Here is a 115343-nt window from a genome sequence, read left to right as displayed (position 1 = left end):
GACGGAGATTCAACGTTGTTCCTTGGACAAGCCCAATCTCCTCACTTCTTTGTTGAATAGCTTTTGCCAGCGTGTCCCTTGTGATATTTGGGAGATAACTTGGGTCCAGTAGCTTCCGCGTTACACGATGCAGTTCGAGCTCTTGCTCCTGACGTTCACTAGATAAGTCGGTCGACCCAGGCAGAGGTGCAATTCCGCAACCACAATGCAAACCGGGGCGTGCGTGATGGTCTGGGTGAAGCGATCGCGTGATGCAGTTGTCGCATGTCGCAGATGAAAGCGGAATTCCGTGCCTCGAACAGAAGAGGATTCCTGGAACGAGATTCGCGCGATTCCAGAATGGCGCGCCACACAGTGCGATATCTTCCGTTAGGCACTCAACGCAGAACGATGGAATGGTCTTTGCCCAGCCGCCATTGGGGCCATTCATGCCGAGGATCGCCATAATTCCGTGGACCGCGCTATTAGCATAGTGCTTCCTCACAACCTCAACATCCTTTGGAGTGAGGAGTCGCGATTGCAGCGGGAGGAAGCTGTTGAACGGTTCCATGTGTGTGAAGTCTCCATCGGTTCCAAGGAATGATTCGAGAATTGAATCCAGTCGACTAGGCGCGTACCACGTTTGAGGATGGCAATTGTGATAAGCGCGGTCGGCGACTCTTACAAAGTAAAACGGAAGCAGTTCGTCCTTTGAAATAGACGTTATTAGAGTAGGTGCAATTAGTTTCGTCATGCGAAATTATGATCGTGCTACTTCGAGGGGCAAGATTGTGGGAGAAACAATTCAAATTTCGCCACGAAGATGTGCGGACGTTTGAGGAAAGGCTTGGGCTGTGCTTACTCCTCGCGAAGTAGCGGTGTCTTGCTTGATCAAAAGGGGGCAGGCGTTACGTGCGGGTCGCTTCGAGCAGCGTTCTCTTCATCTTGTTGAGCGCGTACTCACGAATACCGAAGGTAAGCCGCGTTTCATATGCAGACTCTCGGCGCGAAGCGTATCCAATCGACTGACTGTCGAGAACGCTTGCCTTGATAATCGCTTCAACCACCGTCGACCGTGATGCTCTCGGTTTTCGCCCGGCGGAGTTGGCTCGAACGGGCAACTGGTTGGCCTCCAGCCACGACCTATCGTGGCGGTAGAGCCATGTCCACAACGCGGGAGCTCGTGTTCGCGTGTCGCTGCGCGAAACTTCAATAGCGAGCGCGCGCACAGCCAGCCACGCAGTCCGTTTCCTGGTCAACGTCGTTTCAGGCGGCGTGCGTGTGGTGCGTGGTCGGAGCTGGGGGCGCTGGGACGGCAGGGGTGGCACCTCACGCGCTAGCATTAGCAATAGCGTCACGAGCGTTGGATGCACGGGGCGTGACTGACGGATCGCGTCCATCGCGAACTCAACGAAGCATTCGTGCGCGGCTATGTGTGTCAACCGCGGGTCTTCGAATCCGGCATTGAAGTAGCTTTTGAACTCGCGGGCGAGCGCCGAAGAGTGGACACGTCCCGACTCGGAGATAAAATTTTTCAGTGTGAGCAGGCCGATAATGGCCGGAAGAGCGGGCTCTCGTGGGCACATGTTGGCCAGGTTGGCAGCGAGTCGTGCGTAACGCATCGAGTTCGCGCGTGCTTCGGCCGATTCGGGCCGTATGAACTGCGCCTCGAACCTGCTCCCGTCGCCGTCGGATTGGAGGAGCGCTTCGTGATATGGGCATCGCGTAACGTAATCCACACAGTGAAGGCAGTGATTCGCTGCTCTGCCGTACTTGCGCCAGTCTTGAGCCGCGCATTCAGGGCAAAGCAGTGCTGTACGGTCGCCGCAGCTTAGGAGGGCGTCGAAACGCGGGCAGGGCGTGCGTCGATTGCCATCGGCGAGCGACAGAGCAAGTTCATCCGCATCGGTCGGCGTCATGCCGAGCGCGTACCAGTACATTAAAGAGTGCCTACACAGGACTTGCGGAACGTTGCCATACGCGTTCTCCGTACACGCGCAGAAGCGTTGCGCACGGCAGGGCAGCGAATTTGCCAGCGGATTCGCTCGCTGTTGGTACGCGCAATGTAGCCGTCGGGCTTCGTCGGAGCCTGTTGTTCTGACGACCATCGCGAGGATAGACACGGCCGTCTCGTCGAGCGCGGGGGGGAAATAAGTGCGGCTACTCATGACGCTGCTCCCGACACCTGTGACGAAGCATTGTGGCCGGCTGCGTTATCCCTCTCGACTGAGAGCGAGGTCTTGGCTTTTACAAGCCTGTTCGACTGATAGTGCTTTTTCGCGAACCAGTCGTCCGGCGCATCAAGGCTCGGCAGCGATTCGATGACCATCTGCAACGGCAGCCAATCCGCATTTCTCATGACCTGCGCTCGCGAGAAATTGCCGCCGCGCAGAGCGCTGCGAATGGCGCCAAGACGAGGTGCTTCGAGGGCTAGCGCGGTGTGTGCCTGCTCCTTGAATTTAGTCTTCGTCAAAGACGTGCAAACGAAATTTGAAGATGCCCAGGCGCGTCCGATGTGTGCGGCCACTTTCACTGCGAGTTCGATACGGCCAAGAGTTTGCGCCCAAATTGCCGAGTAGAACCACTCGGGCGGAGTTTCCGCAAAAGCTCTGAGGTACTTCATCCAAAGCATGAGGGCGACGTTCCGCCACGCTTTTGATGACATGCCAAACGGCGCAATGTCGTAGACGCCGCCGCGCGATAGGTCAGGTTGTGCCCCGCTGTGCTCAATCAGATTCACGGCAGCGCCGGCCGTCGCCACAATGAGCACGGGGATACCGGTTTCTGCGGCTACTGTCGCTAGCAAGCTCCACACGGCCGCTGCGCGTGTTGGGTCGGATTCGCGAGTTGAAACCGGTCCAATTATCAAGACGCCGAGATTGATAGACAGGAGCATTGCCTGAGTTGCCACGGTGGCTTCTTCGTCGCTGATTTTTGACGAACTGAAGCGACCATAGCGGAAGCCTGTGAGGAGTACCCCATCTACTTTCCGCGCAAGCGCCAGATAGAAAGCCCGCGCGCTGCCACTGGACGGGAATTCGTGGACCAGAGTATCCATTCGGAAGAAGCGAATCCATCCTCCGCCATCCGCGACAGGTACATCGACGGCGCGATTGCTCTTTCCGAATACGCGCTGGCATGCGTGGATGAGCGCGCGCTGTCCAAGCCCGTGTCCCACTACTGCAAAGTGAACCTTTGCAGGAACGCCGGGCAGCGCCACGGTAGCCGGGACCGGCGAGCACCGATTTCTCTCTCTCTGGAGAGCGACCTGGTGCGCTGTCATCACCTTCGCCCGGAACTGCTCGCTCGCGAGATTGCGCTCGTACGCGCTTGCACGGGCGGACGCGGTCAAATCGAGTATCAAGCTGCCAAGCACTGGGGTGCCAAGGATGATCTGCTCATCGACCGACAGATAGCCACTAGCAATGTCAGGGACGTGTTCGATTGCTCTGCGTGCTTGCATTGCATTGGAGAAATTGGGCAAAGAGCGAAAGGCTGGATTCTCGCCAGGCAGTGCGACAATTTTAGGGGCCAGATGTGGCAGTTCGCCGAAGGGCGAATTCACGGCGATTTCTGTAAGGCCGGTAGCGGCGTGGTGGGGCGAGGCAGGTAGAACCTCTGTGGTGTCGCTGGGAATAGGCTGCTGCATGGTTTTCTCACAAATTTCAAGGACGACTTCGCCCCCCCCTGCACGTCCGCAAATTCGCGGGCAGGGGTTGACTGGGCACTCCTCATGTGAGACGATTCGCGCGCGACAGCGGTGGGGCCTCTTGGGAGTGCACCATCAGGCGGCGGCTAGGGCGGGAACCTTAGTCGCCGTTTTTCATTTCTGATCGGTGTTTCTGCGAATCTGGGCTAAGGCAAGCAGTCTCTCCGGAATTGATTCGGTTGTGCAAAAGGCTTGCGCACGTACTCGCCTAGGGGCAAGAGGGTTGACAAAACGCCTTTCTGCGCTATACTGCTTAAGATTGGGGTTTTATGCGTCTGCCGTTGGTATTTCGGCTGGCCGGGCGGTATTTTCCCCAATATCTTCAGTCCGCGCAAGTGTCCGTTCTCCGCTGTGGTTTCCCTTGAAGTTCCCCCCCCTTGACTAGTCCGGTTTGAGCGCGGCTCAATCGGAGGTTCTGTCACTCCGCGCCTGTGCGATCCGGTGCTCTGCCTTGCAACGCAAGAAGGTCGATCTTCGCCGGGTACAATCGGCTCCAAACCATCATGTCGTAACCATCATCTATCGCGAAAAGACGCAAGAGAAGTTCGCTGTGTTTTTGGCGATTTTTCTGTCTTTAATCCTAGCTCATTTTTATTTAGATACAAGGGGTGCTGTGCGCGAAGAAGAAACGCCCTGGTCCAATCTGGCTGCGCGTCTAGTGCGTGGTCTCCTCGTAAGAAAGGATTTCAGTTACGCGCAGTTGTCCGAAAATTTGCTCCCGCTCGGCGTAAAGGAGAGCGAGCGGGCACTGGCGTCTCGCGTCTCTCGGGGGCGTGTCAGGTTGAGCCTGCTGCTTCAAATCTATTCGGTCACCGGTGCGAATTTGCCGACACTTTGGGGTGGCGTGCTATCCATCCCCGGTACTTGGGAGCAACGTGCCAGAGCCGTTTGTTTGATGGAATTGTCCCGGCAACCTATGGTCTCTTTTGAAGAGCTTGCACATCGAATGGTTCGTCTCGGAGCAACTTTTTCCGAGGGGACATTGGTTTCGCACCTGGAGCAGGGCACGATTTCTCTCCCGGAGTTCCTGCAATGCGTTGTGGCGTTGGGCAGTTCGAGTCTCGACCACTGGATTGACTACCAGGATCTAGTCGCAGCCGCGCGCGCAGTTCCCATCAGGTAGTTTGGATGATTGCGTCAGACGGCGCTCCTTGCTCTTTTCTCGCTGTAGTCTAGAATTGAAATCGGCGATTTTTACTGCCGATTTAATTACGTTGCGAGTTCGGAGTGGTACTCACCGATCTGGCGCGCGCCTACCCGATTTGAGCGGCGCGTTCCCGGCATGGGCTAGGGACGGGGCGGTGACAGGATTTCATGACTTCGCCTTGTGCTAACTTAATAAAGGTCAGAGAAATGACGACGCCCGACGAAAGAACCAGGTCTGTTGTCGATACGCGAGAGTTTCTTGAGTTGCTTGCACGTGGCGGCGAAATCACCATCTCGGGTCTTGTGCAATCGGTCGCGGTCGGGCTTCTCCGGCACTACCCCCAGCATATCGATATAGATGTGTCAGCTGTGGTCTTGCCTAGCGTCTGGGCTCGCCCCGAGCAGCAATAGACTCAAATGGCCAGTCCGCGGATTTCACCGAATCTGAAGTCGCGGTATCGCGGCTAACGACGCGCGAGTTTCTTGGAAACGTTCTCGGTGACGTACGCGAAGCGTCTGTGCAGTCCGCCGGCGTAGCGTTTCCGCTGAAGGGCCGAGAGTGCTGCAGAGACTGTTGCGCGCGAACTCGCCTCGCTCAACAACTGCAATACGTCGCTAAACGGGAAAGGCCTGAAGGGCAACCCGCTTTCGGCGTGGTATGCGGCCACTACGGAGGCGCGCTATTCGATTCTGACCTGCAAGATGACGCGTGCTCTCTGTTACTGACCGCCAAGACGCTGACTGCGTCAATGCGCGCGCAGATTCCTGAATCAAGAGTCGTGAGATCGCGGGTTGTTGGCAAGAATTGAGCGGCTTGACCCGGCTTCTGGTCGTGCGCAGTCTGCAAGTCCTCTGAAGTATCGCGGAGCGACCGGTAGATCTCGTCTTCGGCCAGATCGAGCTGGCCTTCTCGGATTGCAGTGATCGAAGAATGGCCACTCGCGAATGGCTTTGGCGTCCAACGGATTACCTGAGCACACTGGGGTTCAATCCTGGCGCGCTATGACCCGTTGTGTGCTGAGGCCGGATCTTTTGACGGAAAGACAGTCGAGCGGCTGCCCCCGGGCGATTCGAAGGAGTACAGGTTTCGAATATCTCGCTATTACTGTCCACGTAAGCGCCGCCTACATCTGCTCGTCGAAAGACCAACAATGGAGCATGCAATTGAGTCCTGAATTGGAAGCCAAGCTGTGCACCTCCTACTCGCTGATCTTTGCTGTTGAGAAGACTCTTTGCTCCGATGGAGGGGCCGCGACGTCACAATTTGCCGCCAGGGGCTTCGAATGTGGCGATGGATGGTATGACCTGATCGACGTCCTATGTTTGAACCTTCAACACGCGACAAAAAATGGAGCTCCGCAAGTTGTTGCAGTCGAAGTGAAGGAGAAATTAGGAGGGCTACGCTTTTGCGCGTGCGGTCAGAATGATGAACAGGCGGGCATGATCCAACTAGCTGAGACGATGAGTGCCCGCCTTTGTGACGTGTGTGGCAATCGCGGCAAGTTGGTTCGAAATGGTTGGATCAAGACGCGTTGTCCGCAGCACGAAGACGTCAACAATGAATAAGTCTTTACCTCTGCTAGTTCTGAACGCGCCAACGCCAACGCTCTTTGTTGACTACGACGGAACCCTTCATCGCGGCCATGCGTTGCTTGGCGAAAGCGGTGAGATATCGCTCGATACTGGAAGTCTACTTTTTGAATTTGCTCCGATCCTTGTCAGTTTGCTTATGCCTTGGCCTGATGTCGAAATCGTTCTGACCACTTCCTGGCTCGGAAAACTATCCATAGATCAGGTCGTTTCATATCTTCCGCCGCCGCTCGCGAGCCGGGTGGTCGGCACGACGCAGGGGTATAAGGCGCGGTTTGGCGACTGGAAGATTGGCATCGCCCGTACTTACATAATTCGCGCATATGTATTCCAACACAGGCTGAAGAACTGGCTCGCACTTGATGATTCCGTCTACGGTGCGCGCAGTCTGAGTACCGATTTTTTGCAACTGGAGCCACATCTCGAATTGCTCGACCCGCGTCGCGGCATCGGGGACGCGAAGGTACAGAACCGGATCCGAGACTGGCTCGTCGAAGTACACGGCGCTCACAACGGTCCGTCCTGACGACATCCTGTATGCACAAGTGTTATGTCAGCTGTTGGAGATCCGATGCTGACTGGCTACATGTATTGAGGTTCATCCAGAATTGACTGGTACAAGATTTTTTCCGGATCGTCAGTGATTAAAAATTCGGTGAACGCTCGTACGTCGGTGCGCTACCGTTCGTCCATTGAGTGGCTGCTCAGCCAGTTTCCTGCGTCCGCCGGTCGCAAGATACCAAACGAGTGCTTGTCGCTATATGGCATGTGAAAGTGTTTCGTAAGCGGTTGTACGCCCGACTTCACCGTGCATGCCATTGCATATCTCCAACTCTAAATTACCTTGATGCGTCGTCAACCGATTAAAGGGGAACCTCCGCAGCTGTGTCGGCGGCGGCTTTGCGAAGCACCCGTTCGATGCAGGGATTCGAGTTGTAGCCGTTTGGCCTCGTCCTCTATTCTGACAAGAACTCAAGCTCAGCACCGCGTCCGCTCTCGGTGTCTCCTCTCATCCAGCAGTCAGAGTTGACAGTGTTGGGCGGTTTTGCTTACGATGCTCACGCGGTTCAAGCCGAATCGTGGGCAAGTTGGCGCCCGTCAGTGCACGCACCGGATCATGTCCGGCACGGCAAAGCCAGTTCATTTCCAAGACATCTTTCCCCGGCTCGATGACCTCCACTTGGAGAGCCGGATAACGCGTGCCGTCCCTCGATGCTCTCCAGGAGTCATCCATGGCAGCCGCTACTGCGCCGACGGCGCACACCGCTCCCCCCCAAGACTTGCAGGTCACTGCCGCAGCCCTGTGGACCTTCGTCCATCTCAAGGTCCCGAGCTTCTCCTCAGAGGCCGCGCTCAAGGTGGTCAAAGACCTGCAACCCAAGCCCGATGAGGATCCTAAGGCTCTGGCCAAGAGGCTGCGCAAGGCCTTGAGTGGCGCCGGCATCTCGCTCAAGCATACGGCGGCGCTGGACGCCGCGTCCCGCATCCTTGGTCATTCGAGCTGGCATGCCTGCAATCGGGAGCCATCTGTGCCGAAACTCAAGCTCACTATGATGGTCAAGGCGCCGGAGGAGCAGTTTTCGAGCTGGCATGAGCTTGCGCCAAGGCTGGCCGAATGGCTCGAGGCTTGGCACCAGGTCAAGCCCACCAAGGTGTTCGAAGTCCGCTTCGGGGACGACTTCATTTTAATCTGTGTGCCGGAGCCGGACAAAGAAAGCCAGACAGGCGAGACTGAGATGGTGCCCGCGCTGGTTATCAACCCTATCGGTGAGGGCAATGGGTGGCTGACCGAGGCGCCAGCGGCTTTCGAGATGGTCCGCCGACGACTGGAAGAAACCGAGAAGGCCATCTTGGACGGGGTGGCCACACTCCAGATTTGCGGGCGATACGCGCCTGACGTTCTGGCGAAGCTGCCGGCCGTGCCCCAGCCGGTTACGCCGGATGACACTTGCAACTCGGAACTGGTTCTCCTTCGGGAGGACAACGAGCTGATGCCGGGCGATGGGTTTGAAATCGCCCGTGGCGACGAGATGACGTGCTGGTCCCAACTCGAGCTGGCCGCCAAAAATGAGGCCAAGGGGCAGTCGCTGGATATCTCTTTGGAGGAAGCGGCTTGGCGCGTGGGGAAAGGCCGCTACGTGTGGCAGATGACAACCCTGCACCCCGAGGACTATGTTCCTGGCCAAGTCCACTCGATGCTCACGGAGGCCGAGTCTGAAAAACTTTGGCGGCGATATCGCCTGGCCAAACGCATCCTCGGCGGAAAGGTGAAGCACCACCACGTCACGAAGCAGCTGAAGTACCTGAGTGGCCCGGACGACACCTACCGCGTTGACCTCCATCGGGTCTTTCACGCACTGAACGACGCCGGTTATGACTGGGACTCGTTCTGCGCCGAGACCGGCCTGGAGCAAGAAAATGTCCCCGACGTCAAAGTGGGTTTCGTCATGACGCTGGCTGAGCACCTCAAGCTCAAGGAGCCCAACAAACTCTTTGCTTCGCCGCCTCGGGCGAAGCTGGTCAAGGCCGTCGACGATACCCTCATTCGCTCGCTGATGCCGCGCGTGGACTTCGTGCGCTACCGAACGCCGCGTGACTTGAATCCCGACCAGATCGAGGGCATTCGCGATGCCATCGAGGACTTCAGCGCCTCCATCCGTATCCAGAAGATGCAGCAGCTCGGGCAGTTCATCGACCCCGACGATCCGCTGCCGTACCTCTGCTATGCCGGGGACGGCGAGGAGTTGCGGTTGAAGCTCGCCGCGCTGGGTCTGGAGGCGTATGTCGGCGTGATGCCGCACCTCATTTCCACCGAAGGCATCATCAAGAAGCTGCCCGGCATGTGGTCGTTCGCCTTTGGGCACGCCATCTATCTGGACATCGACCGCATCGAGGAAGGGGCATGAGGAAGAAGTCGAGGGAGACGCTGAAGGCCACGGCCGCAGTTGCGGCTGTGGCCCATGTCATCGACAACGAGCCGGATGGGCACCTGGCAAGTCGCTTGGCCGAAATGCAGGTATCGAAGTCGATTCGGTTTAGAACGATACGGGGTGCCAGCGGCGAAAAGCCGAGCGATATTCGGGAGAAAAGAACACCATGAACCAGGGTGCAACCTGGGGCAAGTGGGATTTGCATATCCACACGCCCGCCTCGTATCAATGGAACGGTAAACGCCTGCGCGATGCCACGACCTCTGCCGAACGGGACGACCTGCTCAAGCAGGTCGTTGAAGGGATCAACAAAAGCAACTGCGTGGCGGTCGCCGTCATGGACTACTGGACCTTCGATGGCGTCCTGAGCCTCCGGGAGTACCTGGGGCGTCCAGGCGCGACGAAATGCTCGGCGACCATTTTTCCTGGCATCGAGCTGCGGATGGTCTCTCCGGGGGACTTCCGCCTCAACGTCCATGTTCTGCTCAATCCTGACCTGTCCGACGACAAGCTGAATGCCTTCAAGGCGCAGCTGAAGTTGAGCCTGACCGGTAAGCCCCTGACGGACGGCTACTTGGTGGAATGGGCTCGGCAGCACCTCAGCGTGGAGCGTCTCAAGGAGCTTGGAGCGACGCCGCAGTTAATTGCAGCCAACGAATCGGCCGCGCTGCTGGCTGCTTCAAAAGCCGCCGAGGTCACTCCTGAGTCGGTGGCGGAGGCCCTGAAAATCTTCGGCGAGCACGACGCCATACTGTTCGTGCCGTTCGATACCAGTGACGGCGTCAACAAGATTCGGTTCCGGGAGCACTATTCCTACCCGCGCGAAATTCTCGCGATGGAGGCGATTTTCGAGGTCGCCAACCCCGCGACCCGAGATGCTTTCATTGGCGTCCGCACGCCGGCTAACGTTAGCTTCTTCGAAGCGTTTACTGCAGCCATCAAGCATCCGAAGCTGGCCGTACGTGGCAGCGATGCCCACCGAGTTGCAGACTACGGGCGATTCCCAAGCGGCAACGCGACCTGGATTAAGGCGCTTCCGACCTTCGCCGGCCTGCTGCAAGCCTGCCGCGAGCCCGCGAACAGGTCCTACGTGGGCGCGCTGCCACCGAAGGTCGACTTCGTTCAGAAGAATCCACAGCTCTTTATCAAGGCGGTCCTTGTACGCAAGCGCGCGGGCGCTCCGGAGCCTGGTGTGTGGTTCAACAACACGACGCTTGCATTGAGCCAAGACCTTGTTGCCCTGATCGGCAGGAAGGGCAGCGGGAAGAGCGCTCTTGCCGACGTAATTGGGGTATTGGGGGATACGCCCAACGAACGCTACTTCTCCTTCCTCTCGGACCAGCGATTCCGTCTCCCGAAAGACAACAAGGCGAGTTCCTTCGAGGCGCAGCTCCAATGGGTGCAGGACACCAAGCAGCCAGAGTGGCGTGTCCTGTCCGAGAACCGGTCAAGCAGCTCGGTGCCTCGGGTCAAGTACCTGCCGCAGCGATACTTCGAGGAGTTGTGCAACGACCACGTCAAAGGGGACGACAGCTTGCTTCAGGGCGAGCTGCGAACCGTTATCTTCTCTCACATCCCCGTCGAAGAAAGGGACGGTGCGGATTCGCTCGACGAGCTCATTAACCTGCGTACCGACGTCATAGAGCGAGATTCCTCTGTGCTGCAGGCGAGTTTGAAGACCGTCAACGCGCGCATCATTCAGTTAATCGAGCAGGTCGATCAAACCGCACAAGACCGGGCTCGAGAGTCTGTTCGGCTGGCTCTGGTTGGGCTGCGTGCACTGCACGAGAAGAGGCCGAAGGTTCCTCCGGCACCGCAGGCGGATGACGAGCCGGCCAAGGCCGCTGCTGGCGCTATTGCCGAGTTGAACGCTCGCATCACCGAGATGGAAGCTCAACAAGCTAGCGCCCAAGCCGAGGTAGAGGTGCAACGTGCGCGTGCCCGCTCCATCGAGGACGTGCTTCAGCGTGTTACCGCCCTGCAGAAGTATGTGGACGACGTTAGCGAGGACTTGACGAAGCGGCTTTCGCCCCTCGGTCTCAAGGTGGGTGACATTGTCCAGCTTATCGTCAACACTGCGCCGCTGTCGGGTCTGGAGGTGACTACGAAGACCAAGCTTGCCGAGCAGCAAGCTTTGCTTCAGCCTGGTGTCGAAGGTGCTCTGCCGGCGCAGCTTGCCAAGCTTAAAGCTAATTTGGCTCAGGAACAATCCACGCTTGACGGGCCGATGCGCGCGCATCAAGAGGCGCTGGCTGCTCAGCGTGCCTGGGAAGAAGAGTGGGTTGCCGCTGTCGGCGCGGCGTACAAAGATGAGTCCTTCCGCGGTAAGTGGCATCGCCTCAAGAACATCCCGGCCCAGCGTGCGGAGCTGGCCGAGCTGCGGAAGAAGCGCGTTCAGCTATCTGTGTCGATTTTGTCGACCCTGCACAAGCGCGCCGAGGTCCTGAAGGGGCTCTTTGCTCCGGTGCAAGCCTTGGTAGATGACGAGCCGCAGATTCGCGAGGCACTCGGGGTACAGTTCTCTGTGCGATTCTCGTTTGAAGCCTTCGCCACGCGGCTCTTCGACTTTATCAAGCAGAACGTTGGCTCGTTCGTGGGCCTGGAAGAGTCCAAAGCTCTGGCCGGCAAACTCTTGGCATTGCACGACCTCACGACCGAGGCCGGCCTGACTGACTTCCTGGCTGAAGTGGACGAGGCGCTGACCCATGACATTCGTAGCGGGCAGCGAAGGCCGGTGTCCACTGCAACGCTCCTACGCGCGGACAGAACAGCCGCGCAGCTTTACGACTTCCTCTACGGGCTCGACTACGCGGACCTCAGCTACGGCCTGATGCTGGGCAGCGTCGAACTCGAGCGGCTGTCTCCTGGTCAGCGCGGCGCACTCCTACTCATCTTCTACCTTCTCGTCGACCGGGACCGCGTCCCGATCATCTTGGACCAGCCCGAAGAGAACCTCGACAACGAGACGGTCTACAATCTGCTGGTTGGTGTGATCACGAGGGCTAAACAGCACCGGCAAGTCGTGATGGTCACCCACAACGCCAACCTTGCCGTGGCCTGCGACGCCGAGCAGGTGATTGTCTGTTCCATGGAGCGGGATGGCTCAAACAAGATTTCCTACGAAGCGGGTGCAATCGAGGAGCTGAACTTGAACCGGTCCGTTGTGAACATCCTGGAGGGGACGAAGCCTGCCTTCGAGAACCGTCGCCGCAAGTACCTCTGAGACCGGGAGCGATGGAAGGCTACATTAGTTCTTGCGATACACCGGCGACTCGGCGGATTGGGGAGTGTACGTCAGCTTCCTGCGAAGCTGTTGTTCGCCCATCGGACTTCACCGGCTGCACTTCAAGCCATGAGCGGACATTCCGTGGAAAGAGCGCTATGAACGATCATGGCCGCTAGCCGTCTCATGCAAATGGCATATGCGGTTCCAGCCTCGCTAGATTTCGAACAGCCGTATACGCCGCTCAACGGACTATCGCACCCGTCGGAGAAAATGGCCGCTTCCGTGAGCAGAGCGGGCTTCCGCATTATTGTTCCGGCTTGCGCCACTGGCATTGTTTTTTAGCCAACCAACCGAAGCATTTTCCAGCGCGTCGGACACCTCAAGGGCGTGCGTGGCAACGCGCAACTGAGGCCAATGCAAAGCGCGAACGCGCGCGTAACCCCTGAAGCCGCTGTGTATTTTTTTGGGGGCATGCACTTAATAGTCTTCATTTTTCGGCTGCGCTTTGCAAATTCGCGCACATCTCGTGCTTACGAGTTCCACGCCCCCCGCCTCAAGCGCTAGGGGCTTTACCTGATTTGCCGAAATCTGATTGTGCCTAAGAAATTGGCTCCCTAATGTACGGCTAACTTGTCACCCGGGCCATCGCGGACGGAGCGGTGAGCGTATCTCGTGTTCTAAATATTTTTATAACTAGGACTGCGAATTAAATGTACAAAGAAATTGATAAGCATATGAAAAAGATCAAGCTAACGACCATTGCAGGCCTTATGGCGGTGGTATCTGGTCCCGTATTCGCTCAAAGCAGTGTCACACTGGTTGGCGTCCTCGATGAAGGTATCAATTATACGAGCAATGCTGGTGGTAAATCCGCGTGGCAAATGTCCAGCATTGATCTCGCAACCAGCAGATTTGGGCTGAAAGGACAAGAAGACCTTGGCTCCGGGCTTCAGGCGATCTTTGATCTTGAGAGTGGGTTCAATACCGAATCAGGAACGTTGCTGTATGGCGGGCGACTCTTCGGATACGAGGCTTATGTAGGCTTGGTATCAGACAGCTTCGGATCACTTACGCTTGGGCGCCAGTTTGACAGCATTGTGGACACCGTAGCGCCGTTGACCGCCAATGGAAATTGGGGCGGCTATCTGTTCTCACATCCGCTCGACAACGACAATACCGACGGCATCTATCACGTCGCTAACTCGGTCAAATACACATCTCCTACTTTCCACGGCCTCTCGGCGACGGCTCTCATCGGCCTTAGCAACCAGGCGGGTGGCTTTGCTAACAATCGAGCGGTGTCTGCCGGGATCAAGTACAACATCGGCGACTTCAATCTTGCTGCCGCGTATGCAGATTTGTCGAATCCTGGAATGACTTCAGGAGGCAGTATCGCTGCCGACGATGCAAACTTTTCCGCTAAAAACCAGAAGACGTACGGCATCGGTGCGTCATACGCACTTCATGGCGTAACGCTTGCAGCTGTGTACACGCACGTCGCAATTCAAAGTCCGGTTTCGTCGGTGTTCATAGGGGACCTCGGTCTGGAAGGAGGACATCTGAACTTCGACAATGCCGAAGTAAACGTCTTGTATAACTTCACGCCCGCACTGATATTCGGGGGCATGTACACCTACACTCGTGCAATTTCATCGAGTGGCGGTGCGTCGACATCAACGCACTGGAATCAGCTTGGCGTGCAGGCGCAGTACCTTATTTCCAAGCGGACTTCTCTGTACGCACAAGCGGTCTATCAGAAAGTCAGCGATTCGGCTGCCAGCAATGTCCTTGGCTATGCCTATATTCCTGGCTCCGCAGGCGTTTCTTCTACATCGAATCAAACGGTAGTGCGCGTCGCAATAAATCACACGTTTTGACGGGTATCTTCGTTGCCGCCAATGCGTAAGCATTGGCGGATTCACCACATCGTGAACATCCCTGTCGACTGTGACGGACTGCGCTTACTCTCATACATTCTCCGAACCTGCTCCATCGTTACGAGCGTGTTGAGAGATTTGCGTTCAGACGGTGCGGCAGAGAAGTTTTCTTCGGCCCGATCGTGCGCTGAAACAAGCAGCCCAAGAGGTGCGTGTTCGAGTTGTCGGTCGTAGATGGCCAGCAATGCACCCACAACGCGACTCGCTTCGACGCTGAGCTTGCGTAACTTGCCTTTGGTACAAGACGCCGTGAATTGCGCGAGTTTTTCCCCAACCTCAGGATAGACCGACAAATCCGTAGTTCCATAGCCGCTTTGCGCGAGAAAGAAGCTCTCGAAAACGGTCCGCACGAGTGTCCCAAGGTGGTAGTTGGAACCACAGCCCTTCCGCAGCGCAAGTAGGCACAGGTGATTCTTGAGAGATATCTTGACGAATCCAGCTCTCGTTAGCGTCTGACCCGCAAGGTTCAACATCTCGCTTTCCGCTTCCATATTCAATCCACAACTCCCGAGGCAGATTCCGTGGGCCATCCGACCAGTAGAGGAGGATTTGCCCCAGCACCATGCTGCGTCGGATATGGCCGACCGCGCTGCTCCGTGCGTAGCCGGCCATATCTCTGTACTACCTGCTCAAGCTCGAATTGCCTCGTAATCCAACCGTGTCAACTGAAGCTCGACGCCCAAGCGATTCGCATCCTTTCGAATTTTGGGCTTGTACATCACCACGGTTATCTCTTCGATCGCTGGGAATTCGTCGAAGGCTACCGACGCGACCTCCAGAGAAAGTGTCTCGAGCAGACCGGTATGGTCCTTCTCAGCCAGAAATTCACACAGACGGTTGCACAACCGTTCGTAGTCGATGAACGAGTCAAGCGACTCTTCCCGCGGGTGGCACCCGTAGAGCAGCTCGAGGCTGAAAACGACAGGCTGTGGCGCAAGCTTCTCGTGTGCGTGTATGCCGATGCGCGTTTGCACGGTCATCTCATCAACGAAGACGCGCATCCCCTGAAGCCGAGTATCAGCCTGAGCTTTTCTTGCTGCAGGCATCGCCAGTACGTTCATGAGACCACCGAATCGGATGCATCGATGAGCATGCGGCAGAAGTAGTCTGCGAAGCTGCGTCGAATAATCAGTTCAAAACTGTCCTCACCGGTGCGGTGCAGGATGATGGACGCCTTGAAGTAGTGACTCTGTGCGCAATCGCCTACGCGGAAAACGCTTGGGTCTACGTCGAGCGGACAGCCACGAGAAAGAACCTCACGTACTGAGCGACCGCTGAGTTCGAGGACTGTGTAGCCGCTGCTGACATCGACGACCGAAACGAACTGGCCCACGAATGCCTGTTGTAGCTCGCGCGCCAGTTTGCCGTCGCTCGCCTCTTGGCCCATTACCATCCATTCGTCGGGGCCAAGCCACAAGACATCAAACTTCGGGCCGCGTGAGACCTTGTTAGGGGTCGCTTGAGGCTTGCAGCCGACGTTCAGGGACAGCGTTTCGACAAACAGCCCGTCGAAGACGCTTCCGCGAACTGTGACAAGATCTACGAACGGCCGTTCCCGTAGGTGAAAAGCGGAACTGCTGTCGCTATGGCGACTCGCGATGTCAGAAGCGAGTGCCACCAACGGCGACTCTTGCCAAACGCCTTCGCCACTGCTCAGGATTTGGGCGACGCGCTTATGTGCAGCGCCTGTTTGCACCGCAGTGGTTTCATTCGACATTTTGACGCACTCCTTCAACATCATAGAAGACGGGGCTGGAAATCTTGGCCCGTACCTGCTTGCCATTGGAAAGCGGAATCGTTACGTGCTGTCCTTCTTTGTCATGCCCACCCTTGACGAGCGCAAGGGCAATAGAGCGCTTCAGAATAGGGCTGTAATAACTGGACGTGACATGCCCAAGCATGGGCGCTGTGTTACCGGAGAACGGTCCAGCCACGATCTGACTGCCTTCCGGCAATACGAGCGATGGCTCTTCGGTGAGCAGGCCGACAAACTGCTTGCGACCGGGCCTCGAAGTATCCGAGCGGCTGAGTGAGCGCTTGCCAAGGAAATCCTTCGTCTTCGAGACCAGTCCCTCCATCCCGAGGTCAATAGGGGTTACCGAGCCGTCGGTATCCTGGCCAACGATGATGTAGCCCTTTTCGGCGCGCAGGACGTGCATCGTTTCCGTTCCGTACGGCGTAATGTCGAACTCGGCGCCAGCATTCACGATTGCTTCCCAGACGCTGCGTCCGAAGTTGGCCGGAACGTTAACCTCATAGGCGAGTTCACCCGAGAAGCTGATGCGCATGATGCGCGCCCCAACACCTGCGACTGTTCCTTCGCGGTATGACATGAACGGGAATTCGCCGTTGCTGAAGTCGACGTCCTTGCAGACTTTCTGCAACACTTTGCGGCTGTTGGGTCCAACGACAGCGAAGGTCGCCCAGTGGTCGGTCACCGAGGCAAGACGCACACGCAGATGCGGCCATTCGGTCTGCAGCCAACGCTCCATCCAGTTGAGCACGCGTGCTGCACCGCCTGACGTCGTTGTCATCATGTAGTGCTGCTCGCCAAGGCGCACCGTCACGCCGTCGTCGAAGACCATGCCGTTTTCGTCCAGCATCAGGCCATAGCGGCACTTCCCGACTTCAAGTTTGCTCCACGGGTTGGTGTACATCCAGTTCAGAAGCGTGGCTGCGTCCGGGCCCTGGATGTCGATCTTGCCCAGGGTCGAAGCGTCGAGGATGCCGACGCTTTGACGGACTGCGAGACATTCACGCGCGACAGCAGCGTGGAGATCTTCGCCGCCCTTCGGGAAGTACCACGGGCGCTTCCAGTTGCCGACGTCTTCGAACTCAGCACCGTTTTCAACGTGCCACTCGTGAACGCAGGTCTTGCGGATCGGGTCGAGATAGTCCCCAAGTTCACGGCCAGCGAACGTGCCGAAGGTGACGGGGGTGTAGTTCGGTCGGAATGTCGTCGTGCCGGTTTCCGGTATCGTCTTTCCAAGCGCCTTCGCGAGGATCGCCATGCCGTTGATGTTGCCCAGCTTGCCTTGGTCCGTGCCGAAGCCCATCGCCGTGTAACGCTTGACGTGCTCGACGGATTCGAAGCCTTCCCGTGCCGCGAGCAGAATGTCTGCCGCCGCGACATCGTTCTGGAAGTCGACGAACTGCTTCGGACCACGCGAAGCAGTGCGCTTGTCTCCGACCATCCAAAGGGGCTCCAGCGGTGTTTCCTTAATTTCGGCAACTGGCGGAACAATGCCCTTTGCGCAATTGAGCCCAATCGACTGAACGGCGCTCAAGGCCGCGTTCGCGCCATCGTTCAAAGCGCCAGCGAGGCCGAACTGACCGTTGGCAGCTCCAACGCTAACTTCGGCCTGAACGGCTTGTCCTGGCATGAAACACAGCTTCGATTCGTTCCAACGTGCCTTGCCACCCGACTGGGCGAAAAGATGCAGCGCCGGGCTCCAACCGCCGGACATGGCAACGAGGTCACAGTCGATGCGCTCTTCGGCTCCCGTGGGCTCACCGTGCTTAAGTTGGCGCACGCGAACAGACGACACGCGTGTTTTCCCTTCGGCACGCAGTACGACCGCGTTGCTGACGACCTTGATGCCCTGACGACGCGCAATGAGAGGGATCGTGCCGTTCGTTTGGCTACGCGAGTCCACAATCGTCACATTCGCGCCAGCCGCCTTGAGATCGAGTGCGGTTTGATATGCGCCGTCGTTGTTCGTAAACACGACGGCGTTCTTGCCCGGCAGAACACTAAAGCGATTGATGTACGTCGACACCGCGGAGGCGAGCATCGTTCCCGGCAAATCATTGTTCCCGTACACCACGGGACGCTCGTGGGCACCCGTAGCAAGGATGACTTGTTTCGCGCGAATCTTCCAAAGCAGCTCGCGCGAGCCCTTCCGAACGGACACCGGAAGGTGGTCAGTCAGCCGTTGGGATGCAGTCACCAGGTTATGGTCCTGGTAGCCGAACGCCGTAGTCCGCGCCAATACGCGAACGTTTTTCATTGATTGCAGCTCTTGCTCAACGCTGAGGAGCCAGCGCTGCGACGGTTGGCCGCCGATTTCCATTTTCGAGGAGAGCAAGCTGCCACCGAGCTCGGCCGTCATTTCGACCAGAATCACGCGGGCGCCAGAGCGGCCAGCAACGAGCGCTGCCATCAAGCCTGCGGGGCCGCCACCTACGATGAGAACGTCGCAATGCGCGTACGTTTTGTCATAGCGTGCGGAGTCTACGATCGTCGGCGCTTTGCCGAGGCCGGCCGCTTCACGGATCTTCTCTTCATACTTCGGCCACCACTTCGCCGGCCACATGAACGTCTTGTAGTAGAAGCCGGCGGGCAAGAACCGCGAGAACTTCTGGTTGATGGCCATGCGGTCCTGTTCAAGGCTGGGTTCCGCATTGAGGCTGGTTGCGGTCAGTCCCTGATACAGCTCGACTTCGGTCGCGCGGGCATTTGGAATCGTATCCGCGCCCGTTTCGAGTTGGACGACTGCATTCGGTTCTTCGACGCCGGCCGTAACGATGCCGCGAGGACGGTGATACTTGAAGCTGCGCGCGACGAAATGCTGGCCATTTGCCAGCAATGCCGATGCGAGCGTGTCGCCCTGGAAGCCTTGATACTTCTTGCCGTTGAACGTGAAGGTCAACGGAATTGCACGGTTGATCTTGCCGCCCGAACCGAGCCGATTCTGTTGTGTCATTTTGCGGTCCTCTCAGGGGCGGTGCTTTTCGTGTCAGCGGGCGCCGCTTCAGCGAGCGGCTGCGGAAACTTCTCGTACGATTGAATCTGATACGTCACCGTGTCGCGGGTCGCCATGAACCAGCGTCGGCAGCCTTGCGCATGCATCCATTGCTCGCGGTGCACACCGCGGGTATTGGTCCGCATGAAGACGTATTCGCCCCATTCACGGTCCGACATCTTTTCCGAGTTCACGGGGCGAACGATGTCAGCCTCACCGCCGCACGAAAACTCGGACTCTGCACGTGGCCCACACCAGGGGCACTCGATAAGCAACATTTTTTGAGGTCTCCAGAATTGCGTTCAGTGTGCGACTGCGGCAGCGCCGTGCTCGTCAATCAGATGACCGGTGTAGAAACGGTCAAGAGCAAATGGCGCATTGAGCGGGTGTGGCGCGTCGTTCGCAATCGTGTGAGCGAAGACCCAGCCAGAGCCGGGGGTGGCCTTGAAGCCTCCGGTACCCCAGCCGCAGTTGAAATACAGCCCCTGAACATCGGTCTTGCTGATAATCGGGCAGGCGTCGGGCGAGACGTCAACAATGCCTCCCCACTGTCGGTTCATGCGCACGCGCGAGAACACGGGGAACATCTCGCAGATCGCTTGAAGCGTCCCTTCAATGACATGGAAACTGCCGCGCTGCCCGAAGCCCGTGTACTGGTCGACGCCGGCACCGATAACAAGGTCGCCCTTGTCGGACTGGCTGATGTACGCGTGCACCGCGTTGGACATAATGACCGTGTTGACGACAGGCTTGATGGGCTCGGAAACAAGAGCCTGGAGAGGGTGGCTCTCGATCGGCAAGCGGATGCCAGCCATGTCGGCCAGCGTGGTGGTGTTGCCTGCGGCGACGACAGCGACTTTCTTCGCTTTGATGAAGCCTTTGACCGTGTCTACGCCAACGACCCGCGACCCCTCACGACGGATGCCGGTGACCTGGCAGTTCTGAATGATGTCTACACCGTGCCGGTCTGCGCCGCGGGCAAAGCCCCAAGCCACTGCATCGTGGCGTGCCACACCGGCGCGCCGTTGGATGGACGCGCCGAGCACCGGATAGCGGCTGTTCAGGTTGATAGTGGGTTCAATTTCCTTGATCTGCTGGGGAGTCAGGAATTCAGCATCGACACCGTTGAGCCTGTTGGCATTGACACGACGTTCCGTATCACGGACGTCCTGCAGGGTGTGAGCCAAATTCAGAACCCCGCGCTGGCTGAACATGACGTTGTAGTTCAGATCCTGCGAAAGACCTTCCCAGAGCTTCATCGCTTTTTCGTACAGGCCCGCAGATTCGTCCCAAAGATAGTTCGAGCGAACAATCGTCGTGTTCCGTGCGGTATTGCCGCCACCAATCCATCCCTTTTCGAGAATGGCGACGTTGCGGATGCCGTGCTCTTTCGCCAGGTAATATGCCGTGGCCAACCCATGACCGCCACCGCCGACGATGACGACGTCGTACTCCTTCTTCGGCTCAGGACTTCTCCACTGGCGCTCCCAGTTTTCATGGTACGAAAGACCATTGCGCACCAGGCTAAAAATCGAATAACGGCTCATTACCTGCTCCTCGTTCACAGCGCCGCAAACATCACCCATTGGTATTTGGAACATTTGCGAATCGCTCCTCGTTTTACGTTAGTCACATTCCACCGGAATCACGCGGTGGCCGATAGAAGGAATCCGCCTCAGCCTAAGAACTATTTGGCGCCTTTCACATACGGGAGCACGGCAGCAAAAAAATGCCCACCGCGCCGATTAGCGCGCGCAGCATTCGTCGCGTCTGTACTTGCTGTCGTTAGGTCGTGCTATATGGGGCGATGTAGTTCGATGAGCTCGTCGCGAGCTGCACGTCGAGTGACCCGCCGCGATTGGGTGGCGGCGACGACTAAATCGTTAGAGCCGGATCTGCGGGCCGTTTATGGGGCTTCTATCGGCTCGCTTTTGTAGCGTGATAGCAAAAGCGTACAGAGGCGAGGGTGGCTCCCTGCCTCTGTACGAACAAAGTGCTTAAACTCGAATGCGTGTGCCGTATGGACTGCCTGCGGCCATTGCGTTCAGGCTGTGCGGCGCGGAGTTAGCCGTAGACCGGGAAGCGCTTGGTGAGCTCAGAGACCTGGCCGCGCACGCGCTCAATCGTTGCTTCGTCATTCGGGCTTTCGAGCACGTCGGCAATCAGGTTGCCGACAATCTCAGCTTCCTTCACGCCGAAACCGCGTGTCGTCATCGCCGGCGAGCCAAGACGGATGCCGCTGGTCACAAACGGCTTTTCCGGGTCGTTCGGGATCGCGTTCTTGTTCACGGTGATATGAGCCGCGCCCAGAGCTGCTTCAGCCGCCTTGCCGGTAATCTTCTTCGCGCGAAGGTCGACCAGCATTACGTGGCTTTCCGTGCGACCCGACACGATTCGCAGCCCACGCTTCACCAGCGTTTCGGCCAGCACACGCGCGTTTTCCACGACTTGCTGCTGGTATGCCTTGAACTCAGGCGAGAGTGCTTCCTTGAAGGCGACAGCTTTCGCGGCGATGACATGCATCAACGGGCCGCCCTGGATGCCGGGGAAGATTGCCGAGTTGATCTGCTTCTCATACTCGGACTTCATCAGAATGACGCCGCCTCGCGGGCCACGCAGGCTCTTGTGGGTCGTCGTGGTGACGAAATCGGCGTGCGGTACAGGGTTCGGGTAGACGCCTGCGGCAATGAGCCCCGCGTAGTGAGCCATGTCGACCATCAGGTACGCATCGACGGATTTCGCAATCTTCGCGAGGCGCTCGAAGTCGATCTTCAGTGCAAATGCCGAGGCACCAGCCACGATCAGCTTCGGCTTGTGTTCCTGAGCGAGCTTTTCCGCGGCTTCGTAGTCGATGTCCTCAGCTTCGGTCAAGCCGTAGCTGATGACGTTGAACCACTTGCCCGAGAGGTTCACCGGCGAGCCATGGGTCAGGTGGCCGCCGTGCGCGAGGCTGAGGCCCATGATCGTGTCACCGGGCTGGAGCATTGCGAAGAACACGCCCTGGTTGGCTTGTGAGCCCGAATTCGGTTGGACGTTGGCTGCTTCTGCGCCGAACAGTTCCTTGATCCGGTCGATTGCAAGTTGCTCGACAACATCGACGTGCTCGCAGCCGCCGTAATAGCGCTTGCCCGGATAACCTTCAGCGTACTTGTTCGTCAGCTGCGAGCCTTGGGCTGCCATCACGGCCGGGCTGGTGTAGTTTTCCGATGCGATGAGTTCGATGTGGTCCTCTTGACGACGGTTCTCATCGAGGATCGTCGCCCACAGTTCGGGGTCGACGTTTTGTACGGTGCTGGTTGCGCGATTGAACATAATGAATGACCAAAATAGGTGACTAACATATGGCCCGGGCCACAGAATCTGTCCCGGGGAAATTCACATCGAGAGCGTCCTCAGCACTCGATAACGTTGACCGCCAAACCCCCGCGGGATGTCTCTTTGTATTTCGTCTTCATATCAGCACCCGTTTCGCGCATCGTTTTGATGACGTTGTCGAGAGTGACGTAGTGCTTGCCGTTACCTTTCAGCGCCATGCGGGCGGCGTTGATTGCCTTGATGGCGCCCATGGCATTGCGTTCGATGCAGGGAATCTGAACAAGCCCCCCAACCGGGTCACAAGTCATGCCGAGGTTGTGTTCCATCCCGATCTCGGCCGCGTTTTCGACTTGCAATGGGGTACCACCCATTACGGCGGCCAGCGCGGCGGCCGCCATGGAGCACGCAACACCGACTTCGCCTTGACATCCGACTTCGGCACCTGAGATGGACGCCGTTTCCTTGTAGATAATTCCGATTGCCGCGGCAGTGAGCAGGAAGTCGATAATGCCCTTGTCGTTGGAACCAGGGACGAACTTCACGTAATAGTGGAGGACCGCGGGAATCACGCCGGCAGCGCCGTTGGTGGGGGCGGTCACAACGCGGCCGCCGGCTGCGTTTTCTTCGTTGACGGCCATCGCGTACAGATTGACCCAGTCGAGCATCGACAGCGGATCTCGCAGCGATTCTTCGGAGCGGCTGCGCAGTTGCTGAACAAGTTCGGCTGCGCGGCGCTTTACTGCCATGGGGCCTGGCAGATTGCCTTCCATCCGGCATCCACGCTCAACGCAGGCAGCCATGGCACGCCAGATGTCGAGCATGCCTTGCTGAATTTCTTCCGGAGTGCGCGTCGCGGATTCATTGTCGAATGCGACTTCCGCGATGGAGAGCCCGCTTTCCTCGCACACGCGTAGAAGGTCGTCACCGGTGCGGAACGGATAACGAACAGGCGTACTTTGCGACGTGCCATTCACCCGCTCGCCATCGTGATTGACTACGAAGCCGCCACCGATCGAATAAAACTCTTTTTTCGCAATGAGTTCTCCGTTGCCGTCGAGAGCGAGGAAGCGCATGCCGTTGGAATGCACGACTTCTGCTGAGCCCGGCATAAGACGGCGAAAGAACGCAATGTGCTCTCGCTCTTCGAATCGCACCGCGCGCTTGCCCAGCAAGCGCAAGGAGCGCTCGATACGAATTGTCTTCAGGGCCGGTTCGACGATATCTGGATCCAACGAGTCGGGCAGATGTCCTTCGAGCCCCAGTAGTACCGCTTTGTCGGTGCCGTGGCCTTTTCCCGTAGCGCCAAGCGAGCCATACAGCTCAATTTTGACGGTTTCAACGCGCTCGAGGTCGCCAGCGTTGTCGAGGTGCTGGGCGAATCGTTGAGCTGCAATCATCGGGCCGACCGTGTGCGAACTTGACGGGCCAATCCCTATCTTGAAGATGTCGAATACGCTGACGTTCATCGTCCTGACCTTGAGATTCGTAGTTATCTGGAATCTCAATTCCATCGAAGTCAGGCGGTTTCCGCTAGAAGGATTTCGACACAAAGATGGGACATGCTAGGCGTTAGTCGTCTTTGCGATGACCATGCAAAACATTTGGGTTTTGTATACCGCCATCGTAGGAAATTTTATCTATCGAAGTTATATAGAACTACTATGTTAATAACTTGGCGTAAGTGTATGTTGACTGAAATTTATAAGGCAGAAATAAAAAACGAAGGCACTGCATCTTCGCAGTGCCTTCGCAAAAACCACTAGAGGCCGACCGGAAGACTGGAGCTCCACCGGCCGGAGTGGTTGGGTCTAGACGGCAGAGAAGCAGTTGTCGACGAAGAGGTGCGTACCGTTGACGAAACTCGATTCATCCGACGCAAGGAATAGGGCTGCGGATGCGACTTCCGACGGCTCGCAAAGGCGCCCTTGCTGGACCGCGATCGCCTCTTCGGTGGCATCTACCCCCATAGCCTGGAGATCCTTGAGCTCGCGCACGCCGTGCGGCGTACGGATGAACCCCGGGGCAAGGGCGTTGCAGCGAATGCCACGGTCGCGGTACTCGACAGCGATAGCGCGCGCGAACATGTGGCATGCGCCCTTCGTGGCGTCGTAGAGCACTTCGCCGGGCGTTGCACAGACAGCCGAAATGGACGATGTGCAAACAATGCTTCCGCGGCCTTTCTCGAGCATCTGCGGCAGAACTGCCTTCGTCATGAGGAACATACTCTTGACGTTGACGCCCATGAGCCAGTCCCACTCACTTTCTTCGATGTCGAGGAATGGTTTGACGATGAGCGTGCCAGCGTGATTGAACAGGATGTCCGCGTTACCGTACTTCGCACGAGCAGCGTCTACGGCCTTTTGCACGTCCGCCTGGTTGGAAACGTCGGCGCCGAAGCCGGTTGCTTTCAGGCCAGAATCGCGCAGTTTGGAGGCGAGCGCCTCCGCCGCATCACCATTGCGGTCAATGATGGCGACGCTCGCACCTTGGGCTGCGAACAGCTCCGAGGCGGCGGCGCCACAGCCGCCGGCACCGCCACTGATGATGGCAACTTTGCCAGCGAGGCGTCCATCAAGTTTTGCATTCATTCGGTCTTCTCCTGATAGGGTAGTTTTTGCGCCAAATCAGCTGAACAGCGTGCGCAGATGGTCGTTCAAGAAGAAGCCTTGCGGGTCCACACTGCGGCGCAATTCGCGGAAGGCCTCAGCTTTCGGGAACCAACGGTCGACGTCGTCACGGTTCGTGAAATGGAGCTTGCCCCAGTGCGGGCGCGAGTTGTAATCGCGGAGGATGTCGTCGACGTCCTTGAGGAATGGCCAATAGTCAACGCCATTCGGGCCGCCCGAGCAGGAGATGGTGACGCTGTCCTGGTTGTTGAACGGGCTGATCCACGCCGGGTCACCCTTTGTAAAGCGATATTCGACCGGATAGATGCAGTCGGGATGCTTCGTGAGAATCAACTCACGAATGCGACGAAGCGCTTCCTTCCCGTGTTGCGCGGGGACGGCGTATTCGAGCTCGTGGAAGTTCGCGACGTAGTGAATTGCATACACCTCCGAGCTGTAGGCAATTTTCTCGTGCTCGCCTTCGTAGAAGGTGCGCTCGTCAGTGATGTCCATCACCTTGATTTCGCAGACGTCGTAGTCCTTCTTCGAATTCGAGACCTTCGTCGTGTCGGGCAGACAGTAGAGGTCGCGGCTCTCCGACTTCGGGCACCAGAAGAAACCGAAGTGACGATGCTTCGCGGCGAGTTCGTCGTACTGTTCCATCAGCGATTCGAAATCTTCGCGCCACACGCGATCGTGGAGCCAGAACGCATCAGTGACCTGCAACGTCATTTCCGAAATGACGCCGAACATGCCGATGTTCACTTGGGTTGCGTGCAGAAGGTCAATGTCCTTCTTGTCGCTGACTTCCATGATGGAGCCGTCCGGACGGACGATTCGCATGCCCACAACCTGCGAAGAGAGGTTGCCCAGCGTGGTGCCGGTGCCGTGAGTACCGGTGGCCAGTGCGCCCGCGATCGCTTGCGAGTCGATGTCGCCTTGATTGACGAGCGAGAAGCCGATTTCCTTGAGGTGTCCGGTTACCGTGTTCAGCTTGGTGCCGGCCTTCACCGTAACGCGCTTCTGTTCGCGGTCGACGTCGACGATTCCCTGATAGTCCTTCAACGACAGGAGCAAGCCGCTCGTCGCGACGACAGGCGTGAACGAATGGCCCGAACCCGAGACTCGAACGTTCTTGCCCTGGCTCGTCGCCGTGTGGACGAGTTCCGAGATTTCCCCTTCGCTTGTCGGGGATGCCATGTGTCCGGCGATAAAGGATTGATTCCCAACCCAGTTGCGCCAGTGTCCGCCGCGCGGAAGTTCCATTCACACTCTCCAGATGCGCACCGTGGTGCTGCGTTAAGTTGCTTAATTCTGTTCCGTCAGCCTGGTGGCCGGGAACCTCTTAGTCTTCGACCGAACGGATTTCGGTGCCAGTCCGGCTTCGGCCGGTCTCCAGCGCTAGTGAAATTCTTGTCTCTCAGGGAAAACTTCTTTCATGTCCGCGCAGTCCCCAAGCAATTCGCGCATACCGTCTGGTGCGACGTCCTTCTTCGTTTCGCGATACTGCGTGGGCGTAGCTCCAAACGCGGCCCGGAAGTCACGTCCCATGTGCGAGGCATCAGCGAACCCGCAGAGGGTAGCGATGTTGGATATCGTCTTCTCTGAGTTACACAGGAGCCACGCGGCGAAGCGGATCCTGACGAGCTTTGCGTAGGCCTGTGGCCCCATCCCAGTCTCGGTTTTGAAAGCCCGTTCCAACTGCCGCATCGACATATCGAGCTTTTTTGCGAGCTCTTCCATGCTAATGGCAGGGCACATCTGCTGTTCCATCAGGAGGATCGCTCTGCGCACCTTCGGATGAGTCTGCGAAGACAGTGAAGGCGGATGGGCTTGAGGCGCATTCCACGTCTGAGGATCATCGACTTGAAGAATACGCAGTGCCTTCTGGATCGCCGACGCATTGATGTGGCGGCTCAAGATTGCCGCCGCTACGTCTATGGATGAGCGACCACCAGAGCATGTGATGCGTCGGCGGTCCATGACAAAAAGTCGGTCCGCAACGAGATAGTCGGGATCGGCTTCCGGAAACTGCTCCAGAAAGTCCCAATAGTGGAACCAGCTGACACAGGTGCGGTGTTTGTCCATCAACCCCGCTCGCATGAGGGCAAACGTGCCCGTACAGACGCCTACCAACGTCTTTCCGGCGTCCGCCATGCGTCGAAGATAGTCGAGCGTCGCCCGGCTGGTTTCGCTGCCCGAATGGAGTAGTCCGCCGACCACAACGACATAGTCGACATCTTCGGCTTCCTCGAACGTCGTCCAGGCAGACATCCGAACGCCACAGCTCGCCCGAATTGGGCTAAGGGTTTCCCCTATGATTTGCCAGTGACACCGATCGGGGCGACTTTGGTCTCCCTCGTCGCTCGCGAGGCGGAGCATATCCACAAAGCCGGAGAAGGCCGTCAGAGTGAAGTTCGGCAATAGAACGATGCCGAAGCGCACCGGCCCCGTATTGGTTGATGTAGCGTCACTCATTCTGCATTTCCTCCACCGACTCATAGAACTGGCAGGGAAATCAGGATTACCTTGCTACCCAGCCGATGTGTCACTTGTTGGTAAAGGTATTGCGTCGAAACTTTCTTCACTATCGGATTTCGGCAAGTAAGGGTTTCCACGAGTTGGGCCAGTAACACCTTTTTGACACGGCCGGATGCTAGCTAAAATAAATAATCGGCACTTGTGTCCCTTGTTGATTCGGCTATGGCTCCCCCTGCGCAAGTAACTTCCGGAGATGTGTCGCATGCACCGCTGTTCGCGCGAGGCGTGGCGTTCAGCGCCTTCACCGATGTGAATGAACAGGCGCGTGCCTTCGATGGCTGGCATCTGCACTACACGCAAATCTCCGGCGGGTCGTTCCATGGTTCGTCATCGACCCTGACACTCGGCGGCATCCGGTTGCTGATGGAGAGCCTCGACAAGGTGATCCTTCAACAGGGCGCAGTGCCCAACGACCGACTGGCACTCGCTGTGCCTTTGGAACTCGAGGGCCACGCGCGGATGTGCGGTGAACGGAGTGAGCGGGACAGTTTGCACGTCTTCTCCAGTCTTCCCGAGTTCGAGTTCTATTCCCCGGATCACCATGTGCTCGTCAATGTCGAAGTAGAGCCCGAAAAGCTGTTGTCCGAACCAATGAGAGTGCTCGCAACTTCCTTGCGCGCGAAGGCGCTGGCTCCGGTGATTCCGATGCCAGCGGAGTCTGCTGAAAATCTGCGCACCCTGCTGCAGCATGCGATGCGAGCCTCAACGGACTCCTCGGCGGTGCAGAGCGAGGAGGCCTATGGACGACTTGAGCTTCTGGAAAGGACAATTATTTACGCACTCTCCGAGGTTCTCGTCGAGACGCCCGCTGCAGCAAGCGGAGGGCGTACGACAAAGCACTGGGCGCTGGTCAATTCAGTGCAGGAGAAGCTCGAAGACTCCAGCACGTGCCCGCTGTCGATTGCTGAATTATGCGTTCAGCTAGGACTGAGCCGCCGAACGCTTCAGTACGCTTTTCACGACGCTCTTAATCTGAATCCGGTCGCTTATCTTCGCGCGGTGCGGCTCAACAATGTTCGCCGAGAGCTTCGTCATGGTGAGTCAGTAACGTTCGCTGCAACAAAGTGGGGTTTCTGGCATTTAGGTACCTTCGCGCAGGACTACCGGAACATGTTTGGTGAGCTCCCGTCGGCTACCTTGAAGCGCTACGCCCGCAAAGACTCCAACTGACGTTTGTCAGTATCCGGCGTCGTTTAACGAGATATCGTCGCGCCGGTTGCGGCGCAGAAAGAGCAGGTGCCTTGCACATTGCACATAATCTCTCGTCGACGACTAGCATCATTTCGTACTGCTCCATTACTATCACGCTATCGAAGCGAAATAGTGGGGCCATTCTTGACACATGATGAAGAAATGAAGAGCAGCGCGCGGCCGGCTACGTTGCGCGAGCTCGGTGTGCAATATCGGGGTCGAGTGGTGCGATTGAAATCCGGCGGACCACTGATGACCGTCAACCAGGTTGTACCGTCTGCATTTGGTCCGCAACTCGCGTGTTCATGGTTTGCTGAACCGAACCCGATGAAACTGGCCAGAGCTGTCTTCAGTTTTGATGCGATCGAGTTCGTCTCGGACGGGCAGCCTCAATGAGAGTACGTAGTCTGGCGTGCATCTCGATACCTCTGTTTTCCAGGAGGAAAATCCTCGATTCTTGCAGTGCTGCAGCAGCAGCTCGGCCATAACAAATCCGACATGATCATGGAACAAGCATGAAATCTCTTTCCGTGACCGGAGGCTGGTTCTACGCTTCTTGATAAGCGGCGCATGTGCTCTCTAATGAGACTCGTGCAGCGAACAGAAGCAGTTTGTGAGAACCAGTCAGGGAATACGTGGCTGCCGCGATTCGCCGGACTAGTTGAGTGGAGTAGAGGTATGCCATGGACACGTCGCAATCTCAAACTCGTGTTGGCCAGTTTCAGGCAACGCGGTCGACAGTCGGGTTCTCTCGCGCTCCTCGTCACGAGTTGGCGATGGCGGGCATGAAGTGCTTCATTGGGACACGGGTGACAAACGGAAATGCTAATGACGCAATGTTCCGTGTGTCGACGATCGTTGGTGATGCATTTATGTGCGTGAGCAGTTCGAACTATCACAATGAATCGAGGGCTGTAGTTGAGGTCGATTGTGCTCAGTTCTTGGCTCTCTGGCTCAGGGAGACCGCGGCAGTTGCGAGTGATCTCAAACGGAGGGTCCGCGATACGTGGCTCACGAACGAGCGATTCCATCTAGCGACGGAGGGGTTCAGCCTCGGCTCGGATGACCCGGTGCCCCTCGCTGAAGTGAGTTGTGAGTTCCCGTCGATGGGGCAGGCGATGAGCATTACCCCAGTTCAGGTCGAACCAAGCACCATCGTTGGTGATCGTCCACGAGTCACCATTCTTGACGGCGTTATTCGTACCGTGTGGCTTGCCTCACACGCAGCGGAGTGCTTCCCGGTTGAATGCAATATCCACGAAGCCGATGTCCTGCAAGCCTTTGCTGGCTTCCCGGGAGGGCGCTGGATGACAGTCTCTGAGTTGCTTGAACACTAGGGTCGTTAATGGCGCGCGCATGGTGATGGAGTCACGCGTCAGGACAGTCGTCCATGCTGTCCATTCGCGGTTTGCGGATATGGACAGCGTGCCGTGAGATCAGTGACCCCCAAACCGTCTGGTTTGGGAGGAAATTTAGGCAGCCGAATTGTCCGTTACGTTTAGCGAGAAAACGTAATACTTACGTACGCGCTCCAAGACCTCCCACGTACCCTTAAAACCCGGCTCGATAACGAAAACGTCGCCCGCTGCAAGGTGAATGGGCTCGCCACCTTCAGGGGTTAGCACACAGCGGCCTTCAAGGAAGTGACAGTATTCCCAGTCGCTGTATTCGACGCTCCACAGCCCCGGCGACGACTCCCACACCCCCATCAGCATCTTCTTGTCGGGCGATTCATAGCCATTCAACGTCACAGTATGAGGGTTGCCGCGAAGCGGCTGGCCGGGCCATGGCGCGTCGATGACAGCCTCGGCATTCGCATCGCGGTGGAGGAAGAGGTGATTTGCTTGAGTCATTTGAGAACTACTCCGTTGCTTGAAGAATTTGAATGTGTTTGCCGGATAGCTTTCGGCTGTCGTGGAAGATTGAGACGGGGAGCATGTAGCGTGTAACGTGCGGAAGTCCGAAAATCACCGGGTACGCCAACGGGTCTGATTTCTCTGTGCCGCTTGTCGCCTTGTGCAGCTGAGTGCTTGACCACAGAGACCGAGCCGCTTGAATCGGGAATAAGCGGCAAGCCGCAAGATATTGCGAATTGGCCGTTGCGGCTATCGGATTTCGGCACGCGAGGGTCACTTACCTACTTCAGCGGATTGAGCCAGAGATTGAGTTACTCTGGAGGAACGTCTCACGATTGACCGAGTGCTTTCTTTGACGTGTGGCCTATGCTGCTGCTCTCGCAAAGCATTGAAGTTTGCGAACGGCACCGATGAGATGCAATGACCCCGTCACTAAAACCCACCCCGAATGTCTTTCGGCGATTTCGAGGGCGCGAACTATTGCTGACGTGGGCTCGAGCTGCAGCTCCGACGCTAAGCCGATAGTCTCAGCGATTGATTGCAGGACGGCAGGTTCCGTGCCCGCTGGACGCCCCGGGAGCTGCGTGAAAACCACACGCGAGACTGACGGCGAGAGCGCTTTCAATAGACCGGTTGCGTCTTTGTCGGCGCCCATGGCAACAACAGCAGTACAGGGGCCGTTGAGATCTGGCTTTTGGGCTAGGTCCAGCAGGACTGCCCGGAGGTTGAACGGAACATGAGCTCCATCCATGACAACGGGAATTTCCTTGATACCGCTGAGGCTGAAGTCGAAGCGTTCAAGACGGCCAGGTAGACGGGCTGCAGCGCGGGTGTCGGCGTCAAGCAACCACCCACCGAAAGGAACCGCGCCAAGTGTTCCAGAAGAGGTCATCAAGCCTCGAAGGCCCAGATTGTCGAGAACCGAACGCGCGATGATGGTATTGCGCTCTTCAAGCGATGACTTCAGGAGCGAAGGCACATGGGCGACACGACACCCTAGTGATTCGGCTTCGGTCTGCAGGATCTGTCCGGCCTCATCATTGCGATGTAAGGGCGTCACGAGCACGGCGCCAGGCTTAAGAATTCCTACCTTTTCGTGTGCGATCGCTGCGCGTGTTGTGCCCAGTACCTCTGTATGCTCCAACTCGACGTTTGTTACGACGGCAATTTCGCCTTCGAGCACGTTGGTCGAATCGTGGCGTCCGCCGAGTCCTACTTCGGCTACCACCCACGAGACGCCGGCTGCCTTAAAGAGCAAGAGTGCGGCGGCGGTCACGATATCAAACCATGTGGCGTTGCTGGCCGGCGTACCGTTTCGGCACGCATCGCTATGAACGCCTATCACGGTCCAAAGGGCGTTGGCGAGTTCATCATCTGGAACCTCTGCACCGTTAACGATGATGCGCTCGTTGACTCGGTGAAGGTGCGGCGACGCGTAGCGACCAACCGAGACCCCAGCTCTGCGAATAGCGGCTTCGACCAATGCACAAACGGATCCTTTCCCCTTTGTTCCCGTAACATGGACGACGCGGAACGCCAGGTGCGGCGAGTCCAGACGCGTCATCAGATCGACCATCGGCTCCAGGGACATGCGCATGCTGTTACGTGGGCGAGTCTCCCAGTTGGTCAGCCTGTCGAGGTTCGCCAAGGCATACTGCAGTTGAGCTGAGTACATTGTTTGTGTCGGCATTTCGCGTGTCGAGAGGACGGCGCGCATTCGGCTTATCGGTTGCGGTGGACGGCAAAATAAGAGCTAATGCAAGCAGTCTTCATTGCCACATTTCCGTAGTGCTGCCACGTATTACCCGCGATTTCCACTGGCATTCGCTCCATTCGAGACTTGGCTCAGAGTCGATAACAATGCCGCCCCCTACACCATAAACACCAGTGCCATCCTTCTTCAGCACGAGGGTTCGTATCGCGACATTGAGAGAGTAGTCGCCAGTCGGACTCATCCACCCGATACTCCCGCAATACAAGCCGCGGTCAGATAGTTCCAACTCGTCAATACATCGCATTGCAGCGATTTTGGGCGCGCCGACGATCGAACCGCATGGAAACATTGCTCGTAGAACATCCATGAACGACGCGCTGCCGATGTCTGCCTTAATCGTTGACGTCAACGTCCAGACTGATGGGTATTGCTCGAGGTCGAACAGGCTTTCCACGCGCACGCCCCCGGTTTGGGCAATTCTCCCCATGTCATTGCGCAACAGGTCGACAATCATGGCGTTTTCGGCGCGATCCTTCGGACTATTCCTGAGAGCGTACGCAGAGCGTGCATCTTCTTCCGGGTCGTGGTGGCGCGGCGCTGTCCCCTTCATCGGACGACTGGTTAGACAGTTACCGCGACGCTCCACGAACAGCTCCGGTGAAATCGACAATACGGCGGATTCGCCGTCGTCGATATAGGCTGCATGCGAAACCGGATGCTGTTCAATTAGTGTTTGATACAGCGCAATCGGGCTTCCTTCAAAGATTACGTCGACTGGGAGTGTGAAATTTACTTGGTAAACGTCACCATTTTCGATACGGGATTTGATGTTCAGTATCTTTTCCCGGTATTCGACAAATCCCAGGCGAGGCTTGGCGCTAACGATTCGCGCACTGTGATTACTGCTTTCCGCACTCGCACGTGTTTCATCGCAGCGTTCAAAGACGTAGGCACTGAAGCGCGCCTCGCTAACTCCTTGCACATCTCCGCGCCTGAGTGCTGGCTCGAGCCATTCTCCCAACGAGTAGTTGAGTTTGAGTGCGATCCAATGTCCCTCGCGTTGATACTGTTCGATCTCAGCCACGGCGGTCGGTAGCTCTTGCGCTGAACATGCAGTCACCTTCGTGACGAATCCGCACAGATTCAATGTGCGGTCGCCGACAGCATCTTCGAACCTACAAACAACCATGAGAACTCCAAATTCGATTTCCTCGCGCGTCCGCTGGTTCGTGAGATAACTCAGACGTGACGTTGGGCCTGCCCTGTGTCTGCGTGGATTCGGGCGCGCTAGTGCAACGGGACTGCTATGCGACTGCAAGCGCCCGCCCGTCGTTCGAAAAGTAGCGTCAAAGGTCGAGGTCGACTATCGGATTTCGGCAAACAACCGGGTATTCCCCGAGGTGATGAACTGGTGCGGTGCGCAGCTTGAGTCTGAAAATATATGACGATAGATGGAGACGCGCTCTTCGCCTTCAGGTGGCCGGGATCATCCGGAAATTTTCACTGCTCAATGCTATTTCTACAGAGGTACCACGAGAGTGGTAATCACAATTGTCGTTAAGTAAATACTGAAAATACGATGCATCCGATTTACGACGAGTGTTTTGGGTTGCGTTGAGCGCGCCGTCCACGGTGAAAATAGGTGTGGCGATTCGTAAGGATGTGGAAGCATTTTCGCGGGGAGTGATTGAGCTAGGCTGACAAAAAGATAACAAGAAAATCAACCGCTTATAGGTAGTGACCCGCACTTGCCGAAATTTGATAGTGGCCAAAAATTTGAACTCCTACAGTGACCTCCAACCCGCACTGCATGAAGGGCACCTCGCACATGCAACGGCAAACGCCAACTTTTTGGAGCGATAGTCATGGATGTGGAAACTCGGAGTATTGAATTTGTTCCGCTAGAAGAGCGTTACGGGACGCCCAGACGTCTCTTCACCATTTGGTTCAGCTCAAACGTGCAGGTCACGGCTTTAATGGTCGGGACGCTTGGTATTGCAGCTGGACTGAGCCTCTTCTGGACGATCGTGGCGCTCTTCATCGGCAATGCTGTGGGAACCATCTTCATGGCCGCTCACTCGGCTCAGGGACCGCATCTCGGCATCCCGCAGATGATTCAAAGCCGCGCGCAGTTCGGGGTATTCGGTGCCGCGGTGCCGTTGCTGATGGTGGTGGTTTCTGCAATCTTGTTCGTTGCCGCGAGCGGGGTTCTTATGCGGGAGTCGATTAAGGCGGTGCTACCCGTAACCGACAATGAAGCGATCATTCTCGTTGGCGTTGCGACGTTCATCATCGGCTTCGTGGGGTATGAGCTCATTCACAAGGTCGGCGCTTACATGACGGTGTTGTCGTTCGTCATTTTTATCGCATCGGGTATTCTGGTCTTCATGAAGCCGGGTATTCTCGGCGCATTCCATGCGAGCAAAAGCGGCTTCGCAGTTGGTGCATTTAATCTTGTGATTGCTCAAGCCGCTTCGTGGACGCTCGGGTACGGTCCATATGTTGCCGACTATTCGCGTTATCTACCCGCGAATGTCAGGACCAAGGACACGTTCTGGAGTACCTATCTGGGGTGCGCGTTGGGCTGTCAAGCAGTCATGAGTCTCGGCGCAGTCTTTGCCATTTCGTTGCCATCGATTGTGACCGGTGACCCGGGCACGGCTATCGCGCAGCTCTTTGGCCCCCTCGCAAAGCCCACTCTCATCATCATCGTGATGGGTGTCGTCTTGTTCAACGTACTTTGCCTCTACAGCGCTTACATGTCGTCGGCAACGATTTTTAGTGGCTTCAAGAAGATGACACATATCCGTAGGTCGACGAAGTTCTTTGCGATGGCGGCTCTCATGACCGCCGCAACGTTGGTCGCAATCAAAACGCAGTATCACTTCAATGACTACTTTGGCGACATCTTAAATATCCAGCTTTACGTCATCGTTCCTTGGAGTGCTATCAATCTCGTCGATTACTACCTCGTTCGAAAAGGGAAGTACGCCATCGCGGAAATGTATGACGCGCGCGGCCGCTACGGAAAGTTCAACATGACGACGCTCGCTATCTACGCGCTCGGCATCGCAAGCACGCTTCCGTTCATGGACTTGTCCTTCTATCACAGCTATTTTGCGCGTTCGATTGGCGCAGACGTCAGCTGGATTCCTAGCCTCGTTGTGCCTGGCCTGTTGTATTACATAGTGCACAGTGTGCAACGTACTCCGGTTCTCAACGCTGAATAAGCCGCAGAAATGAATTCTCTCGCGAGCCTTTTGCAGGGCTCGCGAGTGCGTCTTGATGTACGTCACTGACTCGCCAGGGATGACCCGTAGTTGCCAATATTCGATAGTGCTTAATATTGCGGACTCTTAGAGTGGGCTTATAAGCCGCGTTCCCGGGGCAAGGACGGAGAGCCAAATTCTCATTCAAAGGACGGTCTGCAATGGACGTTGAACAACGTAGCATAGAATTCATCCCACATAACGAGCGTTACGGGACCCCGAAACGCCTCTTCACCATCTGGTTCAGCGCGAACATGCAGGTGACGGCGCTGGTGGTCGGAACGCTTGGAATCGTCTCCGGATTGAGCCTTCTCTGGACGATCGTCGCGTTGATCATTGGCAACGTGATTGGGACCATTTTCATGGCTGCGCATTCTGCGCAGGGTCCTCATCTGGGCATCCCCCAGATGATCCAAAGCAGAGCTCAGTTCGGTGTATTTGGTGCAGCACTTCCGCTTGTGATTGTTACGCTCGCTTACGTACTCTTCGTCGCGGCTGACGGAGTCGTTATGCGGGAATCGATCAAGGCGATATATCCGATGTCGGATAATCAAGCCATCATCCTGTTCGGCGCAGTCACATTCGTCATTAGTTACATCGGCTACGAGTTGATTCACAAGCTCGGAGCATCGATGACGGTGCTTTCTTTCGTCGTCTTCTCGGCTACTGCTGTCCTCATTGTCGGATCGCCGCATCTGCCGATGCCTTCGTACAATGTGGCGCACCACGGATTTTCGGGCGGCGCGTTCAACCTCATCGTTGCTCAGGCCGCATCGTGGACGTTGGGCTTTGGTCCGTACGTCGCAGACTATTCGCGTTACCTGCCGGATAGCGTGCGCACACGTGACACGTTCTGGTACACGTATCTTGGAGGGCTGCTGGGATCCCTTTCTGTGATGGTCCTCGGCGCAGTTTTGGCGACCGTCACGGCGTCGGTTGTCAACGACCCCGGAACAGCGATCGCCGCGCTGTTCGGCGCCTGGTCGAAGCCTGTGCTTATGGTGGTCGTTTGCGGCGTGCTGGTCTTCAACGTGCTCAGTTTGTACAGCTCGTATATGTCGGCTGTCACGATTTTCAGTGGTTTTCGCAAAGTCTCTCGAATCCATAAGTCGACCAAGTTCGTCGTGCTCCTGCTTCTTTGTGCACTGGCGACGTGGATTGCAATCGCGACGCAGTATCACTTCAGCGACTACTTTGCGGATATCCTCAACGCGCAGATCTATGTGCTTGTACCTTGGAGTTCAATCAATCTGGTGGACTACTATCTGGTCCGCCGAGGCAGCTACTCGGTCACGGACATGTACGATGTAGATGGTCAGTATGGGGCTTTCAATCTGCAGACGATTATGATTTACTGCGTCGGTATCGCCAGTACGATCCCTTTCATGGACCTTTCGTTCTATCACAGCTACTTCGCTCGTCTGATTGGGGCGGATGTCAGCTGGATTCCGAGTCTCATCGTTCCCGGAATGCTGTACTACTTCTTTGCCAATGCGCAGCAGCAACGTTCGCCACTGTGGCAAATCGAGTAGCATGTTGAGGGAGATGCGAACGCTGTAAGGATGGGGGTTGGCTTTTGCCGGCCCCCATTTTTTGTTAGAGCATCGAAGATGACCCTACTGGAGACCGCTCCTCGCGAGCAGACCAACAGACGTAAAGCAAAATATGCGTTCAGGCAGGCAGCAAGTCGGAAGGTATCCGCTCTCGTCCCGCATCTCGACTATGCTGATTTGCGTCGGGATTCTGAGCATGCTCCTTTTCGTCAGTGAGCATTGGCGCGGGGAGGTCATCCAGTCCCACCAGGTCGCCGCGGCGAGGCTGCAGGCCGCGCTGGAAGCGAACGCAACCGAAGACGTAGTTTTTCGCATCATTGAAGAAGATGCGCTGCTAAGCCGGTGGCGCAATGACGAACCACCGGACGCGAATACGAAGGTTCTGCTCGCGCAAATCCATCATCAGGCAGGCGCACTTCAGGAAATCGCACCGAGACTGCTTGATGCAATACGGTCGGACCAGCGTCGCAAGGAAGGCATACTTCGAACGTTCGTGATTGCGGCCGCCCTGTCGATTGCGACCGGTCTGGGATACGTTCTGTTTTTGCTGCGTGACGGTCTGTCGCGAAGATTGGCAACGTACTTTGATGACGCCCGATTCGGAGGCGTCGCGGTAAACGAAGGTGCTGACGAGATTGAACGAGCCATAGCTTGCTCGTCGGCACTGGAGTCGCGCCTGCGTGCAAGAGACGAAGAATCGACGAGCATCAAGCATCTTGTTGAAGGTTACATTGCGTTTGCTGACCAATCTTTGGACTTGCTTCATCTGACGTGTGTTCAACTGGCCGAAGACACGCCTTCACGTGGGATGATTGCCGCATTGCTCCAGCGGCTCTCAGGGTTGCCGGGAACGCGTCGTGTGGCGCTGGTACTCTCAGAGGATTCGGCGGAGCTTCTGGGTGTCGATACCGTTAACTCGTTGAACGACGACCCACCGTACGTGACTCGCGGAAGCATCGGGCACGAACTCATGGCGCTCTCTGGACATCGCGTGCTAACCCCTGTCGTCAATGATGGCAGCCCGGTGTCTGTGCTGGCTGCGCCGATTCAAGTCCCTTCAGAGAAGTACGGCGTGTTGATATGTGAGGGGGGAGAGGGCGCGGGCTTCGAGCAGCGCCAACTCCACCTGTTGGAAACCGTTGCCAGCGTAGTCGCACATGCAATTGCCAATCTGGCCAGAGACATGAGAGAGCGGCGGATGGTCTTGCTTGAGGAGCGCAACGCAATCGCGCGTGAACTACATGATTCGCTGGCGCAATCGCTCTCGTACATGAAGATCCAGCTGGCGCGACTGCAAGCGGCACTGCCAGATGAGCAAGCTGATGACCAGGTCGGCGAAATTGCTCAGTCCATCCGAGAGGGGATTGATAGTGCGTATCGCCAGTTACGCGAGCTACTTGCTACGTTTCGCACAGCAATCAATGTGCAGGGACTGAGCTCCACGCTCGAAGAAATCGTCGATGAGCTTGGCGCGCGCAGCGACACCGAAATTTCGATAGATAACCGGATCCAAAACTTACGACTTAGCGTGAATGAAGAGCTGCACGTCGTGCAGATCATCAGGGAAGCACTCACGAACGTCGTGCGTCATGCACGTGCCAACGCCGCGATTGTTCGACTTTCGATGGAGCATGATCGCGTCGTAGTGGTCATTGAGGACGACGGCCAAGGGATGTCTCAAGGCGCAACAGATGTGCAGCGGTACGGGCTGACAATCATGAGGGAGCGGGCGCGATTGCTCGGTGGCACGCTCAACATAAGCTCCGCACAAACTGGGTCAAGTATCGAGCTGACGTTCAAGCCAGTGGCTCGGCGGCTGTAGCTTTTTAGCCAGCCTCGTATCAGGCATGGCCAGGGTAGACAGAATCATGGTGATGGTCTTTGTAACGCTGACTCTCTTGATAGCGGTGCTGCTCGGGGCGCTATCAGGGAGCGTAGCTGAATTCGACTCGACCGAGCATTTGAGGGCGATTGGGGTCGTTTTTTTTGTAATCCTGGGCGTGGTTTGGGCATGGTTCCAATGGCCGCTTGCACCGCGTGCTACGCGTGCGAGCCGGCGCGGCCCGAAACTGGCGGATGTGCGAGCCGCTGCAGACTCCAGCCCAGACGCGGCGCTAGTCATTCAAGATGATGAGGTCGCGTACGTGAATCTGCCGTACGCCCAGATGATGCTTTGGGGCGAGGAAGCCAAACGCTTGATAGGAAAATCCGTCAGCCAACTTGTGCATCCCCAGTCGCTCGTCGACCTTTCGAGCTTGCTCAGGCAGACGTCACCCGGTTCGGCAAACACGCGCTCCCTACGTTTGGCTTGCGGCGATGGCAGCTTTCAAATGCATCTCGTCGAGCGACGAGGCGGTGGAGACTCCACGGATCCTTTGCTGCTCCATGTTCATGGCGTTGGCGCCGAAGAGCCTCAAAGCAGGGCGGTCGATTCGAAGACGGCGAATGGTGGTGAGGATATCGCCCTCAAGCTCCCGATTGCACTCTTCCGACTTGACCGCGAGGGGGACATCCTCTTCGCCAATCAGGGCTGGCAGACACTGATCCGGTTAGTTGGGCCGTCCAGTGAAGGCAGGGCGTTTGCCTCCTTCATTCATCCAGAGCAGCGCGACGCTCTGTCAGCGAAGCTCGCGCTTTTGTTGGGAGGTCGTTCGAGCGAGTTCAGTGAGGAAATACGGCTCATACGGTCCGACGACTCGCTGGCTTATGTCGACTTGCGTTGCTATGGCGTTACCGATCGCGATGGAGTCGTGACCGGAGCGATAGGCGCTGCGATCGACATTTCTCACCGTTTGCGCAATGAAGAGACTCTTCGGCAGACGAAGCGCAGTATGCACACGCTGGTCGATAATCTGCCGGCGATGATTTATCGCGGTCAGAACAACCGCAGGTGGTCTTGGGAATTTTTGAGCGAAGGCTCATATGAGCTCACGGGCTACGAAGCCCGTGAGCTGCTTGGCGACGACGGCATGAGCTTCGTGCAGCTCATCCACGCCGACGACCGTGAGTTCGTCTGGAACGAGGTGCAGTCCAAGCTCATCGCTAATGAACCATACGCGTTGACCTACCGTCTTGTTGACCGAAGTGGCAAAACCAAGTGGGTTTGGGACCAGGGACGCGGCATCTACTCCGCTCGGGGAGAGGTCATCGCTCTCGAAGGGTTCATTATCGAAGTCACGCGGCGCCGTCTCGCAGAGGAGGCATCTCACCGACGCGCTTTGTATGAGCGGTCAACCGGCTTGGCCAATATGAGCGTCTTCCTTGACCGGATCGAGTACGGCACGGAAATGGCAAGGCGCCTGCATTTGCCTTGTGGCGTGTTCGTGGTCAGGTTGCGCAATTTGGGAATGATGCGCGAGCGGATAACCCAGGATTTCGCGGACCGGGTGCTTGTTTTGCTCGGCGTACGACTGCAGCCAACCATCTCTCATCTGAATACCGCGACCTTGCTTGACCAACAAGACTATGCACTCTTCATATCTGATTTCAGCGCTTCCGCGCTGAAGTGGTGCAAAGAAGGCGCTCAGATAGAACGCGTGGTCGGGCGAGATGAGGACGCTGCACTCGACATGTTGGCAGATGAGCTCAAGCACCTGATGGAGAGCTCTTTCAAGCTGGAGGGTGGTCAGTTTACGATTGAGGCCTCGGTAGGCTGGACGAAGGTACCCGAGGAACGTGTAGATGCGACCGCGCTACTTGACCGGGCACTAGAGGCGGCCGGCTGACACGTCGCGGCTTTGCAGTTGCGAGCAGACATAACCATAGTTAAAGGTATAGGCACTGGTATGGCCCACAGGGTTTTGCTAATCGATGACCACACGCTGTTCAGAAAGGGCGTTGCGCAGCTGATTCAGATGGATTCGGCATTCGAAGTCGTCGGCGCGGCCGCGTCCGGTCCAGAGGGCGTTGAGATTGCAATTCGCGAGCGCCCCGACATCGTGTTGATTGACCTCGATATGCCCGAGGTGTCTGGCATCGAAACGCTCGGGCTGTTGAGAGAGGCCGGCGTCGATGCCCGATTCGTCATGCTCACGGTGTCAGATAGCGAACGCGATGTTGCTGCCGCGTTGCGCGCTGGCGCCCATGGTTACCTGTTGAAGGATATGGAGCCTGAAGACCTCTGTGGCTCGTTGCTCAAGGCCCTGTCTGGTGCGGCCGTGTTGAGCGACGCTGTTGTCGGGAGCGTGGTTAATACGTTTTCTCGCGGAGAGTCCGCTGAGAGCGGCCCTGTACGAAACGCTGAATTGACGGCCAGAGAAGATGAGATATTGAGCCTGCTGGCTGACGGCTTGAACAACAAGGCGATTGCGAAGGCGCTCGGGATTTCCGATGGAACTGTCAAAGTTCACGTCAAGCACCTGCTGACCAAGCTGGGATTGCATAGCCGGCTAGAAGCCGCAAAGTGGAAGCACGACCAGATGCTGCAACGGAAGTAGAGCGCGACAAAGGCTTATTGCTGCTGGGTGGCAGACCGATTGATAGCAGATGCTTGCTTGATGTCCTGCGAGTAAGCCCTCCGGCATCGCAATTTGCGATGCCGCAGGGTCAAACCGAAAATCAGACTCGGACGCGCGACTTCGTCGGATCGTAGAAGATCGGCGCCGTTACACGGGCGTCAATGCGCTTCTGGTGCCCGTCAACCTTGCCAATTTCGACAGCAGTACCAGGTTCGGCATAGCGCACGTCGATGCGACACAGTGCGACGTTCTTTGCCAGAAGCGGCGAGCGCGTAGCGCTGGTGACGACGCCGATTTGTGCTCGCCCAACGTGCACACAATCTCCGTGATGCGCCGGCTCGTTGCCGTCCAGTTCGAGGCCGACCAGCTTCCACCGCGGATTGGCACTTCTCTCGAGCAATGCTTCGCGCCCGATGAAGTTGTCTTGCTTGGACTTGAGGGGAACCGTGAAGCCGATGCCTGCCTCGAAAGGATCGATTTCGTCCGTGAACTCTTGATGCGCGAACACCAGGCCAGCTTCAATGCGCAGGATATCGAGCGCTTCGAAGCCCAGCGGAGCGATGCCATGGCGCTGCCCGACTTCCCACACGCGGTCCCAGACACGCTTGGCGTCACGGGGATGACACCAGAGTTCGTAGCCGAGTTCGCCGGTGTAACCGGTACGCGTCACCATGAGCGGGCAGCCGTCATGCGCGTCGAGGCGACCGGTGGTCAGACGGAACCAGCCGAGGTCCTGCAACGCGGTTTGCGTGGGCGGCGTCCACACGATCTCGCGCAGGAGTTCGCGGCTTAGAGGGCCCTGCACGGCGATGTTGTGGATGTTGTCCGTTGCCGACTTGATCCAGACTTTCATGCCCATTGCCGCGGCTTGCTCGCGCAGCCATACACCAGCATAGTCTTCGCCGCACACCCAACGGAAGTTGTCTTGCCCGAGGCGTAGCAACGTGCCATCGTCGAGCATGCCACCGTGTGGATAGCACATTGCGGAGTAGACTACTTGGCCGACCGCGAGCTTACGTACGTCGCGCGTCAGGCAATAGTTCATCAGCGCTTCTGCGTCCGGCCCGAGAATTTCGAACTTGCGCAAGGCTGAAAGATCCATCACTGCCACGCGCTCGCGGCAGGCGTGGTATTCGTCGATCGCGCCGTAGTTGTCGAAACTTGTCGGCAGCCACCAGCCGCGGTAGTCGACGAAGCGCTTGGTCAGTGCAGACGTTCGCTCGTGAAAGCCGGTTTCGCGGGTGAGCACCGGGTCTGCATCCGGCGTGGTGCGTGTGGCCATAGACACGGAAATGCGCTCCTTGTTCGAGTAAGTCCGAATCTGAATGTCAGTCGGATTCCAGCCATTGGATGGGTCGATGTCGTCAGGACACGACGTGCTCACACAAACGAGGTCGGTGAGCGCGCGCATCAGTACATAGTCCCCAGGACGCGAAAACGGCTCGTCCATGGTCAACTGCTGATGTGCGTTAATCGACGTATTGAAGAAGAAGTTGATCGCCGGCCAGCCCGCGCGCGGCTTGACGCCGTAAGGCGCAAGCACGGCGCTGATGTTGTCGCTACAGTTCGCATGACCGAAATAGCCGTTGGACTCGTAGAAGCGTGCCGCGCAAGCGAGGGCAAATGAGTCGTGACGGCCAACGGTGTCGCGGACGACCTCGACCATTGGCTTCATGCGCCGGTCGAAGAACTTCGAGAAGAGCCCCGGTGCAGGATACGCGTTGCCATTCAGCGTGCGAGTCACCGCCTGGTCAAGGTCGTATTCGTCGCCGTGTTCGAGAGCGGCGATATCAAGAGCGACAAAGTCTGAGCATTGCCGACCCTCGATGTCGAGCACCTGAATATATTCGCCAGCACGCACGGTATAAACGTGCGCACGCCCTGGGTTGATTGCAAAGTCACTCAGCGGGTCAGCGAGCGGATCCGGTAGCCGCGGTACAGCCACGACACCGGGGTTAGCCCGTTCGATGACGAGGCGGAGCTCCGTTGCGGCATCCTGGCGGTCGACTGAAGGGAGATCGCCGGGTGCACCAACGATGACGAGCACCGAGTGTGCAGCCGTCAGACGAAGGGAATGGCCTGCTTGGGTGTCGCTTGCCCACAGCTTTGCAGCGTGTCTTGGCTCGATCGCAGTGACGCCACGTCGAGCAAGGCCAGCACGCACTTTACGGACATCGGGCGTCTCGGCCTTAATCTGCGTGCCGATGAATTCCGCGTTCGGGGTTGCGTGCAGTCCGAGCGCACCGAGTGCGGGGGCGCCGGTCGTTGCATCAAATGCGACGATTTCTGCGGCTTGCAGGCCCTCGACATCAGTTACGGTGAGCGTGTCGCCGGCGAAAAGCTCGACGACGGTGAAGCCTCCGCCGACAACTCGATGTCGCTCGACGCCAGCTTGCCGGGCGAAGAGTGCGGGCTCGCGCGGATGCGACGTAGATGGTTCTCTGATTAGCATACTGTGTCCTTTCGTAGAAGGCGGTTCGTGCTATTCGTCACGCTGCTTTTTCGATGGGTTCGATTGAGGCGTCGGCGAGATATGCCTCAAGAGAGTCGTCGAGCGCTTCGAGCCACGGAGTGTGATGTGCTGGCGACTGGTTGCCAGTCATCAGCGAACGGTAGGACTTGTTTCGGTAGCCCATGATGTCGTCGTGCTTGTCCTTCTTCCATTCGAGGAAGGTTTGGTTCACGCCGGCGATGTTGAAGCTCGGATAGTCCGTGGCGTCGATGAGGGTCTGGATATAGCCACCTTGGAACTCGAACATGTCCTGGTTCGTGACGAGCTTCTCCTCACGCGCGCGCCATTCGAGGTTCTCGGCCTTCATCTCGGCTTTCGACGGGAGAGCGATGCGGCCAAGGATGACGTCACGTGCGTACCAGGCCTGAGCGTCGAACATGTTGAACGAGTACCAGAGGTCCTGCATGCCGAGGTAGATGAAGCGGGGATTGTTTTCCCAGAACACGCCCTTATAAAGATCGAGCGGCCACAGGCGATTGGCGGTCACCAGGCGGAGGTCGTCCGGCAGGAACGGGAAGTGATGTTTATAGCCCGTGCAAAGAATGATTGCGTCGACCGACTTCGAGGTGCCGTCAGCGAAGTATGCGGTGTTGCCCGAGACACGTTCGAGCAGCGGCTTTTCTTCCCAGTTTTCCGGCCAGTGATAGCCCATCGGCTCGGTGCGGTAGCAGCTCGTGATGCTGCGTGCGCCGTACTTGTAGCACTGCGAGCCGATGTCCTCAGCAGAATAGCTGCTGCCGACAATCAGAATGTCTTTGTCTTTGAATTCGAGCGCGTCGCGGAAATCGTGCGCATGAAGGATGCGGCCGCCGAAACTTTCGAAGCCCGGGAACTGGGGCGCATGCGGCGCCGAGAAATGCCCGCTCGCACAAACGACATAGTCGAACGTCTCGGTACGAGCAACGTTGTTCGCGTAGTCGTAGCTCGTGAGCGAGAACGTTTGGCTGGCTTCGTCGAATTTCACGTCGCGGACGACGTTGCTGAAGCGGATGTACTTCCGTACGCCAGCTTTCTCAACGCGGCCTTTGATGTAGTCCCAGAGCACGGCACGCGGAGGATACGATGCAATGGGTTTGCCGAAGTGTTCTTCAAACGTGTAGTCTGCGAACTCAAGGCACTCCTTCGGGCCGTTCGACCACAGGTAGCGGTACATCGAGCCGTGTGCCGGCTCGCCGTTTTCGTCCGTGCCGGTTCGCCACGTGTAATTCCACATCCCGCCCCAGTCACTTTGCTTTTCGAAGCAAACGAGCTCCGGAATCTCTGCACCCTTTGCATGGGCTGATTGAAACGCACGAAGCTGTGCCAAACCTGCGGGACCTGCACCAATGATTGCAACACGCTGAGTCATGATTGGGTACCTTTTCTACAAGTGGAGATGTGCTTTAGAGGCTGCCGAGGTCTATGCCGAGACGCTTTGCGTCAAATTTCTGGCAGCGGTAACTGTGTTGCTCATCAAGAAGGCGATGGTCATGGGGCCGACACCGCCGGGAACTGGCGTAATTGCTTCCGCAACGCGGGAAATGTCGTCGTAGTTGGCGTCGCCGACCACGCGGGCCTTGCCACCTTCAACTACTCGATTGATGCCGACGTCAATCACGACCGCACCCGGCTTAATCCAGCTGGAGTCGATGAAGTGAGGCTTGCCAACGGCCGCAACGACGATGTCTGCCGTTCGGCAAATCGCGGCCGCGTCCTTACTGCGCGAATGAAGGATGGTTACTGAGCAGTTGGCGTTCAAAAGCAATGACGCCATCGGTCTGCCGACAATATTGGAGCGGCCGATAACGACAGCATGGAGTCCATCCAGCTTGCCGCGCGTCTTTTGAAGCAGATACAGGCATCCAGTCGGCGTGCAGGGTGCGAGCGACGATCGACCAAGGGTCAAGTTCCCGACGTTGTCGCGGTGAAACCCATCGACGTCTTTGCGGGGATCGATCGTATTGATCACTGCGTTTGCGTCGAGATGTTCCGGCAGTGGCATCTGTACGAGAATCCCGTGAACTTCCGAGTCGTTGTTGAGGCTGACAATCAGGCTCAACAGCTCGTCGCTAGATGTTGTTGCCTTCAGTCGATATTCGACTGACCTGATACCTACCTCGTGCGCACTGCGAACCTTATTGCGAACATAGATGTCGCTTGCCGGGTCGTCGCCGACCAACACGACGGCGAGACACGGCAGGACATCTTCCGCTCGTAGTCGAACGACGTCCTTATGGACTTCAACCAGGACGTCTTCCGCGAAGGCTCGACCATCGATTTTCAACGCCGTGCTCATCGGAAAATCACCGTACGGTGGTTGTTGATGAACACACGGTTCTCGGTGTGATAACGCACTGCGCGGGCCAACGCTACGGTTTCGGTCTCGCGGCCGACTGCAACAAGATCATCCGGCGTGAAACAGTGGTCAACTCGCTGAACTTCCTGCTCGATGATGGGGCCTTCGTCGAGGTCGGAAGTGACGTAGTGAGCCGTTGCACCAATGAGCTTTACACCGCGCTCAAACGCCTGATGGTAGGGCTTTGCTCCCTTGAAACCGGGCAGGAACGAGTGATGGATGTTGATGGCTCGCCCCGACAATTTCTCGCAAAGATTGTTCGAGAGAATTTGCATGTATCGGGCGAGTACGACGAGTTCCGTGCCCGTTTCATCGACGATTCGAAGCAGCTCTTCCTCTTGCTTCGCCTTTGTTTCTGCCGTGACGGGCAGATACACGAAACGGATTCCTTCGCGTTCCGCCATGGGGCGAAGGTCCAAATGGTTCGACACGATCGCGGTGATGTCGATGAGTAGCTCGCCCTTGTGGTAGCGGTAGAGAAGGTCTCTCAAGCAATGGTCGAACTTGCTGACCATCAAAAGTACCTTGGTCGGCTGTTTGGCGTCGACGAGCTTCCACTGCATCTGGAAGTCGTTTGCAACTGAGTTGAACTCGCGCCGAAGAAGCTCGACTTCGCCTTCGTGGCCATCGTTGAATCGGAACACCGTTCGCATGAAGAAAGTGCCGTTGGCTTCGTCATCGAACTGAGAAAGCTCGCTGATGTAACAGCCGGACTGAGCCAGAAACGACGAAACCGCGGATACGATGCCAGACACCGCAGGACAGCTAATCGTGAGGATAAAATGTTTGGCCACTTCTTCACTCCTTGAATACGGTTGCTATTGCTGCTGTTGCTCGGTGTGCGAAAACGAGACCGAGCGAGGCGAATTTGTGTCAACGCCGTAGTGAAATACGAGCGATTTGAAATTTTTAACTTTCGCTGGTGCGACCGAATTCTGTCGCGAGTATCGTTAAATCGTCCCTCCAGATATTTTTGGTGACCCCGTATCTTTTGTTGCTTTGTAATTAAGCGGGGTATTGGTTCAAAATGTTCGCGTCTTTAATTTTTGGTTTCTAAATAATTCCAATCGAAAAGCTTTGCGTGATGGTTCATATCGTTATTCGTCAATAATTGCGTCACAATCCACATGAGTTGGTACCTACAATGGGGTAGATTAGGTAGGTGCGGGCCGAAAGCCAGCTGTGATAGGGGTTGCAGCCTTCCCGTCATCCCTCTGACGCGGAGCTCCGTGATAACCCTACCTTCGTGGAGAGGTGATTGTTGCGATGCAATAGAGCACGACTATTTTGGGATATTTGCGCGGCGTAACTGCTGCTGTGGATTTATTAGGTATTAATATACGAAGATTGGGTTTCGAGGTTTTATTTTTATTTTATGAAAATGAATTGCGCACTTCGCAAGTGACGCGAATTTGAGAAATTCAGGCGATAGGTTGGATAGTAAGAGTGGTATCTATCGACCCAAAAAAATTCGGAGGCATCGCAAGGGGCGCGATGCCTCCGACAAAATTCCTGTTCCTCGACTGGATGAAGCCGAGGCTCAGCGTCCTGCACCTTCTCTCGCTCCTCGAGACTGCGCGCGGATACACAGTGTCTGGACTAGGCAAGCCTAGTGTTCGACCGATGCCCGGGAGTTGGCCTAAGTGCAGTATCAGGATATTGATTTCGGTCGTCGAAAACTATCGGATTTCGGCAAAGCGCCAGAACACTGGTTTTTAATCGCCTTGCCGGCCATTTTGCGTCTTTTGGCACCGACATCTATCCTCGCAGACCTGGCCGACAAAGTTATAGGCGATCTTGCCGGATTTCTTCTATCGGGTTTGTCATCGATTTGGTGAACTTGGGCACCTTGACCAGGCACTTCTTGAGCCCGACTGAGGTCGCTGCGCGGCTCATATCAATGGAACCCACAGCGTACGCGAAGGTTGTCTTCCGCTTAACGTTATTGATGAGGTCATTCCAGTGCGGCGTGCCAAGACTGTGGAACTGAATGAGCAAACCTCGCGCGGTGATGCACGCGCGGCGCTCGCTCTGCTGGAAAAGAGCATGAATCACGGGCATGAGCGAATTGGGCTACTGCGCTATTTGATGGCTCGTCGTCTCGGCGCATCGTTAGAGCCACGGCACCACACGTACGCGGAGCAGATCACCGCAAAGATGAGCGCGTCGGCTCTCGTAAGTCTTTTGGAAGAGGCGCAGCGGCGTTGTCGAAACTAGGACATCTGAGATCACTTTCGATTGCTCGATGAACGTACTTCAAGATTGGGTTAGCGTTGAGTGTGTTGGAAGATGGGGTGCTACGCTGTGACCGCATCCAGTTTGTAAAATTCGATTGGAATATCTATGTCGCGAAGGATGCTAGGGAAAGTTGCAGGTATGAGGCGTCAGCAGTTTGCGACGACAAAGCTGCTTCTTCTCCCACTTCCAAAAGCTACGGTGGACAACTTGTCTTTGGTTTCCCACCTAGCGCTTGCAACCTGTCGGGCAGGCCATGGAAACAGATATCAGATTTTCGAGTTAGCGAGGACCATTTACCTTTCTTATTTCATCTGGGAAGAAGGGTATGGCGCAGCAGATGGGGAGATGTATCGTGCCGCGGAAGCTATGCTCGACGCTCTCTCTGCGTCTGCTTACAGTGCTGACGTCTGGGCACTGGATTCGGAGTCGGCTGTCTTGGTCGAAGTTGTTCTTCGGACCTTCGATGATCAACTGAGCTTCGTCCCAGCCGGGATATATCAGAAATGCAGCACACGATTGGCGCGACAATTAACGGCTAAAATTGCGGAGAGGATGGAGCGAGATTTGTAACTACTCTTAAGTCACCATAGAGCAATGACCCACGCGTCACCTCCCTAGTGCTAATGAGGATACTCTCTCTTCGAAGCGAAGGGCATCGGCATATCGACATCCTGAAACAACGGAAGCATTGCCGTCAGTGTCTCGCTGCGAGCTCAAAAACTGCTCGAAGATGTCTCAAGGGAGTAGTAGGGAATAGCTGGCCAGTGACCAAGCTGATCATCTGCTGCGTACATGTTTAGAACAACGGAGGCGTGAGCGGCCTCCACAAGCTAAGCAAGGGGTGCAAGGTCACTGGGCAATATCAGTGAGCGCTATCGCCGGTTTGGCCAACAGGCGGATCACCGAACAAGGCCGGTAATTCGCGCTGAAGCTTGGCGGTAAGCTCATGGTCGGGGAAACGGGCTATTGCCGACGTCCAAACCTCCGTCGCCGTCGCTAGGTCACCGCTATTCCAGTGAGCCCCGCCAAGGTCGAACCTCGCAAGTTCATGATCCGGGTCGAGCGCAAGCGCGTTCTTGTAGGCGTCGATGGCGTCGGGCCAGCGACAAAGGCTGGCGTAAGCTGAAGCGAGCTGAAACCAGCTCATAGCATCGGGCTGAACAGTCTGAGCCTGCTCGAGCAGCAGCGGCACGCTCTCGTCGAACATCTCCAAATGCATGAGGGCAATCGCTAGGCAGTAGCCATATTCTCCGCCTCCCAGTTCATGGGCCCTGCGAAAGCAACGCTCTGCTTCCGCCCAGTTGTCGTTATCCTGAGCCCAGTGACCCAAACGGTCCCAGGGCAACGCAGCGTTATCGGCGTCAATCTTTGCGATGTGTTGATCAAATTCTTGGCGGAACTCGTCATAGGTCTTCCCGATGTCCACTCCTTGCCCTCGCAGGTAGAACCTTGACATCAAAAGCTCATACCTCGCGAGGGGATCCTCGGGGCGCGCCTTTACGTATCGTTGCCAGAAGAGCAAAGCCCGTCGCGCGTTGTCTACATTCGAGCGCCCGAAGGCACCAACCAGACGGCGACACCATGGCCAGATCCAACGGTAGCTATCAGCCTGAGTAAGCAGACTATTGATTTCGCGAAACGCCGCGCGGCCGTCGCCAAGATTGAAAAGTACGTTTGCACGCCAACCGGTGACTGCTGAGGTTCGCCCCTGCTTTTGATTTGAAAAAATGGCCTGCTCGAGATGATGCAACGCGTCCTCGTACTTGCCCAGGCGGACAAAGTGGGTGCCCAGAGTAGTGTGAGCCTCTGCGAGTTCGGGACTCAACCGTAGAGCCTCGTGATAGTGGTTGACCGCCGCGTCTTGGTCGCCAAGCAGTGCGTAGCTGGACCCAAGATTCTTGTGGATCTGAGCAGCTAGTTCGGGGGCGGTAGCAAGCGCCGGGTCAGCGAGGGCGGCCTCGAAGGCGCGTTTTGCTTCATGCTCGTCTTGGAGAGCGTGAAAGGCGTTTCCTATCGTGTAATAGACGTCGCAGACCTGATGACGAACGTCAGTGAGCCTCGTGCGGAAAAAGTGGATAGCCTCTTCGATTCTCTCGGGGTGCTGACTTTCGCCGTCCATGCCTAGGTTAATCTCGGACATGTAGCAAACGCCCATTTCGTCGCTGCCAGCGCCTAAAGCGGCTGCGAACTTGGCGAATCCGGAGCTGATCTTGTCATCTGCGTTTTGCTCATAGAGCTGTGCGAGTAGCTGTCGGGCTAGAGCCGGGTTGTCGGGAACATGAATGTCCAGCGCAGCAACGCTGACTTCACCCGTCCGCCGATCACGTGACGACCGTGCCGAAGCACAGGCAAGCTCTCCAAGCCGGCAAAGGCGCTCAATTGTTAGCTCTTCAACGAAGGAGACGGTCAGTGACTTCTGGTCGGTCCAGTTCGTTCCGCCGTGTTCATACTGATGAACAACATCTTCTGCAGTACAGATCCGCAATGACTTCGTCGGCAGGTGATAGGCCACGTACATGCTGTAAGGTTGCATTAGCAGGTAGTTGAGGTTCGTGCGGTCCACCTCGACAGTGAGCGAGCCGTTGGCGTTCAATGCCCTCTCAGTCCCCTTCAATTGGACGTGTACGCGAACGTTTGTGGCGTACCCGTTGGCGCATGCTTCGATCTGGCAGTCGGTTCCGTAGTCCTTTCGGTCGGGCGCTTGCAGAATGAATGCGCCACTCTCCTCAAGCCTCGTCTGGAACGCGGCTATTGCCTTGTCTTCAACCGCGTGATTCCGGTGGCGATGCGGTAGATCGTCAAAGTGATTCATACGGCTGGCTCGTTGCGGTTGTTTGGTTTTTCATGGCCGTGATCGCTGCCTGCAATCTCGACAGGATAACGTGAGGTTACAGCCATCGCCATTCCGTGACTGCACGTGTTCGGGCGCTGCTGGATTTGATACAGGCACGGTTGGCTGGATTGGGAGATGCGTACATCTGATTCAGGTTGCAGCTCCCAGAGAGTTTGCATACGGGCCAACTAAATGACCGAACGGTCATGCGATTTATTGTTTTGGCCCCTCAAAAATGTTCGATTTAAGGTGGCACGTGGTCGCTAGCGCCGCAGATGCAGGCGGGCATCGCCCGTTTGATCGTACCCAGGAGTTAGCTGTTGGCTGGGTGACGGCGCTTTTCCGTTTCGCTGCAACAGGTACAAACCCGAAGTGATCGCGCCTGAACGGTCATTTAATTTACCGAATGGGCATTTAGTTGGCTGTTCGGGCATAATGCGATCGCACGTCCGAGATACGGATGGCATCAACATGACCTGTCAGGAGCAGATATGGAATTCGCGCTGTTTTTCACCCGCAACGATGCGACCGTTTCCAACTGTCTCGAGCTGTTCGAGACGTTCCGCGAAACCGGTGTGCGGCACTTCGGGTTCAAAGATGTGGGTGTCGAGCGTGAAACTCTTCAAGCTCTCGTGGCCGCGATTCATGCAGCAGGCGGCACCTCGTACATGGAAGTGGTGTCTCCGTCTGTCGAAGCGTGCCTTCGCTCAGTGGAAGTGGCGGCTGAACTCGGTGTGAAGCGTCTTCTGGGCGGTACGCAAATCGACGAAATCCAGGCCGTCCTGGCCGGCACCAATACCGAATTCTTCCCGGCAGCAGGTCGCCCGCTTGGTCATCCCCTTCGTCTGGAAGGCACGCTCAGCGAAATCGTTGACGATTGCAAGCGCTTCATGGACAAGGGCTGCGCTGGCGTTGACCTGCTCGCGTTCCGCGCTGCCGATGCGGTTCCGCTCGAACTCGTCGCCGCGGCGCGCGAAGTCATCAAGCCGGGCGGCCTGATTGTTTCGGGCTCGATTGGCACGCCGGAGCGTGTCCGCGCTATCCGCGAAGCTGGCGCTGACCTCTTTACGGTTGGCAATGCCGTTCTCGACTGCACGTACATCGCAGGCGAAACGTCTGCCATCGAGCAAGCCAAGGCTATGCTGCGCGATAGCCAGCAGTAACCTTCATCCGCATCAGTAGGCCGACGCCCCTTCATCAATGGACGGAAGGGCGTTCGTTCTGCGTTCCATCGCAGTGAATTAGTACACCTACGAAAATGACTTCGACACGAGCCACCAAAATCATTGCGACTCTCGGGCCGGCCAGCTCAACCGAGAGCGTTATCGAGGCGCTGCACCTTGCTGGTGCGGATGTCTTTCGGCTTAACTTCAGCCACGGCAGCTACGACGATCACGTTCATCGACTCAAGGCTGTACGCCGGGTGGAAGAGCGTGCCGACCGGCCCATCGCGATTCTTCTGGACCTGCAGGGGCCAAAACTGCGCGTGTCGACCTTTGCCGAAGGCAAGGCCGAGCTGCACGCCGGTGACGCATTCGTTTTCGACCAGCAAAACGTTCCGGGTAATGGCAAACGAGTCTATCTTCCACATCCGGAAATTTTCTCAGCAGCGTCGGTGGGCGACCACCTGCTGGTGAACGATGGTCAATTGAGGTTCGAGGTCACTTCGGTCTCCGGTGATGAACTGGTCACGAAGATTCTTGTGGGCGGAGTCATTTCGGACCGCAAGGGCGTGAACGTGCCGAGCGCAGCGCTGCCATTGCCTGCGCTTTCCGACAAGGACCGACGCGACCTTGAGTTCGGCCTCGAGCAGGGCGTGGATTGGGTGGCACTGTCCTTCGTCCAGAGGCCGGAGGATTTGCACGAAGCGCGTGCGCTCATCCGTGGCCGCGCAAAGCTTCTGGCGAAGGTCGAGAAGCCGTCCGCGGTGGAACGAATCGACGAAATCATCGAGGCGGCGGACGCCATCATGGTCGCCCGTGGCGACTTGGGCGTGGAAATGCCGCCAGAAGACGTGCCGGCCATTCAAAAGCGCATCGTGCGTCTCTGCCGGGAAGCCGGGAAGCCGGTCGTCGTTGCGACGCAGATGCTCGAGTCGATGGTCAATTCAGCGTCTCCTACGCGAGCGGAAGCTTCCGACGTCGCAACCGCGGTTTACGACGGTGCCGACACTGTAATGCTGTCGGCTGAATCGGCTTCGGGCAAGTACCCAGTCGAAGCAGTCGCCATGATGAACCGGATTCTTGAGCGCACGGAAGCCGACCCGCTGTACCGGCAGCTTATGCACGCTGTCGCGCCGCGCGATACCGCTACCGCGACCGACGCAATCGGTGCGGCAATCAGGACTATTAGCGACGCGCTGCCTTTGGCTGCGACGGTGACCTACACCACTTCGGGAGCAACCGCGCTCCGCGTAGCGCGTGAACGACCGTCGTCGCCGATTCTCGGGTTGACGCCCAGCACGCTTGTAGCGCGTCAACTGGCGCTGTCTTGGGGCGTCTCGGCGAAATTGATCGAAGGTGCTAGTGACGTCGAAGACATGGTCAACAAGGCGAGTGCCGCCGCGCGTGAGGCCGGCTTTGCATGTCAGCGCCGGCCGGTCCTCGTCGCTGCAGGTATGCCATTCGGAACCCCGGGGACGACCAACCTGTTGCGTGTGGTGTTCCCGGCAGTAGCCGAGAGCGCTGAATAAGCATCGCCCCCAAACATACGGAGAATTGAGAATGGCAGTCATTGAGGGAGATGTCGACGTCGCGGCAATCTTTTCAACGGTCGAAGATATTCCGGAAGCATGTCGCATTCGCGCACCACTGCATCAACGGAGCATTCTGATTGATGGAGCGCTGCGGCAATGGGCAGGCGGTGTCCGGTCAATTCATTCGGCCATCGTCGTCGGCGATGCGAATGGCGTGTTCGCACCGATGGAGCTCGGCAGCGTGCCAGAGGGCAGTCTGGAAGAAGCCATGGATGCCCTGGAGGCTGCAGAGCGCGCCTACGGAAACGGCCGTGGTCAGTGGCCGACGATGCGAGCGGCGGAGCGCATCGCCTGCGTCGAAGAATTCACTCGCCTCATCATTGAAAAGCGCGACGACATTGTCCGACTCCTTATGTGGGAAATCGGCAAAACGCTCAAGGATTCGGAGAAGGAATTCGACCGCACCATCACCTACATTCGCGACACGCTGGTCGAGCTGAAGCGTATTGAGAATAAGGGTGCAAACTTCGAGGTCGTAGAAGGGACGGTCGGGCAAATTCGCAGGTCTCCGCTCGGCGTTACGCTTTGCCTGGGCCCGTATAACTATCCGCTTAACGAGACGTTCACAACACTGATTCCCGCGCTGGTGATGGGCAACACTGTGATGCTGAAGCCCCCGCGCTTTGGTGTCTTGCTGTATGCACCGATGCTGGCCGCGTTCCAGCAGGCGTTCCCGGCCGGTGTCGTGAATTTGCTCTATGGTAACGGTGCAGAAATCGTTCCGAAGCTGATGGAAACCGGCAGCGTCAACGTACTCGCGTTGATTGGTTCGAGCCGCGTTGCTGACCAGCTGAAGAAGGCACATCCGAAGTCCAACCGACTGCGCGCGGTGCTGGGGCTCGATGCCAAGAACGCTGCCATCATCTTGCCGGACGCAGACCTGGACCTTGCCGTTCGGGAATGCGTTGCTGGTTCGCTCTCCTTCAATGGTCAGCGATGCACAGCTATCAAGATGATTCTCGTGCATGAGTCGATTGCCGATGCGTTCGTCGAGCGCCTGGCTGGCGCAGTGAACCAGCTCAAACGCGGAATGCCGTGGCAGGAAGGCGTCGTCATCACGCCGCTGCCGGACAAAGCTCGCTGTGACTATCTAAGCGAATGCGTCGAAGACGCGCGCTCGCATGGCGCTCGGGTGATGAACGAGGGGGGCGGCAATGTGACGGAGACGCTGTTCCATCCGGCTGTCGTATACCCCGCAAAGCCGGGCATGAAGCTGTACCGCGAAGAGCAATTCGGGCCAGTCGTGCCGGTTGCGCCGTTCTCGGAAGTGGCAGAGGCGCTTGATTATGTGGCGAGCTCGGATTACGGCCAGCAGGTCAGTGTCTTTGGACAGAGCTCCGGACAAATCGCTGAGGTTGTCGATGCCCTGGCCAACCAGGTTTGTCGAATCAACCTCAATGCGCAGTGTCAGCGTGGTCCGGATGCGTTCCCGTTTGCAGGACGTAAAGACTCTGCGGAAGGCACGCTCTCGGTTCACGACGCTCTGCGTGCGTTCTCGATTCGGACCATGGTGTCCGTGAAGGCCGGCGACTCCGGCACGAAGCTTATTCAAGCAATTGCCGAGTCAAACGAAAGCCGCATCATCAATACGCGATACACGTTCTGATGAGGGCGCGGGCGCGCTTGCGCGCCCGCGTTCCCTTCATGCTGCCTTTTCGTTTCCGTCTGGTGTGAGGATTTCGATGCCCGCAGCCCGGAAAGCATCAGCCAACTGCGGATCTGGGTATTCGTTGACGACGATGCGATGGATTTCGTTGAGCAGACACACGCGGAACAGTGCGGAGCGATTCAGCTTGGTGTCATCCGCGATGACTGTAACTCGGCGGGCTTGGCCAATCATTGCGCGCGCGATCTCTGCTTCTCGCAGTTCGAAATCCATGGCGCCAGTAGCATCAATAGCGCCGACGGTGATAACCGCGTCGTGTGCGGTGAATTGCTTTATCTGCTCGACAGCCAATGCACCGACATTCTCGGATGCTTCCTCGAGGAATTCACCGCCAATCATGAAAACCCGATGTCGCTCGCTGCTGCGTGCGAGCGTTTGAGTAATCGTGACCGAATTCGTGACGATGGTCATCTTCGGCCTGGCTGCCAGTTCTTCCGCGAATGCGAGCGTCGTCGTGCCGGTATCAACGAAGAGGGTGTCGTCTTTGTCGAAGAGTGACGCAGCGAGGCGTGCGACAGCACGCTTCTCGTCGGCTTGTTCGCTTAACCGTGCATTGAAGGCACCTTCGGTGCGCCGATCGAGGCGTTCGGCCCCGCCGTGATACTTCCGCAACAGCCCGCGAAGCGAGAGTTCGGTCAAATCGCGCCGGATGGTTTCCCGCGAAGTGCCCAAATTGTCGGCGAGGAAATCCACAGTCACTTTGCCCGAATCGCGGACGTGCGCAAGGATGGCTGTGTGTCTTTCCGATGGCTTCATTGATGGTGGATCCTGATTCCTGCTGTCAAATCGGGCAGCGTCCGGGGCTCACACTGCCTCATCGGTCACTGATTGAAGCCCAAGCTTACATCAAACGGGCAAATTTTGACTGTTTCGGTCTCAGTGATTTCCCTATGAAGCATTTTGATTTGTTGACTGTTCGGGCATTAGAAATTACCGTTCAGTCATACAGGATTTGGCGAAGAGGTGTGGCGTGAAAAAGGGACTGAACATCGGCGTGTATGACGTCGCGGTAATAGGTGCCGGCGTCGTGGGCTGCGCTGTTGCCCGTCGATTTGCGCTTGATGGCGCGCGCGTATTGATGCTGGAAAAGGGCTCGGATTTGTTGTCAGGTGCAAGCAAGTCGAACAGCGCGATTCTGCATACGGGCTTCGACGCACCGACTGGAAGCTTGGAAGTTGCCTGCATGCAGGCCGGCTATGACGAATATGTCGCTATCGCTCCGCAGATGAATCTCTCGATTCTTGAAACGGGTGCGATTGTTGCAGCTTGGACTGACGAGGAAGTTGCCAAACTCGACGGCATTGAAGCTCAAGCGCGGGCGAATGGCGTCAGCGATGTGCGTCGGGTGTCGCGTGCCGAAATTCTGAAGCGTGAGCCGCACATCAACCCGACCGTGAGGGAGGGCCTGCTGGTTCCTCGCGAGCACGTTATTGATCCATGGAGTGCTCCTCTCGGCTACCTCACGCAAGCCGTTCAAAATGGCGCTACGGTTCAATTCAATGCCGAAGTAAAAGGCGCGATGCGCGTTGGCAACGAATGGGAAATTGAGACTACCCGCGGCGAGTTCCGCGCAAGCGTGGTGATTAACTGCGCAGGGGTCTACGGAGATCGTATTGAGGCGATGTTCCTCGGAACGGCCAGCTTCGAAATCCGGCCCCGTAAGGGTCAATTCGTGGTGTTCGACAAGTCCGCTGCTTCGTTCATCCGCACGATTTTGCTCCCGGTCCCGACTGAACGAACCAAAGGCGTCGTCGTGGTGCGTACTGCTTTTGGCAACGTCCTCGTTGGCCCGACCGCTGAGGAACAGGAAGACCGTGTGCATGCGACGGTCGAGGAAAGCACGCTCAAATCGCTGGCAGCCAAGGCCGCGGAGCTGGTGCCGTCACTTGCGAACGTTCCAGTGAATGCCATCTACGCTGGCTTGCGCCCTGCCACAGAGAAGAAGGAATACCGTGTGCACCAGGACGCCGAGCGTGGCTACATCGCTCTGGGCGGCATTCGTTCAACGGGTTTGACGGCGGCTTTGGGGCTCGCTCAACACGCGGCAAAGCTGTATGCAGAGTCAGGCCGTACGCTTACGGCACCTCAGCAAGTCGCTTGCCCAAGGATGCCGAACATCTCCGAGCATCGCGAGCGTGATTGGGAGCGCCCCGGTGACAACGAAATCGTCTGCCATTGCGAGTTGGTGACTCGCCGGGAAATCGAGGCCGCACTGGTGAGTGAGATTCCCGCAGGTGACTTCGGTGGCCTTCGCCGCCGGACGCGCGCATGTATGGGGCGCTGCCAAGGGTTCTACTGCAGCGCACGAGTCGCTGAAATTACGGCAGGCAAGTTTGAATTTCCGCTGGCAGTTGGAGTGAGTCATGAGTAACGCAATCGAAGCGGACGTCATCATCATCGGCGGTGGTCCGTCGGGTATCGCCGCAGCAGTCGAACTGCGTAAGCGTGGGGTATCGCGTGTTGCCATCATTGAGCGTGAGCCAGTAGCTGGCGGCGTGCCGCGCCATTGCGGCCATCCTCCGTTCGGCATGCGCGAGTTCGGCCGTATCTACACGGGGCCGGAATACGCTCGACGGCTTGTCCGCTACGCTCAGGAGCACGGCGTCACGATTCATACGGACACGACCGTAGTGCGTATGGAAGAAGGTGCTCGTCTGCAAATCGTCAGTGCAGCCGGCCGCGGGACGGCTAAAGCCAAGCGCGTCATTATCGCAACTGGCGTGCGTGAAACACCGCGTTCGGCCCGCTTCGTTTCGGGAGACCGCCCGATTGGCGTCTTCAACACGGGCGCCTTGCAGGCGTTCGTCTATCTTCGCAACCTGATTCCGTTCAAACGCCCTCTCATCGTCGGCACTGAGCTTGTGTCGATTTCGTCGGTGCTGACCTGTCGGAATGCAGGCATCAAGCCGGTTGCCATCGTGGAAGAGAACGACCGCCCGACAACCTACCGGGCATTTGCGATGTTCCCCCGATTGTGTGGCATTCCCGTTCACTACGGGACGCACATCGAGGAAATCTGCGGTACCAAGCGGGTAGAAGCCGTGCGTCTGCGTGGACCCGGAGGGAAGGTTCGCGAAGTCGAGTGCGACGGCGTGTTGTTTACCGGACGGTTCACCCCAGAAGCAACCTTGGTCCGAGGCAGCCATTTAGTGCTTGACCAGGGCACGAAGGGCCCGCAAGTCGATCAGTTCGGACGATGCTCCGATGGCACCTACTACGCAGCAGGAAATGTTCTGCGTCCGTTGGAGACTGCGGGATGGTCGTTCAGGGAGGGCCGGCGAATCGGCAACATCGTGGCGGACGATCTCATGGGACACCTTCCGGCGACGATGCGAACGACGCTTATCGAGCGCTCCGAAGGTATCAAGCTCGTGATGCCGCAGCGCCTGGTGCTCCCAATGTCCATGCGTGGTCTCGAGTATCTCCAGGTGCGTGTCGAGCACGAAGCACATGGCACCTTGAGCATCAGCGCAGGAAACAAGCCGCTGTGGAAGAAGAACATTTCGTTGCTTCCCGAACGGCGTCTCCTGATTCCGCTTAATCAGCTCGAGGTTCCCGAGAATACCGATACGCTTCGCATTGGCGTGCAGGCGTAAGTGAAATAACAGCCAGAGACGAAGGAGCACGCAGCATGCGTATCGCAGCAATCGATCAAGGCACCACCAGCACCCGTGTTCTGGTGGCCGATAGCAACGGTGGTGCCGATATTGTCCACGCCGTTCGACACCGGCAACACCATCCTCATCCGGGTTGGGTTGAACACTCGCCGGAGGAACTACTTTCCAACCTGAACGCGTGCATCGAGGCAGCTGGCACTGTCGATACAATCGGCCTCGCGAACCAGGGCGAAAGTTGCCTCGCATGGGACGCCGTGAGCGGGGAAGCGCTTTCGCCGGTGATCGTGTGGCAGGACAACCGCACCGCTAATCTACTCAAGGACTTGCGCGAGTCGGGCGCAGAGGAGATCACGCTGGCCCGCGCGGGCCTTCCTCTGGATCCGTACTTCTCGGCGTCAAAGCTTGCGTGGCTCCTTCGCAACAATGATCGTGTACGTGCCGCAAAGAAGGCGGGCACGTTGCGTCTCGGAACGACTGATGCCTACTTTCTCGACAGACTGACCGGACATTTTGCGACCGACACGACGACAGCGTCGCGCACGTCGCTGATGAACTTGGAAACGGGAGAGTGGGATGAAGAACTCTGCCGGCTGTTCGATGTTCCGATTGAGTGTCTGCCCGAAATCCGGCCGACTGTTGGCAACTTCGGGAGCGTCGGCACCGTCCCGGTCACTGCGTCCATCGTCGACCAGCAGGCGGCACTTTACGGTCACGGCTGTCGTAAAGCGGGTGATGCCAAGATCACCTTTGGCACTGGAGCCTTCGCCCTGACGCTGACTGGATCGCAGATTATCCGCGCCCCGCAGCAGGGTCTCCTGCCGACGGTTGCGTGGCGAATCGGCAACGAGATCACTTATGCGCTCGACGGTGGCGTCTACGACGCTAGCTCGGCGGTGGAGTGGGCCGGGCGTCTCGGGCTCTTTGACGATCTGTCTGAAATCTCGACGTTTGAGGCGCCTCCGGCGATTGCAGGCGGCCTGGCGTTCGTGCCGGCCCTGTCGGGCTTGGCTTGCCCGCACTGGGATCGCACGGCGGGCGCACTGTGGGTTGGCATGGTCGCATCAACAAGCAAGAGCGAACTGTGCCAGTCCCTGCTCGAAGGTGTTGCTCTATGCACGTCAGAAGTGATCAGTGCGATGAGCGGTCGCGTCGACGTAACCGAACGCCTGTCTGTGGACGGCGGGCTCGCACGAAATGTCTATTTTGTGCAGTTCCTGGCAGATGTGCTTGAACGGACGATTGTCACGCAGCGATTCCACGAGTTGACTGCGTTCGGTTGCGCAGCCCTTGCTGCGCGCGGGCTCGGAGCCGAGCTGCCCGAGTACAAGAACGCGTCGACCGTGTTCAAGCCGCGCCAGTCGCACGCGACAATTGCTGACTGGAAAGCGAGTTTTGCCGAAGCTGTGAAACGTTCAAAGGGCTGGCGCTAGGTCGCCATGTGAGCGGAAGGCGTCAAGCTGAGGCGCCTTCTCATCGGTAAATCTCAATCTACGTAATCTAGTTGTACTAATCGTAATACATCAATCCGCACAGCGTTTATCAGTCGTCGTAATGCAAGACGCTCTGGATAGCGTACATCTGTAGTTGTCGGGAGACAGCAATGAGCAAGCAGGATAAGCATCAAGGAACCGTCACACACCCCGAGCTCAAGCAGACGCTTGGCACGTGGCATCTCTGGTCGATCGCGGTCGGTCTCGTGATCTCCGGAGAGTATTTCGGCTGGAGTCTTGGTTGGGCGCAGGCCGGTACGCTGGGCTTTCTGGTCACGACCGTTTTCATCGCAGCGATGTTTACGGCATTCATTTTCAGCTTTACTGAGCTGAGCACCTCGATTCCGCACGCGGGCGGCCCGTTCGCCTACGCCCGTCACGCATTCGGCGAAACGGGGGGCTACTTCGCTGGGGCCGCGACGCTTGTGCAGTATGTGTTCACGCCGCCTACTATCGCCCTGGCGATTGGGGGGTATCTTTCGTTCCAGTTCAAGGGGCTCGATACAAAGACCGCTGCTCTGGGGGCTTATGCCGTCTTTATGGCGCTGAACATCGTCGGCATTCAGATCGCAGCAGCATTCGAACTGGTGGTGACGGCATTCGCAATTTTTGAACTGCTCGTCTTTATGGGCGTCGTCTCGCCTGGCTTCCATATCTCCAACTTCGTTCAGCATGGCTGGAGCGGACAAGACCATTTTACGTCGCTGGCGATTCCGGGTATTTTCGCTGCAATCCCCTTCGCGGTCTGGTTCTTCGGTTGTATCGACGGTGTTGCGATGGCGGCAGAGGAAGCCAAAAATCCGCGCCGTTCGATTCCGCGCGCCTACATTGGGGCAATTATCACGCTGGTCGTGTTGGCGTTCGGTGTCATGATCTTCGCAGGCGCAACTGGCGACTGGCGCCAGATTGCCAACAAGGACGCGCCGCTTCCTGAAGCAATGAAGATTGTCGTTGGCGAACACAGTGGCTGGCTGCACATGATGGTCTGGCTTGGGTTGGGCGGCCTCGTTGCATCGTTCCACGGGATCATTCTGGGCTACTCGCGTCAGATCTTCGCTCAGGCGCGTGAGGGCTATCTCCCACGCTTCCTTGCTCATGTGAATCCGACTTTCAAGACGCCGCACTGGGCGATCCTTTCTGGTGGTGCTATCGGTGTGGCGACGATCTATGTCGTCAGCTGGGTCGCCAAGGGTGGCGCCGATGATGTGATGTTCGATATCGCGGTGATCTCTGTATTGGGCATGATGACGATGTACGGTATCAGCATGCTCGCATTGTTCAAGTTGCGAGCGAGCGAACCCGGCCTCGCGCGACCGTTCCGAGCGCCAGGTTATCCGTTCGTTCCCGCGTTTGCGCTGTTTGGCATCCTTGTTTCGCTGGGCAGCATGATCTGGTTCTACCCGGTACTCGCCGGTATGTTCGTGGCTATCGTTGCCCTCGGCTACCTCGTATTCCGTGCGACGCGGCAATCGCGTGAGAGCGCGCCCGTCGACAATATCACGACGCCTGTAACGAGCATTCAGGACTAAATCTGAAGAGCTTCAGGGAAAGGATTGTCAGGGCCTCAGGTGCTGGCCGCAGCATTGGCCAGCATTTGAATTTTTGAATGTTGAAAGAGACTGAAATACTGATGTGCAACATCGTAGACGTTATCGCCCGCGAGATTCTGGATTCGCGCGGCAATCCGACCGTCGAATGTGACGTGCTGCTCGAATCGGGCACGATGGGCCGCGCGGCAGTGCCGTCGGGCGCATCGACCGGCTCGCGCGAAGCGATCGAACTGCGCGACGGCGAAACCGGCCGCTACAACGGCAAGGGCGTGCTGAAGGCTGTCGAGCACATCAACACCGAAATCTCCGAGGCGATCATGGGCCTCGACGCATCGGAACAGGCCTTCCTCGACAAGACCCTGCTCGAACTCGACGGCACCGACAACAAGTCGCGTCTTGGCGCGAACGCGATGCTGGCTGTCTCGATGGCTGTTGCGAAGGCTGCTGCTGAAGAAGCCGGCCTGCCGCTGTACCGCTACTTCGGCGGTTCGGGCGCGATGCAACTGCCGGTGCCGATGATGAACATCGTCAACGGTGGCGCACACGCGAACAACAGCCTGGACATCCAGGAATTCATGATCGTGCCGGTGAGCCAGCCGACGTTCCGCGAAGCGCTGCGTTGCGGCGCGGAAATCTTCCACGCGCTCAAGAAGATCCTCTCGGATCGCGGCATGAGCACGGCCGTGGGCGACGAAGGCGGTTTCGCACCGAACTTCGGCAGCAACGACGAATGCCTCTCGACCATCCTGCAAGCGATCGAAAAGGCTGGCTACCGCGCCGGTGAAGACGTTCTGCTGGCGCTGGACTGCGCCGCGAGCGAGTTCTACCACGACGGCAAGTACCAGCTCGCCGGCGAAGGCCTGCAACTGTCGTCGGCTGAATTCGCCGACTACCTCGCCACGCTCGCCGACAAGTTCCCGATCGTCTCGATCGAAGACGGCATGCACGAGTCCGACTGGGCCGGCTGGAAGCTCCTGACCGACAAGCTCGGCAAGAAGGTCCAGCTCGTGGGCGACGACCTGTTCGTCACCAACACGCGCATCCTGAAGGAAGGCATCGAGAAGGGCATCGCCAACTCGATCCTCATCAAGATCAATCAGATCGGCACGCTGACGGAAACCTTCGCAGCCATCGAAATGGCCAAGCGCGCGGGCTACACGGCCGTAATTTCGCACCGTTCGGGCGAAACCGAAGATTCGACCATCGCGGACATCGCCGTCGGCCTGAACGCTGGTCAGATCAAGACCGGCTCGCTCTCGCGCTCGGACCGTATCTCGAAGTACAACCAGCTGCTGCGCATCGAGGAAGACCTCGGTGATATCGCCAGCTACCCGGGCAAGTCGGCGTTCTACAACCTGCGTAACGTCTAAACGCAATTGCCTCTAACTCGCCGCTCTCAAGCGGCGAGTTGCATTTTTGCAAGGAAGAAGTCGATGTCTAGAGAACGGAAGTTAGTCGTTGGCAATTGGAAGCTAAACGGAAATCTGGCCGAGAATGCGGCGCGCCTTTCCGAGCTTCGTGGTCATGGGGATCAGGCGTTTACGCGCGTTCAGATTGCTGTTTGCGTTCCGTTTCCCTACCTGAGTCAGGCTCAGAACGCGTTACAGGGCTCCCACGCTGCTTGGGGCGTTCAGGACGTTTCCGCTCATCTCAGTGGCGCGTATACCGGCGAAACTTCTGCAGTCATGGCAGCAGAGTTCGGTGCGTCTTTCGCGATCGTTGGACATTCTGAACGTCGGAGCTATCACGGTGAACGTTCCGAGACTATTGCAGCGAAAGTGAAGCGCGCAGTCGAATCCGGGCTGACACCGATCCTGTGCGTGGGCGAAACAATCGAACAACGCGACGCGAGCGAGACTACCGAAGTGGTATCCGCTCAACTGATTGAAGTCCTGGAAGAGCTTTCAACTGAGCAGCAAGGACATATTGTCTTTGCCTACGAGCCTGTTTGGGCCATTGGCACCGGACGCACGGCGTCTCCTGGACAGGCGCAGGAGGTTCACGCGCATATCCGTCGGGTCCTCGCCGCGGTATCCCCTGAGTTGAAAGACCGGCCAATTCTGTACGGGGGCAGTGTAAAGGCAGGGAACGCTGAAGAATTGTTCATGCAAGAGGACATAGACGGCGCGCTTGTAGGCGGTGCGTCGCTGGTGTCGACGGAGTTTGCGGGTATCTGCAGCGCGGCACAACGCACCTGCGCGATCTAAACCGCAGCCGCCGCGGTCTATCGCCACATTACGCAGTACAAGCTTCGCCGGACCTGCAAGCGGCCGGCAGGCTCGGGCTCGCATGCAATTTTGCAGCACTCCGCTCTGGCGCGATCGGATAGCGTCAGCTTCGGCGTCGGCCATCGATATTCGAGGCATTTCAGTCGATAGCCCCTTGGGCGGACGGACCGCACCTGCCTGTTGCCTGCAGGCACCTAGCAACTTCAATAAATCAAATTTTCTGCCTGTTCGGGTTAACGATGTGACTGTTCGGGCAAAAAATTATTGGATTTATTTTTGTTCGGGCTATATTTCACTGACCGTTCGCTCTTTCGCATGACTGAACCTGCGCCTGCGAATGTGAACGATGGTCGGGGCGGTCCTGTGCATCGGACCTTTTAGGATGGCAGTAGTCTGGTTTGGGGAGTTCACCTCCATGGCTTCGGAAAATATTCGGTCGCCCGGCAGTGGCGATGACGACGCAAAATTGCTGGCGAGTCTCGGCTACACGCAAGAGTTATCGCGGCGAATGAGTGGTTTCTCCAACTTCGCAATTTCATTTGCGATTATTTGCGTGTTGGCGGGCGGGATTACGGCGTTCCCGCAAGCGCTGGGTGCTGGCGGAGGGTTGTCGATCGGGCTCGGGTGGCCGATCGGCGCATTGTTTTCAGTAGTAGTGGCGCTTGCTATGGCGCAGATCGCATCGGCGTATCCGACCGCTGGCGGCTTGTACCACTGGAGCTCGATTCTGGGCGGAAAAGGCTGGGGCTGGGCGACCGCCTGGTTCAACCTCATAGGGTTGATCTTCGCCATGGCATCGATCGACTTCGGCCTTTACGACCCATTCTTTAAATCGTTTATCGCTCCCTTGTTAGGGGTCAAAGTCGATGCGTTGGGTTGGGGCGCGCAGACACTGTTTATCGGCGTTTGCATCGCGACTCAGGCTCTGCTGAACCAATATGCACCGCGTATCACGATGCGGCTCACGGACCTGTCGGGCTGGCTGATCTTTGCCGTTGTCATCGTCCTTATTGGTTCTTTGCTTGCGACGACGCCAGTGCATCTTGACCTCTCGCGCCTGTTTACCTTTACCAACTACACGGGTACGGAGGGCAGCCCCTGGCCGCAAAGCAGCAGCGCAATCAGTGTGTTCCTCTCCGGGCTTTTGCTGACGATCTATACGATCACTGGCTTTGACGCGTCCGCACACACCGCAGAAGAGACGCACAACGCAAGCAAGGCGGTACCGAAGGGGATTATCACGTCAGTAGTGTGGTCTGTGATCTTTGGTTACGTGCTGATCTGTACGTTCGTGCTCGTCATGCCGAACGTGGCACAAGGAGTCAAGCAGGGTGGCGACTTCTTCTCCGCACTGCTGGCCCCGTTGCCGGCTGCGCTGCGCGTTGCGCTCGGCGTGGCGATATTCATCATCAATTATCTTTGCGCGCTTGCGGCACTCACGTCCACTTCACGCATGATGTACGCATTTGCGCGCGATGGGGGCTTGCCCGCCTCAGGCTGGCTTCGACAGATCAACGCCAAGCGGGCAACCCCTGGGCCGGGAATCTGGGTGACGGCTGCGCTGGCGATGGCGGCGACGCTGTATGGCGATGCGTTCGTCGTATTGTCGACCGGATGCGCTGTACTGCTTTACCTTTCGTACATCATGCCAACGGCCGCAGGTGTGCTGGCCGAGGGACGTTCCTGGACCAGAAAAGGGCCTTTCGATCTCGGATCATTTTCCAAGCCGGTCGGCACCTTGGCGGTCATTGGAGGAGCGATTCTCGTCTTCACTGGAGTGCGCCCGCCGAATGAAAAGGTGTTGTACCTCGTCATCGGAATGGCAGCTGCGCTTCTGGTGCTTTGGTGGGGAGCAGGCGTTCGTAACCGATTCCGTGGGCCGCCGCTTAACGAGAGCATTTCGAATGATAGCCCGCAACACACGATCAATGCAGTAGGCGAATAGCCTGCATTGGGTGTGAGATATGGCGCTGCGCTGGGGCGGTGCCATCGAATGTATCTCGGTCGGTCATGAATATACTAAGTAGACCTATATATATGAAAAAGTACCTTCCGGCTATTGGCGTCCTTGTCATGTCCTGCGTAACGACTGCCCATGCGCAAAGCAGCGTTACGCTCTATGGCATTGTCGACACAGGGATTGCTTACATTCACAATGTGAACGGCGCGAGTTCGCTTTGGAGGCAGCAAACCAGCAACCTGTCTGGGTCGGAGTGGGGGCTCAAGGGGCGTGAAGATCTGGGGGGCGGTCTCGCAGCAATCTTTCAGCTTGAAAACGGGTTTGACGTTGCGACTGGCGAAGCTGCGCAAAGTAGTCGACTATTCGGACGACAGAGCTTTGTTGGACTTGCGAGCGATGTTGCGGGCACGTTCACGCTCGGCCGCCAATACGACCCCATCTCTGATCTTCTTCAGCCAATCACCGCGGATGCCTTTAGCGGATGGTTTGCTACTCCAGGGGATGTGGACAACTACGACAGTGATGCGCGCTTTAACAATTCTGTGAAATGGACGAGTCCGGGATGGGGTGGCTTCCAGGGGGCGTTGATGTATTCCTTTGGCGGCGTCGCGGGCGCGACCGGTTCCGGCGCGACATACAGCGCTGCGCTGCTGTGGACCGCCGGAAACCTTAGCCTCGCGGGTGGATATCTTCACATCGACAATGGCAATGCGGTACTGGGCGACCGGGGAACTTCCTCGGCGGACACGCTGTTCAATACGCCCGTGAACGCTGCCTATGCCTCTGCTCGCTCAATTGGAATCGCCAGGCTGGCTGCGCAGTACACGATCGAGCGCCTGACCGCTGGCGTTGGATATAGCTATTCTCTTTACGCGCCTGACGCTTCTTCGAGCTTCACCGTGTCGGAGAAATATCACAATGGATCGGTTTTCCTGTCCTATCAATTCACGCCTGCCTTCCAGATTGTCGGAGGGTACAACTACACGCGCACGACTGGCGATTCCGCCGCGACATACCATCAAGCGAATCTCGGTATCGACTACTCGCTGAGCAAGCGAACGGATGTGTACGCGTCAGCCGGCTACCAGCACGCGTCCGGTGAAAACGGCTCCGGCGTAGCTGAAGCCTCGATCGGATCGTTCGGCTATTCAGCGGGGAAAAGCACTCAGGAATACGCTCTCGTTGGAGTGAGGCATCGATTCTGACGCAGAGCAGACTGGTAGGACCGCGCAAAACGTGGGGCGCTCCATCGCTCCACGCCTGCGCTCAGCTTTTGATGATGTTGGAAATTTGAGCTATGGCTAGAAGTAAAGCAAGACATAAGTGTATGCCCCGACTAGGAGGTGCTGTAGTTCAAAAGCAGATGTTGTTGCCTCTGCCCGCCGCCCATATAAACGAAATCTCGCTCAAAGCACACATGGCTCTAGCGGCATGTCGTACGGGAAACGGAAACCGATACCAGCTATTCGAACTCGTACGTTGTACCTACCTATCATATTTTCTTTGGAAAGAGGGATGCGGATCTGCAGAGCATGCATTGTATTGCGCTGTAGAGAGCGTTCTTGAGGCGAGTGCTGAGGCTGCGGAGAAGACTGGCGATTGGTTATTGTCCACTGAAGCAGCAACTCTCGTGGAGGTTGTGTTGCAGACGTTCGACGATCAGATCTCCTCTGTCAACGGAAAAGCGTATATCAAGTGCAGAGCGAAGCTAGACCATTTGATGCGGGTGGATATCCCTCGACAATTTGAGTCCGCGCCAACGTGCGAATTGCCTTAACGCTGTTTGCGGCTTCAAGTTGAAAGAATGAAATCGATTTTCGGATAGGAGATGATGGATCTATGCGTACAGTTCTCTGCTATGGCGACTCAAACACTTACGGCACTAAGCCGATGACATCTATCGCCGACGATTTTGTACGCTTTGATCGCGAGACGCGATGGCCCGGAGTTTTGCGAAAGCAACTGGGTGATCAATGGGAGGTAATCGAGGAGGGCCTTGCTAGCAGGACGACAGTTCATGACGATCCTATTGAGGGTGCTCACAAGAACGGAGCGCGTTTTCTGCAAGCATGTCTTGAAAGTCATGCACCCATCGACCTAGTGATTCTGATGCTTGGTACTAATGATTTAAAGACCCGGTTCGGTGTAACTGGGGCAGATATCGGGTACTCACTAGCTGCTTTGCTTGCGGTTATCGGCAGAAGTAACGTCGGACCCGAAGGGCGTCAGCCGCAGGCGCTGGTCTTGGCGCCGCCAGTGATCCGTGAGGTCGGATTTCTTGGTGAGATCTTCGAGGGTGGTTCGACCAAGTCTCTTGCACTTGCGCGAGGGATGGCTAAGTCGGCGTCGGATGCGGGCGCTGCATTTTTGGATGCTAGCCAAGTGGTGCAGGTGAGTGACATTGATGGCGTGCATTTGGATGCTGAGGGACATTTCAAGCTTGGCACGCATGTTGCCGAGAAACTTTCCTGTATGTCATTCAGATAGAAAATGTACTGGATGCGGCCAATGAGCAGAAGTTATCTATCGCCCAGGTCGCGCCGACAACGCGCAGTTCTTGATGGCGTTTGTCTCAGAGGACCTTTTGCACGCTATTACAACTAAACTTCGCGATGTGGCATAGTGCGGTCAATTACCTTCATAAAGGAAACCTCACTCTATGGCCACGCTCGAATCTATTCAGGCGCGAATTGCAAAGCTTCAAGCCCAGGCAGAAGCAATCGTTGCGAACAAGTCGACGGTAGTGCTGAATAAAATCCGCGATCTGATGGCCAAGCACGGTATCACCGTTGCTGACGTTGAGGCTCACGCTGGCAAGCGACGCGGCCGCAAAGCGCAATCAGGCGCTGCAGCAGGGAAGAGCGCCGCGGTGGCGAAATACGCGGACCCAAAGACGGGCGCAACCTGGACGGGACACGGACGGGCACCGGCGTGGATTGCGAATGCCAAGGACCGAAGCAAGTTTCTTGTGGATGGTCCAGTTACCGCGAGCAGTGGTGTGGTGAAGGCGTCGGCGAAGAAGGGCAATTACGTGCGTGGCCCGCAGCCAGCCGTCTATCAAGACCCGAAATCCGGCGCAACGTGGAGTGGTCGGGGGCGCGCACCTGCATGGATCGCGAGCGCCAAAGACCGTACACGTTATCTGATTGCTAATCCGGGGAGCGCGGAAGAGCAATCGAAGCCTGCAAAGAAGGCAGCGTCCGCGAAGAAGGCCGCGCCTGTAAAGAAGGCAGTAACGACAAAGAAGTCAGCGTTAGCCACGAAGTCGCCTATGAAAAAGGCTGCGCAAAAGAAAGCAAATGCGCCTGTGAAGAAAGCTGCGGCAAAGAAAGCGGTCGTCACAGAAGCGGCGAACACAGAAGTCGCTGGCGCCTTCGCAGCGGAAACGCAAGCTCCACCGGCTGCCGGCTAAGCGCATGGCCCTGTGAGGCAAGCGACGCGCAATTCGAGGTCACTCCAGAAAAGAAAAAGCCCGCACTCGGCGGGCTGAATCCAATCCTAGGTGGATAAGGAGGAGACAGTTCAAACTCTACCTCGATTTTTGTTGCGTCGCAACATGCGACATATATATTTGAGGCCAATGACGCTCGACTATCGTCGAGTACGATGGCGAAGCCATCTACGGTCCCGGCTGGTGGGCCAATGAAATGTCCCGTCAGCGGATTCTAGAGCGCGCAGGTGCCCAGTATCTGCCATTCTTTGATTGGAGGCGTGAGGACTACGACGTCATTCGATAATTTCTTGCATGCAGCAAACATTGGCCGCTTCCAGACTTCGAACTATTCCACGGCTTTTCGGAAGCTTGCTTGCCTCTACGACCGCGCCAAGTACGGGTGGGAATAATATCGGTAGAGGTAACCCGTCGCTTCAACGGGAGAGGCTGAGAGTGAGTTGACGCAAACTTCTGGCAGCGGCCGATAGAAAGTGCTTGAAAGCATCCCCAAACCTTTCGCGACAATACTGAGGCATCGGGGATGCTTACGCAATGTTTGAGTGCCTACGCCGTCACTCAAACGGCTCGCAGCTTGGGCTTTGAAACAGACGGTGGCGACTGGCGCCCGATACCCCTGGCTGCGGTACTGACGCCAGACAGCGTCAAGCCGAAGGTCAAGTTATCGATGTCTTGCTGAGTGAGGCATAGGTCTCTGGCGATATCCGTTCGACTCACTCCTTCATTCCGAAGCGAGTCAAATACTTTTCTCAGTACCTGTGACGACTCGGGTGCCATTGGGTTGGGCTCGGTCGTCCTGTAACCATGCTTACCTATCTGAATACAGAGATTGCGATAGGTCCACTCAGTGAACAAGCCTAGCTGGTTCATTCTGAAGGCAAGCGCGGAGAGTGAGACTCCCCAGATGCGCTTCATGTCGATTAGCTTCCCCATCGTCGCGAGTCCAGAGCGATGGGCCGTAATCGTGTTCTTGGGCATAAGGAAGGCGCCGGCAAATGCATTTGCTTCCTTTTCCATCTCTGGACTGTGGGCGTCACCATGCAACATGCTGTGCCTATCGCGTACCAGGTGGCCGAGTTCGTGAGCTGCGTCGAACCGGCTATGCTCTGCCGTCTTGAAGGTATTCAGAAAGACGAATGGGCGCCCGGAGTGCCACACGCTAAATGCGTCCACTTCCTTCGCTTCGATTGCCAGCGAGTAGACGCGAATGCCCTTGAGCTCAAGGAGGTGCGTCAGGTTGTTGACGGGCGCTTCGCCGATGCCCCACATCCGCCGCAATGTTGCGGCCGCGTCTTCGGGCGAAAGGTCGCTCAAATCGGGAAGATCTGCCTCGGGGAGTCGGAAGCGCTCTTCAATCCACTCATTGAGCAGGAACGCAGTTGTTCCTGCTCCGAGAGCTGTGCGCTTCAACGTCGCGGACATCTTCGACATCGAGCGGAAACTCGCCGTATGCTCGTCAATCACCGGCAAGTCGTCCCCGAAGAAAAACTCTTCGGGGAACTGCAACAACGTACTGATTTGCGAGAGGCGCTCCGGCTCCGGAGCGTACTCGCCAGACTCGTACCCTTGCACGGACCGAACCTGCACGCCTAGCTCGTTCGCCAAGCGCGCCTTGGTCCAGCCTCGGCGCATGCGGGCAAATTCCAATCGTGAGGGGTTCAGGTTCATCGTGTATGTGTTTCTTTAACTTGCGTGTCGACGCTCCACTGGAACTTCGACGGGTGCCGGTGCCACAGGTGCGTCAACGATGGCATCGTATTCACCATCCGGATGAATGGCGCCGAGGATGATGCGCTCGGACCATCCAACAATCTTCTTGCGCTCGAATCGCGAAGGCAACGAAAGCTCAGCCCGCAATTCGGTTCGACCGTGTTGGTCTACGCCAACGTGGTACAGCAAAACCCACATTTGTGTGCCGTTCTTCGCGCGCTCAAGCTTGGAAAGCGCCGCAGTCTCGAACAACTCGTAGTTTGCCGAGACGGCTTGCTTGAGCACTGTTCCCTTTTGACTCTGATTGGTCGGGGAACCATTCACGAGTCCGGTGTCAGTGTCGCCGGTCATCACCAGGATAGCGACCGATTTATCCGGAGACAAGATAAACGGGCAGTTCTGGGGGTCTTTCTTAACCCACTCGCGCGCAATCAAGGCCGTCCGGAGCGCGAACACCGCTTCATGCCAGTGGAACGTACCTGCTGCGGTCGTCGGGTACGCGGGCGTGATTTCAATCCGCGCTCGGTAGCCGTGCTCGTTAGCGTCACGGAACAAGGCCTCATCCAAGCTGGGATGCAGCTCCTGCAGTCGCTCCGACACCATCGAAGGCTCATGGACAACCTCGCCGCGAGGTTGTGCCGGTACTGACATCCCATCAAGAAATTCGGACAATGTTGCCTCCAAGGGCAGTTGACTTCCGGTTATTCTACCTCAATCCGAGGTTGAAAAACCGGAAGTTAAGAGGCTGGCATGCGATGGGGTTGACTGTATGGATATACAGTATATGCGCCAACTCTCAGGAAATCCACTCGCGCGCTTTGAACGGCCAACGCTGCCAGCACGCTGATGGGCATGCGCAGATGCTGGCGAGCATCCACGGTACGTTCCGACGCCAATCGATACAATCCAGCCTCATCCGTTGCGCTGCGCAGCGGACCTTAACTTTTGCTACTGAGAAATGAACCGCGTCTGTTCCTCTTGCTTCGCTGACGAAGACCTGCGTGCCTGGATTCGAAATGAGGGTGGCCGACGCGGCTGCTGCGCATGTAGTCGATTCGATTCGCCTACGGCAGACTTCGATAAATTAACGCAGCGCATCGAGGAATGTATTCGGCGCTACTACGGTCGAGCCGTCGACCAGCTTGGTTACTGTTCGGCCGAAGGCGGCTACCTGGGCCAGCACTGGGGCTCTTGGGACATGTTGGCGAAGATTGATCTCATATTGCCTAGAGACCACAATGGACGGCTGTTCAACGCAATCGCGTACTCTATGGTGGATGAAGAGTGGTGCGATTACGATGTGGGCGGACTCGACTTGGATGATGCACTTCGGTCGAGCTGGGAGCGGTTTTGCGAGACCGTAAAGCACGAGCGACGCTTCTTCTTCCATGCGACGGGCCATGATGACCGAGACTCACTCACACCGGCATCACTTCTGAGCCATATCGCGGGCGTCAGCGAAAATATCGGCTTGATTCAAGAAATACCTGTGGGGACCTCGTTGTGGCGAGCACGTACAGATCTTAAAAAGGGCAAGAGGTTTGGTGCGACTGACTTCGGACCGCCGCCAGTCGAATACGCCTTGCAGAGCAATCGCATGAACCCGGCAGGGATTCCGATGTTGTATCTTGCATCGACTATTGCGACGGCGCTCAAAGAAACGAGGGCAGTGAAGGCAAAGGTCGGGCGTTGGCGAACGAGTCGTCCACTTCGCGTGTTAGACCTTCGCACACTACCACCCGTACCTAGCATATTCTCTGATGTGTATCGGGCGCAGCGACTCACGGTCAGCTTTTTGCACAGCTTTGCAACTGACATCATGAAACCGGTAGAGAGAGACCAGCGCGTTCATGTCGACTACTTGCCGTCACAGGTTGTCACCGAATTCGTCCGGGACTATGAGTTTCAGGATGGCACCGTAGACGGAATCGCATATGCGAGTACGGTTCATCCGCACGGTTGGAATATTGCTCTATTCTTGGGGCCCGTCGACCTAGGCTTGGAAGAGCCATCGTGGGGGCCTAAGCCGTCGCCAAGCCTGACCTTCGAGGGCGATAGGTGGGCGACATCGGCATAGCCCTTAAGCCATTAGCAGTAGTGCAACTTTCGGGGATGACCTTGCAGATTACCAATGAATGGCTCCGTGCCAATGCTACGCGCAACGGTGGGTATACGAAGGCGCAACTTGAACTGGTCGGTGTCGAGTGGCCACCTGCCAACGGATGGAAAAAGGAGGTCCTGGGGCGCGAAATTGACGGAGCGATTGCCTCTGAGTTTGAGGCCATCTCTCAATCCACCTTCGTCGATGCTTGATGAAATATGGCGACGGCCAGCGTGCCTCGCCGGCTATTTTCATGCCTTTATGGAAGGGACTAGTCAGCTCTCTGGGGGAGGTGCGCCGTTCAACTCCGTATGCAGTTGCGCGAAGTGATGATCTGCGCCCCATGCTTGCGCGGCGGTAAAGGCAACAAGTCGTTGTTGATGGCTGCTTAGTTCGTTGTCTGGCTTATACGCGAGGTCATGGCTCGCCTCGCTCCAGGCGTGCTGAAAGAGTGTCTTGATTTGAAGTTCAAAAAACTTTGGCAGCGTCGAAGTGTCGGCATCGTCGGGAACAACGTCTGCGGGCACTGACAGGATGAAATGCTTGCCGATGTAGCCGAAACTGCTCTCCTGGTCTGGGACGACATCCCTCTTTTCGATTCGCGTGAAGTATTTTTCGACGATGCCTGAGACAACATCGACATCTTGCTTGTAGAAGACGACAACGCGAACACCAACGAGGTCCTGTACCTGCTCGAACGGGTGCTCGTACTTTAAAGTCCCATCTTCTCTGACCTTTACTGCCTTGTCCGCGAAGCGCTCGGGCGCCTTGGCCCGCGCGCTAATTCGGTCGATGTGCTGTATCCCGTCGAGGTGGTCGCGGAGCAGCGCCTCGAGTCTGCCAGCCAATGGTCGAAGCAGCGCGTCGTAGCGGGCTGTGTATTCGGCGAGCGCTTCGTCCTTAGTCATTTAGTGGTCTTCAACTTTTGGTCGACGATTTCACCAGTCGTCGAAAACGTCTCGCCGACCCGCCGCCTCTGTCTCTCGTAAATCTCGTCGAACCTCTCAGCAGGTGCCGTGAGGATAGCACCGTTATTCAACTCAACCTGTTTATAGGCCAGGTGTTGAGCGAACTCCGCAGGATCGAACCGAAATTTGTCGTCCGCAAGCCGCGGCGGGTCAATGCACCTCAGTACCAGCTCGGTCGTTGCTGCCGAGAAGTGAAAATGCTCACAGAATTGAGCGATGGAGAGCGACCGGCGAGCAGGAATTCCTCCCGCAAGCTGTGCCGCTGCGGTTATCTCCTGTTTTGCGTTGCCATCATCAGTTTGGGACAAAGCCTTCTTGAGCGTCCTGGCCAGGCGCTTCGTCCCGAGGGCCGGAGTCGTCGCTTCTTCGGCCTCAAGAAACGAGACGATCCAGTAGTCCGCAACGCTGCGGCTCCCATGGTTGAGCTGACGGTCGACGATATGTCCGCCCCACAGCTGATCTGGCCGGCCGCTTGCATGGAACGCTGCTGCCTTGTACGAGTGCGCGCTCTTGAGGAACACCTGCTCGACAAATTGGACAGTGAGTTCGGCTTCTCTGCGTTCGGCCACAACACCTTCATCCGCTGGGAAGCGCGAGATTAGGATGCGCGTTCCGTCGTCCTCATCGCCTAGACAGATGAACATGAGGCCCATACCCGAGTTACCGCCCGTCGTCTTCTGGAGGCGCAGGGCGAGGGGCGCGGCGGACTCGACTGAGGGGGCGTCTAACAAAGCGATTAACTCGCTGCGGACGGGATTCGTCTGGTCTTCGTTGTCGGCTCTAAATTTGATGGGGACGTGGCAGTCTTCTGGCGCGTTCGCATACAGGCGACTCAGCATGCGGACGAGTTTGTTGTCTTCGTCTACTGGTATTTCGGTCCCGGGTGCGAGAGGATCGTCTGGACTGCTTCGTTTCGGATAAGTCAAAAAACTGTAGATCGCCTCCAGTGCCATTTTCTTTTTCCCCGTTCGTTCACTTGGTTATAGTCGAATGCGTACGTTCTTTACGTCAATTTATCAAACAATTAGACAAATTTTTGCGTCCACTCAATCTGTCAAATTGAACGTTCGAGTTGGCGTTCGCCATGTCGGACCTTGGCCTCGTTAAATTTAGGCTCAACGTCATGTACGCATAGTTATGCATGCGGCATAAACAGTGGCGTTGGGCGTTTGCTCCTTAAAGATTCTACTCGCTTTGAAAATGCTCAAAAGCGTGAGGTCTCGGTACTCTGCTCTGTATCGCACAGTAGGGGCTGCGGAGCATCGAACTGCTACCTTTCTTCGAGATGTGTCAGCAAACGAGACTCGATAAAAGAGCACAAGCTGCTGTCCGCCCCCACTGCTGACACGGATTGTTCTTTTTGCCGGCCAGGAGAGGCGTGCCTTGAAGTGGGCGAGCGACGCACTAACTTGGCCTCGAGGGAATGTGCGATCGGGGCTGGACGTGGATGCGGGGAGACTTGTTCCAATATCGCGACTTTTAGGTGGGACGGAGTTACTGACGTAGGCGGGTAAAGTCAGCGTGGGTCTGTGCAGTGATGGTATGGCGGGAGAATGTTCAGTAGCTCTGTTACGATGGTCAGGCATATGAATCCACTACTGAGAAAATTGATCGTTTTCGCGAGAAGAGAGCAATAATGTTTCTTTATCCTTATAAACAACTGCTTGATAGCGCTGCGTGGACATTGCAACAAGGCTTGGACGGGTATGGTGTTAAGGCCGGGATGTTTGATCGGACGGCACAGGGAGATATGTCGCCATTCTTCTCTTCCGTATTGAGCCACCACGAGTATTTCTTTGACGTTCTGCGAGGCATCTCAGTTCTTCTGATGATGCTTCTGATTGTCGCCGGATACGTACTCGCAAGAAAGAAGGGTGTTCTTGCTGTTCTGGTAATTAGTGTAATACCCGGGGTGTTGAGCATGGTGTCCCTATGGCCTGCGACCACTCTGCTGCCTGATACGTATGTGGAGGGCGGTCATGGCGTCATGGGAAGTGGTTGGGGTATGGGTGTGCTTGTCGCGATCGGAATGCTCAGCGGTTGGTGCTTGATGTTAATACTGGTCGATTTGCGTCGACTGGACGAAAAATTCTGGCATGTCTACGACCATGTATGGGTCATTGCTGGCTTGCTGGCCGCAGTTATCTTTGTTGCCGACACGCAAGTGAATTTTCATAAGCAAAAGCTTGATGAGGATTCTCATACGACGCAGGCGGCCAGTGCATATCTGGCAAAGCAGGCTGTAGGCTACGTACGATGGTGTCGAGAAAACGATATGACGGCTATCGTATCCTGCAGATGGGCCTCGCTTGTTCAGCAAAGGCTCCTTGACTACTCGACGCAACACACGCTGCTCTATCAGGAGTTCGGCCCACAGAATTCTGCGAAAATTTACGCGTGGCCTGCAAAGGCGGCCTCACCAGAGGAAATCGAGGCGATTCGGACCGAAATCGCGGCATATAACGAAAAAACTTGCCCAATCATTCACTTGGGCGGGGCATTTAGTCGTACAGCGTCGCCTTCTCCTGAGTGCTTGGCTACACCACCTCAGTATGGCTCCGCATTTCCTGACCCCTTCGGTGGCAGGCAGACACAGGGGGATCTGGGAATTCCCGTTGCACTCGATATAGAAAGTATTGTGCCAACACTTGTTCGTCTACGAGATAGTCAGGAAAGAATGCAGGCTAAGGTCGACGCGGACACTCACACGAAATACGTTCGCTGGCTTTATTACTTGTTTTTCTCTGTCATCGTTGGCGGAAAAGTCGCTGGGTCAACTGTAAAACTAGATAAACTTGACAAACGAGAGGCCGTGGAACGTAGACGCAGTTGCCATTTCGTTCGTCGAGTTGCCTGCCTCTCATTGCGCTTTGTGCAGACTCTGCTGCGCCTGGTGACGTTGATTGTTTTAAAAATCCTTAAGTTTTTTTCGCGCAAGACTTCGAGTAAGCGGGGTTAGTGAACATCGGTGGGCATAAAGTGATCAAACAGCGGCGCGCTTGCCGCGCCGCGCAACGGACACAGAGGCTGTTCGTAAACTTGTTGAGCGGCAGCCAGTAGGTTTTCGTGTTGCGTCTCTTGTTAGTCACTGTCCTTCATTCCACTATTTTTGAGATTCTCCATAAAATCCGCGAATTGAGGGCGAAACACTTCAAAAAGTGGATGGCTTTTATTTTCGAGCATACCCGCGCGGTAAGGCGTCAGATGACGATGTTGTGTACTAGCCATCACGAGATGGCGCAAACGGTGAAGACCGCTTCATACTTTATGGGCTCGAAGGTACACACATGTCCGTTTTGGAGGCAAACGAGAAGCTGGCCTCGACTTACAGTGAAGCCCGCGGCCTCCACAAGCTAGACAAGGGGTGCAAGGTCACTGGGCAATATCAGTGAGCGCTATCGCCGGTTTGGCCAGCAGACGGATCACCGAACAAGGCCGGTAATTCGCGCTGAAGCCTGGCGGTTAGCTCATGGTCGGGGAAACGGGCAATTGCCGACGTCCAAACCTCCGCCGTCGTCGCTAGGTCACCGCTATTCAAGTGAGCACCTCGAGCCGCTGGTCCGTTTTGCCGCGGTTGAATGACTGCATCGCGCGACTGATCGAACAGCACCCGGAGGCTGGACTGGTTCTTGAGGATGGAGAAGAAGCGCTCAACGACGTGGCGCTCTCTTGGACTGTGACTCAGCCCATCGTCACCGCTGCGCAACCTACTCACGGCGCAGCGTGCTGGCGAACGACTCGAGAGAGACCGGCAGGAACTGCACGTCACCCACAGCGGGCTGGTGCAGTTCTATCCATTCCGCTGAAGGGGCGCGACGCGCCTGACTAGCTGTCAACGCTCCCGAGCAGGAACTCTCCATCGTCTGGCTCACGCTTCACCCGCCGGGGGCTGCCCGTGGCGGCAGGGAGCTCAGCAAACTCGCCAGCAGACGGGATCTGAACGGCAGGTGTTCGGCTGGATGGGGTCCGGACGGCCGGGGGCTGAGCGGATGGGGTCTCAACCGTCGGAAATGTAGGCAAGATCCGAACGCGCTCCATCTGAAGCAGCAACGCCTGGAGCGACTCTGGCGAGAAGCTCAGTGTTGCGTCCCGTTGCAGCCGGGACTTGACCAACTGCGGGATGATTTGCCGGCGTCGCGGCGCCCGGGGCATGCCGCCCCATCGAAGCACGTCGGGCTCGCCGGGATACCGTCCGTAGAAGCTGGTGAACGCGCCCGCCCAGCCTTTGCCTGCACCGAGCGCCTGGACCTTGTGAAAGGCCTCAGGATCAGCCTCGAGAAGCGAGTCGCCGAGTAGCGAGGCCGCTTCCTGCAGCAGGTTGACCCCCTCAGTGAAGATCGGCCAGCCGTTGGACAAGCTCTCTCGCAAGAGCTTGAGCGGGTTGAACTCCTCCGTGTGCGTGCGGCGGCTATCGCGCAATAGCCGGGCGCAGTGCACGATGGCGGTATCGGGAAGCCAGCGGAAGTTGCGCGACAGGTTCTCGAACCAATCCAGGGGGACCTGGTCCGCCGCATTGACCCGCAGCAGGTAGTAGGCAGCGGCCACCGCGCCGACCGGATCGGCGAACTTGGAGCGGAGAAGTTCCCGCGCGACGTTCACCGGATCGGCGACGGCGTTCATCGACCGGATCGCGTCACGCGACAGGAACTCGAGGAGCGTCTCCGCCCCGGAGCGGAAGCCGGTCACGACGACCTTGAGTTCATCCGCGCGCGGGTCGCTCGAATCCTTGGGCGTGATGAGCACGCGCGCGCGCCCGTTCCCGGGCAGTGCGACAAAGCGCCAAGTGACCTTGGAGCCCCCAATCTGCATCAGCCAATTCGACGCGTCCAGCTGTAGGTCCATCTGCCAGGCCGAGCGGCTGTGGCGTTTCTCCACAGGTTCCACGGACACCCGGCTCCACTCGCCATTCTGGAGCTTCCACAATCGCAGCCACACCCTTGAGAACTCGTCCATGCCGAGATCCAGGTCAGCTTGCGGACTGGCAAGACGACTGCGCGGGTTGAGCTTGGGGATGGCCCAGGCTGACCATTCATTGGCCTGTGCATACGCAGGCTTAAAGACCACGGGGTAGTCGCCCAAGGCCGAATTCGAGGGGGCGCTCATGTCTACGCGTTGCGTCACGGTACGCCCGGACGGCCAAGTCAGGCGTACGAAGGCCAGTTCGACCTCGTCGGGGACGCTCAACTTGACCGATTTACGAACCCGTGTGGAGGCGACAGCCAGCACGGCACCTTCGGCGTCCAGCACTTTCATCGGCAGCACTGCGCCCTGGTCCTCGTGTTGATCGCGTAGGCGATCATCAGTCGGGTAGTCTAGGGTGACGACGATGTGCTTCATGGCTGCGACTTCATCGTGAACAGGTACATCGGGGGCGCCAACTCCTCGTCGGCGTGCAGGAGGTGAGGCAGTGCGCCAGCAGGATCCAGCGCGCCGACATCGTAGATGCCACGAGGAAGCTCCACCTTGAAGATTTGATCCAGCAGCGTCTGTGCGACCCGGTTGTTGCCCGTGGATGACTGCAGGTACATCTCGTACAGCGCCCGTCGCTGGCTCGGCGCGAGGTCCAACCGAACCTTCACCATGGGGACGAACGCTCGCCGCATGAGGGGCACTACCGGGCCGGTGACCCGTTGCTCAGAGACCTGTTTGTTGTTGCCGGTATCGGCCTGGTCTGGCTCGTTCTGCGCGAGCAGGGTGCGCACCGCTACCGACAGGTTGTCGCCGTCGACCGTCCAGGTCTGCTGGCCCGGGTCCTTGGTGCCGCAGTAGCCCGACAACGCGCAGATGAGTGCAGACGTGAATCTGGACACAGTAGGCCCCAGCGGCGCGAAGGCGAGTTGGCCTTCGCCGGTCGCATGGATCTCGGTGACATGCTTGCGCGATACGTCCGTCCCGAGGTCTGCCGGCAGCAGCGGTGGCGGCTGCGCCCCGAGGGTCATGGCCAGGGCGCGCGGGATGTTGCGGCAGGCGTCGATGAAGAAGAAGACCGACCCTTGGATCTCTCGTTCAACGGCGCGGACTGTCAGCGAGACGTTAAAGGCCTTCGTCCAGGGCTGCGCGGAGTGGCCAAACTCCTGCGCGAGCAGGTAGTGGTCGGAGACCATCACGCCGTGGCCGCAGAAATAGAAGATGCCGACGTTGTCGGGGTGGCTCTTGAGGCGAGCCAGCCAGTCCTCGAAGGCCTGCTGGATGGCGTCCTGCGTCGCCGCGGCGAGCGTGATCGGGCCACCCGGCGTGGCAATGACCACTGGCTGCTCGGCGGACGCGAGGCCTTCGATCGAGGCCAGTGGCGCGTCCGGGTTCTCGAACACCCCGGCACCCGCAACCGGCGAAAGGAACCAGTCGATCAGCGCCTTGGCCGAGACCGGCGGGGACTCCAGCTGCTCAAGGCCCATCGGGTCTGCGGCGAGCTTGGCCGTTCCGTTCAGCAGATGGGGGTACTTCCCGACACCAATGGCCAGCACGTGCGTGCCGCCCTTGCCGGCTACCGCGGTGTTCAGCAGGACAGTCACTTGGCGCCAGCTCCGGCCGCGGGATCGATCTCCTTCAGACGCGCAGCCATGCGCTTATAGAAGCTCGGGCGCTCGAAGTAGCCGCCATGCGCGCCCAATGTGCTGTAGCCGGTGTCGTAGCTGAAGTCGGTCACGGAGTCGACGACGGGCTTGAGCTGGTAGCTCAGCACGTCATTGGTGTCGAACACGTTGAGCCAGCGCTTGATCCCCTTGGGGAGAGCGACGTGGTCCTTCTTCGGGTCGCCCGGGATCTTGGGATCGCTAACCTTATAGAGCTTCATCTCTTCGAACAGACCGACCTGGGAGCCCACCGTGATCAGGCAGTCAATGCTCAGGGTCGGGGCGAAGTAGGTCAGGATGTCATAGACGATCTCGCCGCCGAAGCTGTGCGCCACGACGATGAGCTTGTCGTCCTCGGTGCGCTTTGCCTGAGCGTCCTGCAGCGCCTTCAAGACCGTCGTGACGATGGGGCCGGGAGCATCGACCGTGCCGCGGCCGTTCAAGTAGACAAATGCGTCGCCAGCAAAACGGGTGACGGCGTTGTTGAGCTTCTTGCGCAGGAGCAGGCCAGCGAGCCCGGTCGTGACGTCCGGCGCTGCGTTGACCAGGCGGGATGCGCCTTCCTTGAGCGAGTCGAGGATCTTGCTCAGGGGGCCGAAGCTCTGGACCTGGGAAGCCTTGGACTTGCTCACGAGCAGGTCAGCAAAGTTCTTCGGGCCCGCGGTCGCGAGCCAGTCCGGCTGCGGGTTGGCCTCGGCATACGCACTGGCGAGGTCGTACGACTTTGCCAGATACCGCGCCTCGTCCTGCGATTTGGCGCCTGCCATCGCCGAGGCATAGAGCAGATCTACTGCCGCCAATAGATCCGTGTTGGCCAGCGCGACGAGATCCCCGCTCTGATTCGATTCAGCGAGCAGGCCGGCCACCCGGGCACGAGCCTGGGCTTCCTCGTCCACTCCGAAAGACGCGACCTTCGTGGACGATTCCGGGAGCACCGCCATGTTCCAGGCGAACTTGACGCCGAACTCGCCCCAGTACGGGCTGATGACCGTGAGCTTGTCGGAACTCAACCCGAGTGCCGGTGCCACGTACTCGCGTAGAAATCCATCCCGCGCGCTCTCGTTTTCCCGGTAAGCGTCGCCGTCTCGATTGTTGACGCCGTGGACGAACACGATGGGCATGTCGCCCCCCCTTGGTATCGATGTCGCGACCTGGAGTACACCCCGGCCGCAGAGTTATTTTCTGGGAGCATGTTGCCACAGTCTCGAACGCTTAGCAAAACTCCTTGACCGATGGTGTCCGATGGTGCAAAGGCATCGCTAAACTAAAGGATGGCACTTGAAATCTGTTCGTGAGGTGCGCTTAGTTTTCGACCGCCCGACGCCGCCAGCGATGGTGAAGCGTTGACTTGGTTTGGCTCGGTCTCTGGATGCCACTGCTGCAGGGGCACTGTCACGAGCCGCCTGCTATCCACTTCGCCGGGTCGGCGGCAGCCAGGTCGCTGACCATCTGCGCGGGCGCTGGCTCCCGACGAACTGCGCCGCTTTTCAGTTGTTGCGCGAGTGCCTCATGCGCGACCGCGCGATGGTCATCGCGGTAACGGGCAGCAGCCTGGACGCGGTACGCACCGATGGCGTTCAAAGTAGGCCCAATCTTCCGTAGCCCTTTCAACGTCACGTTGATTCGTGCGGCGGCCTCCGACATGCGTCTGTTCAGCAAGATGCTCTCCGCACCAGCGTTTGAATCTCCCCCAACGCCTGCGGCGCCTGCCGATGCTTGCCCGTCACCTAGGAGAGCGTGTCGATGCCAGAACGCCTCGACCTCCTGGAAGCCAGCGGTGATCTGAGCGGTGTCGGGATTGAACACCTTACAGCGTTCACTTTTCAGGAGCATCTCGAGCGACAAGAGCCATCGGTCAACAGGGGCTGGATGGGTAGCGCTGGCTTCCTCGATTCCTCGACCGGATTGTTTGTGGATCATCAGGAAGAGGGCAGTCGATGCTGCCGACCAGACGTATCCCATGTCCAGATTTCCCACGCCATGCAGCATCTCCTTGATGGAGTGCAGGCATTGGAAGGAGACTCCTCCAGCGTACTCGTCTGCCTCCAACTCCATCGCCTGTCTGAGCTTCTGCGCCCGATTCGACCTGGGCACGGCAGGCAACTCCTCATATACGCCGCGCCGAGGGCTGATGGCCTGGAGGTAGTGTGGATGACAGCTCGCAATATGCCCGACCTCATGGTTCGCCAGCACGAAGCACGTGGCGAGCGCCAGGTTTTGCGCGGCAACGTATCGGGTCTCGTCGTGAGGATGCTGAAGCGCTTTCGGGTGTAGGTCGCCACTGCGGATTGCCGCAGCGATCGCCTTATCAGTCGTCTCCTTGGTCGGATCTCCGATATGCGGCATCGCCAGCGGGTCACACATGAAGAAGAACCAGAACTGGTAGATCGCTCGCAGGGCTCCGGAGAAGATCGCAATCAGTTCGTGGTCCCCGCTCCTCGTTGCCAGTGCATTGAATCTCTGGTTATGTATGAAGTCGAGATGGATCAACCCGCGCTCGCCATAGGCACGCCATTGAAGAGACAGCGCGTGTCGTAGCAGCGCGCGGATCTCCTGCAAGCCAGCGCACTCAAATTCGAAGAAGGGCGTGCGATCGAAGGGCGGACCATAGTCCTTGAAGGCTTCCGCAAAAATCTGGTGGATATTCTTATCTGGATCACTCATCTCAATATGGCGATTGGCCGGTTCAGTCCCTGCTCTTCGGGCTTTGACTTCCCGTAGCGCAGCATAGACGGCTATGGCGTACTTGCTTGAGCGCCACTACTCGGCATGCCTCAATGAGTTTCGCGCGCTCGAGCCAGTCACACGCAGTACCGTTGGAGCTGAGCCACATCTGCGCGGATTCGATGAGATGGTCCGTGCGCAGCCATTCGCCAACGAGCGCAAACGCAAAAAGCTGGCCGACCACGAGGAACGTGAGCAACTCTGCTTTCGTCTCGGCATCCAATACCTTCATTCTGCACTCTCATCAACTGGGCGGTCTACTTTCGCCTTTGATGCACGAGGAGGGGCCGGGCAAGCCTCCGCTTGCATGAGCTCCGAAGGATAGAGATTCAGGAACGTCCGAGCCTCGTCCATTGAGCGGCTACCGAGCCAGTTCTCGTAGTCGTTCTGGTGCAGAACGACGACCGAGCGCTTCTCGTCTCCTGGCTTGTGGAAGCGCCGCATGAGCGGATGCTCATCTGAATTCACCGTGAGCATCGTGAACGACAATGCCTTGTCTGCTTCACCCTCATCCCACTCACGCCAGAGGCCGGCAATAGCGAACGGTTCACCAGAGGCCATGTTGATACGCCAGCGTACCGCTTTGCCGCTCTCGTAGTTCGGCTCGTAGAACGCCTCGCATGGAATGAGGCAAAGCTGCTGCCGCTTCCACGCGCCATTGAAGCTGCGCTTTTCGCCGACGGTCTCCGAGCGCGCATTCATCGTGTCGAAGACTCTCACACCAGGAGGGATGTGTTTGCGCGGCACCATCCCAAACGTCGCAACATCGGCGCACTCAGCATCGGACATGCGGCGAATAATCGGTGCCGGATAGTCCTTGTAGACCTCGTCGCGCCAAGGGCTGCTTGGCGGCGCAACGCCAAAATGCCTGAACAACCGGTCGCTCCGTGCCGCTGCGTAATTGGTGCACATACCCATCCCTCCGTTGAGGTAGCTCCATATTGCCTTTCGAGACGCGTTCACGGATACTGTACATCCATACAGTATTTTTTGTCAGGTCATGGAGCCGGTTTGGGAATACAAGTGGGCGGTCTGGGACGAGGTCAAGGCGTGCTTCGTGCCGACGCCGATCTGGTTGACGGACGAGGAGGCCAGGGGGGATTGGTACGCCTACGAGATGTGCGTGTATCGGCTCGACCACACCAAACGTGACCGCATGCACGCTGCCGGCCCTGGTGTTGACCCACCGGATCCTCAGCTGCCGTGGCAACGCGAGCGGCGCATACGCACGGAGCGACGCAGGTATGGGCTGCCGCCGTTCTTTACTCCGCTCGATGCCGAGCTACGGCGGATCTGGAAGCAGCATCCTCAGGAAGACGTTCGGCGCCTCGCCCTGGAAGTGCAGTGCGGGCGCTATGCCATTTCAGAGCTTGAAGCGATGGCCGCCGAGGGATACTGGTATCTGCAGAAGGAGCACGCGACGGTCGCGGATGCTCGCAAGTCGTTGGGGCGATTGCGGAGGCGCCTCATGGAGGAGTTGCAGAGGATCGGACCAATTACATGGCAGAAGCGTAGGTAAAGTTGAGCGCATCGGTCAGCGGCTGGTTCAGGGCGCGTTATGGTGCGAAGGTAACCGTCACGAGTCCGTGAGCCTTCGATGGCCGTCGGCTTAAACCAAAATTCGCGACAAAAAGCCTGTCTTAGTTCAAAAATTGCGACAAAGCACGCGCCTGACCTACTTCAACTCAAAAATTTACGACAGCCCTCGATCTGGATCGCCGACGAGCTTTGCGCTAACGCAGTCGACCGGTCGAATCCGCCACCTACTTCTGCCATTGCGGCGATAGTCGTGTTAGCGGCCGCTTCGATCCGTAGAAGCGATACCATTCCTCCACAGCGTAGGCACAGATTTGGAATAAAGCACCGGACGGTAGCGCAGCGCCGAACGCATAACCGTGCCGTCAGACAAAAATAATTTTCCAAAAACGACCATGGACCTATTTCAACCGAGAGTTCCCGAGGACAAGCAGCATCCCATCTTCAAGATGATCCTGCACAAACGTTATCGGGCGGAGAGGGCTGTCCTGCAAGGTTGGGCGGACAGTTTCATCGATCGTGATGGCAAATTCGTCCAGGAATTCCAGACGACTTTTGAGTCCGGCTTATGGGAGCTTTATTTGAGCGCGGCACTGCGGGAGTGGCGGCTTCCAGTAGATATGCAATATCACGCGCCCGATTTCGTGGTGGGCGGTCAATACCCCTTCGGGCTAGAGGCGACCATCGCGGCGCCAGCTGCGGGTGGGAAGCCAGCGTATGGATATTCTGTTGAAGACTGTCCTGATGATTTTACGCAATTCAACATTGAGTCGACGCTCCGTATCTGCAATAGCTTTGATGCGAAGGTGAAGCGGCACCGAAAGTATTACTCCAGCCTGCAACACATGAGTGGCCGAACTTTTGTCATTGGGATTGCTGCATTTGATCGACCTCTCGCCCATTTCGCCGCTTCGCGACCTGTTGTTGCGGCGCTATACGGCCGCTATTACGATGAGGCAGGAACATCGCCTAACGCTCAGAAGGTGACGAGCTATAACGTTTCATCCGCCCCGAAGAATGAAAATACCAGCATCGACGTGGGGCTGTTTTGCGATGACACATATTCCGACGTCGCCGCTGTTATATACAGTTCCCTCGTGACTTGGGGGAAGGTCCGGGCTTTGGCAGACAATCCTGACGCGAGGACCGTGTATACGACCTTTCACCCGGCGGAGGGACAACTTAAAGCGAATGTTCGCACGTCACTGAAACGCGAATATAGCGAACACCTTTTAGACGGCCTGTACGTGTTCCACAACCCGTTTGCCCACCAACCTTTGCCGCCCTGCATATTCGACCATCCGCGAATCACGCAGATGACAATGGCTCCCGACGGCGAGCTTCTTGGTGTTGGCCCAAGCGACTTTCTTCTCGCGCGAATGCTTAACTCGATTGTCGAGCGGGAAAGCTGACGGTTATGGAAGTCCAAGGTGTACGCGCCCGGCAATCGTTCGGTTTAGGGAGCGTATGAGAAGGGCTCTTCATACTTACCACTCCGCCTGCGGAGGCGTTCCGCGGCTCGCAATCTCGATCTGGAGGCCATAGAGTGCCGTCATGGCGAGCAACTGCGAGAGCGAGATACCATTCGCTCCTTTCTTGAGTTCGGACAGGCGGTTCTGGCTCAGGCCAAGGCGGACACCCGCCTTCTGTTGTGACAGCCCACGCGCGCGGCGCGCGCTATGCAATATTTGCCCAACTTGGGCCGGGGTGGTGATGATCTGGCGCATAGGTCACGCGTATCGGTAATGTCGATAAACTGCATTTATCGGAAATTCCGATAAAAATAATGGTGGACTACAGGCCTCCGCTGTCCGGGGTGATTTTACGTTCCCGGATGCGTTTGGGCACTGCTTTATTCATGAGCACCAGGCCTAGCGCATCATTGGTCGTGTCCAGGGCCTTATTGAGTTCGGGGAGGAGGTTCAGGATGTTCAGTACCCGCATCATGGCGCCCCACGACACTCCAGGGTCGCCCTGTTCCAGCCGGTAGAGCGTCTTTTTTGAGATGCCCGCCCGCTGCGCCATGGATTCCGTAGAAAACCCCCGGCGCCGCCGGGCCAGCGCAAGGTTATCTCCAGCAGCAACCAACGCACGCTTTACCGGAAAGGGCATCGGATTTTCGGTCAAGCGGCTGGAGGGTTTGGGTGTCGCCGTCAATTTTGGTTTATCAGTCATATTTGAACCCTTAATGGGTTAGTAGGTCATATTTGACCACTAGTCGTTGAGGGATCTGGTGCTTGCAGGAGGAGCATGCAACGGTCACGGACGCGCGAGTCGTTGGGCCGACTGCGGTGGCGCCTGATGGAGGAGTTGCAGAGGCTCGAACCAATCACATGGCAGAAGCGGAGGTGAAATTCCACGCATCGGTCAGATGCTGACATACGCGACGCTATAGCGCGCGTTTTCAGCTTCGTACGCTCGCGAGGTGATGTATATCTAAATCTAACAATGTATAAGGAGGTGAGGCTATACATCCGTATAGATTGGTATAAATGGCTGGCATCATGGATCCACGTCGAAATCACTTCGCATCTCCTCAAGAAAGCGAGCGGCGCTCGCACGCACCAGTCCAATCTTGCCGTCTACGAGCGCTTCGAACCCACGTCGACGAGCCACTTGGATATGCGCGAGAGTACGGCGCCGTCGCTGATGCCTGCAGACGAATCGAGTAAAAGGAAGTGGTCGACGAGTGCTCCAGGTTCACGCCCGAAGCACTTTGCACCGAACACGGCATCGTCGAGCGCGAGCCAGTGCTTCAGACGCTTGCCATACGCATAGCTGGTGATGACATCCGTTCGCTCCGTGCCTTCGAGTACGTAACTGCGCCTCGGAGTAATGTCCTTGGTCGTTGCCACGACCCGCTGCTGTAGTTCGGGCGGCAGATAGGCGATAACGCGTTCTAATGACAAGCAGCGAGCCCACGATGTCGTAAGCACGATCTCCACGTCTGGGTACGGAGCGAGTAGTTCGACGAGCAGGTGAGCGAACTCCAGTAGCGGGCGACCGGTGTCGAGCGTTATGTCGCCGCGGTCGTCTATGTAGGCATTCCCGACGTGTAGCGTGCCGTCGAAATCGACGAACAGTGTGGGCGTCAGGTTGTCCAATAAAAGTGGAGTAGGGGGCGCGCTCGATCTGCTGGGCGAACGGCGCTCCATTAACTCACGCCAGTTCACGCTGTGGCCGACCGCGTTGAGCGCATCGCTTGCGTCGTTGCGACTCATGATGAGCATTTCTAGCCCATAGCCAGCAAGCACCTTGAATAACGCTTCGGTACTGACGGGGAGCCCATCTTCCATATGGCTCAAATGAGAGACATCGACACAGAGCAAGTCTGCCGCGTCGACGAGGTCGAGTTGACATCGTCGCCTGGATTCTCGGACTAGGCTGCCGAGTGAGCATCGGTCTTTTGCAAGCGGGCTAAGAGGCGTGGTTGAAGTTGAAGACATGATGCGTATTGGAGTGCACGTTAGGTATCCGCGTCCCATAGACTGCTACCAGTTCAGTAGGGCTCGCAGCCGCGAGATGAGCCAAGACAACTCAGGCGACGACACCCAGTTCTTTCGCGCGACAGCCACGCGCACCCGTTCGAGAGTGACATCACGACTGTGTTCTGGATGAGCTGCTGCATCCTTTTGCGCCTTCGGCATCAGTTGGTGAGCGAGGTCTTCGCATATATCCCAGCGCTCTTTCCGCTCAGCATCGGTCTGGCCAGCGATGTATTTGCCATCTGACAGTACGACGCAGATTTTCGGCTGCGCGCCGGCTACTACGCCGTTCGAGCCATCACGTGGAAAGTCGTCGGGAACGAGATTGGTTTGCATAGTCGGTCCGTTCAGGCGGTCGGGCCACCGTTCAGGTAGGTAGCAATCGTCCTTAGTTCGTCTGACAACGGACTGCCATTAGAAATCGAAGCGGATCGAGCTAGTTCGAGATGTTATTCGACTGATCAGAATCTTCTTCATTCTCACGGCGCGCGCGCTGCGCCTCAATTCTGAGTTCGTTGAGATACTCCATGAAATCCGGGAACAGCGTGGCGCCACTCCGCATACGTCTGGAACGTGCGAATTTGCGAGTGGTTGCCGACTCAGCAAGCCAAGCATTACGGTTGGCGTTCTCTATGCGAAGGGCTAGGTGCTCAATCGCCACGAGGTGCGAGTGGAACTGCATCGTTGAGGCCTTGTCCATCATGGCGCGAACACGATTCCAGTCCGAAAGCGCTCGCCCAATGAACTGCGTAGTCCTTGCGTCAAGTGATTGCCCGCCATATCGCAGCGGGAGGATCTGCTGGGTTAATGATTCGTAGCGGCGCAGATATCCGTCAAGCGCAAGAAGCCAAACATACGAAGTTTGCTCTAAAGTCGGGTACTCGCCCCTTTCTGCAGGCAGCGTTGACCAACCAAAAAGTACGCCATCTTTTACGTAGCGTCTTTTGAAATAGATTAATGCGTTCGCTGCAACTGCACCCGCTGCTGGGACAAAAAGCAGTGCCGGATTGCTCGCAGCAAAATCGATGATTGCGTTCATTCCGGCACCAATTTTACGGTGATGAACAACATCGCTATACAACAAGCGATGCTCGATGAAACTGAAGCGCTAAATCCGCAAGCGAACGCTTCAGGAATCCACACGTGTCTCGTCACCCTTTAGTGAGCGGGTCAGAAACTTTGATAGTGTGTGGTCTCGGACGCCATTGATCAGTGGGCTCTCTCAATACGCCAGCCTTGGTGGCTGTGCGCATAGTGCGTTTTTGGCTTTGTAATTTCGTCACGGCTAGGAACGCCTAATCACGTCGGCAACCGAGCCTTGTCCTCAGTAATACCCCCGCGATGTCGGTGCCAACTCCATCAGAATACTGTGATTCTATACAGTTTTTTTGGTGCGAGCGTGGTTTCTTCGATTGGTATGCGACCCTAAAAATAATTAACGTTCGCCGCTTGGATAACGGCAAGGCGATTAGAGGCCCCATTTGATTATCAAAAATAAAGGGTCAGATTATGCCGGAACCATGGGATACCTTGCCAAATTTGGATGGAGATTTACACGGTAAAGCTTGCCATTTTCTGGGCTGACGGGAATTTGAATAGTTTCACTTAAGCCTTGCTGGGCTTGGCTTAGCGGGGAGTTACAAAGCCTTAAATGAAACTTTCGCGGGAACCTTTAAGTGAAACTATTCGAAGTTGCCACGCCGCCCGATTATTGCGAAATCCGCAACTGGAATTCGCCGACTTCGGCATATATCCGGCTGGGGCACTTGCCTAAAATCCAGTCAACGCTCGACCTGCGCAACGCGATGCAGCATGCCGGGCGATTCAAACAATTCTGGAGGTCACCATCATGAAGTCGCTGATTCAAGCCGTTGTTATCGCCACTGCCTGCGCCGCGCCGCTGGCCGCATTTGCCCAGGCCGATCAAGGTCTTACGCGCGATCAGGTGCGCGCCCAGCTCGTCGAGTTCCAGCAGGCCAGCCGCAACCAGAACGTCAGCGCTGCCGGCACGGGCGCAGCGGTCACCCAGGGCGACAGCGCCTATGGCGGCGTGAGCAGCACGTCGGCGGCAGGTGCCGGTTACGTGTCCGAAGCGGCGCGTCGCGGCCCGCAATCGGTCTACTTCGGCGGTCAGTAAGCCGGATCGACGGGAGCGCTACGCCCGTCCGCGCTTCAAGTAGCCCAATGCAAACGGCCCGCGAGTCAGATCGCGGGCCGTTTCTATTTCTGCGCGTTGCCGCGCGAACGTGGCGCAAATGCGCTTCGGGCAAATTCAGGCAAGTTCAAGCCAGTTCCGCATCCGGCACATCGAGCACGAGATCCGAACAGGCGATCGTCACGCAACTCAGCACATAACCTTCGGCCTTTTCCTCGCGCGAAAGGCCCGGCCATTCGATCGTAAAGCGCGTTTCGCCGCTCACGACGCGGCACAGGCAGGTGCGGCACGTACCGTTGCGGCACGAGCGCGGCAGATGAATGCCCGCGAACGACGCGGCTTCGAGCAGCGTCAGTTCGGCCGGCGCTTCGAAACTCACGCCGAGCGGTTCCACGCGCACGATCGGTGCAGCGTGGTTCTGGGTATCGGCGGCCATGTTGGAGGGCGAAGCGGGCGTCATGAGGCGGTTGCGCCTCGTCGGGCGGATCGGCAGCGGTCGGAAAAGGCCATCGGGCAAAGGTCGGCAAGGCGTCGCCGCGAAGCTTAACCTGGCGACGCCGATCCCGCACCGCTCATCGGCGTCGCAAATGCCGATACACCGTATTGCGCGCCAGCCCCAATTCGCGCGCGGCCGCCGAGACATTGCCGCCGTGGCGCGTAAGCGTGTCGTCGATCAGACGCGCCTGCCAATCGGCGAGACGTGCGGGCGATTCGTCCGGCGCGCTCGCTTGCGCCGTGGCGGGATCGTCGGCTTGCGCGAGATCGATTTGCTCGCAGTCGTGCAGCAGATCTTCGGGCAGATGCGCGATGTCGATGAGGTCCTCGCCCTCGGCCATGATCGCGGCCGTGCGCAACACATTGGCCAGTTGACGCAGATTGCCCGGCCAGCGGCAGCGCCTGAAGCAGGCGCGCACGGCGGGCGCGATCTGCGCGGGCGCGTCGGGAATCTCGCGCCGCACGAGCGCGAGCACGCGCGCGACGAGCGCATCCAGATCGGTGCGTTCGGCCAGCGGCGGCAGCGTCACGGCGAGCCCGTTGATGCGGTAATAGAGATCTTCGCGAAAGCTGCCTTCGGCGATCATCGCGCGCAGATCGCGGTGCGTCGCGCAGACGATGCGCAGATCGACCGGCATCGCCCGAGCGCCACCCAGCGGCACGACCGCACGTTCCTGCAGCACGCGCATGAGCCTGACCTGCTGCGCGAGCGGCATATCGCCGATTTCATCGAGAAAAAGCGTGCCGCCGTGCGCCTGCAGAATCTTGCCCGGACTGCCGCGCCGCTTTGCGCCCGTGAACGCGCCGTCCTCGTAGCCGAACAGTTCTGCTTCGATCAGCGTATCGGGCAGCGCCGCGCAGTTCAGCGCGACGAACGGCGCATCGCGGCGCGGCGAATCCTGATGCAGCGCCCGCGCCAGCCATTCCTTGCCGGTGCCTGTGCGGCCCAGCACGAGCACGGGAATATCGCGTCCCCGCACGCGGCCGACGCGTTCGAGCACGGCGGCCACGCGGGCATCGCCGGTGTCGAGATCGGCGAAAGTGGGCTGCCAGTTCGCCGATGCCGGGCGCGCATCGGCGGGCGGCTTTTCGCGTGCTGCGTTTGTGCGTTCGGTGCGTTCGATGCGTTCGGTGCGCCCGATGCGTTCTGCGGAAACGGTCGAGCTAGCCGCCCGCACCGGCGCGATTTCCACCGCCGAACCGGGCGTGCCGCGTGCCACCACGCGCACGCCGCTGGGCAGCGTAAGCGTGAAGGGCGCATGCGTGCTCGCGTGCGCCTGTATGAGCCGCTGTAAAAAGGCCGCGAACGGCATGCCGAACAGCGTATCGAAGCCGCGCTGCTGCAAGCTCGCGAGTGGCGCGCCCAACTGGAACAGCGCGCTGCGGTTCGCGCATAGCAGCGTGCCGTCGGGGGCGAACGCCGCCAGTCCTTCGTAGAGCGTACCGATGAACTCGGCGCGCGCGTGAAACTGCAGGCGCACCGCATCGGCGAATTCGGTGTTGAACAGATGGTTTTCGATCATCTGCGCCGACATGCGCACCAGCGCGAGCGTGTGCTTGTGGAAACCGTGCGATTCGCCGCTCACGTCGAGCGCACCGAGCGTGCGGCCCCACGGATCGGCGATCGGCGCGCACGAGCAGGTGAGGATGTGATTCGCGCGCAGGAAGTGCTCGTTCGCGTGGATAGTGGTGGGCTGTCCTTCGACCAGCGCCGTGCCGATCGCATTGGTGCCGCGGTCGCGCTCGGCCCACGAGACGCCGGGGCGCAGCGCCACGCGGCGCGCTTTCTCGACGAAATCGGTGTCGCCCAGGCTGTGCAGGATCACGCCGTTACGGTCGGTGAGCAGCACCATGCTTTCGGTATCGACGATCTGTGCGTGCAGCGCGTCCATGACCGGCCGCGCCTGATGGTAGAGCGTGCGGTTCGAATCGATGAGATCGCGCAGGTCGGCGCTCGCGAGCGCGTCGAACTCGGGCGTGGCCGTGGCGCTCAGGCCGAGTGCGCGCGAGCGTGCATGCGCCTGGGCGATGGCGTTGGCGCGCGCCGCGTCGGGTGGCTTGACGGTGACGGAAGGGCGTCGGGTCACACGTGTCTCCATGTTCTCGCCGGCTCGCGGATGTGCTCGCGCCGGCGGATCGTTTCTGCTCGTGGCGTGCGCGCATCGTGGTTTTCCGCTGCATTGCAGCATCAGTAGCGAAGGCGCGCGCCCGGCAGGTGGTCGAGCCATGGTACAGGAAGGCCGGCGTGCACTGCATCCGGGCAAGTGCGGTTACGCGTGCGTGCAAGCCCGCGTACACGTGCGCGTTCGCGCCGCTAACTTCGCCTTGCCTTTGCGCGCGCGAGTGCCAGGATGAAGGCAGGGGCGCGCAATGCGTCCCGGCGGCGGCGCATCGGGCTGTACGGGGTTTTCAGGGCCGTCGCGGCTCCCTTGCGGAGTGCATCATGGTCCATGGCGAATTGAGGATACTGCTGGCGGTGCTGGCCGTTTTTGCCACGCTGGCCGGTCTCGCGCTAGCCATCCACGGGCTGCTGTTCGACGCGCATACCTACGTGGATTACGGCATGGCAATCGTGGCGGGCGGGGTTGCCGCTTTCGTCGCGATGCTAACGGTCCATCCGAAGGACGTCGAGATCGAACATCATCGGCATCGCGAATCCTGAGTGATCCGCGTGGTCTTTGCGACGCTGCACTGCGGCATGTTTTTCGCGGTGCGCTCGCGTATGCGCCGGTCCCGATTGCGTTTGCGCGCACATGCTTCGCTTCAGCGGGCGCTGAAAATAAGGGCCGCGAAGTTCATTTCGCGCGTGTGACAAAGTCGACCTTGCCAGCCGCGCGAAGTGTCCTAAAGTGAATCAAATCGACCGCCGCATTGCGTCCCGCGAAGCGAGACATGCGGCGGTCGACGTTTGCACCGTGCGCATGCGAAGGAGGAGCATCGAAAGGCGCGGCCCCGATCACTCTCTACCTAAGGCGACTCCCATGCAGATCCTGTTTCCGAACGAAGTCCCCGAATACTCGGGGCGCGAACTGACTTTGGCGTTCCCGGCGATGATCGATGGCGAGAGGGTGGAATGTACGATCACGGCGGCGGCGCTGGAGGACCATTTCGGCGCGGCATCGCCGCGAGCCGAGGATGTGCTCGACGCCTTCGACCATCATCGTGAGCGCATCGAGGCGGTTGCGCGCCGCCTGCTGTCCGAAACGCGTGCGCAGTGTCTAACGCTGCGCAGCGGCTATGTGCGCTTCGTACAGGCGCACGGCGTGGGGTCCTGAGACGATTGCGTTTGCGCGATTGTCCCTGATTGTCACTGATCGACCGCGCTGTTCTGTAACGCCCCGCAATGCGATGTGTGCTGCGGGGCGATTTCATTTGTGCTGGGTTAAAGAGTCATCAGATCATGCGCCGCAGTGTGTTGTCCCTGAAGATCAGGTGATGCGCGATGGCCGCGAGCGCATGCACGCCGATCACCCAATAAAACGCATTGCCGATCAGTTCGTGCGCGTCCTTCACGACCTTACGCGCGAGCGGGTCGGCGCCCACCAGCGTGATCTGCAGATCGAGCCCGGCGAGCGTGACCGGATGGCCGCCCAGATTGATCGTCAGAATGCCGAGCAGCGGTTGCAGGAAGATAAACAGATAGAGCGCCAGATGCACGAGCCGCGAAAGAAGAGTGAGCACGCGGTTCGAGTCGATTTCATGCGGCGCGCCGTGCCACAGGCGCCAGAGCAGGCGCGGCACGGCCAGCACGAGTACCAGCGTGCCGGCCCAGAAATGCACGTTGCTCCAGAGCGCGCGGCTGTCCGAACCTTTCGGCCCGCGAATCTCGATCGCCAGATACGCCAGCGCAACGAGCAGAAAAATCGCCCAGTGAAACAGGATGGAAGGGCGGGAATAGCGTTCGGCGGCGGCGGGGAATGTGGCCACTATGCGGCTCCTTGGCGCGAGATTGTTGTGTGAGGCCTGGCTTGCGGGTCTGCGTATGATACGGAGCCCGCGCGCCGCTGTGCATATGCGCGCCCGGAACCTTGACCTCGCTCGCGCTTCATCGACGAATCGAAAGCTACAACGAAAAACGGGCGACCCGCAGGCCGCCCGTTTTGATCGCATCGGATGGAAATCCGCCGTGCGTCGGCCGTGAAGCTTAGCCGCCGCCCAGGTAGAAGTAGCGGAACAGGAACACGGCCGCGATGATCCAGACGATCAGGCGCACCTGGCGCGCGCGACCCGTCAGCAGCTTCAGACCCGCATACGAGATGAAGCCGAACGCGACGCCGTTGGCGATCGAGTACGTGAACGGCATGGCCAGCGCGGTGAGCGCGGCCGGCACGACTTCGGTGGCGTCGTCCCACGGCAGGTCGGCGAGTTCGCGCAGCATCAGACACGAGACGTACAGCAGCGCCGGTGCGGTCGCGTACGCCGGCACCACGCCTGCGAGCGGCGCAATGAACAGACACGCGAGGAACAGCACGGCGACGGTCAGCGCGGTCACGCCGGTGCGGCCGCCCGCCTGCACGCCCGAGGCGCTTTCGATGTAAGCGGTGGTCGACGACGTGCCGAGCACCGAGCCCGCGAGAATCGCGGTGCTGTCGGCCAGCAGGGCACGGTTCAGGCGGTGCATCTTGCCGTGCACGAGCAGGCCCGCGCGGTTCGCCACGCCCATCAGCGTGCCGGTTGCGTCGAACAGTTCGACGAGGAAGAACACCAGCACCACGTTCAGGATGCCGCCCGAGAGCGCGCCCTTGATGTCGAGCTGGCCGAAGGTCGGCGCAATCGACGGCGGCGCCGCGAAAATGCCGTGGAACTGGTTGCCGCCGAAGAAGAACGACAGCACGGTCACGCCGACGATGCCGATCAGGATCGCGCCGCGCACCTTGAGCACGTCGAGCGTGACGATCGCGAAGAAGCCGATGATCGAGAGGATCGTGTGCGGATCATGCAGATTGCCGAGCTCGACGAGCGTAGCCGGGCTGCCGACGATCACGCCCGAGGTCTTCAGCGAAATGATCGCGAGGAACAGGCCGATACCGGATGTGATCGCGACCCGCAACGAATGCGGAATCCCGTTGATGATGGCCTCGCGCACGCGCAGCAGCGTGACGACGAAGAACAGGCAGCCCGAGATGAAGACGGCGCCGAGCGCCGCTTGCCACGTGAAGCCCATGCCCTTGACCACGGCGTAGGCGAAGTACGCGTTCAGGCCCATGCCGGGCGCAAGCGCGATCGGATAGTTCGCGTACAGACCCATGACGATCGACGCCAGCGCTGCCACGAGGCAGGTAGCGACGAAGACGGCTTCCTTGGGCATGCCGGCGTCGCCGAGAATCGACGGATTCACGAAGATGATGTAGGCCATCGTGAGAAAGGTCGTGAAACCGGCGAGGACTTCGGTGCGCAGGTTAGTACCTGCTTCTTCGAAGCCGAAATAGCGTTTGATGGCGTCCATGAAGATCGGGCCCTTGAGAGTCGAGCGGGTTGATTTGTTGTTGAGATCGGCGTCGGCGGGCGGGCGACGGAAGGCGTCGCGGATGCCGGTTCACGCCGCTACGGGCGGGATTGTAAACAATTGTCCGGCAAGCGCAGAAATGCCGGCAGGGCGGGCGTGGAGTGGGTGCAACAGTTGCTGCACTGCGGGCAGCCAAAAACGAACAAGGCGAGAGCCTCGATCCGCCTCGATTAGCGGATCGACGCTCCCGCCCGGGGAGAGGCGCCGATGAAACCGGACAGCGGCGCCGACTGCTGCTTGTTGCTGCTTACTGACGCTTACTGCATCGGCTGCGGCATGCCACCCGTCGCGCGAGCCGCGCGTCGTGCCGCCACGATCGCGCCGGCGCGCTGGGCGTTTTCGGGGTAATCGATCCAGTCGAGCGGATCGTAGCCCGCTGCGCGCCATTCGGCGAGATCGGCGCGCACCTGGGCGCGGCTCATCGGCGCCGAGGGGTTGTACGGCTGCGCCAATGCCGATGCCGAGGCCACGCAGCAAGCCACTGCGACCACGCCAAGCGCGATACGTGAAAGGGAAGTCATGACATGACCTTTCGTATTAGGGATAACCCTAAAAAGTATAGACGCTATCTCGATAACTGAAAGGTGAGCTTGAGTAAGAAATCGTTGTGCATTCAACGCGCTATTCAACGTACTTTTGCCGCCGCCCGCTCGCGCGCCTGGCGATATTCGCCCGGGCGCAATCCCGTCCATTTGCGGAAGGCGCGATGGAACGCGCTCGGCTCCGCGAAACCCACGGCAGCGGCTACGTCCGCGACCGAACGCGTGGGGTCCTGCAAGGCCGCCAAGGCCAGATCGCGGCGCAATTCGTCCTTGATCGACTGGCAGCTATGGCCTTCCAGTTGCAGCCGGCGGCGCAGCGTCGCGGGCGCGACGTTCAACTGCTGCGCGACGGCGTCGGCGTCCGGCCAGGCGTGCGCGGGCAGCGCCCGCAAGGCGCGCCGCACGCGCGCCGCGTATGAACCCGGATTGCGATACTTGACGACGAAGTTGCCCGGCGCATTGCGCAGGAAAGCCCGCGCCGATGCCGCCGTCTGGATCACGGGCAGATCGAGAAACGCGGGCGCGAGGTCGAACCACGAATCGGCCTGCGCGAAGGCGATGTCGTCGCAGATCATCGTCTGGTATTCCTGCGCGGCGTCGGGCGCGGGGCAGCGAAAGCGCGCCGCGATCACCGGAATGCGCCGCCCGACCAGCCAGCTCAGCAGCCCATAAACGAGGATGAACCAGGTGGCGTAAGCGAACATCGCGGGCGCGGCCGTGCCGTCGCGATGACGCAGCGCAATGCGCACGCGCGTGGCGTCGATGTCGATGTCGCCGGCGAGGTCATCCAGCACGAGCCGCATGAAGTGGACGGTGCGCTGCAGCGCCTGGCGGCCCGTGCGCGCGCCCAGCGCCGCGTGCGTCATGGCGATGAAGCTGCCGCTCTTCATCGCGTGCGAATCCTGGCCGAAGAATTCGTCGTCGAGCGCGCGGGCGATGCCGGCCCACAGTGCGCCATATTGCGCGGCGCTCACGCGTGTCTGGGCGTCGAGCGCGATGCCGGCTGCGTGGGCGATCGGCGTCGCGTCCAGCCCGCGCGAGCGCGCAAGGGCGACCGTTTCCTGCACGAGGCTCATCGCGATCGTGCCTTTTTCGCTCACTTTGCTGGTTTTCCCTGGCTGCACGGATGGGCCTCTGTAGCGGATATCGAAGCCATTATGGCAAATCCGCTCGGCACTTTTGAGCGTGGCGGGCATCGAATGCGGGCGCGCTCCTGCCTACACTTTTCAGGAGCCTTGCGGCCGGCGCCGCGCCGCGCGACAGTGCATGTCATGCGGCTGCGCGAGCCTGCGCACAGACAGCAAAGAGTGGTCAGGAAGGAGACAGCGATGGACGAGTTCTATACCGACGATCAACGCATGATTCGCGACGCCGCGCGCGATTTTTCGAGCGAGCGCCTCGCGCCCAACGCGGCGCAATGGGACCGCGAAGGCAAGCTGCCCGACGAGATCGTCGCGCAACTGGGCGAACTGGGCTTTCTCGGCATGATCGTGCCGCAGGAGCAGGGCGGTTCCTACACCGACTACGTGGCCTATGCGCTCGCGATGGAAGAGATCGCCGCGGGTTGCGCCTCGTGCGCGACGCTCGTGAGCGTGCATAACTCGGTGGGCTGCGGCCCGATCCTGCAGTACGGCAGCGGTGCGCAGAAAGACCGCTGGCTGGCCAAGCTCGCGAGCGGCGAGATGATCGGCGCGTTCTGCCTGACCGAGCCGCAGGCCGGTTCCGAGGCCAGCAATCTGCGCACCCGCGCCGAACTGCGCGACGGCCAGTGGGTGCTCAACGGCAACAAGCAGTTCGTGACCAATGCTTCGCGCGCGAGCCTCGCGATCGTGTTTGCCGTGACCGATGCCGATGCGGGCAAGCGCGGTCTGTCCGCCTTCGTTGTGCCGACCGGCACGCCGGGCTTCAACGTCGGGCCGCCCGAAAAGAAAATGGGCATTCGCGCTTCCGATACCTGCCCGATCTCGCTGGTCGATTGCGCGATTCCCGAAGCGAATCTGCTTGGCCAGCGCGGCGAAGGGCTGAAGATCGCGCTGTCGAATCTGGAGGGCGGGCGCATTGGCATCGCGGCGCAGGCGCTGGGGATCGCGCGCGCGGCTTTCGATGCGGCGCGTGCGTACGCGCACGAGCGCGTGCAGTTCGGCGAGGCGATCATCGGGCATCAGAGCGTGGCGAACATGCTGGCGGACATGCACACGCGCATCAACGCTGCGCGGCATCTGGTGCATCATGCGGCGCGGCTGCGCTCGCTGGGCAAGCCCTGTCTTTCGGAGGCTTCGCAGGCCAAGCTCTACGCCTCCGAAATGGCCGAAGAAGTCTGTTCGCACGCGATCCAGATTCATGGCGGCTACGGCTTCCTCAACGATTATCCGGTCGAGCGTCATTACCGCGACGCACGCATCACGCAGATTTACGAAGGCACGAGCGAAGTGCAGCGGATGGTGATTGCGCGGCAGCTTTGAAATAAACAAAGGATTGCGAATCAAATAAAAAGCGCGAAACGGCGCACAAACTGGAGACATCGGCGATGAACAGGTTCACCCCTTCCGCGCAGGCCTTCATCGATGCGCGCGATCTGCTGCAGCGCCACCGCACCGACTACGATCGCGCCTATGCCGAATTCGCGTGGCCGCAACTCGACACCTTCAATTGGGCGCTCGATTACTTCGACGTGATTGCGCACGATAACGATCAGCCGGCGCTCTGGATCGTCGACGACCTCGCCGATGGCGGCACGAAATATTCCTATGCGCAGATGGCCGAACGCTCCTCGCGCATGGCGAATTTTCTGCGCGAGCACGGCGTGGGGCGCGGCGACCGTCTGCTGCTGATGTTGCCGAACCGCGTCGAACTCTGGGACGTGATGCTGGCGGCGATGAAGCTGGGCGCGATCGTGCTGCCGGCCACCACGCAGCTTTCGCCCGACGATGTGCGCGAGCGTGTAGAAACGGGCGGCGCGCGCTTTGTCGTGGTCGACGCGGCCGAACTCGCGAAGTTCGACGCGCTGGATACGAGCGTGAAGCGCATCGCGGTGGGGGCGTCGCGCGAAGTCTGGATCGATCTTTCGCAGGCCTATGCATCGAGCGCGGCATTCGAACCCGCTGGCCTCACGCGTGCCACCGATCCGATGCTGCTGTACTTCACGTCGGGCACGACCTCGAAGCCCAAGCTCGTCGAACATACGCACCAGAGCTATCCTGTCGGCCATCTCTCGACCCTGTACTGGATCGGCCTGATGCCCGGCGATATCCATTGGAATATCAGCTCGCCGGGCTGGGCCAAACACGCGTGGAGTTGCTTTTTCGCGCCTTGGAACGCGCAGGCCTGCGTGTTCGTCTACAACTACGCGCGCTTCGTGCCGAAAGACACGCTCGCTGCGCTCGTGCAATGCGGCGTGACCACGCTATGCGCGCCGCCCACGGTCTGGCGCATGCTCGTGCAGGAACCGCTGGCGAGTCACGCGGTCAAGCTGCGCGAGATCGTCGGCGCGGGCGAGCCGCTCAATCCCGAGATCATCGAACGCGTGCGTCACGCGTGGAATATCACGATCCGCGACGGTTACGGGCAGACCGAAACCACCTGCCAGATCGGCAATTCGCCGGGCCAGCCGGTGGTGGCCGGATCGATGGGGCGGCCGCTGCCCGGTTATCGCGTCGAACTCGTCGATGCGGACGATCAACCCGCGAGCGAGGGCGAAATTGCCTTGCCGCTGGCGCAGCGTCCGCTCGGTCTGATGACGGGCTATGCGAACAACGCGAAGGCCAGCGAATACGCCATGCGCAACGGCTATTACCACACCTCCGATGTGGCGCTGCGCCGCGACGACGGCTATTTCGTCTACGTCGGCCGCGCCGATGACGTATTCAAATCGTCCGACTACCGCCTGAGCCCGTTCGAACTGGAAAGCGTGCTGATCGAACACGAAGCCATTGCGGAAGCCGCCGTCGTGCCAAGCCCGGACGAACTGCGTCTTTCCGTGCCGAAAGCCTTCGTGATCGTGCGTCAGGGCTATGAAGCCGGCCCCGAACTCGCGCGCGAAGTGTTCCGTTTTTCGCGCGAAAAACTCGCGCCGTACAAACGCATCCGCCGTCTGCAATTCAGCGATTTGCCGAAGACGATTTCGGGCAAGATTCGCCGCGTCGAACTGCGCCGCCGCGAGATGGAACGCACGGCAGAGCCCGCACGCCAGCCCGACGAATACTGGGAAGAAGATTTCCCGGAGCTTCGCTGAAATAAAGACGGAGTCCGAAATGATCGAATTCGAGTACGTGCACGACGGCGCGGTTGCGCTTGTCACGCTCGCGCGGCCACCCGCCAATGCCTTCACGATCGACGGCCTGCGCCAGCTTCAGCAGGTGGTCGAGACGTTCAATCGCGAGGCGCACGTGCGTGCCATCGTCATCACCGGCAGCGGCCCGAAGTTCTTCAGCGCCGGTGCCGACCTCAACGCGTTCGCCGATGGCCATCGCGACGTCGCACGCACGGCGGCCAGCGCATTCGGCGCCGCCTTCGAGACCTTGCAGAACGCGCGCGCCGTGGTGATCGCCGCAATCAACGGCTATGCGATGGGCGGCGGGCTGGAATGCGCGCTGGCCTGCGATATCCGCATCGCCGAAGAACACGCGCAACTGGCCTTGCCCGAGCCTGCGGTCGGCCTGCTGCCGTGCGGTTGTGGTACGCAGACGCTGCCCTGGCTCGTGGGCGAAGGCAGGGCCAAACGCATGATCCTGACCGGCGAGCGCGTGGATGCGGCCACGGCGCTGCGCATTGGTCTGGTCGAGGAAGTGGTGCCGCAGGGCGGCGCGCGCGACGCGGCGCTGGCGATGGCCGCGCGCGTGACGACGCTGAGCCCGCAGGCGGTGACCTCCAGCAAGACCTTGATTCATCAGGCGCGCAACGGCGTGCCGCGCCACGCTGCACTGGCGGTCGAGCGCGAGATGATGGTCGATTTGTTCGATTCGCCCAACCAGCGCGAAGGCGTCAATGCGTTTCTGGAGAAACGCAAGCCGCGCTGGCATATTGAAACGGAGAGCTAAGTAATGAATGCAATACCCGCTTCCACGCAGGTTTCAACGGAAGCCGAGCCGGACGTGCTATTTCGCGTCGTCAACCGCGTTGCGATCATCACCTTGAATCGTCCGGCTGCGCTCAATGCGCTGTCGCATGCGATGGTGCGCGAGATCGCCGGGTTGCTCGAACGCGTGCGCCGCGATGACGCCATCGTCGCGCTGGTGCTCGAAGGCGCGGGGCCGAAGGGCTTTTGCGCGGGCGGCGATGTGCGTGCGATCGACCGGCTGGCGCGCGCGGGCGAGCGTCTGGGCGAAGAGGGCTGGCAGCAGTTTTTCGTCGACGAATACCGGCTCGATTACGCGCTGCATACCTTCGACAAGCCGCTCGTGGCGTTGCTCGATGGCGTGACGATGGGCGGCGGCATGGGCCTCGGCCAGGCGGCGGCGCTGCGTGTGGCGACCACGCGCACGAAGATTGCCATGCCGGAGACGCGCATCGGCTTGCTGCCCGATGTGGGCGCGACGCATTTTCTCGCCAGAATGCCGGTGGAAACCGAGCTTTACGTGGGCCTCACGGGCGCGATGCTCAGCGGCGCGGATGCGCTTCACTGCCATCTCGCCGATGTCTGCGTGCCGGGCGAATGGCTCGACGGTTACGAGGCGCGGCTCGCGCAAACGCATGTCGATGGCAATGTGCGCGAAACGCTGCGCCGCGTGTTCGACGCGCCGTGTCACGAAGCGAACGCGGGTGCGTTGAGCGCGCATGCAGCGCTGATCGCGAAGCATTTCAATCGCCGCTTGCGCGTGTTCGACATCGTGGCGTCCTTGCGCGCCGATCTCGAGCGCGAACCGTCCGATGCCGATCGCGCGTGGCTCGAAGCCACACTCGAAGCGCTCACGCACTATTCGCCGACGATGCTCGAGGTCACGCGCGAAGCGCTGTTGCGCGGTCGGCAGATGACACTCGCGGAGAGCTTTCGCATGGAACTCGGGATCGTTGCGCGCGCAATCGAAGAGGGCGACTTCTGCGAAGGCGTGCGCGCGCATCTGATCGATAAAGACCGCAAACCGCGATGGGTGCCGGCCACGCTCGCCGAAGTGCGCGACCAACGCGTGCAGCATTTCCTCTGCTCGCCGTGGCGCGCCCAGGCGCATCCGCTCGCGGATCTGGGCGCGTGATGGTTTGAAGCGTCAGTCCGACGCTTCGCGCGCCGCCGTGGGGTCTCGCAGGGCCGCGAGGCGGCGCTGCCGTTCTTCATCCGACATGCGGCCCGCCGTGGTGCCGCGCGCAGGCCGTTGCGCACGCGCGAGCAGCCGCAAGGTCGCCACCGATCCGGCGATGGCCAGCAGCATCGGAATCGCCAGATCGTGGTTCACGTGCGTGAATTCCAGCATCAGCACGGTGGCGGTCAGCGGCATCTGCATCGACGCGGCGAGGAACGCCGCCGCGCCCACGATCGCAAACGCGCCCGCCGAAAGCCCCGGCCACAGGTGATTGACGAGGCCCGCGATCACGATCGCGAGCAATGCGCCGTTCGCGAGACCCGGCGTGAGCAGGCCGCCCTTGGCGCCCGCGCGCAGCGTGCCCGTCGTGATCAGCACCTTGAGCACCAGCAAGCTGGCCGCGAGGCCGATGCCGAGGTTATCGTCGAAACTCAGGCCGGCCGGACCTTTGCCGTTGCCCAGCAATTGCGGAAACCAGATGGCCAGCACGCCGATGGCCGCAAAATTCAGCACCGCGAACAAAGGCAGGCGCCAGTCCCTGGGCGAGGCGTCGCGCGCGCGGCTCGTCACGCGCGTAAAGAGATGCGCGGCCGCGCCGAATAGCGGCCCGCACAGCACCGACCACACCACCAGTTGCGCGTTGATCGTGTAGGCGGGCACGTGATATTGCTGCTCGTCGCCGAGGCCGATCCACGCGACGACGGCGGCAATCGCCGAAGTCGTGAGCGCAGGCACGGCCGCCGACCAGCCGAAAGTGCCCAGCAGCACTTCGAGCACAAACACCGTGCCGCCCAGCGGCACGTTGTACACCGCGGCGAGACCCGCGCCCGCGCCGCAGGCGATCATCACGCGGCGTTCGGCGGCGGTCAGGCCGGTGCGCCGCGCGAGCCAGCTTGCGATCACCGCGCCGATCTCGCGCGGCGCGACTTCGCGGCCGAGCGGCGAGCCCATCGCCACCGTCACGATCTGCAGCAGCGCATGCACGACGGTGGCGCCGACCGGCATGCGCGGGCCGCCCGGTTTGAGCGCCGCGTTGATGCTCACGAGCGGCCGGCCATAGCGATACAGCGCCCACCATCCGCCGCCGCCGATCAGTCCGCACGCCACCAGCACGGCCACGCGCCGCAGCGGCGCAGTGCCTGTCACGCCCTGCAGAAAACTCTCGTTGCCGATCAAATGCGCCTGGCTATAGCCGTACGCGAAGTGCTGGATCGCGTGCAGCAGCAGCGCGAGCGACATGCCGCCCAGACCCGCGCCGATGCCGGTCAGCACGGTCACCACGCCAAGCGTGAGCAGCGGGCTGCGCGCGGCAGGACGTTCGGAATCGGGGCGAGCGCGCGGGCGCGGAGCGGGATCGATGGGCAGCACGGTGTAGCGGGAGAAGGAAGCGGGAAGGGGAAAAGACGGCGTCAATTGTAGCGATGGCGTCTTTCAGACGCGCTCAGGCCGCGAATCACCGGCATGGACGCGGCAAGGATTCGGCACCGAACCGGCACCAACGAAAACGCCCGCCGTACACAAGGCACGGCGGGCGTACGAAACGGGAGCGCGAGTGCGCCGACGCTTACAGGTAGCTGCAGACGTAGTCGAGCGTCTCGATCACTTCGATGTCGAAGCGGCTCTTGCCCGGCACGGAGAACGACTCGCCCGCGCTGTACGTATTCCACTCTTCGCTGCCGTCGAGGCGGATGCGGCATTTGCCGGCCTGCACTTCCATCAGTTCGGGCGCGTCGGTGCCGAAATTCAGCTGGCACGGCAGGATCACGCCGAGCGTCTTGCGGCTGCCGTCTGCGAACAGCACGGTATGCGACACGCACTTGCCTTCGAAATAGACGTTGGCGCGTTTGACTACGGAAACCTGGTCGAATTGGGTGGATTGTGCTGCGGCCGTCATGGCGTCTTCCTCTGGGTCGTACGTGAATGGATGCAGTGCGCGGCCGGGCGCGGCTTCAGGCTGGCCCGCGTGCCCGGTGCGAGCCCGCCATCATACCGGTCCGCGCGTGGCTGGCGTAGCGCTCAATATCGCCGCGCGGTGCTTCGGCCGGCCAGATGGGCGGGACGCTATTCCCAAATTCTGTCAGCGTTTCCCTACAAATTCACTATTCAGTGTTTACATGAGTGTCACGAATAATTACAATTGCTTAAGCGAATGAGAAACATTCGCATTCGCAAGTACGAAAAAACACGACAACTACAAGGCTTTTCCTGGCGCTGGCGCGGCGGGGGCATGACGCCCTGCATCGGCTGCGCATAGGCTCGCGCCTTCGATCAAACCGCCTAACCATGTCCGTCATCATCCCGACGCGGATGCGCACAGTCGCGTCCGTAGCAGCCCTGTATTGCTCCGGTTTCTTCGCCACGTCCGCGGCTCATGCGCAGGCCGCGCCGGCCGTGCCGGCTTCCGCCAGTGCCGCTGCCGCCGCCAGCGCCGCTTCGACTACCTCGTCGGCCGATGCCACGCTGCCTGCGGTCAAGGTGAGTTCGTCGGCGCCTTCGGAGATGCAGACGAAGTCGCTGTCCTCGTACAAGTTCACCTCGCCGCTCATCGACACGCCGCGTTCGGTCACGGTGATCCCGCAGGAAGTGCTCAAGCAGAAGAACGTGTCGACCTTCGAAGACGCGCTGCGCACGGTGCCCGGCATCACCTTCCTGGGCGGCGACGCGGCGGCGAACCCGTCGGCGGACCGTCCGGTGATTCGCGGCTTCGAATCGCGCAATTCGATCTTCGTGGACGGCATGCGCGACTCGGGCGTGCAGAACCGCGAGACCTTCGACGTGGAAAACATCAGCGTCGTGAAGGGCCCGGATTCGGTGTACGCGGGGCGCGGATCGGTGGGCGGCAGCATCGACATCACCACCAAGACGCCGACGGCCGATAACTTCATCAACGGCAGCGTCGGACTGGGCACGGACAGCTTCCGCCGCGCGACCATCGACTGGAACCAGAAGGTCAACGACACCACCGCGTTCCGCCTGAACGTGATGGGCCACGATTCCGATGTGGCGGGCCGCACCAATGTCTATAGCAAGCGTTGGGGCGTGGCGCCGTCGGTCGCGTTCGGCCTGAATTCGCCGACCACGGTCACGCTGAGCTACTACCATCTGAATACGTACGACATGCCGGACTTCAGCGTGCCGTTCCGTTCGACGGGCGGCACGCCGATCTCGAGCAATCGCAGCCAGTTTTACGGCCTGAATTCGCGCGACTATCGCCGCGGCCAGAACGACACCGGCGAAATCAAGGTCGAGCATCGCATCAACGACGCGTGGAAGATCAAGAACACGACGATGTTCGGCCGCTCGACGCTCGATTACATTGCGACGAATCCGCAGCTGACCAGCGCGACCTCGAACATCCTGAGCCTGCAGGCCAAGAGCGGCAAGTACGCCACCAACAGCGTGTCGAACCAGACCGAAGCGAACGGCAAGTTCGACCTCTACGGCATGCGTCACACGCTCACCGCGGGCGTGGAATTCAGCCACGAGCAGGATCTCTACGAGGGCTACCTCGTGACCGATTCGGCGGGCAACAACATCCGCTCGGGCGGCCCGTGCTCGATCGCGTACAACTGCACGACGGTCAACGGCTGGAACGCGAACAACCCGTGGACCGGCAACATCACGCTCAACGGCGACAAGAGCTTCCCGGGACCGGCCACGCATACGCGCACGAATACGGCATCGGCGTATCTGTTCGACAGCGTGCAACTGTCCGATCGCTGGATATTCAACGCCGGCATGCGCTTCGACCGCTATGACGTGAACGCGCAGCAGCAGGGCGTGGCCGATCTGAGCAACACGTCGAACATGTTCAGCTATCAGTTCGGCCTGGTGTTCAAGCCGATCGAGACGGTGAGTCTGTACGCGTCGTATGGCACCTCGTCGAATCCGCCGGGCTCGAACTCGGGTCTGGGCGGCGGCACCGACCAGATCACGGCGACCAACCAGGATCTCGCGCCGGAACGCTCGCGCAATATCGAAGTGGGTGCGAAGTGGGACGTGCTCGACAAGCGTCTTTCGCTGACCACGGCGCTGTTCCAGACCGACAAGACCAATGCGCGCGTGAGCGATGGCCTGGGCGGCACGATCAACGCGGGTTCGCAGCGCGTGCGCGGCTTTGAATTTGGCTTCGCGGGCAATGTGACGAACAAGTGGGCCGTGTTCGGCGGTTACTCGTATCTGGATGCGATCACAACCAACGCCGGTCCGACCGCGCCGCAAAACTCGGGTCTGCCGATGGTGATGGTGCCCAAGCACAATTTCACGCTCTGGACGAGTTATGACGTGCTGCCGAAGCTCACGCTGGGCGCGGGCGCGACGGTGTCGAGCCTGACCTACGCTTCGGTGTCGTCGACGACGCGCAAGTGGACGCCGGGTTATGCGCGTTTCGATGCATCGGCGACGTGGCGTGTGTCGAAGAAGATCGATCTGCAACTCAACGTGAACAATATCTTCGACAAGGAGTACTACCAGAGCGCGTACCCGATCTACGCAACGTGGGCACCGGGTCGCTCGGCGGTTGTGACGTTGAATTTTTATCAGTGAGGGTTTGAGCAGTTTGTGAACCGGTTCACGCCCGAATAAAGAAAGCCCCGCAACTGCGGGGCTTTCGTAACCGCGATGATCGTCTTATTCGTCCGGGGTGTTGTCGGGTGCACAAAGATTCATGGATTTCATGGCAACTGCGCCGCGTAGGTTTTCGCGTGGAATCAACGCAAATGCTTGCCAGTCAGCCTGATTGACGTACACCACACCGGCTTTGCAGCGCATATGCGCCTGCACGGTTTGACGGTCGCATGATGCACCGTCAATCACACAGCGCTGCCATTGCGGGATGACGCTGGCGGCTTTCGGTTTGCTTTCCTCTGCCTTGGTATATGTCTGAACGTCCCGGGTTGCTATCGCCATGTACATAAAGTCGAAGTCAGCAACGACGGGTCTTGCGGTTTCAGCTGCACGATATTGTTCGTGCAATTCGATGACGTAGTGAGTACCGGCTCCAAGTAACGCAATCACGATCATCGCCGCCAGAACAACAGAAGCACGGCGAAATCCATCCTTTCCCTGACGCAAAAGCAGATAACTCAATACTGGGAATGCCAGCACAGTTAAGATGCCTGAGTAAATAGCAACTGTAGACCTTGCGCTTGGGCAATCCAGACCACATCCGGGTTTTTTGTCAAAAGCGAGAAGGATGTCCATAACGGCTATAGCAGTGATACACCCTGCGATTGTGAATACTGAAAGTATTACAAGTCTTCTCATTTGATTTCCCAGAACAGAATCGACTTCGAACCCGCAAGATCGGACCAGCTTACTCTGGGCGCAAAAGTGGCTCCCTGGCGAAATGAAGCCTTGCCGAAGAAGCGGCCTATCGTTGCCAACGCATCGGGTGCGCTGCTTATCGTAAGTCTCGATCCGTTCCACAGGTCGATGTGTGCTTCGCTCCCTTGGTTTATTTGCCTTTCCACAATGATCGCGTTATTGCGCTGTTTCTGATTCGACATTCCGATACCTCCTCCAGGTAGACGAGAGCAATCGCTGAAATAGCCAGCGAATGGGGCAGCGAGCGAGCACTCGCTCGCTACCTCGATACTTCGCGATCAGGAAGGGGCGGCAATATAAGAAACGTCCGAATTCGTTACGCAACAAGCCATGAAATGTGCGCACCTCAAAAACAAAAATGCCGCTCAGTCATTCGACTGAACGGCATCAGCGCTAATCAAGCGCTCTTTACCTCTCTACAAGCGAAAGACGCCTATTTGGCCTTCGCTTCCTCGACTTCACCGGTCACCGCGACCGAAGCTTCAGCAGTCAGCATCATGAACGTGAAGCTCTCCTGCAGATAAAGCCGCACGCTTTTCTCGTCATGCGACGAATAGCCGATCGACACATCCTGGCCGAGATGCAGTGCAAAATCGCCGCCGCGAGTGGTCACGATCGCGCCGCCCTCGATAGCCGGCGCCCACAGAATTTCGCCATTCACGAGCCTGCGAATGTGCTCGAGAATCGGATAGCCCTGATCGCTCGCCTCGCTCACCGCCGTATAGGCATCCGAGCCCAGCAGCACCGCATACGGCCCATCCACGCCTTGCAAACGCAGTTGTTCGAGCGCGCGTGCGATCACCGCGGGGTAATCGGCGATTTCAGCGGGCAGATGCAGCACCGGGTTCGACGTGCCTTCGCGAATGCCGGTGATCTGCGCGGCCTTGTAGCCGTCGAAAATCGCGCGGTCTTCCGCAAAGGCGAGACGCGTGGCCGCGTCCTTGGCCGGCTGCCAGTCGGAGTCTTCGGCGCCGCGTTCGACATCGTCGATGGCTTCGCGCGACAGTTCGAACGGCACGCGCAGTTCGACCAGCGCCTTCACTTCGCGCTGGCGCGCGCGGATGCCGTCGAACGGCGCTTCGATACCGTTCTGGTGACCCGTGCCGACGCCCGCGAGATCCGCGCCGCCGGGGCCGCTCACGTCCACGACGCGGCGGCCTGCGAGCGAGCGCTTGAAGGTGCGCGCGACCTCTTCTTCGATCTGCGACCACGCGGCCGTGGAAATGGGCGCGAGTTCGCGATGGAGATTATTCATACCGGGGTGCTCCTTTAAGGGAACCGATGGCGAGCGAGCCGTCCGCGGAAATTGCGGTGGCGGGCTCGGATTCAGTTTGATCGTGGCTGTCCACGTCGATCGTGGGCGCCGCGCCCGGCTCCTGGTCCGCGAGCGCTTCGAGCAGCGGCTGCGACGGCACGAAAAACAGCCCGCCGGTCACCGCGCGGCTGAAGTCGAGCAGACGGTCGTAATTGCCCGGCGGCAGGCCGACGAACATGTTCTCCAGCATCTGTTCGATGGGCTGGGGATCGCGCGCATAACCGATGAAGTAGGTGCCGAATTCACCTTGGCCCGGACGGCCGAACGGCATGTTGTCGCGCAGGATCTTGATCTCGTTGCCCTGGGCGTCGTCGAGCGTGGTGAGCGAGCTATGCGACCAGCTCGGCTTCACGCCTTCGTCGAGTTCGATGTCCTGCAGCTTGGTGCGCCCGATGATGTGTTCCTGCGCCTCCACGGGCAGCGCGTTCCAGCCCTTCATGTCGTGCAGGTACTTTTGCACCAGCACGTAGCTGCCGCCCGCGAATTCGGCGTCTTCATCCTGAATCACCGTGAAATGCACGGCTTCGTTGCCGACCGGGTTTTCCGTGCCGTCGACGAAACCGATCATCGCGCGCATGTCGAAGTTGCGGAAACCGTGCACTTCGTCCACGGTCGTGACCGCGCCTTCGAGGCGCTTCATCAGTTGCGTGGCCAGTTCGAAACAGAGATCGGTCTGATCGGCGCGGATGTGCATCAGGATGTCGCCCGGCGTGGCGATGGCCTTGCGCTCGCCCGAGCCGAATTCGCGAAACGGATGCAGCGCGGCAGGGCGCGGCTCGCCGAACAGCTTGTCCCAGGCGTCGGAGGAAAAGCCCACCACGCACGAGAGATTGCCGCCCGGCACGCGCTTGCCGACCGCGCGCACGAGATTGGCGACGTCCGCGCACCAGGCGCGCACGGCGGCGCGGCTCGTGGCATCTTCGTTGATGGTCGCGACGATGAAAAAGGCGCTGCGCGTGACGGCGCTGGAGACGGACTGCGGTTCCTGCGTGAGTGAGGCCGGCGTCATGATGTGGGGTATCGCTCGAGTAGTCTGCTGAATAGTCTGCTGCGGGGTGCCTGCGCGTGTGCGCCCGCGCGGGGCGTGCTCGCACGGGGCTCGCATAGTGTAGCCAAACTCTAAAAAGCAGGCGCTTAAGCGGCAAGCATGGCAAACGCGGTTTGCAGCACGGTGTCACGGCATGGGAGGATAGTCGCCGTGCGGTCTGTTTTTTCCAGAACCAGGGTGAGTGCCGACGCTAGAGGAGACGCACCATGTGGGATCACACCGAGCACGAAGGCTTCGAAATCTGGGTATTGCCGATTCCGGCATTCGGGCCGCGCTCGCCCGAGCCGCTGTTCCACTACAGCGGCTATATCTGCAAGCACGGCGCGGATGCGCATCTGGAAGGGCGCAGCGTGCGCTTTCACGATCTGATGCGCAATTACATCGGCCCCGATGCCGCGCTGGACGCGGCTTATACCGATGCCCGCAAGCGCATCGACCGCTATCACGCTTCGGGCAACTGGGGCGACGGCCCCGAAGGCTGACGCGCTCAGCGTCCGCCCGAGACCACCAGCATCACCGGACGTCCTTCGCATCCCTCGCTGCCCGGCATCGTGATGATGCGCCAGCCGGGCGGTGCGCCGTCTTTCGCGCTGCTGCCGGCGTCGAGGATGAGCGTCGGCTTGTGGTCGACGTAGGTCGTCAGCACATTGAAAGGCCAGGACGCGCGCCGCAGGCGCTCGTGCACCAGCGAGCCCACCCAGATCGGCGTGAGTTCCGGGCCTTGCTGCGCTGCGATGGCGGGTTTGGCGTCGCGGGCTCCGCTCGCGTCATTCGCCACGATGGTCGCGGGCGTGACGGCATCGGTCTGTAAAGCGTTGCGCGCGTCCTGCGCCGCCGTCGAGCCCGCGCGCGCGGCCAGCGCATAGCCGGTCGGCCAGAAGCGCAGCACGTCGCGGCGGCTGCCGGGGCGCTGCGGATCGTCGGGGATGTGCACGCGCGCGAACATCAGCGTCGAGGGCAGGCCGTTGTTGAGCTTGGGCAGCAGCGGCAGCGAGAGCGCATCCACGTTCGGCGCGATCAGCGAAAGCACGCTTTTCGCCGATATCTGCTCGCCTTCGCTCCAGCCCGCTTCGTGCAGCGCGGCGCGCAGATCGGCGGCGCTGGCGGCCCATTGGAGCGTCATCGGTTCGCGGCGCTCGCCTTTCATGTCCACGCGATAGCAGGCGAAATTGCGCCAGAGCGTGTCCGTCCACGTCATCTGCGCGACCACCGTGGGCGTGGCCGTGGCGCTCGACGCGCGTTCCGCCTCGCGTTCGGCTACGCCGCGCTGCAGCACGAACGCGAGCGCCAGCACCGCGAACACGATGGCGGGCATCACGTTGCGCTCGGAGGGCCGCGCCGGATAGCGCCACAGCGACAGCAGCACGACCGCCGCCACCCAGATCGACGCAAAGGCCGCGCCGCCGATGGCGTCCGAGAACAGGAAGCGGTCGAAATACAGGCCCGCGAACGTAACCGATACGACGATGCCGTTGCCGACCGTCGCGACGATGGCCGCCTCGATCATCTTCACGCGGCGCACCAGCAGGAACATCGTGAAGCCGTAGACGATCACCATCGACGCCACGCGGTCGCTCGGGAACACGTAAGCGCCCACGTGCGCGGCACCCGGCGAGCCGTGGTGGATCGCGAACCGCAGCAGCAGGATCAGCACCTGCGAGAGCGCCGCCGCGAGCATCCAGTAAGTGATGGTGCGCCAGCGCCGCTCCACGGCCATCCACGCCGTCACGGTCAGCACGAGCGCGGCGAGCGTGTAGTTGCTGCCGAGCGTTTCGACGTGCGCGAGCACGGTGTCCGCCCAGGTGGTGTGGATCGACTGCAGGAACTGGCGCACCGACTGGTCGATCTGCACCAGCGGATCGCCGCGCAGCAGATTGCCGAGGATGTACGAAAACACCGCCGCGCACAGCGGCACGAGCGCGGTGATGACGAGCACCGCGCCCAGCGCGGGCTGTTTCGGATCGAGCAGGCGCACAAGGCGGCGCGCCGCGGTGCCTTCATGCTGCGACGCCCAGCGCGACACGCCGCGCCGCGAGGCGCTGGCCCAGTTGTCCAGATGTTCCAGCAGGATGTGCGTGAACCGCCAGATCAGCCAGAGTGCGAGCACGATCATGGCGAGGGCGACCACCAGCCGGAACGACACCGCGCCCGCCAGTTGCAGCGACGCGCCGAACACCACGCCCGGCAGGATGTGCGCGGGTGCCCAGACCAGTGCGGACACCACGTTCATCACGAAGAAGCGCCACGGCGCCATGCCGGCCATGCCCGCGACGATGGGCACCACGGCGCGCAGCGGCGCGACGAAACGCGCGAGGATCACGCTGCGCGTGCCGTGGCTCACGAAGTACGCCTGGGCTTTTTCGAGGATCGCCGGATGCTTGCTGAACGGCCAGACGCGCGCGATGGAGTCGCGGTAGCGATGGCCGATCCAGAAGCTCAGCGCGTCGCCGGCCACCGCGCCCGCGATGGCGCAGACGAACAGCCAGCCCAGATTGAGCGTGCCGGTGCCCGCGAAGGCGCCGGCGATGAACATGGCGGTGCTGCCGGGGAAGAACGTGCCGATCAGCGCCAGCGACTCCAGGAAAGCTGCGAGCACCACGAACGCGAGCGTCCAGCCGGGGTAATCGGCGAGCAGGTGCAGCAACTGGACGTAGGCGTGCTCCATCGCGAGGGCGTTTGCTTGGCTGGCGAGTGTATCGATGAGTGCCGATGGACTGGCGGCGGGCGCAGGCGAGGCTTTGCGCGGTTCCACGCGCAATATAACCGGGTGCGACGATGTGTGGGCGATGCGGTGTCGGCGCCAATGAAAACGCCCCGCGCGCGTGCGTCCTGCATACGCGGCGGGGCGGGGTTTGCGCGCTTTTGCGCGCGGTGTGGCGCGCGGTGTGGCGTTTAGCCGAGCGCGGCGGCCAGTTCAGGCGTCACGGTGAACAGATCGCCGACGAGGCCGTAATCGGCCACGCTGAAGATCGGCGCTTCTTCGTCCTTGTTGATCGCGACGATGACCTTCGAGTCCTTCATGCCGGCCAGATGCTGGATCGCACCCGAGATGCCCACCGCAACGTACAGTTGCGGCGCGACGATCTTGCCGGTTTGGCCGACCTGGTAGTCGTTCGGCACGTAGCCCGCGTCCACTGCTGCGCGCGATGCTCCCAGCGCGGCGTTGAGCTTGTCAGCCAGCGGTTCGAGCACTTGCGTGTAGTTCTCGCCGCTGCCCAGGCCGCGGCCA

General features: G+C 58.8%; 98 protein-coding genes (1 of these 98 running past the window's edge). 45 read left to right on the top strand and 53 right to left on the bottom strand.

Annotated features, from left to right (window positions below; all coding sequences use genetic code 11):
- The 3 genes from U5A67_RS14500 to U5A67_RS14490 all read right to left on the bottom strand — a co-directional run.
- Positions 1–550, bottom strand: the 5' end (the start) of a protein-coding gene (locus U5A67_RS14500) for a hypothetical protein (RefSeq protein WP_321815131.1). 818 nt of this gene lie to the left of the window's left edge; 550 of the gene's 1368 nt are visible here — the first part of the coding sequence; it begins with the start codon at positions 548–550; the stop codon falls past the left edge of the window.
- Positions 551–887: 337 nt separating this feature from the next.
- A complete protein-coding gene (locus tag U5A67_RS14495) occupies positions 888–2147 on the bottom strand; it encodes a TnsD family Tn7-like transposition protein (RefSeq protein WP_321815132.1) in 1260 nt (419 codons plus the stop codon).
- Positions 2144–3628, bottom strand: a complete 1485-nt coding sequence (locus U5A67_RS14490; protein ID WP_321815133.1) for a hypothetical protein — start codon at positions 3626–3628, stop codon at positions 2144–2146. The genes U5A67_RS14495 and U5A67_RS14490 overlap by 4 nt, the downstream gene beginning before the upstream one ends.
- 511 nt (positions 3629–4139) lie before the next feature.
- Between U5A67_RS14490 and U5A67_RS14485 the strand changes: the two genes are divergently transcribed.
- The 8 genes from U5A67_RS14485 to U5A67_RS14450 all read left to right on the top strand — a co-directional run bounded on the left by U5A67_RS14485 (position 4140) and on the right by U5A67_RS14450 (position 14457).
- Complete coding sequence (locus tag U5A67_RS14485; RefSeq protein WP_321815134.1) at positions 4140–4811, top strand: DUF6471 domain-containing protein; 672 nt, start codon at positions 4140–4142, stop codon at positions 4809–4811.
- 191 nt (positions 4812–5002) lie between these two features.
- Positions 5003–5245, top strand: coding sequence for a BPSL0761 family protein (locus tag U5A67_RS14480; protein ID WP_321959715.1), 243 nt, complete (start codon positions 5003–5005; stop codon positions 5243–5245).
- 753 nt (positions 5246–5998) lie between these two features.
- On the top strand, positions 5999–6400 hold the full coding sequence (locus tag U5A67_RS14475; RefSeq protein ID WP_321815136.1) for a hypothetical protein: 402 nt from the start codon (positions 5999–6001) through the stop codon (positions 6398–6400).
- A complete protein-coding gene (locus U5A67_RS14470; protein WP_321815137.1) occupies positions 6393–6950 on the top strand; it encodes an HAD domain-containing protein in 558 nt (185 codons plus the stop codon). Before U5A67_RS14475 ends, U5A67_RS14470 begins: the two co-directional genes overlap by 8 nt.
- A gap of 706 nt (positions 6951–7656) precedes the next feature.
- Entirely contained in the window at positions 7657–9330 is a 1674-nt protein-coding gene (locus tag U5A67_RS14465) for a hypothetical protein (RefSeq protein WP_321815138.1), read from the top strand.
- On the top strand, positions 9327–9524 hold the full coding sequence (locus tag U5A67_RS14460) for a hypothetical protein (protein ID WP_321815139.1): 198 nt from the start codon (positions 9327–9329) through the stop codon (positions 9522–9524). Before U5A67_RS14465 ends, U5A67_RS14460 begins: the two co-directional genes overlap by 4 nt.
- Positions 9521–12577 (top strand): TrlF family AAA-like ATPase, encoded by a 3057-nt coding sequence (locus U5A67_RS14455; RefSeq protein ID WP_321815140.1) that lies wholly within the window; start codon positions 9521–9523, stop codon positions 12575–12577. Before U5A67_RS14460 ends, U5A67_RS14455 begins: the two co-directional genes overlap by 4 nt.
- Positions 12578–13290: 713 nt before the next feature.
- Positions 13291–14457: a porin gene (locus U5A67_RS14450; protein ID WP_321815141.1), complete on the top strand. Its 1167-nt coding sequence runs from the start codon at positions 13291–13293 to the stop codon at positions 14455–14457.
- A gap of 41 nt (positions 14458–14498) precedes the next feature.
- Here U5A67_RS14450 and U5A67_RS14445 read toward each other — a convergent pair whose 3' ends face one another.
- The 11 genes from U5A67_RS14445 to U5A67_RS14395 all read right to left on the bottom strand — a co-directional run bounded on the left by U5A67_RS14445 (position 14499) and on the right by U5A67_RS14395 (position 27661).
- A complete protein-coding gene (locus U5A67_RS14445) occupies positions 14499–15008 on the bottom strand; it encodes a hypothetical protein (RefSeq protein WP_321815142.1) in 510 nt (169 codons plus the stop codon).
- A 138-nt stretch (positions 15009–15146) separates the two neighbouring features.
- Complete coding sequence (locus U5A67_RS14440) at positions 15147–15578, bottom strand: dihydroneopterin aldolase (protein WP_303294210.1); 432 nt, start codon at positions 15576–15578, stop codon at positions 15147–15149.
- The gene (locus U5A67_RS14435) at positions 15575–16234 is read right to left on the bottom strand and encodes a sarcosine oxidase subunit gamma (RefSeq protein ID WP_321815143.1); all 660 of its coding nucleotides are present in this window, start codon (positions 16232–16234) and stop codon (positions 15575–15577) included. The genes U5A67_RS14440 and U5A67_RS14435 overlap by 4 nt, the downstream gene beginning before the upstream one ends.
- Positions 16224–19223 (bottom strand): sarcosine oxidase subunit alpha family protein, encoded by a 3000-nt coding sequence (locus U5A67_RS14430; RefSeq protein ID WP_321815144.1) that lies wholly within the window; start codon positions 19221–19223, stop codon positions 16224–16226. The genes U5A67_RS14435 and U5A67_RS14430 overlap by 11 nt, the downstream gene beginning before the upstream one ends.
- The gene (locus U5A67_RS14425; RefSeq protein ID WP_303294207.1) at positions 19220–19540 is read right to left on the bottom strand and encodes a sarcosine oxidase subunit delta; all 321 of its coding nucleotides are present in this window, start codon (positions 19538–19540) and stop codon (positions 19220–19222) included. The genes U5A67_RS14430 and U5A67_RS14425 overlap by 4 nt, the downstream gene beginning before the upstream one ends.
- 24 nt (positions 19541–19564) lie before the next feature.
- On the bottom strand, positions 19565–20809 hold the full coding sequence (locus U5A67_RS14420; protein ID WP_046196245.1) for a sarcosine oxidase subunit beta family protein: 1245 nt from the start codon (positions 20807–20809) through the stop codon (positions 19565–19567).
- Between the two features lie 517 nt (positions 20810–21326).
- Positions 21327–22574, bottom strand: coding sequence for a serine hydroxymethyltransferase (gene glyA, locus U5A67_RS14415; RefSeq protein WP_046196133.1), 1248 nt, complete (start codon positions 22572–22574; stop codon positions 21327–21329).
- A gap of 80 nt (positions 22575–22654) precedes the next feature.
- Positions 22655–24043, bottom strand: a complete 1389-nt coding sequence (locus U5A67_RS14410) for an L-serine ammonia-lyase (RefSeq protein ID WP_303294206.1) — start codon at positions 24041–24043, stop codon at positions 22655–22657.
- A gap of 342 nt (positions 24044–24385) precedes the next feature.
- Positions 24386–25165 carry an SDR family NAD(P)-dependent oxidoreductase gene (locus U5A67_RS14405; RefSeq protein WP_311020454.1) on the bottom strand — a complete coding sequence of 260 codons (780 nt, stop codon included), beginning with the start codon at positions 25163–25165 and terminating at the stop codon, positions 24386–24388.
- A gap of 36 nt (positions 25166–25201) precedes the next feature.
- Positions 25202–26449 carry a D-arabinono-1,4-lactone oxidase gene (locus U5A67_RS14400; RefSeq protein ID WP_321815145.1) on the bottom strand — a complete coding sequence of 416 codons (1248 nt, stop codon included), beginning with the start codon at positions 26447–26449 and terminating at the stop codon, positions 25202–25204.
- A gap of 135 nt (positions 26450–26584) precedes the next feature.
- The gene (locus tag U5A67_RS14395) at positions 26585–27661 is read right to left on the bottom strand and encodes a GlxA family transcriptional regulator (RefSeq protein ID WP_046196136.1); all 1077 of its coding nucleotides are present in this window, start codon (positions 27659–27661) and stop codon (positions 26585–26587) included.
- Between the two features lie 258 nt (positions 27662–27919).
- Here U5A67_RS14395 and U5A67_RS14390 point away from each other — a divergent pair, with 258 nt between their 5' ends.
- The 3 genes from U5A67_RS14390 to U5A67_RS14380 all read left to right on the top strand — a co-directional run bounded on the left by U5A67_RS14390 (position 27920) and on the right by U5A67_RS14380 (position 30252).
- The gene (locus tag U5A67_RS14390) at positions 27920–28894 is read left to right on the top strand and encodes a helix-turn-helix domain-containing protein (protein WP_321959714.1); all 975 of its coding nucleotides are present in this window, start codon (positions 27920–27922) and stop codon (positions 28892–28894) included.
- A 183-nt stretch (positions 28895–29077) separates the two neighbouring features.
- Positions 29078–29311, top strand: a complete 234-nt coding sequence (locus U5A67_RS14385; RefSeq protein ID WP_046196138.1) for a DUF2158 domain-containing protein — start codon at positions 29078–29080, stop codon at positions 29309–29311.
- Positions 29312–29691: 380 nt separating this feature from the next.
- Entirely contained in the window at positions 29692–30252 is a 561-nt protein-coding gene (locus U5A67_RS14380) for a plasmid fertility inhibition factor family protein (protein WP_321815147.1), read from the top strand.
- 135 nt (positions 30253–30387) lie between these two features.
- On the opposite strand, the gene U5A67_RS14375 is transcribed toward U5A67_RS14380, so the two are convergent.
- From U5A67_RS14375 to pabB, 3 genes are all read right to left on the bottom strand, one after another.
- Complete coding sequence (locus U5A67_RS14375) at positions 30388–30768, bottom strand: cupin domain-containing protein (RefSeq protein WP_321815148.1); 381 nt, start codon at positions 30766–30768, stop codon at positions 30388–30390.
- A gap of 367 nt (positions 30769–31135) precedes the next feature.
- On the bottom strand, positions 31136–32488 hold the full coding sequence (locus U5A67_RS14370; protein WP_321815149.1) for a bifunctional folylpolyglutamate synthase/dihydrofolate synthase: 1353 nt from the start codon (positions 32486–32488) through the stop codon (positions 31136–31138).
- Between the two features lie 52 nt (positions 32489–32540).
- Positions 32541–33674 carry an aminodeoxychorismate synthase component I gene (gene pabB, locus U5A67_RS14365; protein ID WP_321815150.1) on the bottom strand — a complete coding sequence of 378 codons (1134 nt, stop codon included), beginning with the start codon at positions 33672–33674 and terminating at the stop codon, positions 32541–32543.
- Positions 33675–34350: 676 nt separating this feature from the next.
- On the opposite strand from pabB, the gene U5A67_RS14360 reads away from it, so the two are divergent.
- The 5 genes from U5A67_RS14360 to U5A67_RS14340 all read left to right on the top strand — a co-directional run bounded on the left by U5A67_RS14360 (position 34351) and on the right by U5A67_RS14340 (position 41743).
- A complete protein-coding gene (locus U5A67_RS14360; RefSeq protein ID WP_046196143.1) occupies positions 34351–35715 on the top strand; it encodes a purine-cytosine permease family protein in 1365 nt (454 codons plus the stop codon).
- Between the two features lie 200 nt (positions 35716–35915).
- Positions 35916–37286 (top strand): purine-cytosine permease family protein, encoded by a 1371-nt coding sequence (locus tag U5A67_RS14355; RefSeq protein WP_321815152.1) that lies wholly within the window; start codon positions 35916–35918, stop codon positions 37284–37286.
- 217 nt (positions 37287–37503) lie between these two features.
- The gene (locus U5A67_RS14350; RefSeq protein ID WP_321815153.1) at positions 37504–39129 is read left to right on the top strand and encodes a histidine kinase; all 1626 of its coding nucleotides are present in this window, start codon (positions 37504–37506) and stop codon (positions 39127–39129) included.
- A 46-nt stretch (positions 39130–39175) separates the two neighbouring features.
- Positions 39176–41032 (top strand): PAS domain-containing protein, encoded by a 1857-nt coding sequence (locus U5A67_RS14345; protein WP_321815154.1) that lies wholly within the window; start codon positions 39176–39178, stop codon positions 41030–41032.
- A 60-nt stretch (positions 41033–41092) separates the two neighbouring features.
- Complete coding sequence (locus U5A67_RS14340) at positions 41093–41743, top strand: response regulator (protein ID WP_321815155.1); 651 nt, start codon at positions 41093–41095, stop codon at positions 41741–41743.
- A gap of 121 nt (positions 41744–41864) precedes the next feature.
- On the opposite strand, the gene U5A67_RS14335 is transcribed toward U5A67_RS14340, so the two are convergent.
- Genes U5A67_RS14335 through purU form a run of 4 tightly spaced genes read right to left on the bottom strand, consistent with a single transcriptional unit; the run spans position 41865 to position 47405 of the window.
- Positions 41865–44216 (bottom strand): DUF1989 domain-containing protein, encoded by a 2352-nt coding sequence (locus tag U5A67_RS14335; protein ID WP_285518436.1) that lies wholly within the window; start codon positions 44214–44216, stop codon positions 41865–41867.
- 37 nt (positions 44217–44253) lie between these two features.
- A complete protein-coding gene (locus tag U5A67_RS14330) occupies positions 44254–45624 on the bottom strand; it encodes an NAD(P)-binding domain-containing protein (protein WP_046196147.1) in 1371 nt (456 codons plus the stop codon).
- 51 nt (positions 45625–45675) lie between these two features.
- The gene (gene folD, locus U5A67_RS14325; protein ID WP_321815156.1) at positions 45676–46551 is read right to left on the bottom strand and encodes a bifunctional methylenetetrahydrofolate dehydrogenase/methenyltetrahydrofolate cyclohydrolase FolD; all 876 of its coding nucleotides are present in this window, start codon (positions 46549–46551) and stop codon (positions 45676–45678) included.
- The gene (purU, locus tag U5A67_RS14320; protein WP_321815157.1) at positions 46548–47405 is read right to left on the bottom strand and encodes a formyltetrahydrofolate deformylase; all 858 of its coding nucleotides are present in this window, start codon (positions 47403–47405) and stop codon (positions 46548–46550) included. The genes folD and purU overlap by 4 nt, the downstream gene beginning before the upstream one ends.
- An 849-nt stretch (positions 47406–48254) precedes the next feature.
- On the opposite strand from purU, the gene U5A67_RS14315 reads away from it, so the two are divergent.
- On the top strand, positions 48255–48449 hold the full coding sequence (locus U5A67_RS14315; RefSeq protein ID WP_321815158.1) for a hypothetical protein: 195 nt from the start codon (positions 48255–48257) through the stop codon (positions 48447–48449).
- 1262 nt (positions 48450–49711) lie between these two features.
- Here the strand turns inward: U5A67_RS14315 and U5A67_RS14310 are convergent.
- Positions 49712–51661 (bottom strand): tetratricopeptide repeat protein, encoded by a 1950-nt coding sequence (locus tag U5A67_RS14310; RefSeq protein ID WP_321815159.1) that lies wholly within the window; start codon positions 51659–51661, stop codon positions 49712–49714.
- A 512-nt stretch (positions 51662–52173) separates the two neighbouring features.
- On the opposite strand from U5A67_RS14310, the gene U5A67_RS14305 reads away from it, so the two are divergent.
- The 3 genes from U5A67_RS14305 to U5A67_RS14295 all read left to right on the top strand — a co-directional run bounded on the left by U5A67_RS14305 (position 52174) and on the right by U5A67_RS14295 (position 56043).
- Positions 52174–52845, top strand: coding sequence for a 4-hydroxythreonine-4-phosphate dehydrogenase (locus U5A67_RS14305; RefSeq protein WP_321815160.1), 672 nt, complete (start codon positions 52174–52176; stop codon positions 52843–52845).
- Positions 52846–52940: 95 nt separating this feature from the next.
- Positions 52941–54374: a pyruvate kinase gene (gene pyk, locus U5A67_RS14300; protein ID WP_321815161.1), complete on the top strand. Its 1434-nt coding sequence runs from the start codon at positions 52941–52943 to the stop codon at positions 54372–54374.
- A gap of 40 nt (positions 54375–54414) precedes the next feature.
- Positions 54415–56043: an NADP-dependent glyceraldehyde-3-phosphate dehydrogenase gene (locus tag U5A67_RS14295; protein WP_415767844.1), complete on the top strand. Its 1629-nt coding sequence runs from the start codon at positions 54415–54417 to the stop codon at positions 56041–56043.
- Positions 56044–56079: 36 nt separating this feature from the next.
- Here the strand turns inward: U5A67_RS14295 and U5A67_RS14290 are convergent, their stop codons facing one another.
- A complete protein-coding gene (locus U5A67_RS14290; RefSeq protein WP_321815163.1) occupies positions 56080–56859 on the bottom strand; it encodes a DeoR/GlpR family DNA-binding transcription regulator in 780 nt (259 codons plus the stop codon).
- Positions 56860–57073: 214 nt separating this feature from the next.
- Here U5A67_RS14290 and U5A67_RS14285 point away from each other — a divergent pair, with 214 nt between their 5' ends.
- From U5A67_RS14285 to U5A67_RS14240, 10 genes are all read left to right on the top strand, one after another.
- Positions 57074–58474, top strand: coding sequence for an NAD(P)/FAD-dependent oxidoreductase (locus tag U5A67_RS14285; protein ID WP_321815164.1), 1401 nt, complete (start codon positions 57074–57076; stop codon positions 58472–58474).
- Positions 58467–59699, top strand: a complete 1233-nt coding sequence (locus tag U5A67_RS14280) for an NAD(P)/FAD-dependent oxidoreductase (RefSeq protein ID WP_321815165.1) — start codon at positions 58467–58469, stop codon at positions 59697–59699. The genes U5A67_RS14285 and U5A67_RS14280 overlap by 8 nt, the downstream gene beginning before the upstream one ends.
- Positions 59700–59734: 35 nt before the next feature.
- On the top strand, positions 59735–61150 hold the full coding sequence (locus U5A67_RS14275; RefSeq protein WP_321815166.1) for an FGGY family carbohydrate kinase: 1416 nt from the start codon (positions 59735–59737) through the stop codon (positions 61148–61150).
- 170 nt (positions 61151–61320) lie between these two features.
- Entirely contained in the window at positions 61321–62739 is a 1419-nt protein-coding gene (gene eat, locus U5A67_RS14270; protein WP_321815167.1) for an ethanolamine permease, read from the top strand.
- Between the two features lie 101 nt (positions 62740–62840).
- Positions 62841–64130, top strand: a complete 1290-nt coding sequence (eno, locus tag U5A67_RS14265; protein WP_321815168.1) for a phosphopyruvate hydratase — start codon at positions 62841–62843, stop codon at positions 64128–64130.
- Positions 64131–64193: 63 nt separating this feature from the next.
- On the top strand, positions 64194–64967 hold the full coding sequence (gene tpiA, locus U5A67_RS14260; protein WP_321815169.1) for a triose-phosphate isomerase: 774 nt from the start codon (positions 64194–64196) through the stop codon (positions 64965–64967).
- A 436-nt stretch (positions 64968–65403) separates the two neighbouring features.
- Positions 65404–66933: an amino acid permease gene (locus U5A67_RS14255; protein WP_321815170.1), complete on the top strand. Its 1530-nt coding sequence runs from the start codon at positions 65404–65406 to the stop codon at positions 66931–66933.
- 92 nt (positions 66934–67025) lie between these two features.
- Positions 67026–68153 (top strand): porin, encoded by a 1128-nt coding sequence (locus U5A67_RS14250; protein WP_321815171.1) that lies wholly within the window; start codon positions 67026–67028, stop codon positions 68151–68153.
- A gap of 634 nt (positions 68154–68787) precedes the next feature.
- The gene (locus U5A67_RS14245) at positions 68788–69435 is read left to right on the top strand and encodes an SGNH/GDSL hydrolase family protein (RefSeq protein WP_321815172.1); all 648 of its coding nucleotides are present in this window, start codon (positions 68788–68790) and stop codon (positions 69433–69435) included.
- Between the two features lie 172 nt (positions 69436–69607).
- A complete protein-coding gene (locus U5A67_RS14240) occupies positions 69608–70360 on the top strand; it encodes an H-NS family nucleoid-associated regulatory protein (RefSeq protein ID WP_321815173.1) in 753 nt (250 codons plus the stop codon).
- Between the two features lie 597 nt (positions 70361–70957).
- On the opposite strand, the gene U5A67_RS14235 is transcribed toward U5A67_RS14240, so the two are convergent.
- Both U5A67_RS14235 and U5A67_RS14230 read right to left on the bottom strand, forming a co-directional pair.
- A complete protein-coding gene (locus U5A67_RS14235; RefSeq protein WP_321815174.1) occupies positions 70958–72067 on the bottom strand; it encodes an XRE family transcriptional regulator in 1110 nt (369 codons plus the stop codon).
- A gap of 15 nt (positions 72068–72082) precedes the next feature.
- Positions 72083–72781 (bottom strand): hypothetical protein, encoded by a 699-nt coding sequence (locus tag U5A67_RS14230; RefSeq protein WP_321815175.1) that lies wholly within the window; start codon positions 72779–72781, stop codon positions 72083–72085.
- Positions 72782–73067: 286 nt separating this feature from the next.
- Here U5A67_RS14230 and U5A67_RS14225 point away from each other — a divergent pair, with 286 nt between their 5' ends.
- Complete coding sequence (locus tag U5A67_RS14225) at positions 73068–74186, top strand: HEPN-associated N-terminal domain-containing protein (protein ID WP_321815176.1); 1119 nt, start codon at positions 73068–73070, stop codon at positions 74184–74186.
- Positions 74168–74422 (top strand): hypothetical protein, encoded by a 255-nt coding sequence (locus tag U5A67_RS14220; RefSeq protein WP_321815177.1) that lies wholly within the window; start codon positions 74168–74170, stop codon positions 74420–74422. Before U5A67_RS14225 ends, U5A67_RS14220 begins: the two co-directional genes overlap by 19 nt.
- A 63-nt stretch (positions 74423–74485) precedes the next feature.
- Here U5A67_RS14220 and U5A67_RS14215 read toward each other — a convergent pair whose 3' ends face one another.
- Positions 74486–75118 carry a hypothetical protein gene (locus U5A67_RS14215; RefSeq protein ID WP_321815178.1) on the bottom strand — a complete coding sequence of 211 codons (633 nt, stop codon included), beginning with the start codon at positions 75116–75118 and terminating at the stop codon, positions 74486–74488.
- Positions 75115–76131 (bottom strand): hypothetical protein, encoded by a 1017-nt coding sequence (locus U5A67_RS14210; RefSeq protein WP_321815179.1) that lies wholly within the window; start codon positions 76129–76131, stop codon positions 75115–75117. Before U5A67_RS14210 ends, U5A67_RS14215 begins: the two co-directional genes overlap by 4 nt.
- Before the next feature lie 683 nt (positions 76132–76814).
- Between U5A67_RS14210 and U5A67_RS14205 the strand changes: the two genes are divergently transcribed.
- Positions 76815–78137, top strand: coding sequence for a hypothetical protein (locus tag U5A67_RS14205; RefSeq protein WP_321815180.1), 1323 nt, complete (start codon positions 76815–76817; stop codon positions 78135–78137).
- A 122-nt stretch (positions 78138–78259) separates the two neighbouring features.
- Here the strand turns inward: U5A67_RS14205 and U5A67_RS14200 are convergent, their stop codons facing one another.
- From U5A67_RS14200 to U5A67_RS14170, 7 genes are all read right to left on the bottom strand, one after another.
- Complete coding sequence (locus U5A67_RS14200) at positions 78260–78361, bottom strand: DUF3861 family protein (RefSeq protein ID WP_321959718.1); 102 nt, start codon at positions 78359–78361, stop codon at positions 78260–78262.
- 642 nt (positions 78362–79003) lie between these two features.
- Positions 79004–80515 carry a hypothetical protein gene (locus U5A67_RS14195; RefSeq protein ID WP_321815181.1) on the bottom strand — a complete coding sequence of 504 codons (1512 nt, stop codon included), beginning with the start codon at positions 80513–80515 and terminating at the stop codon, positions 79004–79006.
- Complete coding sequence (locus U5A67_RS14190; RefSeq protein WP_321815182.1) at positions 80512–81690, bottom strand: caspase family protein; 1179 nt, start codon at positions 81688–81690, stop codon at positions 80512–80514. Before U5A67_RS14190 ends, U5A67_RS14195 begins: the two co-directional genes overlap by 4 nt.
- A complete protein-coding gene (locus tag U5A67_RS14185) occupies positions 81687–82871 on the bottom strand; it encodes a hypothetical protein (protein ID WP_321815183.1) in 1185 nt (394 codons plus the stop codon). Before U5A67_RS14185 ends, U5A67_RS14190 begins: the two co-directional genes overlap by 4 nt.
- A 271-nt stretch (positions 82872–83142) precedes the next feature.
- Entirely contained in the window at positions 83143–84414 is a 1272-nt protein-coding gene (locus tag U5A67_RS14180; RefSeq protein ID WP_321815184.1) for a hypothetical protein, read from the bottom strand.
- Positions 84415–84436: 22 nt separating this feature from the next.
- Positions 84437–84706, bottom strand: a complete 270-nt coding sequence (locus tag U5A67_RS14175) for a hypothetical protein (protein ID WP_321815185.1) — start codon at positions 84704–84706, stop codon at positions 84437–84439.
- Positions 84703–85386, bottom strand: coding sequence for an SOS response-associated peptidase (locus U5A67_RS14170; RefSeq protein WP_321815186.1), 684 nt, complete (start codon positions 85384–85386; stop codon positions 84703–84705). Before U5A67_RS14170 ends, U5A67_RS14175 begins: the two co-directional genes overlap by 4 nt.
- A gap of 88 nt (positions 85387–85474) precedes the next feature.
- Here U5A67_RS14170 and U5A67_RS14165 point away from each other — a divergent pair, with 88 nt between their 5' ends.
- Together U5A67_RS14165 and U5A67_RS14160 are read left to right on the top strand one after the other, a co-directional pair.
- Entirely contained in the window at positions 85475–85993 is a 519-nt protein-coding gene (locus tag U5A67_RS14165; RefSeq protein ID WP_321815187.1) for a hypothetical protein, read from the top strand.
- A 376-nt stretch (positions 85994–86369) separates the two neighbouring features.
- On the top strand, positions 86370–87422 hold the full coding sequence (locus tag U5A67_RS14160; protein ID WP_321815188.1) for a glycosaminoglycan attachment site: 1053 nt from the start codon (positions 86370–86372) through the stop codon (positions 87420–87422).
- A 75-nt stretch (positions 87423–87497) separates the two neighbouring features.
- On the opposite strand, the gene U5A67_RS14155 is transcribed toward U5A67_RS14160, so the two are convergent.
- The 5 genes from U5A67_RS14155 to U5A67_RS14135 all read right to left on the bottom strand — a co-directional run bounded on the left by U5A67_RS14155 (position 87498) and on the right by U5A67_RS14135 (position 90534).
- Complete coding sequence (locus U5A67_RS14155; protein ID WP_321815189.1) at positions 87498–87737, bottom strand: helix-turn-helix transcriptional regulator; 240 nt, start codon at positions 87735–87737, stop codon at positions 87498–87500.
- 67 nt (positions 87738–87804) lie between these two features.
- Positions 87805–88185, bottom strand: coding sequence for a helix-turn-helix transcriptional regulator (locus tag U5A67_RS14150; protein ID WP_321815190.1), 381 nt, complete (start codon positions 88183–88185; stop codon positions 87805–87807).
- Between the two features lie 407 nt (positions 88186–88592).
- Positions 88593–89306 (bottom strand): HAD domain-containing protein, encoded by a 714-nt coding sequence (locus U5A67_RS14145; RefSeq protein WP_321815191.1) that lies wholly within the window; start codon positions 89304–89306, stop codon positions 88593–88595.
- Between the two features lie 195 nt (positions 89307–89501).
- Entirely contained in the window at positions 89502–89831 is a 330-nt protein-coding gene (locus U5A67_RS14140) for a hypothetical protein (RefSeq protein WP_321815192.1), read from the bottom strand.
- A gap of 100 nt (positions 89832–89931) precedes the next feature.
- Positions 89932–90534 (bottom strand): hypothetical protein, encoded by a 603-nt coding sequence (locus tag U5A67_RS14135; RefSeq protein ID WP_321815193.1) that lies wholly within the window; start codon positions 90532–90534, stop codon positions 89932–89934.
- A gap of 637 nt (positions 90535–91171) precedes the next feature.
- On the opposite strand from U5A67_RS14135, the gene U5A67_RS14130 reads away from it, so the two are divergent.
- Together U5A67_RS14130 and U5A67_RS14125 are read left to right on the top strand one after the other, a co-directional pair.
- A complete protein-coding gene (locus U5A67_RS14130; protein ID WP_321815194.1) occupies positions 91172–91348 on the top strand; it encodes a hypothetical protein in 177 nt (58 codons plus the stop codon).
- Positions 91345–91632 (top strand): DUF4148 domain-containing protein, encoded by a 288-nt coding sequence (locus tag U5A67_RS14125; protein WP_205985361.1) that lies wholly within the window; start codon positions 91345–91347, stop codon positions 91630–91632. The genes U5A67_RS14130 and U5A67_RS14125 overlap by 4 nt, the downstream gene beginning before the upstream one ends.
- Positions 91633–91777: 145 nt before the next feature.
- Here U5A67_RS14125 and U5A67_RS14120 read toward each other — a convergent pair whose 3' ends face one another.
- Both U5A67_RS14120 and U5A67_RS14115 read right to left on the bottom strand, forming a co-directional pair.
- Positions 91778–92110, bottom strand: coding sequence for a 2Fe-2S iron-sulfur cluster-binding protein (locus U5A67_RS14120; protein WP_241023956.1), 333 nt, complete (start codon positions 92108–92110; stop codon positions 91778–91780).
- Between the two features lie 112 nt (positions 92111–92222).
- Positions 92223–94232, bottom strand: coding sequence for a sigma-54-dependent Fis family transcriptional regulator (locus U5A67_RS14115; RefSeq protein WP_321815195.1), 2010 nt, complete (start codon positions 94230–94232; stop codon positions 92223–92225).
- A 356-nt stretch (positions 94233–94588) separates the two neighbouring features.
- Between U5A67_RS14115 and U5A67_RS14110 the strand changes: the two genes are divergently transcribed.
- Entirely contained in the window at positions 94589–94807 is a 219-nt protein-coding gene (locus tag U5A67_RS14110) for a DUF2964 family protein (protein ID WP_205985359.1), read from the top strand.
- Positions 94808–95126: 319 nt separating this feature from the next.
- Entirely contained in the window at positions 95127–95420 is a 294-nt protein-coding gene (locus U5A67_RS14105; protein ID WP_205985358.1) for a DUF1488 domain-containing protein, read from the top strand.
- Positions 95421–95538: 118 nt separating this feature from the next.
- Here the strand turns inward: U5A67_RS14105 and U5A67_RS14100 are convergent, their stop codons facing one another.
- The 4 genes from U5A67_RS14100 to U5A67_RS14085 form a co-directional block, all read right to left on the bottom strand.
- Positions 95539–96072, bottom strand: coding sequence for a cytochrome b (locus tag U5A67_RS14100; RefSeq protein ID WP_321815196.1), 534 nt, complete (start codon positions 96070–96072; stop codon positions 95539–95541).
- 217 nt (positions 96073–96289) lie between these two features.
- The gene (locus tag U5A67_RS14095) at positions 96290–97591 is read right to left on the bottom strand and encodes an NCS2 family permease (protein WP_027817000.1); all 1302 of its coding nucleotides are present in this window, start codon (positions 97589–97591) and stop codon (positions 96290–96292) included.
- A gap of 317 nt (positions 97592–97908) precedes the next feature.
- The gene (locus U5A67_RS14090) at positions 97909–98172 is read right to left on the bottom strand and encodes a DUF4148 domain-containing protein (RefSeq protein WP_205985356.1); all 264 of its coding nucleotides are present in this window, start codon (positions 98170–98172) and stop codon (positions 97909–97911) included.
- A gap of 104 nt (positions 98173–98276) precedes the next feature.
- On the bottom strand, positions 98277–99389 hold the full coding sequence (locus U5A67_RS14085) for an AraC family transcriptional regulator ligand-binding domain-containing protein (RefSeq protein ID WP_415767835.1): 1113 nt from the start codon (positions 99387–99389) through the stop codon (positions 98277–98279).
- 132 nt (positions 99390–99521) lie between these two features.
- Between U5A67_RS14085 and U5A67_RS14080 the strand changes: the two genes are divergently transcribed.
- From U5A67_RS14080 to U5A67_RS14065, 4 genes are all read left to right on the top strand, one after another.
- Positions 99522–100655 carry an acyl-CoA dehydrogenase family protein gene (locus U5A67_RS14080; RefSeq protein WP_321815197.1) on the top strand — a complete coding sequence of 378 codons (1134 nt, stop codon included), beginning with the start codon at positions 99522–99524 and terminating at the stop codon, positions 100653–100655.
- A gap of 65 nt (positions 100656–100720) precedes the next feature.
- Positions 100721–102424 carry an AMP-binding protein gene (locus U5A67_RS14075; protein WP_321815198.1) on the top strand — a complete coding sequence of 568 codons (1704 nt, stop codon included), beginning with the start codon at positions 100721–100723 and terminating at the stop codon, positions 102422–102424.
- Positions 102425–102443: 19 nt separating this feature from the next.
- Positions 102444–103229 carry an enoyl-CoA hydratase gene (locus U5A67_RS14070; protein ID WP_321815199.1) on the top strand — a complete coding sequence of 262 codons (786 nt, stop codon included), beginning with the start codon at positions 102444–102446 and terminating at the stop codon, positions 103227–103229.
- A gap of 3 nt (positions 103230–103232) precedes the next feature.
- Positions 103233–104381, top strand: a complete 1149-nt coding sequence (locus tag U5A67_RS14065; RefSeq protein WP_321815200.1) for an enoyl-CoA hydratase/isomerase family protein — start codon at positions 103233–103235, stop codon at positions 104379–104381.
- A 12-nt stretch (positions 104382–104393) separates the two neighbouring features.
- Here U5A67_RS14065 and U5A67_RS14060 read toward each other — a convergent pair whose 3' ends face one another.
- Positions 104394–105785 (bottom strand): chloride channel protein, encoded by a 1392-nt coding sequence (locus U5A67_RS14060; RefSeq protein ID WP_415767843.1) that lies wholly within the window; start codon positions 105783–105785, stop codon positions 104394–104396.
- A 205-nt stretch (positions 105786–105990) separates the two neighbouring features.
- Positions 105991–106320: a pyrimidine/purine nucleoside phosphorylase gene (locus U5A67_RS14055; protein ID WP_321815201.1), complete on the bottom strand. Its 330-nt coding sequence runs from the start codon at positions 106318–106320 to the stop codon at positions 105991–105993.
- 389 nt (positions 106321–106709) lie between these two features.
- Between U5A67_RS14055 and U5A67_RS14050 the strand changes: the two genes are divergently transcribed.
- A complete protein-coding gene (locus U5A67_RS14050) occupies positions 106710–108971 on the top strand; it encodes a TonB-dependent siderophore receptor (RefSeq protein WP_321815202.1) in 2262 nt (753 codons plus the stop codon).
- An 84-nt stretch (positions 108972–109055) separates the two neighbouring features.
- On the opposite strand, the gene U5A67_RS14045 is transcribed toward U5A67_RS14050, so the two are convergent.
- The 4 genes from U5A67_RS14045 to U5A67_RS14030 form a co-directional block, all read right to left on the bottom strand.
- On the bottom strand, positions 109056–109628 hold the full coding sequence (locus tag U5A67_RS14045; protein WP_321815203.1) for a hypothetical protein: 573 nt from the start codon (positions 109626–109628) through the stop codon (positions 109056–109058).
- Between the two features lie 59 nt (positions 109629–109687).
- Positions 109688–109933 (bottom strand): hypothetical protein, encoded by a 246-nt coding sequence (locus U5A67_RS14040; RefSeq protein ID WP_321815219.1) that lies wholly within the window; start codon positions 109931–109933, stop codon positions 109688–109690.
- A gap of 251 nt (positions 109934–110184) precedes the next feature.
- Positions 110185–111006, bottom strand: coding sequence for a family 1 encapsulin nanocompartment shell protein (locus tag U5A67_RS14035; protein WP_205985346.1), 822 nt, complete (start codon positions 111004–111006; stop codon positions 110185–110187).
- Complete coding sequence (locus U5A67_RS14030) at positions 110999–112075, bottom strand: Dyp-type peroxidase (protein WP_205985345.1); 1077 nt, start codon at positions 112073–112075, stop codon at positions 110999–111001. Before U5A67_RS14030 ends, U5A67_RS14035 begins: the two co-directional genes overlap by 8 nt.
- Positions 112076–112320: 245 nt before the next feature.
- Here U5A67_RS14030 and U5A67_RS14025 point away from each other — a divergent pair, with 245 nt between their 5' ends.
- The gene (locus U5A67_RS14025) at positions 112321–112596 is read left to right on the top strand and encodes a hypothetical protein (RefSeq protein WP_205985344.1); all 276 of its coding nucleotides are present in this window, start codon (positions 112321–112323) and stop codon (positions 112594–112596) included.
- A 5-nt stretch (positions 112597–112601) separates the two neighbouring features.
- Here the strand turns inward: U5A67_RS14025 and U5A67_RS14020 are convergent, their stop codons facing one another.
- Together U5A67_RS14020 and U5A67_RS14015 are read right to left on the bottom strand one after the other, a co-directional pair.
- A complete protein-coding gene (locus U5A67_RS14020) occupies positions 112602–114866 on the bottom strand; it encodes a VTT domain-containing protein (RefSeq protein ID WP_321815204.1) in 2265 nt (754 codons plus the stop codon).
- Between the two features lie 140 nt (positions 114867–115006).
- The coding region (locus U5A67_RS14015; protein WP_321815205.1) for an electron transfer flavoprotein subunit alpha/FixB family protein at positions 115007–115343 on the bottom strand (337 nt) is incomplete at its 5' end.

This window comes from Paraburkholderia sp. J69-1, from assembly GCF_905220255.1.
GTDB lineage: Bacteria > Pseudomonadota > Gammaproteobacteria > Burkholderiales > Burkholderiaceae > Paraburkholderia.
Note: the sequence above shows the minus strand (reverse complement) of the source record. Positions and strands in the feature narration are given on the sequence as shown.

What these genes read in the sequence shown, in the direction of transcription:
- U5A67_RS14495 (WP_321815132.1), bottom strand. Translation starts at nt 2,147, where the DNA reads ATGAGTAGCCGCACTTATTTCCCCCCCGCGCTCGACGAGACGGCCGTG.
- U5A67_RS14490 (WP_321815133.1), bottom strand. Translation starts at nt 3,628, where the DNA reads ATGCAGCAGCCTATTCCCAGCGACACCACAGAGGTTCTACCTGCCTCG.
- U5A67_RS14480 (WP_321959715.1), top strand. Translation starts at nt 5,003, where the DNA reads ATGACTTCGCCTTGTGCTAACTTAATAAAGGTCAGAGAAATGACGACG.
- U5A67_RS14470 (WP_321815137.1), top strand. Translation starts at nt 6,393, where the DNA reads ATGAATAAGTCTTTACCTCTGCTAGTTCTGAACGCGCCAACGCCAACG.
- U5A67_RS14465 (WP_321815138.1), top strand. Translation starts at nt 7,657, where the DNA reads ATGGCAGCCGCTACTGCGCCGACGGCGCACACCGCTCCCCCCCAAGAC.
- U5A67_RS14460 (WP_321815139.1), top strand. Translation starts at nt 9,327, where the DNA reads ATGAGGAAGAAGTCGAGGGAGACGCTGAAGGCCACGGCCGCAGTTGCG.
- U5A67_RS14455 (WP_321815140.1), top strand. Translation starts at nt 9,521, where the DNA reads ATGAACCAGGGTGCAACCTGGGGCAAGTGGGATTTGCATATCCACACG.
- U5A67_RS14450 (WP_321815141.1), top strand. Translation starts at nt 13,291, where the DNA reads ATGTACAAAGAAATTGATAAGCATATGAAAAAGATCAAGCTAACGACC.
- U5A67_RS14445 (WP_321815142.1), bottom strand. Translation starts at nt 15,008, where the DNA reads ATGGAAGCGGAAAGCGAGATGTTGAACCTTGCGGGTCAGACGCTAACG.
- U5A67_RS14440 (WP_303294210.1), bottom strand. Translation starts at nt 15,578, where the DNA reads ATGAACGTACTGGCGATGCCTGCAGCAAGAAAAGCTCAGGCTGATACT.
- U5A67_RS14435 (WP_321815143.1), bottom strand. Translation starts at nt 16,234, where the DNA reads ATGTCGAATGAAACCACTGCGGTGCAAACAGGCGCTGCACATAAGCGC.
- U5A67_RS14430 (WP_321815144.1), bottom strand. Translation starts at nt 19,223, where the DNA reads ATGACACAACAGAATCGGCTCGGTTCGGGCGGCAAGATCAACCGTGCA.
- U5A67_RS14425 (WP_303294207.1), bottom strand. Translation starts at nt 19,540, where the DNA reads ATGTTGCTTATCGAGTGCCCCTGGTGTGGGCCACGTGCAGAGTCCGAG.
- U5A67_RS14420 (WP_046196245.1), bottom strand. Translation starts at nt 20,809, where the DNA reads ATGAGCCGTTATTCGATTTTTAGCCTGGTGCGCAATGGTCTTTCGTAC.
- glyA (WP_046196133.1), bottom strand. Translation starts at nt 22,574, where the DNA reads ATGTTCAATCGCGCAACCAGCACCGTACAAAACGTCGACCCCGAACTG.
- U5A67_RS14410 (WP_303294206.1), bottom strand. Translation starts at nt 24,043, where the DNA reads ATGAACGTCAGCGTATTCGACATCTTCAAGATAGGGATTGGCCCGTCA.
- U5A67_RS14405 (WP_311020454.1), bottom strand. Translation starts at nt 25,165, where the DNA reads ATGAATGCAAAACTTGATGGACGCCTCGCTGGCAAAGTTGCCATCATC.
- U5A67_RS14400 (WP_321815145.1), bottom strand. Translation starts at nt 26,449, where the DNA reads ATGGAACTTCCGCGCGGCGGACACTGGCGCAACTGGGTTGGGAATCAA.
- U5A67_RS14395 (WP_046196136.1), bottom strand. Translation starts at nt 27,661, where the DNA reads ATGAGTGACGCTACATCAACCAATACGGGGCCGGTGCGCTTCGGCATC.
- U5A67_RS14385 (WP_046196138.1), top strand. Translation starts at nt 29,078, where the DNA reads ATGAAGAGCAGCGCGCGGCCGGCTACGTTGCGCGAGCTCGGTGTGCAA.
- U5A67_RS14380 (WP_321815147.1), top strand. Translation starts at nt 29,692, where the DNA reads ATGGCGGGCATGAAGTGCTTCATTGGGACACGGGTGACAAACGGAAAT.
- U5A67_RS14375 (WP_321815148.1), bottom strand. Translation starts at nt 30,768, where the DNA reads ATGACTCAAGCAAATCACCTCTTCCTCCACCGCGATGCGAATGCCGAG.
- U5A67_RS14370 (WP_321815149.1), bottom strand. Translation starts at nt 32,488, where the DNA reads ATGCGCGCCGTCCTCTCGACACGCGAAATGCCGACACAAACAATGTAC.
- pabB (WP_321815150.1), bottom strand. Translation starts at nt 33,674, where the DNA reads ATGGTTGTTTGTAGGTTCGAAGATGCTGTCGGCGACCGCACATTGAAT.
- U5A67_RS14360 (WP_046196143.1), top strand. Translation starts at nt 34,351, where the DNA reads ATGGATGTGGAAACTCGGAGTATTGAATTTGTTCCGCTAGAAGAGCGT.
- U5A67_RS14355 (WP_321815152.1), top strand. Translation starts at nt 35,916, where the DNA reads ATGGACGTTGAACAACGTAGCATAGAATTCATCCCACATAACGAGCGT.
- U5A67_RS14350 (WP_321815153.1), top strand. Translation starts at nt 37,504, where the DNA reads ATGCTCCTTTTCGTCAGTGAGCATTGGCGCGGGGAGGTCATCCAGTCC.
- U5A67_RS14345 (WP_321815154.1), top strand. Translation starts at nt 39,176, where the DNA reads ATGGTGATGGTCTTTGTAACGCTGACTCTCTTGATAGCGGTGCTGCTC.
- U5A67_RS14340 (WP_321815155.1), top strand. Translation starts at nt 41,093, where the DNA reads ATGGCCCACAGGGTTTTGCTAATCGATGACCACACGCTGTTCAGAAAG.
- U5A67_RS14335 (WP_285518436.1), bottom strand. Translation starts at nt 44,216, where the DNA reads ATGCTAATCAGAGAACCATCTACGTCGCATCCGCGCGAGCCCGCACTC.
- U5A67_RS14330 (WP_046196147.1), bottom strand. Translation starts at nt 45,624, where the DNA reads ATGACTCAGCGTGTTGCAATCATTGGTGCAGGTCCCGCAGGTTTGGCA.
- folD (WP_321815156.1), bottom strand. Translation starts at nt 46,551, where the DNA reads ATGAGCACGGCGTTGAAAATCGATGGTCGAGCCTTCGCGGAAGACGTC.
- U5A67_RS14310 (WP_321815159.1), bottom strand. Translation starts at nt 51,661, where the DNA reads ATGAATCACTTTGACGATCTACCGCATCGCCACCGGAATCACGCGGTT.
- U5A67_RS14305 (WP_321815160.1), top strand. Translation starts at nt 52,174, where the DNA reads ATGGAATTCGCGCTGTTTTTCACCCGCAACGATGCGACCGTTTCCAAC.
- pyk (WP_321815161.1), top strand. Translation starts at nt 52,941, where the DNA reads ATGACTTCGACACGAGCCACCAAAATCATTGCGACTCTCGGGCCGGCC.
- U5A67_RS14290 (WP_321815163.1), bottom strand. Translation starts at nt 56,859, where the DNA reads ATGAAGCCATCGGAAAGACACACAGCCATCCTTGCGCACGTCCGCGAT.
- U5A67_RS14280 (WP_321815165.1), top strand. Translation starts at nt 58,467, where the DNA reads ATGAGTAACGCAATCGAAGCGGACGTCATCATCATCGGCGGTGGTCCG.
- U5A67_RS14275 (WP_321815166.1), top strand. Translation starts at nt 59,735, where the DNA reads ATGCGTATCGCAGCAATCGATCAAGGCACCACCAGCACCCGTGTTCTG.
- eat (WP_321815167.1), top strand. Translation starts at nt 61,321, where the DNA reads ATGAGCAAGCAGGATAAGCATCAAGGAACCGTCACACACCCCGAGCTC.
- eno (WP_321815168.1), top strand. Translation starts at nt 62,841, where the DNA reads ATGTGCAACATCGTAGACGTTATCGCCCGCGAGATTCTGGATTCGCGC.
- tpiA (WP_321815169.1), top strand. Translation starts at nt 64,194, where the DNA reads ATGTCTAGAGAACGGAAGTTAGTCGTTGGCAATTGGAAGCTAAACGGA.
- U5A67_RS14255 (WP_321815170.1), top strand. Translation starts at nt 65,404, where the DNA reads ATGGCTTCGGAAAATATTCGGTCGCCCGGCAGTGGCGATGACGACGCA.
- U5A67_RS14250 (WP_321815171.1), top strand. Translation starts at nt 67,026, where the DNA reads ATGAAAAAGTACCTTCCGGCTATTGGCGTCCTTGTCATGTCCTGCGTA.
- U5A67_RS14245 (WP_321815172.1), top strand. Translation starts at nt 68,788, where the DNA reads ATGCGTACAGTTCTCTGCTATGGCGACTCAAACACTTACGGCACTAAG.
- U5A67_RS14240 (WP_321815173.1), top strand. Translation starts at nt 69,608, where the DNA reads ATGGCCACGCTCGAATCTATTCAGGCGCGAATTGCAAAGCTTCAAGCC.
- U5A67_RS14235 (WP_321815174.1), bottom strand. Translation starts at nt 72,067, where the DNA reads ATGAACCTGAACCCCTCACGATTGGAATTTGCCCGCATGCGCCGAGGC.
- U5A67_RS14225 (WP_321815176.1), top strand. Translation starts at nt 73,068, where the DNA reads ATGAACCGCGTCTGTTCCTCTTGCTTCGCTGACGAAGACCTGCGTGCC.
- U5A67_RS14215 (WP_321815178.1), bottom strand. Translation starts at nt 75,118, where the DNA reads ATGACTAAGGACGAAGCGCTCGCCGAATACACAGCCCGCTACGACGCG.
- U5A67_RS14210 (WP_321815179.1), bottom strand. Translation starts at nt 76,131, where the DNA reads ATGGCACTGGAGGCGATCTACAGTTTTTTGACTTATCCGAAACGAAGC.
- U5A67_RS14205 (WP_321815180.1), top strand. Translation starts at nt 76,815, where the DNA reads ATGTTTCTTTATCCTTATAAACAACTGCTTGATAGCGCTGCGTGGACA.
- U5A67_RS14200 (WP_321959718.1), bottom strand. Translation starts at nt 78,361, where the DNA reads ATGCTCGAAAATAAAAGCCATCCACTTTTTGAAGTGTTTCGCCCTCAA.
- U5A67_RS14195 (WP_321815181.1), bottom strand. Translation starts at nt 80,515, where the DNA reads ATGAAGCACATCGTCGTCACCCTAGACTACCCGACTGATGATCGCCTA.
- U5A67_RS14185 (WP_321815183.1), bottom strand. Translation starts at nt 82,871, where the DNA reads ATGCCCATCGTGTTCGTCCACGGCGTCAACAATCGAGACGGCGACGCT.
- U5A67_RS14180 (WP_321815184.1), bottom strand. Translation starts at nt 84,414, where the DNA reads ATGAGTGATCCAGATAAGAATATCCACCAGATTTTTGCGGAAGCCTTC.
- U5A67_RS14175 (WP_321815185.1), bottom strand. Translation starts at nt 84,706, where the DNA reads ATGAAGGTATTGGATGCCGAGACGAAAGCAGAGTTGCTCACGTTCCTC.
- U5A67_RS14170 (WP_321815186.1), bottom strand. Translation starts at nt 85,386, where the DNA reads ATGTGCACCAATTACGCAGCGGCACGGAGCGACCGGTTGTTCAGGCAT.
- U5A67_RS14165 (WP_321815187.1), top strand. Translation starts at nt 85,475, where the DNA reads ATGGAGCCGGTTTGGGAATACAAGTGGGCGGTCTGGGACGAGGTCAAG.
- U5A67_RS14155 (WP_321815189.1), bottom strand. Translation starts at nt 87,737, where the DNA reads ATGCGCCAGATCATCACCACCCCGGCCCAAGTTGGGCAAATATTGCAT.
- U5A67_RS14150 (WP_321815190.1), bottom strand. Translation starts at nt 88,185, where the DNA reads ATGACTGATAAACCAAAATTGACGGCGACACCCAAACCCTCCAGCCGC.
- U5A67_RS14145 (WP_321815191.1), bottom strand. Translation starts at nt 89,306, where the DNA reads ATGGAAGATGGGCTCCCCGTCAGTACCGAAGCGTTATTCAAGGTGCTT.
- U5A67_RS14140 (WP_321815192.1), bottom strand. Translation starts at nt 89,831, where the DNA reads ATGCAAACCAATCTCGTTCCCGACGACTTTCCACGTGATGGCTCGAAC.
- U5A67_RS14135 (WP_321815193.1), bottom strand. Translation starts at nt 90,534, where the DNA reads ATGAACGCAATCATCGATTTTGCTGCGAGCAATCCGGCACTGCTTTTT.
- U5A67_RS14125 (WP_205985361.1), top strand. Translation starts at nt 91,345, where the DNA reads ATGAAGTCGCTGATTCAAGCCGTTGTTATCGCCACTGCCTGCGCCGCG.
- U5A67_RS14120 (WP_241023956.1), bottom strand. Translation starts at nt 92,110, where the DNA reads ATGACGCCCGCTTCGCCCTCCAACATGGCCGCCGATACCCAGAACCAC.
- U5A67_RS14110 (WP_205985359.1), top strand. Translation starts at nt 94,589, where the DNA reads ATGGTCCATGGCGAATTGAGGATACTGCTGGCGGTGCTGGCCGTTTTT.
- U5A67_RS14105 (WP_205985358.1), top strand. Translation starts at nt 95,127, where the DNA reads ATGCAGATCCTGTTTCCGAACGAAGTCCCCGAATACTCGGGGCGCGAA.
- U5A67_RS14095 (WP_027817000.1), bottom strand. Translation starts at nt 97,591, where the DNA reads ATGGACGCCATCAAACGCTATTTCGGCTTCGAAGAAGCAGGTACTAAC.
- U5A67_RS14090 (WP_205985356.1), bottom strand. Translation starts at nt 98,172, where the DNA reads ATGACTTCCCTTTCACGTATCGCGCTTGGCGTGGTCGCAGTGGCTTGC.
- U5A67_RS14085 (WP_415767835.1), bottom strand. Translation starts at nt 99,389, where the DNA reads ATGCCCGCCACGCTCAAAAGTGCCGAGCGGATTTGCCATAATGGCTTC.
- U5A67_RS14080 (WP_321815197.1), top strand. Translation starts at nt 99,522, where the DNA reads ATGGACGAGTTCTATACCGACGATCAACGCATGATTCGCGACGCCGCG.
- U5A67_RS14075 (WP_321815198.1), top strand. Translation starts at nt 100,721, where the DNA reads ATGAACAGGTTCACCCCTTCCGCGCAGGCCTTCATCGATGCGCGCGAT.
- U5A67_RS14070 (WP_321815199.1), top strand. Translation starts at nt 102,444, where the DNA reads ATGATCGAATTCGAGTACGTGCACGACGGCGCGGTTGCGCTTGTCACG.
- U5A67_RS14065 (WP_321815200.1), top strand. Translation starts at nt 103,233, where the DNA reads ATGAATGCAATACCCGCTTCCACGCAGGTTTCAACGGAAGCCGAGCCG.
- U5A67_RS14055 (WP_321815201.1), bottom strand. Translation starts at nt 106,320, where the DNA reads ATGACGGCCGCAGCACAATCCACCCAATTCGACCAGGTTTCCGTAGTC.
- U5A67_RS14050 (WP_321815202.1), top strand. Translation starts at nt 106,710, where the DNA reads ATGTCCGTCATCATCCCGACGCGGATGCGCACAGTCGCGTCCGTAGCA.
- U5A67_RS14045 (WP_321815203.1), bottom strand. Translation starts at nt 109,628, where the DNA reads ATGGACATCCTTCTCGCTTTTGACAAAAAACCCGGATGTGGTCTGGAT.
- U5A67_RS14040 (WP_321815219.1), bottom strand. Translation starts at nt 109,933, where the DNA reads ATGTCGAATCAGAAACAGCGCAATAACGCGATCATTGTGGAAAGGCAA.
- U5A67_RS14035 (WP_205985346.1), bottom strand. Translation starts at nt 111,006, where the DNA reads ATGAATAATCTCCATCGCGAACTCGCGCCCATTTCCACGGCCGCGTGG.
- U5A67_RS14030 (WP_205985345.1), bottom strand. Translation starts at nt 112,075, where the DNA reads ATGACGCCGGCCTCACTCACGCAGGAACCGCAGTCCGTCTCCAGCGCC.
- U5A67_RS14025 (WP_205985344.1), top strand. Translation starts at nt 112,321, where the DNA reads ATGTGGGATCACACCGAGCACGAAGGCTTCGAAATCTGGGTATTGCCG.